The 109,828-nt window shown below is 66.2% G+C and carries 114 protein-coding genes; 61 read left to right on the forward strand and 53 right to left on the reverse strand.

Going from position 1 to position 109,828, the window contains the following annotated elements:
- Positions 1–180: 180 nt before the first annotated feature.
- Positions 181–2,274 (reverse strand): M3 family metallopeptidase, encoded by a 2,094-nt coding sequence (locus QOL79_RS00005; protein ID WP_349306402.1) that lies wholly within the window; start codon positions 2,272–2,274, stop codon positions 181–183.
- A gap of 161 nt (positions 2,275–2,435) precedes the next feature.
- Positions 2,436–3,305, reverse strand: a complete 870-nt coding sequence (locus QOL79_RS00010) for an SMP-30/gluconolactonase/LRE family protein (RefSeq protein WP_283418210.1) — start codon at positions 3,303–3,305, stop codon at positions 2,436–2,438.
- A 299-nt stretch (positions 3,306–3,604) separates the two neighbouring features.
- On the opposite strand from QOL79_RS00010, the gene QOL79_RS00015 reads away from it, so the two are divergent.
- The 4 genes from QOL79_RS00015 to QOL79_RS00030 all read left to right on the forward strand — a co-directional run bounded on the left by QOL79_RS00015 (position 3,605) and on the right by QOL79_RS00030 (position 7,442).
- A complete protein-coding gene (locus QOL79_RS00015; RefSeq protein ID WP_204992349.1) occupies positions 3,605–4,759 on the forward strand; it encodes an acyl-CoA dehydrogenase family protein in 1,155 nt (384 codons plus the stop codon).
- A 156-nt stretch (positions 4,760–4,915) separates the two neighbouring features.
- Positions 4,916–6,085 carry an acetyl-CoA C-acetyltransferase gene (locus QOL79_RS00020; protein ID WP_283418211.1) on the forward strand — a complete coding sequence of 390 codons (1,170 nt, stop codon included), beginning with the start codon at positions 4,916–4,918 and terminating at the stop codon, positions 6,083–6,085.
- A gap of 135 nt (positions 6,086–6,220) precedes the next feature.
- Positions 6,221–7,003 (forward strand): SDR family NAD(P)-dependent oxidoreductase, encoded by a 783-nt coding sequence (locus QOL79_RS00025; RefSeq protein WP_058456248.1) that lies wholly within the window; start codon positions 6,221–6,223, stop codon positions 7,001–7,003.
- Position 7,004: 1 nt separating this feature from the next.
- Entirely contained in the window at positions 7,005–7,442 is a 438-nt protein-coding gene (locus QOL79_RS00030; RefSeq protein WP_282945896.1) for an acyl-CoA thioesterase, read from the forward strand.
- Between the two features lie 115 nt (positions 7,443–7,557).
- Here the strand turns inward: QOL79_RS00030 and gmk are convergent, their stop codons facing one another.
- Positions 7,558–8,220, reverse strand: a complete 663-nt coding sequence (gene gmk, locus QOL79_RS00035; protein ID WP_282945898.1) for a guanylate kinase — start codon at positions 8,218–8,220, stop codon at positions 7,558–7,560.
- A gap of 56 nt (positions 8,221–8,276) precedes the next feature.
- On the opposite strand from gmk, the gene QOL79_RS00040 reads away from it, so the two are divergent.
- Positions 8,277–8,831: a DUF2585 domain-containing protein gene (locus tag QOL79_RS00040; RefSeq protein ID WP_282948236.1), complete on the forward strand. Its 555-nt coding sequence runs from the start codon at positions 8,277–8,279 to the stop codon at positions 8,829–8,831.
- Here QOL79_RS00040 and QOL79_RS00045 read toward each other — a convergent pair.
- From QOL79_RS00045 to QOL79_RS00060, 4 genes are read right to left on the reverse strand one after another with little or no spacing between them, the layout of a single operon-like run.
- Positions 8,828–9,166, reverse strand: a complete 339-nt coding sequence (locus QOL79_RS00045) for a hypothetical protein (RefSeq protein WP_282945900.1) — start codon at positions 9,164–9,166, stop codon at positions 8,828–8,830. The two genes, QOL79_RS00040 and QOL79_RS00045, sit on opposite strands and share 4 nt — an antisense overlap.
- Before the next feature lie 38 nt (positions 9,167–9,204).
- The gene (gene fumC / locus QOL79_RS00050) at positions 9,205–10,602 is read right to left on the reverse strand and encodes a class II fumarate hydratase (protein WP_283418212.1); all 1,398 of its coding nucleotides are present in this window, start codon (positions 10,600–10,602) and stop codon (positions 9,205–9,207) included.
- Entirely contained in the window at positions 10,599–10,913 is a 315-nt protein-coding gene (locus QOL79_RS00055; protein ID WP_282945905.1) for a hypothetical protein, read from the reverse strand. Before QOL79_RS00055 ends, fumC begins: the two co-directional genes overlap by 4 nt.
- Position 10,914: 1 nt before the next feature.
- A complete protein-coding gene (locus QOL79_RS00060; protein ID WP_204992356.1) occupies positions 10,915–11,397 on the reverse strand; it encodes an SspB family protein in 483 nt (160 codons plus the stop codon).
- 95 nt (positions 11,398–11,492) lie between these two features.
- Between QOL79_RS00060 and hisB the strand changes: the two genes are divergently transcribed.
- From hisB to QOL79_RS00085, 5 genes are all read left to right on the forward strand, one after another.
- Positions 11,493–12,080, forward strand: a complete 588-nt coding sequence (gene hisB / locus QOL79_RS00065) for an imidazoleglycerol-phosphate dehydratase HisB (RefSeq protein ID WP_282945908.1) — start codon at positions 11,493–11,495, stop codon at positions 12,078–12,080.
- Positions 12,081–12,089: 9 nt separating this feature from the next.
- Positions 12,090–12,698, forward strand: coding sequence for an imidazole glycerol phosphate synthase subunit HisH (gene hisH, locus QOL79_RS00070; RefSeq protein ID WP_282945910.1), 609 nt, complete (start codon positions 12,090–12,092; stop codon positions 12,696–12,698).
- Positions 12,686–13,432: a 1-(5-phosphoribosyl)-5-[(5-phosphoribosylamino)methylideneamino]imidazole-4-carboxamide isomerase gene (gene hisA, locus QOL79_RS00075; protein WP_502957363.1), complete on the forward strand. Its 747-nt coding sequence runs from the start codon at positions 12,686–12,688 to the stop codon at positions 13,430–13,432. Before hisH ends, hisA begins: the two co-directional genes overlap by 13 nt.
- 115 nt (positions 13,433–13,547) lie before the next feature.
- A complete protein-coding gene (hisF, locus tag QOL79_RS00080; protein WP_282945912.1) occupies positions 13,548–14,312 on the forward strand; it encodes an imidazole glycerol phosphate synthase subunit HisF in 765 nt (254 codons plus the stop codon).
- A gap of 49 nt (positions 14,313–14,361) precedes the next feature.
- Positions 14,362–15,450, forward strand: a complete 1,089-nt coding sequence (locus tag QOL79_RS00085; protein ID WP_282945914.1) for a calcium:cation antiporter — start codon at positions 14,362–14,364, stop codon at positions 15,448–15,450.
- 451 nt (positions 15,451–15,901) lie between these two features.
- Here QOL79_RS00085 and QOL79_RS00090 read toward each other — a convergent pair whose 3' ends face one another.
- On the reverse strand, positions 15,902–17,038 hold the full coding sequence (locus QOL79_RS00090) for a beta-ketoacyl-ACP synthase III (protein ID WP_283418213.1): 1,137 nt from the start codon (positions 17,036–17,038) through the stop codon (positions 15,902–15,904).
- A 192-nt stretch (positions 17,039–17,230) separates the two neighbouring features.
- Here QOL79_RS00090 and QOL79_RS00095 point away from each other — a divergent pair, with 192 nt between their 5' ends.
- Positions 17,231–17,782 carry a hypothetical protein gene (locus QOL79_RS00095; protein WP_058456261.1) on the forward strand — a complete coding sequence of 184 codons (552 nt, stop codon included), beginning with the start codon at positions 17,231–17,233 and terminating at the stop codon, positions 17,780–17,782.
- Between the two features lie 8 nt (positions 17,783–17,790).
- On the opposite strand, the gene rsmA is transcribed toward QOL79_RS00095, so the two are convergent.
- The 5 genes from rsmA to QOL79_RS00120 all read right to left on the reverse strand — a co-directional run bounded on the left by rsmA (position 17,791) and on the right by QOL79_RS00120 (position 22,960).
- Complete coding sequence (gene rsmA, locus QOL79_RS00100; RefSeq protein WP_502957471.1) at positions 17,791–18,603, reverse strand: 16S rRNA (adenine(1518)-N(6)/adenine(1519)-N(6))-dimethyltransferase RsmA; 813 nt, start codon at positions 18,601–18,603, stop codon at positions 17,791–17,793.
- A gap of 20 nt (positions 18,604–18,623) precedes the next feature.
- Positions 18,624–19,643, reverse strand: a complete 1,020-nt coding sequence (gene pdxA / locus QOL79_RS00105) for a 4-hydroxythreonine-4-phosphate dehydrogenase PdxA (protein WP_283418215.1) — start codon at positions 19,641–19,643, stop codon at positions 18,624–18,626.
- Positions 19,643–20,983: a peptidylprolyl isomerase gene (locus QOL79_RS00110; RefSeq protein WP_283418216.1), complete on the reverse strand. Its 1,341-nt coding sequence runs from the start codon at positions 20,981–20,983 to the stop codon at positions 19,643–19,645. The genes pdxA and QOL79_RS00110 overlap by 1 nt, the downstream gene beginning before the upstream one ends.
- Positions 20,984–21,143: 160 nt before the next feature.
- Positions 21,144–21,911 carry a sulfite exporter TauE/SafE family protein gene (locus tag QOL79_RS00115; protein WP_058456264.1) on the reverse strand — a complete coding sequence of 256 codons (768 nt, stop codon included), beginning with the start codon at positions 21,909–21,911 and terminating at the stop codon, positions 21,144–21,146.
- Between the two features lie 113 nt (positions 21,912–22,024).
- Positions 22,025–22,960: a LysR family transcriptional regulator gene (locus QOL79_RS00120; protein WP_283418217.1), complete on the reverse strand. Its 936-nt coding sequence runs from the start codon at positions 22,958–22,960 to the stop codon at positions 22,025–22,027.
- An 83-nt stretch (positions 22,961–23,043) separates the two neighbouring features.
- Here QOL79_RS00120 and QOL79_RS00125 point away from each other — a divergent pair, with 83 nt between their 5' ends.
- Complete coding sequence (locus QOL79_RS00125) at positions 23,044–23,379, forward strand: hypothetical protein (RefSeq protein ID WP_058456266.1); 336 nt, start codon at positions 23,044–23,046, stop codon at positions 23,377–23,379.
- A gap of 107 nt (positions 23,380–23,486) precedes the next feature.
- Here the strand turns inward: QOL79_RS00125 and trmB are convergent, their stop codons facing one another.
- Genes trmB through lnt form a run of 3 tightly spaced genes read right to left on the reverse strand, consistent with a single transcriptional unit; the run spans position 23,487 to position 27,228 of the window.
- Positions 23,487–24,221, reverse strand: a complete 735-nt coding sequence (trmB, locus tag QOL79_RS00130; RefSeq protein WP_204992367.1) for a tRNA (guanine(46)-N(7))-methyltransferase TrmB — start codon at positions 24,219–24,221, stop codon at positions 23,487–23,489.
- A 41-nt stretch (positions 24,222–24,262) separates the two neighbouring features.
- Positions 24,263–25,489, reverse strand: a complete 1,227-nt coding sequence (gene metK, locus QOL79_RS00135; protein WP_058456274.1) for a methionine adenosyltransferase — start codon at positions 25,487–25,489, stop codon at positions 24,263–24,265.
- A 50-nt stretch (positions 25,490–25,539) separates the two neighbouring features.
- On the reverse strand, positions 25,540–27,228 hold the full coding sequence (lnt, locus tag QOL79_RS00140; protein ID WP_283418218.1) for an apolipoprotein N-acyltransferase: 1,689 nt from the start codon (positions 27,226–27,228) through the stop codon (positions 25,540–25,542).
- A 367-nt stretch (positions 27,229–27,595) separates the two neighbouring features.
- Between lnt and QOL79_RS00145 the strand changes: the two genes are divergently transcribed.
- Together QOL79_RS00145 and QOL79_RS00150 are read left to right on the forward strand one after the other, a co-directional pair.
- Entirely contained in the window at positions 27,596–28,081 is a 486-nt protein-coding gene (locus tag QOL79_RS00145; RefSeq protein WP_283418219.1) for a hypothetical protein, read from the forward strand.
- A gap of 23 nt (positions 28,082–28,104) precedes the next feature.
- Positions 28,105–29,388: a DNA-packaging protein gene (locus QOL79_RS00150; RefSeq protein ID WP_282948238.1), complete on the forward strand. Its 1,284-nt coding sequence runs from the start codon at positions 28,105–28,107 to the stop codon at positions 29,386–29,388.
- Between the two features lie 12 nt (positions 29,389–29,400).
- Here the strand turns inward: QOL79_RS00150 and QOL79_RS00155 are convergent, their stop codons facing one another.
- Complete coding sequence (locus QOL79_RS00155; RefSeq protein WP_283418220.1) at positions 29,401–29,727, reverse strand: low molecular weight protein tyrosine phosphatase family protein; 327 nt, start codon at positions 29,725–29,727, stop codon at positions 29,401–29,403.
- A 253-nt stretch (positions 29,728–29,980) separates the two neighbouring features.
- On the opposite strand from QOL79_RS00155, the gene QOL79_RS00160 reads away from it, so the two are divergent.
- The 6 genes from QOL79_RS00160 (at position 29,981) to gp17 (ending at position 34,453) form a co-directional block, all read left to right on the forward strand.
- Positions 29,981–31,087 carry a phage portal protein gene (locus QOL79_RS00160; protein WP_283418221.1) on the forward strand — a complete coding sequence of 369 codons (1,107 nt, stop codon included), beginning with the start codon at positions 29,981–29,983 and terminating at the stop codon, positions 31,085–31,087.
- 164 nt (positions 31,088–31,251) lie between these two features.
- Positions 31,252–31,560: a DUF6127 family protein gene (locus QOL79_RS00165; RefSeq protein WP_283418222.1), complete on the forward strand. Its 309-nt coding sequence runs from the start codon at positions 31,252–31,254 to the stop codon at positions 31,558–31,560.
- Positions 31,557–32,045 (forward strand): HK97 family phage prohead protease, encoded by a 489-nt coding sequence (locus tag QOL79_RS00170; protein WP_283418223.1) that lies wholly within the window; start codon positions 31,557–31,559, stop codon positions 32,043–32,045. The genes QOL79_RS00165 and QOL79_RS00170 overlap by 4 nt, the downstream gene beginning before the upstream one ends.
- A gap of 112 nt (positions 32,046–32,157) precedes the next feature.
- Positions 32,158–33,297 (forward strand): phage major capsid protein, encoded by a 1,140-nt coding sequence (locus QOL79_RS00175; RefSeq protein ID WP_283418224.1) that lies wholly within the window; start codon positions 32,158–32,160, stop codon positions 33,295–33,297.
- 251 nt (positions 33,298–33,548) lie between these two features.
- Positions 33,549–34,064 (forward strand): head-tail connector protein, encoded by a 516-nt coding sequence (locus tag QOL79_RS00180; protein ID WP_283418225.1) that lies wholly within the window; start codon positions 33,549–33,551, stop codon positions 34,062–34,064.
- Entirely contained in the window at positions 34,061–34,453 is a 393-nt protein-coding gene (gene gp17, locus QOL79_RS00185; RefSeq protein WP_283418226.1) for a tail completion protein gp17, read from the forward strand. The genes QOL79_RS00180 and gp17 overlap by 4 nt, the downstream gene beginning before the upstream one ends.
- Before the next feature lie 41 nt (positions 34,454–34,494).
- On the opposite strand, the gene QOL79_RS00190 is transcribed toward gp17, so the two are convergent.
- Together QOL79_RS00190 and QOL79_RS00195 are read right to left on the reverse strand one after the other, a co-directional pair.
- Positions 34,495–35,379 (reverse strand): TonB family protein, encoded by an 885-nt coding sequence (locus QOL79_RS00190; RefSeq protein WP_283418227.1) that lies wholly within the window; start codon positions 35,377–35,379, stop codon positions 34,495–34,497.
- An 81-nt stretch (positions 35,380–35,460) separates the two neighbouring features.
- Positions 35,461–35,796: a hypothetical protein gene (locus QOL79_RS00195; RefSeq protein ID WP_283418228.1), complete on the reverse strand. Its 336-nt coding sequence runs from the start codon at positions 35,794–35,796 to the stop codon at positions 35,461–35,463.
- A 48-nt stretch (positions 35,797–35,844) separates the two neighbouring features.
- On the opposite strand from QOL79_RS00195, the gene QOL79_RS00200 reads away from it, so the two are divergent.
- The 11 genes from QOL79_RS00200 to QOL79_RS00250 all read left to right on the forward strand — a co-directional run bounded on the left by QOL79_RS00200 (position 35,845) and on the right by QOL79_RS00250 (position 45,453).
- A complete protein-coding gene (locus tag QOL79_RS00200; RefSeq protein WP_283418229.1) occupies positions 35,845–36,252 on the forward strand; it encodes a phage tail tube protein in 408 nt (135 codons plus the stop codon).
- Complete coding sequence (locus QOL79_RS00205; protein ID WP_283418230.1) at positions 36,249–36,560, forward strand: gene transfer agent family protein; 312 nt, start codon at positions 36,249–36,251, stop codon at positions 36,558–36,560. The genes QOL79_RS00200 and QOL79_RS00205 overlap by 4 nt, the downstream gene beginning before the upstream one ends.
- 1 nt (position 36,561) lies before the next feature.
- Positions 36,562–36,765: a phage tail assembly chaperone gene (locus QOL79_RS00210; RefSeq protein ID WP_349306403.1), complete on the forward strand. Its 204-nt coding sequence runs from the start codon at positions 36,562–36,564 to the stop codon at positions 36,763–36,765.
- Positions 36,758–37,330, forward strand: a complete 573-nt coding sequence (locus tag QOL79_RS00215) for a tail tape measure protein (RefSeq protein ID WP_283418231.1) — start codon at positions 36,758–36,760, stop codon at positions 37,328–37,330. Before QOL79_RS00210 ends, QOL79_RS00215 begins: the two co-directional genes overlap by 8 nt.
- A complete protein-coding gene (locus tag QOL79_RS00220) occupies positions 37,330–39,666 on the forward strand; it encodes a DUF2460 domain-containing protein (RefSeq protein WP_283418232.1) in 2,337 nt (778 codons plus the stop codon). Before QOL79_RS00215 ends, QOL79_RS00220 begins: the two co-directional genes overlap by 1 nt.
- Positions 39,660–40,496: a phage/gene transfer agent baseplate hub protein gene (locus QOL79_RS00225; RefSeq protein WP_283418233.1), complete on the forward strand. Its 837-nt coding sequence runs from the start codon at positions 39,660–39,662 to the stop codon at positions 40,494–40,496. The genes QOL79_RS00220 and QOL79_RS00225 overlap by 7 nt, the downstream gene beginning before the upstream one ends.
- Positions 40,489–40,893: an NlpC/P60 family protein gene (locus tag QOL79_RS00230; protein WP_283418234.1), complete on the forward strand. Its 405-nt coding sequence runs from the start codon at positions 40,489–40,491 to the stop codon at positions 40,891–40,893. The genes QOL79_RS00225 and QOL79_RS00230 overlap by 8 nt, the downstream gene beginning before the upstream one ends.
- A gap of 9 nt (positions 40,894–40,902) precedes the next feature.
- Entirely contained in the window at positions 40,903–43,074 is a 2,172-nt protein-coding gene (locus tag QOL79_RS00235) for a phage tail protein (protein ID WP_283418235.1), read from the forward strand.
- Between the two features lie 9 nt (positions 43,075–43,083).
- Entirely contained in the window at positions 43,084–43,539 is a 456-nt protein-coding gene (locus QOL79_RS00240) for a DUF2793 domain-containing protein (RefSeq protein WP_349306404.1), read from the forward strand.
- Positions 43,540–43,669: 130 nt separating this feature from the next.
- On the forward strand, positions 43,670–44,785 hold the full coding sequence (locus tag QOL79_RS00245) for an OmpA family protein (protein ID WP_283418236.1): 1,116 nt from the start codon (positions 43,670–43,672) through the stop codon (positions 44,783–44,785).
- A 227-nt stretch (positions 44,786–45,012) separates the two neighbouring features.
- Positions 45,013–45,453 (forward strand): ExbD/TolR family protein, encoded by a 441-nt coding sequence (locus tag QOL79_RS00250; RefSeq protein ID WP_282945955.1) that lies wholly within the window; start codon positions 45,013–45,015, stop codon positions 45,451–45,453.
- A gap of 363 nt (positions 45,454–45,816) precedes the next feature.
- Here the strand turns inward: QOL79_RS00250 and QOL79_RS00255 are convergent, their stop codons facing one another.
- The 3 genes from QOL79_RS00255 to QOL79_RS00265 all read right to left on the reverse strand — a co-directional run bounded on the left by QOL79_RS00255 (position 45,817) and on the right by QOL79_RS00265 (position 48,559).
- On the reverse strand, positions 45,817–46,362 hold the full coding sequence (locus QOL79_RS00255; RefSeq protein ID WP_283418237.1) for a DUF1993 domain-containing protein: 546 nt from the start codon (positions 46,360–46,362) through the stop codon (positions 45,817–45,819).
- 27 nt (positions 46,363–46,389) lie between these two features.
- On the reverse strand, positions 46,390–48,171 hold the full coding sequence (locus QOL79_RS00260) for an ABC transporter transmembrane domain-containing protein (protein WP_283418238.1): 1,782 nt from the start codon (positions 48,169–48,171) through the stop codon (positions 46,390–46,392).
- 130 nt (positions 48,172–48,301) lie between these two features.
- The gene (locus tag QOL79_RS00265; protein WP_283418239.1) at positions 48,302–48,559 is read right to left on the reverse strand and encodes a YjhX family toxin; all 258 of its coding nucleotides are present in this window, start codon (positions 48,557–48,559) and stop codon (positions 48,302–48,304) included.
- Positions 48,560–48,831: 272 nt separating this feature from the next.
- On the opposite strand from QOL79_RS00265, the gene QOL79_RS00270 reads away from it, so the two are divergent.
- Both QOL79_RS00270 and QOL79_RS00275 read left to right on the forward strand, forming a co-directional pair.
- Entirely contained in the window at positions 48,832–50,052 is a 1,221-nt protein-coding gene (locus QOL79_RS00270; RefSeq protein WP_283418240.1) for a polyhydroxyalkanoate depolymerase, read from the forward strand.
- Positions 50,053–50,116: 64 nt separating this feature from the next.
- Positions 50,117–51,106, forward strand: coding sequence for a dipeptide epimerase (locus QOL79_RS00275; RefSeq protein WP_283418241.1), 990 nt, complete (start codon positions 50,117–50,119; stop codon positions 51,104–51,106).
- Here the strand turns inward: QOL79_RS00275 and QOL79_RS00280 are convergent.
- Positions 51,103–51,567: a pyridoxamine 5'-phosphate oxidase family protein gene (locus tag QOL79_RS00280; protein WP_283418242.1), complete on the reverse strand. Its 465-nt coding sequence runs from the start codon at positions 51,565–51,567 to the stop codon at positions 51,103–51,105. The genes QOL79_RS00275 and QOL79_RS00280 overlap by 4 nt on opposite strands.
- A gap of 71 nt (positions 51,568–51,638) precedes the next feature.
- A complete protein-coding gene (locus tag QOL79_RS00285) occupies positions 51,639–52,034 on the reverse strand; it encodes a VOC family protein (RefSeq protein ID WP_283418243.1) in 396 nt (131 codons plus the stop codon).
- Positions 52,035–52,121: 87 nt separating this feature from the next.
- Between QOL79_RS00285 and soxR the strand changes: the two genes are divergently transcribed.
- On the forward strand, positions 52,122–52,592 hold the full coding sequence (soxR, locus tag QOL79_RS00290; RefSeq protein WP_283418244.1) for a redox-sensitive transcriptional activator SoxR: 471 nt from the start codon (positions 52,122–52,124) through the stop codon (positions 52,590–52,592).
- Positions 52,593–52,804: 212 nt separating this feature from the next.
- On the opposite strand, the gene QOL79_RS00295 is transcribed toward soxR, so the two are convergent.
- From QOL79_RS00295 to QOL79_RS00330, 8 genes are all read right to left on the reverse strand, one after another.
- Positions 52,805–53,095 (reverse strand): putative quinol monooxygenase, encoded by a 291-nt coding sequence (locus QOL79_RS00295; RefSeq protein ID WP_283418245.1) that lies wholly within the window; start codon positions 53,093–53,095, stop codon positions 52,805–52,807.
- Between the two features lie 18 nt (positions 53,096–53,113).
- The gene (locus tag QOL79_RS00300; protein WP_283418246.1) at positions 53,114–53,662 is read right to left on the reverse strand and encodes a carboxymuconolactone decarboxylase family protein; all 549 of its coding nucleotides are present in this window, start codon (positions 53,660–53,662) and stop codon (positions 53,114–53,116) included.
- Positions 53,663–53,699: 37 nt separating this feature from the next.
- Entirely contained in the window at positions 53,700–54,881 is a 1,182-nt protein-coding gene (locus QOL79_RS00305; RefSeq protein ID WP_204992390.1) for an acetyl-CoA C-acyltransferase, read from the reverse strand.
- Between the two features lie 63 nt (positions 54,882–54,944).
- Entirely contained in the window at positions 54,945–55,403 is a 459-nt protein-coding gene (locus tag QOL79_RS00310) for a MaoC family dehydratase (protein ID WP_282945968.1), read from the reverse strand.
- 95 nt (positions 55,404–55,498) lie between these two features.
- The gene (locus QOL79_RS00315; protein ID WP_502957472.1) at positions 55,499–56,662 is read right to left on the reverse strand and encodes a mechanosensitive ion channel family protein; all 1,164 of its coding nucleotides are present in this window, start codon (positions 56,660–56,662) and stop codon (positions 55,499–55,501) included.
- A gap of 68 nt (positions 56,663–56,730) precedes the next feature.
- Positions 56,731–57,741, reverse strand: coding sequence for a DNA topoisomerase IB (locus QOL79_RS00320; protein WP_283418248.1), 1,011 nt, complete (start codon positions 57,739–57,741; stop codon positions 56,731–56,733).
- A 37-nt stretch (positions 57,742–57,778) separates the two neighbouring features.
- Positions 57,779–59,161 (reverse strand): putative O-glycosylation ligase, exosortase A system-associated, encoded by a 1,383-nt coding sequence (locus tag QOL79_RS00325; protein ID WP_204992392.1) that lies wholly within the window; start codon positions 59,159–59,161, stop codon positions 57,779–57,781.
- Positions 59,154–59,318: a hypothetical protein gene (locus QOL79_RS00330; protein ID WP_204992393.1), complete on the reverse strand. Its 165-nt coding sequence runs from the start codon at positions 59,316–59,318 to the stop codon at positions 59,154–59,156. The genes QOL79_RS00325 and QOL79_RS00330 overlap by 8 nt, the downstream gene beginning before the upstream one ends.
- A gap of 109 nt (positions 59,319–59,427) precedes the next feature.
- Here QOL79_RS00330 and QOL79_RS00335 point away from each other — a divergent pair, with 109 nt between their 5' ends.
- Both QOL79_RS00335 and QOL79_RS00340 read left to right on the forward strand, forming a co-directional pair.
- Positions 59,428–60,648: a TIGR04063 family PEP-CTERM/XrtA system glycosyltransferase gene (locus tag QOL79_RS00335; RefSeq protein ID WP_283418249.1), complete on the forward strand. Its 1,221-nt coding sequence runs from the start codon at positions 59,428–59,430 to the stop codon at positions 60,646–60,648.
- A gap of 58 nt (positions 60,649–60,706) precedes the next feature.
- A complete protein-coding gene (locus QOL79_RS00340; protein ID WP_283418250.1) occupies positions 60,707–61,543 on the forward strand; it encodes a hypothetical protein in 837 nt (278 codons plus the stop codon).
- Between the two features lie 10 nt (positions 61,544–61,553).
- Here the strand turns inward: QOL79_RS00340 and QOL79_RS00345 are convergent, their stop codons facing one another.
- Together QOL79_RS00345 and QOL79_RS00350 are read right to left on the reverse strand one after the other, a co-directional pair.
- Positions 61,554–61,865 carry a hypothetical protein gene (locus QOL79_RS00345; RefSeq protein ID WP_283418251.1) on the reverse strand — a complete coding sequence of 104 codons (312 nt, stop codon included), beginning with the start codon at positions 61,863–61,865 and terminating at the stop codon, positions 61,554–61,556.
- Positions 61,862–62,107, reverse strand: coding sequence for a hypothetical protein (locus tag QOL79_RS00350; RefSeq protein ID WP_283418252.1), 246 nt, complete (start codon positions 62,105–62,107; stop codon positions 61,862–61,864). The genes QOL79_RS00345 and QOL79_RS00350 overlap by 4 nt, the downstream gene beginning before the upstream one ends.
- A gap of 136 nt (positions 62,108–62,243) precedes the next feature.
- On the opposite strand from QOL79_RS00350, the gene QOL79_RS00355 reads away from it, so the two are divergent.
- On the forward strand, positions 62,244–62,912 hold the full coding sequence (locus QOL79_RS00355; RefSeq protein ID WP_283419020.1) for a LexA family transcriptional regulator: 669 nt from the start codon (positions 62,244–62,246) through the stop codon (positions 62,910–62,912).
- Between the two features lie 24 nt (positions 62,913–62,936).
- On the opposite strand, the gene QOL79_RS00360 is transcribed toward QOL79_RS00355, so the two are convergent.
- Entirely contained in the window at positions 62,937–63,242 is a 306-nt protein-coding gene (locus tag QOL79_RS00360) for a hypothetical protein (protein WP_283418253.1), read from the reverse strand.
- Between the two features lie 183 nt (positions 63,243–63,425).
- Between QOL79_RS00360 and QOL79_RS00365 the strand changes: the two genes are divergently transcribed.
- Together QOL79_RS00365 and aqpZ are read left to right on the forward strand one after the other, a co-directional pair.
- The gene (locus QOL79_RS00365) at positions 63,426–64,727 is read left to right on the forward strand and encodes a methyl-accepting chemotaxis protein (protein WP_283418254.1); all 1,302 of its coding nucleotides are present in this window, start codon (positions 63,426–63,428) and stop codon (positions 64,725–64,727) included.
- Positions 64,728–64,814: 87 nt separating this feature from the next.
- Positions 64,815–65,540 carry an aquaporin Z gene (aqpZ, locus tag QOL79_RS00370; RefSeq protein WP_283418255.1) on the forward strand — a complete coding sequence of 242 codons (726 nt, stop codon included), beginning with the start codon at positions 64,815–64,817 and terminating at the stop codon, positions 65,538–65,540.
- A gap of 34 nt (positions 65,541–65,574) precedes the next feature.
- Here the strand turns inward: aqpZ and galU are convergent, their stop codons facing one another.
- The 6 genes from galU to QOL79_RS00400 all read right to left on the reverse strand — a co-directional run bounded on the left by galU (position 65,575) and on the right by QOL79_RS00400 (position 70,516).
- Complete coding sequence (gene galU / locus QOL79_RS00375; RefSeq protein ID WP_204992400.1) at positions 65,575–66,438, reverse strand: UTP--glucose-1-phosphate uridylyltransferase GalU; 864 nt, start codon at positions 66,436–66,438, stop codon at positions 65,575–65,577.
- A 74-nt stretch (positions 66,439–66,512) separates the two neighbouring features.
- Positions 66,513–67,010 carry an outer membrane lipoprotein YfiB gene (gene yfiB / locus QOL79_RS00380; protein ID WP_283418256.1) on the reverse strand — a complete coding sequence of 166 codons (498 nt, stop codon included), beginning with the start codon at positions 67,008–67,010 and terminating at the stop codon, positions 66,513–66,515.
- 7 nt (positions 67,011–67,017) lie between these two features.
- The gene (gene dgcN / locus QOL79_RS00385) at positions 67,018–68,262 is read right to left on the reverse strand and encodes a diguanylate cyclase DgcN/YfiN (RefSeq protein ID WP_283418257.1); all 1,245 of its coding nucleotides are present in this window, start codon (positions 68,260–68,262) and stop codon (positions 67,018–67,020) included.
- The gene (gene yfiR / locus QOL79_RS00390; protein ID WP_282945997.1) at positions 68,259–68,795 is read right to left on the reverse strand and encodes a regulatory sequestration protein YfiR; all 537 of its coding nucleotides are present in this window, start codon (positions 68,793–68,795) and stop codon (positions 68,259–68,261) included. Before yfiR ends, dgcN begins: the two co-directional genes overlap by 4 nt.
- Positions 68,796–68,933: 138 nt before the next feature.
- Positions 68,934–69,467 (reverse strand): peptide-methionine (S)-S-oxide reductase MsrA, encoded by a 534-nt coding sequence (gene msrA / locus QOL79_RS00395; protein WP_058455561.1) that lies wholly within the window; start codon positions 69,465–69,467, stop codon positions 68,934–68,936.
- A gap of 56 nt (positions 69,468–69,523) precedes the next feature.
- A complete protein-coding gene (locus QOL79_RS00400) occupies positions 69,524–70,516 on the reverse strand; it encodes a M48 family metallopeptidase (RefSeq protein WP_283418258.1) in 993 nt (330 codons plus the stop codon).
- 87 nt (positions 70,517–70,603) lie between these two features.
- Between QOL79_RS00400 and QOL79_RS00405 the strand changes: the two genes are divergently transcribed.
- The 4 genes from QOL79_RS00405 to rpsI all read left to right on the forward strand — a co-directional run bounded on the left by QOL79_RS00405 (position 70,604) and on the right by rpsI (position 73,588).
- The gene (locus tag QOL79_RS00405) at positions 70,604–71,647 is read left to right on the forward strand and encodes a COX15/CtaA family protein (RefSeq protein WP_283418259.1); all 1,044 of its coding nucleotides are present in this window, start codon (positions 70,604–70,606) and stop codon (positions 71,645–71,647) included.
- Positions 71,644–72,429 carry a hypothetical protein gene (locus QOL79_RS00410; protein WP_283418260.1) on the forward strand — a complete coding sequence of 262 codons (786 nt, stop codon included), beginning with the start codon at positions 71,644–71,646 and terminating at the stop codon, positions 72,427–72,429. Before QOL79_RS00405 ends, QOL79_RS00410 begins: the two co-directional genes overlap by 4 nt.
- A 182-nt stretch (positions 72,430–72,611) precedes the next feature.
- The gene (gene rplM / locus QOL79_RS00415) at positions 72,612–73,091 is read left to right on the forward strand and encodes a 50S ribosomal protein L13 (protein WP_058455565.1); all 480 of its coding nucleotides are present in this window, start codon (positions 72,612–72,614) and stop codon (positions 73,089–73,091) included.
- Entirely contained in the window at positions 73,091–73,588 is a 498-nt protein-coding gene (gene rpsI, locus QOL79_RS00420; protein WP_058455566.1) for a 30S ribosomal protein S9, read from the forward strand. Before rplM ends, rpsI begins: the two co-directional genes overlap by 1 nt.
- A 217-nt stretch (positions 73,589–73,805) precedes the next feature.
- Here rpsI and QOL79_RS00425 read toward each other — a convergent pair whose 3' ends face one another.
- From QOL79_RS00425 to ispG, 3 genes are all read right to left on the reverse strand, one after another.
- A complete protein-coding gene (locus QOL79_RS00425; RefSeq protein ID WP_283418261.1) occupies positions 73,806–74,849 on the reverse strand; it encodes a phosphotransferase family protein in 1,044 nt (347 codons plus the stop codon).
- The gene (locus QOL79_RS00430; RefSeq protein WP_283418262.1) at positions 74,846–75,937 is read right to left on the reverse strand and encodes an Rv3169 family protein; all 1,092 of its coding nucleotides are present in this window, start codon (positions 75,935–75,937) and stop codon (positions 74,846–74,848) included. The genes QOL79_RS00425 and QOL79_RS00430 overlap by 4 nt, the downstream gene beginning before the upstream one ends.
- Before the next feature lie 149 nt (positions 75,938–76,086).
- A complete protein-coding gene (gene ispG, locus QOL79_RS00435) occupies positions 76,087–77,238 on the reverse strand; it encodes a flavodoxin-dependent (E)-4-hydroxy-3-methylbut-2-enyl-diphosphate synthase (RefSeq protein WP_058455570.1) in 1,152 nt (383 codons plus the stop codon).
- 258 nt (positions 77,239–77,496) lie between these two features.
- Between ispG and QOL79_RS00440 the strand changes: the two genes are divergently transcribed.
- From QOL79_RS00440 to QOL79_RS00455, 4 genes are all read left to right on the forward strand, one after another.
- The gene (locus QOL79_RS00440) at positions 77,497–78,249 is read left to right on the forward strand and encodes a TorF family putative porin (RefSeq protein ID WP_283418263.1); all 753 of its coding nucleotides are present in this window, start codon (positions 77,497–77,499) and stop codon (positions 78,247–78,249) included.
- Between the two features lie 317 nt (positions 78,250–78,566).
- A complete protein-coding gene (gene rpoB, locus QOL79_RS00445; protein WP_283418264.1) occupies positions 78,567–82,745 on the forward strand; it encodes a DNA-directed RNA polymerase subunit beta in 4,179 nt (1,392 codons plus the stop codon).
- Positions 82,746–82,798: 53 nt separating this feature from the next.
- Positions 82,799–87,079 carry a DNA-directed RNA polymerase subunit beta' gene (gene rpoC, locus QOL79_RS00450; RefSeq protein ID WP_058455573.1) on the forward strand — a complete coding sequence of 1,427 codons (4,281 nt, stop codon included), beginning with the start codon at positions 82,799–82,801 and terminating at the stop codon, positions 87,077–87,079.
- Between the two features lie 157 nt (positions 87,080–87,236).
- Positions 87,237–88,046 (forward strand): hypothetical protein, encoded by an 810-nt coding sequence (locus tag QOL79_RS00455; RefSeq protein ID WP_283418265.1) that lies wholly within the window; start codon positions 87,237–87,239, stop codon positions 88,044–88,046.
- Positions 88,047–88,150: 104 nt separating this feature from the next.
- Here the strand turns inward: QOL79_RS00455 and QOL79_RS00460 are convergent, their stop codons facing one another.
- Positions 88,151–88,330, reverse strand: coding sequence for a PspC domain-containing protein (locus tag QOL79_RS00460; RefSeq protein WP_058455575.1), 180 nt, complete (start codon positions 88,328–88,330; stop codon positions 88,151–88,153).
- A 61-nt stretch (positions 88,331–88,391) separates the two neighbouring features.
- Positions 88,392–88,520: a hypothetical protein gene (locus tag QOL79_RS00465; protein WP_282946023.1), complete on the reverse strand. Its 129-nt coding sequence runs from the start codon at positions 88,518–88,520 to the stop codon at positions 88,392–88,394.
- A 268-nt stretch (positions 88,521–88,788) separates the two neighbouring features.
- On the opposite strand from QOL79_RS00465, the gene recF reads away from it, so the two are divergent.
- Positions 88,789–89,904 (forward strand): DNA replication/repair protein RecF, encoded by a 1,116-nt coding sequence (gene recF, locus QOL79_RS00470; protein ID WP_282946025.1) that lies wholly within the window; start codon positions 88,789–88,791, stop codon positions 89,902–89,904.
- Between the two features lie 86 nt (positions 89,905–89,990).
- On the opposite strand, the gene QOL79_RS00475 is transcribed toward recF, so the two are convergent.
- The gene (locus tag QOL79_RS00475; protein ID WP_204992414.1) at positions 89,991–90,839 is read right to left on the reverse strand and encodes a metallophosphoesterase family protein; all 849 of its coding nucleotides are present in this window, start codon (positions 90,837–90,839) and stop codon (positions 89,991–89,993) included.
- Positions 90,836–91,684 carry a diacylglycerol/lipid kinase family protein gene (locus tag QOL79_RS00480; RefSeq protein WP_282946044.1) on the reverse strand — a complete coding sequence of 283 codons (849 nt, stop codon included), beginning with the start codon at positions 91,682–91,684 and terminating at the stop codon, positions 90,836–90,838. The genes QOL79_RS00475 and QOL79_RS00480 overlap by 4 nt, the downstream gene beginning before the upstream one ends.
- A 135-nt stretch (positions 91,685–91,819) precedes the next feature.
- Between QOL79_RS00480 and QOL79_RS00485 the strand changes: the two genes are divergently transcribed.
- From QOL79_RS00485 to QOL79_RS00495, 3 genes are read left to right on the forward strand one after another with little or no spacing between them, the layout of a single operon-like run.
- Positions 91,820–92,776, forward strand: a complete 957-nt coding sequence (locus QOL79_RS00485; RefSeq protein WP_283418266.1) for an alpha/beta hydrolase — start codon at positions 91,820–91,822, stop codon at positions 92,774–92,776.
- Positions 92,773–93,561: a nucleotidyltransferase family protein gene (locus QOL79_RS00490; RefSeq protein WP_282946048.1), complete on the forward strand. Its 789-nt coding sequence runs from the start codon at positions 92,773–92,775 to the stop codon at positions 93,559–93,561. Before QOL79_RS00485 ends, QOL79_RS00490 begins: the two co-directional genes overlap by 4 nt.
- Positions 93,558–94,322, forward strand: a complete 765-nt coding sequence (locus tag QOL79_RS00495; protein WP_283418267.1) for a phosphocholine cytidylyltransferase family protein — start codon at positions 93,558–93,560, stop codon at positions 94,320–94,322. The genes QOL79_RS00490 and QOL79_RS00495 overlap by 4 nt, the downstream gene beginning before the upstream one ends.
- Here QOL79_RS00495 and QOL79_RS00500 read toward each other — a convergent pair.
- The 5 genes from QOL79_RS00500 to QOL79_RS00520 are packed head-to-tail and all read right to left on the reverse strand — an operon-like array spanning position 94,310 to position 99,308.
- The gene (locus tag QOL79_RS00500) at positions 94,310–94,738 is read right to left on the reverse strand and encodes an HIT family protein (protein ID WP_283418268.1); all 429 of its coding nucleotides are present in this window, start codon (positions 94,736–94,738) and stop codon (positions 94,310–94,312) included. The two genes, QOL79_RS00495 and QOL79_RS00500, sit on opposite strands and share 13 nt — an antisense overlap.
- Positions 94,735–95,841 carry a CDP-alcohol phosphatidyltransferase family protein gene (locus QOL79_RS00505; protein ID WP_283418269.1) on the reverse strand — a complete coding sequence of 369 codons (1,107 nt, stop codon included), beginning with the start codon at positions 95,839–95,841 and terminating at the stop codon, positions 94,735–94,737. The genes QOL79_RS00500 and QOL79_RS00505 overlap by 4 nt, the downstream gene beginning before the upstream one ends.
- Positions 95,842–95,860: 19 nt before the next feature.
- On the reverse strand, positions 95,861–96,979 hold the full coding sequence (locus QOL79_RS00510; RefSeq protein WP_282946056.1) for a CDP-glycerol glycerophosphotransferase family protein: 1,119 nt from the start codon (positions 96,977–96,979) through the stop codon (positions 95,861–95,863).
- Complete coding sequence (locus QOL79_RS00515) at positions 96,970–97,683, reverse strand: HAD family hydrolase (RefSeq protein ID WP_204992422.1); 714 nt, start codon at positions 97,681–97,683, stop codon at positions 96,970–96,972. The genes QOL79_RS00510 and QOL79_RS00515 overlap by 10 nt, the downstream gene beginning before the upstream one ends.
- A complete protein-coding gene (locus QOL79_RS00520) occupies positions 97,680–99,308 on the reverse strand; it encodes a lipopolysaccharide biosynthesis protein (RefSeq protein WP_283418270.1) in 1,629 nt (542 codons plus the stop codon). The genes QOL79_RS00515 and QOL79_RS00520 overlap by 4 nt, the downstream gene beginning before the upstream one ends.
- Positions 99,309–99,374: 66 nt before the next feature.
- Here QOL79_RS00520 and QOL79_RS00525 point away from each other — a divergent pair, with 66 nt between their 5' ends.
- The 10 genes from QOL79_RS00525 to odhB all read left to right on the forward strand — a co-directional run bounded on the left by QOL79_RS00525 (position 99,375) and on the right by odhB (position 109,823).
- Positions 99,375–100,157 carry a succinate dehydrogenase iron-sulfur subunit gene (locus QOL79_RS00525; RefSeq protein WP_058455585.1) on the forward strand — a complete coding sequence of 261 codons (783 nt, stop codon included), beginning with the start codon at positions 99,375–99,377 and terminating at the stop codon, positions 100,155–100,157.
- Positions 100,157–101,137: an MBL fold metallo-hydrolase gene (locus QOL79_RS00530; protein WP_283418271.1), complete on the forward strand. Its 981-nt coding sequence runs from the start codon at positions 100,157–100,159 to the stop codon at positions 101,135–101,137. The genes QOL79_RS00525 and QOL79_RS00530 overlap by 1 nt, the downstream gene beginning before the upstream one ends.
- Positions 101,134–101,625, forward strand: a complete 492-nt coding sequence (locus QOL79_RS00535) for a PaaI family thioesterase (protein WP_082657517.1) — start codon at positions 101,134–101,136, stop codon at positions 101,623–101,625. Before QOL79_RS00530 ends, QOL79_RS00535 begins: the two co-directional genes overlap by 4 nt.
- Complete coding sequence (gene zapE / locus QOL79_RS00540; protein ID WP_283418272.1) at positions 101,622–102,764, forward strand: cell division protein ZapE; 1,143 nt, start codon at positions 101,622–101,624, stop codon at positions 102,762–102,764. Before QOL79_RS00535 ends, zapE begins: the two co-directional genes overlap by 4 nt.
- A gap of 279 nt (positions 102,765–103,043) precedes the next feature.
- Positions 103,044–104,006: a malate dehydrogenase gene (mdh, locus tag QOL79_RS00545; RefSeq protein WP_283418273.1), complete on the forward strand. Its 963-nt coding sequence runs from the start codon at positions 103,044–103,046 to the stop codon at positions 104,004–104,006.
- Positions 104,007–104,012: 6 nt separating this feature from the next.
- Entirely contained in the window at positions 104,013–104,324 is a 312-nt protein-coding gene (locus QOL79_RS00550; protein WP_283418274.1) for a hypothetical protein, read from the forward strand.
- Positions 104,321–105,211 carry a succinate--CoA ligase subunit alpha gene (gene sucD, locus QOL79_RS00555; protein WP_058455589.1) on the forward strand — a complete coding sequence of 297 codons (891 nt, stop codon included), beginning with the start codon at positions 104,321–104,323 and terminating at the stop codon, positions 105,209–105,211. Before QOL79_RS00550 ends, sucD begins: the two co-directional genes overlap by 4 nt.
- 106 nt (positions 105,212–105,317) lie before the next feature.
- A complete protein-coding gene (locus QOL79_RS00560) occupies positions 105,318–105,608 on the forward strand; it encodes a GIY-YIG nuclease family protein (protein ID WP_283418275.1) in 291 nt (96 codons plus the stop codon).
- A gap of 131 nt (positions 105,609–105,739) precedes the next feature.
- Complete coding sequence (locus QOL79_RS00565) at positions 105,740–108,562, forward strand: 2-oxoglutarate dehydrogenase E1 component (protein ID WP_283418276.1); 2,823 nt, start codon at positions 105,740–105,742, stop codon at positions 108,560–108,562.
- A 31-nt stretch (positions 108,563–108,593) separates the two neighbouring features.
- Complete coding sequence (odhB, locus tag QOL79_RS00570; RefSeq protein ID WP_283418277.1) at positions 108,594–109,823, forward strand: 2-oxoglutarate dehydrogenase complex dihydrolipoyllysine-residue succinyltransferase; 1,230 nt, start codon at positions 108,594–108,596, stop codon at positions 109,821–109,823.
- Positions 109,824–109,828: the final 5 nt, after the last annotated feature.

Below are 109,828 nucleotides of genomic sequence, written 5' to 3' on the forward strand. Positions count from 1 at the left end.
TGGTGGAGGGGCCGCAACGGCGGCGGTATTGCCCCTCCGTCAGCGCTTCGCGCTGCCACCTCCCCATGGCTGCGCCACAGGGAGGAGTGAAGGGCACATAACGGTCGATACCGGCCGGCAGCCGCAGGCAAAACAAAGGGGGCGCGGTGGCCCCCTTTGCTCCCCGGTTAAGTCAAAAGATCATTCGGTCGGAAAGCCGCGCTTGCGCAGCAGCGCCTTCACGTCTGGATCGCGGCCGCGGAAGGCGCGGTACGCTTCGGCGCGGTCGGTCTCGTTGCCGGTCATCAGCAGGATGGTGCGGAACTTGTCGGCGACGGTGCGGTCCCACGGGCCGCCGGCTTCGTTGAAGGCCGCCCAGGTGTCGGCGTCCATCGTTTCGGACCACAGATAGCTGTAATAGCCCGCCGAATAGGCGTCGCTCGAGAAGAGGTGCCCGAATTGCGGCAGGCGGTGGCGCATGACGATTTCCTTCGGCATGCCCATGTCCTTCAGCGTTTCGCGCTCGAACTTGTCGACATTGGTCACCGGCACCTTGCGGTCGTGGAGTTTCATGTCGATGATCGCGCTCGACAGATATTCGACGGTTTCGAAGCCCTGGTTAAACTTGTTCGAGGCGAGGATCTTGTCGACGAGCGCCTGCGGCGTCGGCTCGCCCGTCTTGTAGTGCGTCGCGAATTTCGACAGCACCTCGGGCGTCATCAGCCAATTCTCGTTCACCTGGCTCGGATATTCGACGAAATCGCGCGGCACGCCCGCGAGCGCGGGATAATAGACGTGCTGCAGCAGATAATGGATGCCGTGCCCGAATTCGTGGAACAGCGTCTGCGCGTCGTCGAGGCTGACGAGCGTCGGCTCGCCCTTCGCGCCCTCGGTGAAATTATTGTTGTTCGACGCGAGGACGTTGCGCTCGCCGCCGAGGCCCTGCTGGCTGCGATAGGTCGTCATCCACGCGCCCGAGCGTTTCCCGTCGCGCGCGAAATTGTCGAGATAGAGGACGCCGACATTTTCGTTGGTCTTGAGATTATAGACCTCGAAGGTCTTCACCTTGGGGTCGAAGACCGGGATCGTGCCCGTGATCTCGCGGAAGCCGAGGTCGTAGAGCTGCCCCGCCGACCAGAACATCGCGTCGCGCAGCTTGTCGAGCTGCAGGTAGGGCTTCACCTCGCTTTCATCGAGGTCGTATTTCGCCTTGCGGACCTTTTCGGCGTAGTAGCGATAGTCCCACGGTTCGATGGTGATCTTCGGTCCCTTGCCGGCCTTGGCCTCGGCATCGGCGATCGCCTGCATGTCGGCGACCTCCTCGTGAACGCGCGCGACCGCGGCGGGCCAGACCTTCATCATCAGCGCCATCGCGTTTTCGGGCGTCTTCGCCATCGTGTCGGCCATGCGATAATTGGCGTGGGTTGCGAAGCCGAGCAGTTCGGCGCGCTGCTGGCGCAGCTTCAGGATTTCGGCGATCGTCGCATTGGTGTCGTTCGCATCGCCATTGTCGCCGCGCCCCACGAAAGCGCGCCAGACCTTTTCGCGCAAGCTCCGGCTGGCGGCGTTCTGCAGCACAGGTTGCGCCGACGAGCGAGTGTTCTTGATCGCCCACTGGCCGGGCTTGCCCTGCGCCTCGGCGGCGTCGGCAAGCGAGGCGACGAAGCCGGGGGCGAGCCCCGCCAGCTCGGCCTTGTCGGTGACGAAGGTGTAGAGCTTCTCGTCGCCGAGCACCTTCGACGAAAAGGCCGAGAACAGGCCTTCGAGCTTTGCATTGAGGTCGACGAGCTTCGCCTTGTCGGCGGCGGACAGGTTGGCGCCGTCGCGGACCATTTCGTCATAACTGCGCTCGACGATGCGGATCTGCTGCGCGTTGAGCCCGCTGGTCAGCCGCTTGTCGTACACCGCCTTGTAGCGGGCGAAGAGCTTGGGATCGAGGAACAGCTCGGTATAGAATTTGGTGAGCTTGGGGCTCCATTCGGCGTCGATGTCCTCGACGCGGTCGTTCGACTTGTTCGACGTCTGCACGCCCCACAGCGCGAAGACGCGCTCCATCGATTCGCCCGCGAGCTGCATCGGGACGTGGGTGTTCTCGAAGGTCGGCTCGGCGGGGTTGTCGATCACCTTCTGTACCTCGGCCTTCACCTCGGCCATGCCTTTGGCGAAGGCGTCGGGGAAGAGTTCGGGGTCGAGCTTGTCCCACGGCGGCACCCCCTCATAGGGGCCGGTCCAGGGCTGGAGCATCGGGTTCGTGTCCGCGGCGGGCCTGGCGGCGGTATCGGCGGCGAATGTCATCGGACTATAACCCATCAAGAGGACGGTCGATGCAAGCAGCGACAAACGGACAAAGGGCTGCGCACGGCGCGGCATCATCATAGCTCCCCGGAGTTTTGGTTTCGAGCGAAACCATATCGGGCTGCCTTAGCCCGACAGGGCGGCCCGGCGCAAGAGCGCGGTCAGCCGCCGAAAAAGGGCTGCGGACTGCCCGGTACGTCGACGCGGAAGGTGAAGACGCCGCCGGCAAGCGGCTGCGCCTTGCGGTCTTCGTCGGTCAGATTCTTGCCCGCGCTGGTCACGAAAGCGGTGCAAAGCTCGTCTCCCCCGAAGGCGATCATCGTCGGGCGCTGGACGGGCAAGTCGACGGTCTGGAGCAGCTCGCCGGCGGGCGACAGGCGTACGACGCGCCAGCCGTCCCACAGCGCTGACCAGTAGCAGCCCTCGGCATCGACCGCGGCGCCGTCGGGACGGCCTTTCCCATATTCGAACTGGTGGAAGACGCGTCCATTGGCGAGCGTGCCCGCCGCCCGGTCGACGTCATAGGCGCGGATCGCGTGCGTCGGCGTGTCGGCGTGGTAGAAGATGCGCCCGTCGGGGCTGAACGCCGCGCCGTTGCTGGTGGTGAGGCCGCCGAGGATCGTGGCGAGCGACCCGTCGGGGTCGAGGCGGTACAGCGTCGCGACAGGGTTTGCCTTGTCGTTTGTCAGGCTGCCGACCCACAGCCGTCCTGCCGCATCGACGCGGCCGTCGTTGAAGCGTTGCCCGGGCTTGTCCGCGAGGATATCGGGGCCGAAGGGGCGCGGTGTCGATCCCCAATGGTCGATCAGTACGAAGCCGTTTTCGAGCGCGGCGACGAGGCCGCCCCGCACGCGCGGCGCGATGCAGCCGATCTGTTCGCCGAGCATCATCACCTCGTCGGTGCGGGTCGCGGGATCGGTGCGATGAATCGTCCGCGCCTCGATATCGACCCAATAGAGGCGGGCTTCGCCCGGATGCCAGACGGGCGATTCGCCGAGCAGCGCGCCGGCATCGAGAAGCAGTTCGACCATCGGCGGAGCTTAGCGCGTGGCGCCGGTGCTGCCCAGCAACTGCAAACCTATTCGACGCGGGACGAATGGAGAGGCGCGGTCCAAGTCGGTTCGCCACCCCCGGGCAAGTCCGGGATGGCGAAGCGCGAGCGCGAGAAGGGCGCGCCGCGCAACGAGTTTCCTGCCGTAGCGGCATTTCTACTTGACGTGGACGTAAACGTAAGGTCAGGTGCGCGCCGAAACCCGTACGGCATGATGCGGGGACTCGGCACCATGGCCCCACCAGACCCTCAGGCCGCCCACTGGGAAAAGGAAAGACGATGTCGCTCGATAACCTCTCGCGCAGTGTTTATACCGAGGATCACGAAGCGTTCCGTTCGACGGTGCGCCAGTTCCTCGAAAAGGAAGTCGCGCCCAATGCGGCGCAATGGGCCGAGGACGGCATCGTGCCCAAGTCGATCTGGCCGAAAGCCGGCGAGCTCGGCCTGCTGTGCCCGACGGTCCCCGAGGAATATGGCGGGCTGGGCCTCGATTTCGGCTATAATGCGATCGTCGATGAGGAAAGCGCCTATAATGGCCGCGTGACCACCGGCTTCTCGCTCCAGTCGGACATCGTCGCGACCTATATCATCAAATATGGCAGCGAAGAGCAGAAGAAGCACTGGCTGCCCAAGATGGTCGCGGGCGAAGTGATCACTGCGATCGCGATGACCGAGCCGGGCACCGGCAGCGACCTTCAGGGGATGCGCACGACCGCGAAGAAGGACGGCAATCATTATGTCATCAATGGGTCGAAAACCTATATCACCAACGGCCAGAACGCCGACCTGATCCTGGTGTGCGTCAAGACCGACACCGAGGTGCAGCCGGCTTGGAAGGGCGTCTCGATCGTGCTCGTCGAGGCCGACCGCGAAGGCTACAAGCGTGGGCGCAACCTCGACAAGATCGGGCAGGACGAAGCCGACACGTCGGAAATGTTCTTCGAGGACGTCCGCGTGCCGATCACGAACTGCCTTGGCGAGGAAGGCAAGGGCTTCATTTATCTGATGAGCGAGCTCCCCCAAGAGAGGCTGTCGATCGCCGTCAGCGCGCAGGCGGCGGCGCAGCGCGCCTTCGACGACACGGTCGAATTCACCCGCGACCGCAAGGCGTTCGGCAAGCCGATCCTCGACTTCCAGAACACGCGCTTCGTGCTCGCCGATCTCAAGACCAAGCTGCAGGTCGGCTGGGCGCACCTCGACTGGGCGCTGGCGCGGCATCTCAAGAAGGAGCTGACCCCCGAAGAGGGCGCGGCGGCAAAGCTGTGGCACACCGAATTGCAGTGGGAAGTGATGGACAAATGCCTCCAGCTTCACGGCGGCGCGGGCTATATGAACGAATATCCGATCGCGCGGGCGTGGCGCGCCTCGCGCGTGACGCGTATCTTCGGCGGCACGAACGAGATCATGAAGGAACTGATCGGGCGCAAGCTGTAATTTCCCCTCCCGCAAGCGGGAGGGGCAGCGAGACTTGGGAGCTTGCTCCCTAGTCGCAGCGGGGTGGGCTACCTACCTCCAGATGCTGGCTCCGCTCGCGCCCACCCCCAGCCCCTCCCGCTTGCGGGAGGGGAGTGAAGTGAAAGGACTATCCCCATGCCCCATGCCTATATCGTCGACGCCGTCCGCACCGCTGGCGGCAAGCGCGGCGGCAAACTCGCCGGTGTGCACCCCGTCGACCTCGGCGCCGCGGTGTTCGACGCGATCGCCGACCGCAACGACTTCGACACCAAGGCGATCGACGACGTCATCACCGGCTGCGTCAGCCAGGGCGGCCAGCAGACGATGGACGTCGGCCGCAACGCGGTGCTCGCCTCGAAGCTGCCCGACTCGATCCCCGCGGTGACGATCGACCGCCAGTGCGGCTCGTCGCAGCAAGCGATCACCTTCGCCGCGCAGGCGGTGCTGTCGGGCACGCAGGATATCGTCCTCGCCAGCGGCATCGAAAGCATGACGCGCGTGCCGATGGGATCGGTCGCGACCTTGTTCATGAAAGAGGGGCTGGGCAACTACAAGTCGCCGCGGCTGGAGGAGAAATATCCCGGCATCATGTTCAGCCAGTTCATGGGCGCCGAGATGATCGTCAAGAAGCACGGCTTCACCAAGGACGACCTCGACGCCTTCGCGCTCGAAAGCCACCGCCGCGCGAAGGCGGCAACCGAGGCAGGCGTGTTCGAGCGCGAGATCGTGCGGGTCGAGATCGAGACCCCCGAGGGGAAGGAATGGCACAAGGTCGACGAGGGAATCCGTTTCGACGCGACGCTCGACGGCATTGCCGGCGTCAAGCTGCTGCAGGAAGGCGGATCGATCACTGCCGCGACGTCGAGCCAGATCTGCGATGGCGCCTCGGCGGTGCTCGTTGTCTCCGAACAGGCGCTGAAGGATCATGGACTGACGCCGCGCGCGCGCATCCACCATGTGTCCGTGACCGCGGGCGATCCGGTGATCATGCTCGAAGAACCGCTGTTCGCGACCGAAAAGGCGCTGAAGAAGGCCGGGCTCAGGATCGGCGACATCGACGCCTATGAAGTCAACGAGGCGTTCGCCCCGGTGCCGCTGGCGTGGCTCAAATATCTGGGCGGCGACCATGCGCGGCTCAACCAGCATGGCGGCGCGATCGCGCTCGGCCATCCGCTCGGCGCCAGCGGCGCAAAGCTGATGGCGACGCTCCTCGGCGTGCTCGATGCGACCGGCGGCAAATATGGCCTGCAGACGATGTGCGAAGGCGGCGGCCAGGCCAACGTCACGATCGTCGAGCGGCTGTAAGAAATCTCCCCTCCCGCTTGCGGGAGGGGGCGTCACGAGGCACGTGACTCGTGACACGGGAGGGCCTGCGAGCTGCCTCCCCCATGCCCCACCCAAACCCTCCCCTGAAGGGGAGGGCTTTTTCAGGAGAAACCCATGAAACTCGATTCCACCGTATCCGCCGTCGTCACCGGCGGCGCCTCGGGCCTTGGCGCCGCGACGGCGCGCGCGCTCGCCGCCAAGGGCGTCAAGGTCGCGATCTTCGACCTGCAGGAAGAGAAAGGCACCGCGCTCGCGGCCGAACTCGGCGGCGTGTTCTGCGAATGCAACGTCACCGACGACGCGTCGGTCGACGCCGCCTTTGCCAAGTCGCGCGCCGCGATCGGACAGGAGCGCATCCTCGTCAATTGCGCGGGCACCGGCAATGCGATCAAGACCGCGAGCCGCAGCAAGGAAGACGGCAGCATCAAGCATTTCCCGCTCGATGCCTTCAACTGGATCATCCAGATCAACCTCGTCGGCACCTTCCGCTGCATTGCCAAGTCGGCGGCGGGGATGATGACGCTCGACCCGATGGAAGACGGCGAGCGCGGAGCGATCGTCAACACCGCGTCGGTCGCAGCAGAGGACGGCCAGATGGGTCAGGCGGCCTATTCGGCGTCGAAGGGCGGCGTCGTCGGCATGACGCTCCCCGTGGCGCGCGACCTTGCGTCGGAGAATATCCGCGTCAACACGATCCTGCCCGGCATCTTCGACACCCCGCTGCTCGCCGGCGCGCCGCAGAATGTCCGCGACGCGCTCGGCGCCTCGGTGCTCAACCCGAAGCGTCTCGGCAATCCGGCCGAATATGCCAATCTCGCGCTCTGCATGATCGAGAATGGCTATTTCAACGGCGAGGACGTCCGCCTCGACGGCGGCATCCGCATGGCGCCGCGCTGATATGCCGAAACCGGAAAGCTGGCGGCTCGACGCCGCCAGCTACCCCGTCCGCATCGAACTGCAGACGCGGTTCCAGGATATGGACATCAACGGCCACCTCAACAATGTGGCCTTCGCAGCGCTGTTCGAAAGCGGCCGCGTCCTGCTGAACCGCGAAATCCGCCCGTGGGAGGAACGCCCGGCGAACGAGCGCACGATGGTCGCGGCGGTCGAGATCAATTATCTCGCCGAGGGCAATTTCCCCGATCCGGTCCAGATCGCGACCGGCATCGGCCGCCTCGGCACCTCGAGCTGGACGATCGTCCAGGCGATGTTCCAGAACGGCCGCTGCATCGCGACCTGCGACACGGTGGTCGTGTGCCGCACCGACGGTCAGGCAAGGCCTCTGCGGGCGGAGATGGTCGCCGAGCTGGAAGCCAAGCTGGCGAGGGCGGCCTAGCCAAACCTCACCTTCGTCATCCCGGACTTGATCCGGGATCCGTTATTCCAGCGCTGCGTAAGTGGATCCCGGATCAAGTCCGGGATGACGACAAAAAGTCGGGGCGAGCCTGCTTCTAAAGTTTCCTGTCCGCGTCGGGCACCGACCGGATCAGGTCGCGCGCGAAGCCGATCAGGCCGATCTGGCGGCGGCGCTTCAGCCGCTCGGCGCGCAGGATCGCCATCACCTCGCCATAGCATTCCTCGACCGCGTCGTTGATCAGCACATAGTCATAGCCGTCCCAGTGGCTGATCTCGTTCGCGGCGCGCTCCATCCGCGCGGCGATCACTTCGTCGCTGTCGGTCTTGCGCGACCGCAGCCGCCGTTCGAGCTCGTCCATCGTCGGCGGCAGGACGAAGACGCGCACGACGTCGGGGCCGGCCTCCTGATAAAGCTGCTGCGCGCCCTGCCAGTCGATGTCGAACAATACATCCTTGCCCGCGGCGAGCATCGCCTCGACCGGCGCGCGCGGGGTGCCGTAGCGGTGGCCGAAGACATGCGCCCATTCGAGGAACTCGCCGTCGGCCGCCATCTTCTTGAAGGTGTCGGTATCGACGAAATGATAATGGACGCCGTCGACCTCGCCCGGGCGCGGCGGGCGTGTGGTGGCGGAGATCGAGAGCGCGATATCCTTGTCGGCTTCGAGCATCATGCGCGAGATGGTCGTCTTGCCCGCGCCCGAGGGCGAGGAGAGGACAAAGAGCACGCCGCGGCGGTTGAGATGGACGCTTTCGGTCATGCGCGCTATTCGCGCGGGTGAGGGCAGCGGTCAAGGGGGAGAGACGGATGGCGGGGATGTCGCGCAAGGGCTGGCTGGTTACCGCGGCGCTGCTCGCGCTGCTGGCCGCGATCCTCTTCGCGATGGGGCGCCCGCCGATCTGCCCGTGCGGCACGGTCAGCCTGTGGCACGGCATCGTCCAGTCGAACCAGAACAGCCAGCAGATTTCGGACTGGTACAGCTTCAGCCATATCATTCACGGCTTCATCTTTTTTGGCCTGTCGCGCTGGCTGATGCCGTCGCGGCCCTTGTGGGTCGCGCTGGCGCTGGCGATCGGGATCGAGGGCGCGTGGGAGATATTGGAGAACTCGCCGATCATCATCGACCGCTATCGCGAGGTGACGATGGCCTATGGCTATTCGGGCGATTCGATCCTGAACTCGGTCAGCGACACGGCGTTCATGTTGCTGGGCTTCCTCGCCGCGAGCCGGATGCGCTGGTGGGTCACCGTGCTGATCGCGATCGCGTTCGAGCTGTTCACGCTGTGGACGATCCGCGACAATCTGACGCTCAATGTCCTGATGCTGGTCGCTCCGGTCGAGGCGGTGAAGGAGTGGCAGGCGGGCGGTTAGTGGATGGCCGCGTGCCCGTTCGCATCGATCGGGATTTCGGGCGGGAGTGCGTCGCCCAGCATTTCGCCGTCGGTCGGCGGCTCGCCGTTCGCCGCGAGTTTCGTGGTCGCGGCCTGCATTTCCTCGGCCGCCTGCCGCGCCTCGGCACGATCGGCCCATTTCTTGGTGAGATAGGCGGCGGCGGCGGTCGCGGCGAGTACCGCATAGCGCTGCGGAAACAGACGCCGCGCCGCGAACAGCGTTCCCGCGCCGATCACCGCGCCCGCGATGGGGTGATGATTTTTCTGGCGTCCGATCGCGCTTCCAAGCACGCCGCCGATGATCCGTCCCATCATCTTTCTCTCCTTCCCCTCCATAAATGCCTCGCGCGTGCTCAGGGTTCCGGCCCCAACATCGTGCGCGGATCGACGACGCGGTCGAAGGTCGCGCCATCGACATAGCCCAGATCGAGCGCTGCGTCGCGCAATGTCGATCCGGTCTCATGCGCGTGCTTGGCGATCTTCGCGGCCTTGTCATAGCCGATTTCGGGGGCGAGCGCCGTCACCAGCATCAGCGAGCGGTTCATCAACTCGTCGATGCGCGCGCGATTGGGCTCGATCCCGACGACGCAATGTTCGGTGAAGCCCGCCATGCCGATGGCGAGCAGTTCGATCGAGCGCAGCACGTTCGATCCGATCAGCGGCTTGAAGACGTTGAGTTCGAGATGCCCCTGGAGCCCCCCGACGGTGACCGACTGATGGTTGCCGATCACCTGCGCCGCGACCATCGTCAGCATCTCGCACTGCGTCGGGTTGACCTTGCCCGGCATGATCGAACTGCCGGGTTCGTTCGCGGGCAGGTCGAGCTCGCCGAAACCCGCGCGCGGCCCGGAGCCGAGCAGCCGGATGTCGTTGGCGATCTTGGTCAGCGCGACGCCAAGCGCGTTGAGCGCGCCCGAGAAGAAGACGAGCCCGTCGTTCGACGCCAGCGCCTCGAACTTGTTGGGTGCCGGCTGGAAGGCGATGCCGGTCGCTTTCGACAGTTCGGCCGCCATCGCGACATCAAAACCGGTGGGCGCGTTTAGCCCGGTACCGACCGCGGTGCCGCCCTGCGCAAGTTTGCAGACATTCTGCGCCAGCGCGCCCTCGATCCGCGCCCGCGCGGCGACAAGCTGCGCGACATAGCCCGAAAATTCCTGCCCCAGGGTCAGCGGGGTCGCGTCCTGCAAATGGGTGCGGCCGATTTTGACGATATCGTGCCAGTCGGCGGCCTTGGCGGCGAGCGCGTCGGTGAGTTCGGCGAGTGCGGGGAGCAGGCGGACGGTCGTTTCGACCGCGACCGCGACGTGCAGCGCGGTGGGGAAGCTGTCGTTCGACGACTGCCCCATGTTGACATGGTCGTTCGGATGCACCGGCGCCTTGCCGCCGCGGGTGCCCGCGAGCTTTTCGTTGGCGATCCCCGCGATCACCTCGTTCGCGTTCATGTTCGACTGGGTGCCGCTGCCCGTCTGCCAGATGGCGAGCGGGAACTGGTCGTCATATTCGCCCGCGACGACGGCGTCGGCGACGGCGGCGATCGCGTCGGCGAGCGCTGCGTCGAGGCCGTGGTTCCGGTTCACCCGCGCTGCCGCACCCTTGATCCGCGCCAGCGCGTGGACGATCGGCAGCGGCATGCGCTCGTGCGGCGGGAAAGCGAAATTGTGCCGGCTGCGTTCGGTCTGCGCCCCCCAATAGGCGGCGGCCGGCACCTCGATCTCGCCGATGCTGTCGCTCTCGATCCGAGTCTCGTTCATCGCAGCATCATCCTTGTCACCAAAATCGCGCCGACCCAGATCATCGCGACGAGGCCGAGCAATTGCCAATAGCCGGTCTCGCCGACGCGGCGGCGCAGCCATGCGGCTGCGAGCCAGATCAGCACGAACGCGGGGGTCAGGACGAGCAAGCTGAAGCGGAGCAGGCCGTCGGCGATCTGGCTTCGCGCATAGCCCCCCTCAAACAAGGCGTAGCCCTCGACCCCCCACCAGAAGGCGGCGGTCAGAACAACCATGCCCGCGAGGGCCCAATATTGCCAGAAGCGGCTGGGAGGCCAGGCGGGGCCCGGCACCTTATCTCTTCTTGCCGAAGTCCACGGTCACGACGTTCGAGCCATCCTCGCTCGACACCTCGGGGCGGTCGTTGTCGGCCTCGTCATGCGGCTCGGGCGCTTCGATCTCGTCGTCGCTGACCTGGAACTGCAGCCCGAAATCGACCGACGGATCGACGAAGGCGGTGATCGCCGCATAGGGGATGACCAGGGTCGACGGTGTCTGGTTGAACGACAGGCCGACGCTGAAACGATCCTCCTCGACCGTCAGAGCCCAGAAGCGGTTCTGGAGCACAATCGTCATTTCGTCGGGGAATTTCGCCACCAGATGCGCGGGGATGTCGACTCCCGGCGCCTGCGTCTTGAAGGTGATATAGAAATGATGTTCGCCGGGCAGGCTGTCGTGCCCCTCGATCTGGCTCAGCACGCGGCCGACCACGGCGCGCAGCGCATCCTGCACGATTTCGTCATAGGGAATCAGGCTGTCGCGGACGTCGTCACTCATGCGCGGGGGATGAACGCCGCGCCGGCGCCGGTCAAGAGGCCTCAAGGGGGGAGAATCGCCTTGCAACGCGAAACAGACGCTCTAAGGCGTGCGCCATGCGAACCGCCACTGTCCAGCGCACGACCAAGGAAACGGATATCGCGATCACCGTCAACCTCGACGGAACCGGCGATTATTCGGTGTCCACCGGCATCGGTTTCCTCGATCATATGGTCGAGCAATTGTCGCGCCACTCGCTGATCGACATTTCCATGACCGTGAAGGGCGACCTCCACATCGACCAGCACCACACGGTCGAGGACAGCGCACTCGCGCTCGGCGAAGCGGTGGCCAAGGCGCTCGGCGACAAGCGCGGCATCGCCCGCTATGGCGAGGCGCACGCGCCGATGGACGAGACGCTGACGCGATGCGTCATCGACATCTCGGGCCGGCCCTATTGCGTCTACAAGTCGGGCTTCTCGCAACCGCGGCTCGGCGAGATGGATACCGAGCTGTTCCCGCACTGGTTCGCGAGCTTCGCGCAGACCGCGGGGATCACGCTGCACCTCGAGACGCTCTATGGCGAGAACAACCACCATATCGCCGAGAGCAGCTACAAGGCGCTCGCGCGCGCGTTGCGGCAGGCGGTCGAGATCGACCCGCGCAAGGGCGATTCGATTCCGTCGACCAAGGGTGTGCTCTAGGAGCCGTCCATGAGCGCCATTGCCCTGATCGACTATGGCGCGGGCAATCTTCGCTCGGTGCATAACGCGCTCGTCGCGGCGGGCGCGGAGGGCGTCGCCGTCACGGCCGACCCCGATATTGTCGCCAAGGCCGATCGCATCGTGCTGCCCGGTGTCGGCGCATTCGCCGCCTGCATGAACGGGCTGTCGGCGATCGACGGCCTGGTCGCGGCGATGGAGCGGCGCGTGCGCGGCGAAGGCGCGCCCTTCCTCGGCATCTGTGTGGGCATGCAGTTGCTCGCCGATGCGGGCGAGGAGCATGGACGACATGCGGGGCTCGGCTGGATCGGCGGGACGGTGCGCGCGTTCGACCCGCAGCCGGGCCTGCGTATCCCGCACATGGGCTGGAACGATGTCGTTCCCACGTGGGCGCATCCGGTGATCGCGGCGGGCGAAGCCTATTATCTGCACGGCTATCATTTCGCCGATGCCGCCCATGTTGCGGCGACGAGCAGCCATGGCGGGCCGTTCACGGCGGCGGTGGCGAAGGACAATATCGTCGGCGTCCAATATCACCCCGAAAAGAGCCAGGCCTATGGTCTCGCGACGCTTGAAAGGTTCTTGAAGTGGTGTCCGTAGATTCTGGCCTGACCATCTTTCCCGCGATCGACCTCAAGGGCGGGCAGGTGGTGCGGCTCGCCGAGGGCGATATGGCGCGCGCGACCGTCTATGGCGACGATCCGGCGGCGCAGGCGCGGCTGTTCGCCGATGCGGGTGCAAGCCACCTGCATGTCGTCGACCTTGATGGCGCCTTTGCCGGCGCAAGCGTCAATGGCGGCGCGGTCGAGAGCATCATCGCCGCCTTTCCGGGCAAGGTGCAGGTCGGCGGCGGCATCCGCGACCGCGCGGGGGTCGACCGCTGGCTCGCGCTCGGCGTCGAGCGGGTGATCATCGGCACCGCAGCGCTCAAGGATCCCGAGTTTGTCAGATCGGCCGCGCGCGACCTGCCCAGCCGGATCGTCGTCGGGGTCGATGCGCGTGATGGCATGGTCGCGACCGAGGGCTGGGCCGATGTGTCCGACGTCCGCGTCGAGGATCTTGCGCGCCGCTTCGAGGATGCGGGTGTCGCCGCCCTGCTCTTCACCGACGTCGGCCGCGACGGGTTGCTCAAGGGCTGCAATGTCGAGGCGACGGTTGCGCTCGCGCAGGTGGTCGATATCCCGGTGATCGCGAGCGGCGGGGTCGCCGATATCCACGACATCCACGCGCTGCGCCCGCATGTCGCCGACGGAATCGAAGGCGTGATCACCGGCCGCGCGCTCTACGACGGCCGCCTCGACCTCGCCGAGGCGATTGCGGCGGGGGCGGCATGACCCGCCGTCCCAATCGCGTTCGCATCGAGCGCAGTCGAGATGCCCATCGGTATGGCGCGGCCCTGACGGGTGTCTCGACTTCGCTCGACACTAACGGGGTTGAGAGATTAGCGGCATGACCGTCCGCGTCCGCGTCATCCCCTGCCTCGACGTCGCCGACGGGCGCGTGGTGAAGGGCGTGAATTTCGTCGACCTGCGCGATGCAGGCGACCCGGTCGAGGCGGCGCGCGCCTATGACGCCGCGGGCGCCGACGAGCTTTGCTTTCTCGACATTTCGGCCAGCCATCAGGGGCGCGGGACGTTGCTCGACATGGTCAGCCGCACCGCCGAGGTCTGCTTCATGCCGCTGACCGTCGGCGGCGGGGTACGCAGCGCCGAGGATGCGCGCGCTCTGCTGCTCGCGGGCGCCGACAAGGTCGCGGTGAACAGCGCCGCGGTCGCGCGGCCCGAACTGGTCGCCGACATCGCCGACCGCTTCGGCAGCCAGTGCGCGGTCGGCAGTATCGACGCGCGGCGGGTCGACGAAGGGCGATGGGAGATTTTCTCCCACGGCGGGCGCAAGCCTACCGGCGTCGATGCGCTCGACCATGCCGTCCGGCTGGCCGAACTGGGCGCGGGCGAGCTGCTGGTCACCAGCATGGACCGCGACGGGACGAAGGACGGCTATGATCTGGCGCTCACCCGCGCGATCGCCGATGCGGTCAGCGTGCCGGTGATCGCCTCGGGGGGCGTCGGCACCCTCGACCATCTGGTCGCGGGGGTGATCGAGGGCGGCGCGAGCGCGGTGCTCGCCGCCAGCATCTTCCACTTCGGCGAAGCGACGATCGCCGAGGCCCATGCGCGGCTCGCCGCCGCCGGATTGCCGGTCCGCGCGCATTAAATCCCGGGCCGGGGTGGTCACGGCTGGAGGGGGCTGCAATAAAAGTCCCATGATGTCCAAGCTCCGCCTCGCCGACCGCGCCAACGATATCGTTCCGATCCTCGGCTTTGTTGCCGCGCTCGCGAGCTTCGCGATGCCGCTCAATCCCTGGCTCGTCGGCGCGATCCTGGCGGGTGCCGTCGTCGCCGCGGTCCATCATGCCGAGGTCATTGCGCACCGCGTCGGCGAGCCCTTCGGTACGCTGATCCTCGCGCTCGCGGTGACGGTGATCGAGGTCGGGCTGATCCTGACGCTGATGCAGGCCGAACCCGAAAAGGCGCAGACGCTGGCGCGCGATACGGTGTTCGCAGCGGTGATGGTGATCCTGAACCTGCTGATGGGCCTCTGCCTCTTGAGCGGCGCGATCCGCCATCACGAGCAGCGCTTCCAGCGCACCGGCATCGGCGCTGCGCTCGCGACCTTGACGGTGCTCACCGTCGTGACGCTGGTCCTCCCCAATTTCACGTCGAGCGTGCCGGGCCCCTTCTATTCGGCGACGCAGCTCGGCTTCGTCGCGGCGGTTTCGCTGATCCTCTATGCGACCTTCGCGCTGGTGCAGACGGTGCGCCACCGCGACTATTTCCTTCCCGACGGCGATGCCGACGGCGACGGAGAGCCCGACGCGCACGCTGCGCCGCCGAGCGTCCAGCGCACCGCCATTTCGGGCGCGGCGCTCCTCGCCAGCCTGTTCGCGGTGGTGCTTCTCGCCAAGGCCCTGTCGCCGGTGATCGGCGCGCTGCTCGCCGACTGGGGTGCGCCGCCCGCGGTGCTCGGCGTGTTGATCGCGGCGCTGATCCTCGCGCCGGAGGGACTGGCCGCGGTGCGCGCGGCGAAGGCGGATCGCCTGCAAACCAGCCTCAACCTCGCGCTGGGGTCGGCGCTGGCGACGATCGGGCTGACCATCCCGGCGGTCGCGATCCTGTCGATCTTCACCGGCCTGCCGATCAGCCTCGGCCTCGATGCCAAGTCGACCGTGCTGCTGTTCCTGTCGCTGATCGTCGCGTCGCAGACGCTGGCGAACGGACGCACCACCGTGTTGCAGGGTGCGATCCACCTGATGCTGTTCGCGGTTTACCTGTTCACGACCTTCGTGCCGTAGACGTCTACTATTTTTGGGGGATGGTCACGGCAGGCGGCACTTGTAGTTGCTCAAAGCAACCGCCGCTCTGGATCACGGTCGACACCGACGAAAGTGTTGATTGCGTGTAGCCACTTAAGTTGGATCCGGAGCCTGTGAACAAACTTAGACGAGTAAGCCGAGGAATCTCTCGGTGTGAGACGAGCACCGAGTTTCCGTCTCCCTTCCAAAACGAAACAGGCCGGTATCTGCAATCATCAATCTCGCATTCTTGAAGAGTCTGTTCGGTAAGATTGACTATGAAATATGCGTTCTCATCAACGTTTTGCGTCTTGCAGGATTTCCCGTTCAGGCAACTGCTCTGGATTTTTGCGCTACAGACATATGACGCCGCATTTACCGGGATAGGAACAAGTAAGATTGCTATGGCGCATTTAGTAAGTGCAGCTTTCTGTATCATTTGACCCCCCCCTTACGTCTTCCGAACGAACACTGTGCCTGCCGAATAGCCCGCCCCGAACGAGCAGATCAGCCCCGTGTCGCCCGCGGCCATATCCTCATGGTTCAGGTGAAAGGCGATGATCGACCCCGCGCTCGACGTGTTGCCATAGGTGTCGAGCACCGTCGGGCTCTCGTCCTCGCTCGCCTCGTGCCCCAGCACGCGCTGCGCGATCAGGCGGTTCATATTGGTATTTGCCTGGTGCAACCACAGCCGCCGCATGTCGCCGCCCTCCAGCCCGAGCACTTCCATCTGTTCGACGATCATGCTCGCGACCATCGGCACGACTTCCTTGAAGACCTTGCGGCCTTCCTGGACGAACAGCTTGTCGCTCTTTGGTCCCGACTGGTCGATCCCGCCATGGCCCCGGTTCAAAAAGCCGAAATTGTTGCGGATATTGTTGCTGAACTGGGTTTTCAGCTTGGTGCCGAGGATGTCCCAATGGCCCTCGGGAGCCATCGACTTATCCTCGACGAGGATTGCGGTCGCGACGTCGCCGAAGATGAAATGGCTGTCGCGGTCGCGCCAGTTAAGGTGCCCCGAGCAGATTTCGGGGTTCACGACGAGGACGCTCTTTGCATGGCCGGCGCGGATATAGTCGGCGGCGGTCTGGATGCCGAAGGTGGCCGACGAGCAGGCGACATTCATGTCGAAGCCGAAGCCGTCGATGCCGAGCGCATCCTGGATCTCGACCGCCATCGCCGGATACGGCCGCTGCATGTTCGACGCCGCGCAGAGCACGGCGTCAACGTCGCCCGCGTCGCGACCGGCGCGGGCGAGCGCGTCCTTGGCCGCAGCGACGCCGATTTCGGCGAGGATCGATATCTCGTCATTGCTGCGCTCGGCGATGCGTGGCGCCATGTGGTGGGGGTCGAGAATGCCGGCCTTGTCGACGACGTAGCGGGATCCGATGCCGCTCGCCTTTTCGATGAATTCGACGCTCGATTCAGCGAGTTCGATGACATCGCCTGCCGCGATCGCTGCCGCATTTTCCCTATTGTGCAGCGCAACATACTGGTTAAAACTGGCGACAAGTTCTTCGTTGGAGATCGCTTCGGCGGGGGTGAAGAGGCCGGTCGACGAAATGACCGGTTGCGGTGTGTGCGACATGGTGCGTCCTGCGTGTCCTGTTCTTGGCTCGGCACGCTGATTAGGCCCGGTCGCGCGGCCGCGCAACGCCCCTCGCGATGCTGAACGATCGCCGACTTCATGGTTAACCTGCCACTAACCCTTTTCGTGGCAGATTGTCGGATGCAGGCCTCCGGGGGGATGGCTCCCCGGGCGCCGTGCGGGAGCATGACCATGGCGACGCGTTCAGGACCGGCCGCAGGCGACCTGTCCATATCCGAGATCAAGGAATTCGCGGGCTTTCCTGCCGCGACGCAGCGGTACATCCGCCGCTCGCTCGATATCGGGCTCGAACGCGAAGACGCGATCGCCCGTTGGTCGCGCGACATGGTCGAGGAAACCGCGATCCGCGTGCAGGCGAAAGTCTATCAGCGGATCGGCGATATCCGTGCGCATATCCCCGACGACAGCGGGCTCGATGCGCTCGAAGGCTTCATGGCGCCGCTCGTCGCGGTGTCGGCGTTCGACCTGGGGCAGGACCGGTTGCCCGGTTTCGCCTCCTATCGCTTCCTGTACGAGCGGCTGCTCGGCGCGCACGCGCGGCCGTGGCTGCCCGGCGCCTTCTGCGCCGCAGCCTCGTTGCCGCATCTTCACCCCGACAAGCGCAAGACCCTGCTCCAGTCGATCAGCGAAGCCGCCGCGACCGCGCCGGGCTGGTCGGCGCGCGAGCCGAGCTTCTATCCCGAATGGGTCGACAAGATCGACGAGACCAAGCCGGCGAACTGAGCGGAAGGTCAGCGACCCAATAGTCGGGCCAACGCAACCCATTCGGCGACGCTGACCGTTTCTGCGCGCCGCGTCGGATCGATGCCAAGCGCGTCCAGCGCCTCGATCGCGCCCGCGACGCCCTTCAGGCTCTGGCGCAGCATCTTGCGGCGCTGGCCGAACCCCTTTTCGGTGAGCTTCGACAGGATGCGCGGATCGACGCCTTCGGGCTCTCCGGCCGGGGTCACATGGACGATCGCCGACATGACCTTGGGCGGCGGGGTGAAGGCCGAGCGATGGACCTTCATCGCGATCCGGGCGTGCGAGCGCCACTGCGCGAGGACGGCGAGGCGGCCATAGGCATTGGTGCCGACCGGCGCGACGATGCGCTCGGCGACCTCGAGCTGGAACATCAAGGTCAGCGACAGCCATTGCGGCGGCCACGCCGCGGGCTCGAGCCAGCGCGTGAACATCGCGGTCCCGACATTATAGGGCAGGTTCGCGACGATATGATAGGGTCCGCCGGCGAGCGCGTCGGCTTCGATCGCCATCGCATCGCCCGGCACCACCGACAGCTGCCCGTCGAATGCGTCCGACAATTCGCCTAGCAGCGGCAAGCAGCGGTCGTCGCGCTCGACCGCGATCACCTTCGCGCCCGCGCGAAGCAGCGCGCGCGTCAGCCCGCCGGGGCCCGGCCCAACCTCGAACACCGTCGCGCCGCCCAAATCGCCCGGCAGCGCTGCGATCCGGTCGAGCAATTGCTCGTCGAACAGGAAATTCTGGCCGAGCGCCTTGCTGGCCGACAGCCCGTGCGCGCGCACCGTCTCGCGCAAGGGGGGCAGGGGGACGCTTGGCTGGACGCTCACTTCGCGGGCGCGCAGCTGCGCTCGCGCGCGGCCGCCATGCGCGCCGCCATCGCGATCGCCGCGATCGTCGGCCCGGCATCGGCCCTGCCCGTTCCCGCGATATTGAACGCCGTCCCATGGTCCGGCGAGGTGCGGATGATCGGCAGGCCCAAGGTCAGATTGACGCCGTCGTGGAAATGCAGCGCCTTGAACGGCGCGAGCGCCTGGTCGTGATAGCCGCAGAGGATCGCATCATAGCGATCGCGGATGCCGGGCGCGAACAGCGCGTCGGCCGCGAGCGGCCCGTCGACGGCAATCCCCTCCTCGGCAAGCTGCGCGACGGCGGGCGCCATGATCCGCACTTCCTCGTCGCCGAGTTGGCCGCTTTCGCCCGCATGCGGATTGAGGCCCGCAATTGCCAGCTTCGGCGCCGCGATCCCGAAATCGCGCGTCAGTCCGCGCGCGACGATGCGCGCCTTGGCGACGATCAACTCGCTCGTCAGGCGTTCGGGCACCTGCGCCAGCGGGATGTGGACGGTCAGCGGCACGACGCGCAGACCCGGCCCCGCGAGCATCATCACCGCGTTGGTCGCGGTGACGCCGCAGCGTTCGGCGATGAATTCGGTCTGCCCGGGGTGCGTGTAGCCGATGCCATGCAGCGCATGTTTCGACACCGATCCGGTGACGAGCGCGGCCGCCGCCTGGTTGCGGGTCAGTCCGATCCCCGTTTCGAGCGCGTGGAGCGCCAGCGCCGCGCCGGCGGGCGTCGGCGAGCCGGGGGTCAGCGGGCCGCTGTCTTCGAGATGCCAGACCGGCAGCGCCGTCCCGAACGCGGCGGCGACTTCGTCCATATCGCCCACGCGCGCGACCGGACCATCCCAGACCGCTTCGATCGCGGCGGCGTCGCCTATAACGACGAAGGGGGGCAGATCGTGCGTGCGTCGCGCCGCCCAAGCGCCGGCCGCGACTTCGGGGCCGACGCCCGCCGGGTCACCGATGGTGACCGCGATCGGGCGCCGCTGACAGGAATCGCTCATCAGCTATATTCGATCACGGCATCCCGGCGCAGGTCGCGCAGATAGCGCTGCGCGCGCTTGTTGACCTTTTCCTCCAGCAGGCGATTCTCGATCTCCTGCAGGTCGGGCGCGGTCGCGGTCTGCGGCATGTCGCGGCCGCACAGCACCAGCACGCTGATCCCTTCTTTCGCCGCGCCGAAGGGCTGCGTCGTCTGGCCGATCTGCATCGATGCGAGCGTCGCCTGCAGCGGCGGCGGCAGCGCACGCATCTGGATATTGTCGCGCGAAACGACATGCGCGCCGAGCGAGGCCGCGACACTGTCGGCGCCGCCGCAACCGGCGATCGCGCGCGTCGCCTCGGCGAACTTGCCGGCCAGTTCGGTGGCCTGTGCCTCGGTCGTGCCGGCGGGGAAGTCGAGCGATACCTGCTTCAGGCTGAGCACCGCATCGCGCGGATCGGCTGTGAGCACCTGGCGCCGGTCGATCATCACCATGATCGAGATGCCGCCGGGCACCTCGACCGGGCCGACGAGCTGGCCGGGCGCCATCTGCGCGGCGGCTTCGGCCATCGTCGGCGGAAGCTGCGCGGCCTTGACCCAGCCGAGGTCGCCGCCGACGACTGCGGTCGAGGCTTCCGAGAACTGGCGGGCATAGGCCTGGAAACTGCCGCCGGCCTGCAGCGCCTGAATGATCTTCTGCGCATTCTCGGCCACGGCGGCGGCGGTTTCGGGGGTCGCCGACAGATAGATTTCGCCGAGGTGGAACTCGTCGAGCCCCTTCGATTCATTCATCTGCTTGACGATCGCCTCGACCTCTTCGGTCGACACATTGGTCGACGACTGGATGTTGCGCTGGAGCAGGCGGTCCCAGGCATATTCGCCGCGAATCTGCTGCTTCACCGCGCCCGCCGACGAGCCCTTCGAGGTCAGATATTTCGAGAACTGGTCGGGCGACTGCTTGAAGCGCGCCGCAAGCCGCGCGAACTGGTCGTCGACCAGCTTTTCGTCGATCTCGATCTTCGCCGCCTTGGCTTCCTGGATCTGCAATTTCTCGTCGATCAGGTTGCTGAACACCTGCTGGCGCAGCCGCTGTTCTTCCTCGGGCGGAAGGTTGACATTGTTGTTCGCGATACGGATCAGCGCCATCCGCTGCTCGATATCGGTCGCGGTGATGATCTCGCCGTTCACGGTCGCGGAGGGGCGATAGACGTTCGGCTTGGCATCGCCGTAAAGCTGGACATTGCCCGGGATATTGAGGCTGGTCGTGGGGACTTCATTGTCCGGGACGGTCTGTGCCGCCACCGGCGTCGCGATAACGGCGGCCGAGACGATCAGCCCGATCATGGTCGAAATTTTGGTCATCTTCACCCTATAACAGAGGTTCCGGCCCGCTCCGTATCAGCGGATGGGTCCGATGGTCCAGCGCAAACGCGCGCCAGCATGTCATAACTGACCTCTGCGTAAGGAAGGGACGCTGAACGCAGGCTGAGCGGGCCCTTGATGGCGGGAGGTGCGGCCGGCCCTATGTCAGCGCGCGATAGAGCCCGAAGGCGCTGGTCGCGGTCAAAACGACGCCGACCAGCGTCAGCATCAGCTTGACCGAAAAGCGCTTCGCCATGAAGGCGCCGAGCGGGGCAGCGAGCACGCCGCCGATGAGCAGGCCGAGCGTCGCGCCGGCGATCTGAGCGAAGCCCAGATGATAGATGAACGTCGCAGATACGGTGAGCGTCAGGAAGAATTCGACGCTGTTCACCGTGCCGACCACCTTGCGCGGCTCGGCCCCCTGGACGAGCAGGTTCGAGGTTACGACAGGGCCCCAGCCGCCGCCGCCCGCCGCGTCCAGAAAGCCCCCGATGAGGCCAAGGGGCGCGATCACCGTCGGCTTCTGCACCTTTGGCGGATAGAGGATGCCGCGCACCAGCAACCAGATCCCGATCGCGACGAGATAGGCGAGCACGAAGGGCTTTACCGCATCGGAGTGAAGCGAGGTCAGGACATAGGCGCCGAGCACACCGCCGATCACGCCGGGGATCAGCAGCCTCCAGAACAGCGGCCATTCGATGTTGCGATGGATCAGGTGGCTGATCCCCGACACCGCGGTGGTGAACATTTCGACGACATGGATGCGCGCCGACGCCTGTGCGGGCGGCACTCCCATCACCGCCACGAGCAGCGTGTTGCAGATCACGCCGAATGCCATGCCCAGCGCGCCGTCGACGAGCTGCGCCGCGAAGCCGATCAGGATGAAGGGTAACAGCGAAGAGGGGTCCAGCACCGCCAGATCGAACATGACTTCATCCCAACTATATTAATTGACAACCGGCTGCCGCTTTTCGCGCGCATTTGCCAGCCCAATTTTTCTGCTGGCGGTGAAGGGATTTGTTTTCGCGGCCGGTGAAACCGTCAGGCCGACCGTCCCGAAAGGTCGTCGGGCAGATATTCGCGGACATAATCGATGAACGCCCGCAGCTTGGGCATCACCTGCTTGCGGCTCGGGTAGTAGAGGAACAGGCCCGACGTCGCGCCCGAAAATTCGGTGAGCACCAGTTCGACCTCGCCGGTTTCGACCATCGCCTTCGCGACCGGCTCGGCGGTCATGATCATCGCGATGCCGCTGCGCATCGCCACGGTCGCCGCGATCCAGTCGTTGACGATCACCGGGCCGGTCACCGCAACGTCGAATTCGCGATTCCCCTTTTCGAAGGTCCAGGGCATCAACGCGCCGGTCGCGAGCCGGAAGCGGACGCAGCGATGGTTGCGCAGATCCTCGGGCGTTTCGGGGCGGCCATATTTCTCGAAATAGGCGGGTGTCCCGGCGACGACGAAGCGGAACGGGCCGGTCAGGCGAACCGCGATCACATCGGCATCGAGCGATTCGCCCATCCGCACGCCGGCATCGAACCCGCCCGCGCTGAGGTCCGACAGCGCGTCGTCGGCATAGATCTCCAGTTCGATTTCGGGATAGGCTTCGCAAAAGCCGGCGATGATCGGCTCGAACAGCGGCTGCACCGCGCCGCGCATCAGATTGATCCGCAACCGCCCTGCGGGGCGGTTGCCGAGGTTGCGCGCGGCCTCATAGGCGTCGGCGATCCCCGAATAGGCGGGCGCGGCGCGTTCGAGGAACATTTCGCCGGCTTGCGTCAGCCCCACGCTCCGCGTCGTGCGCATGAACAACGGGGCGCCGATGCGCGCCTCCAAGGCTTTCACCGTCTGGCTGATCGCCGAGGGAGAGACGCCGAGGTCGGCGGCGGCGGCGGAAAAGCTTCGTCTTTCCGCAACGCGAAGAAAGGCTTCGATCCCGTCGAGCGCCCCATGGGGGATTGTTAAATCCTGCTTCAAAGCACTTGCAGATTAGAGAGGATTATCTATTTGCGCAACAGCACCTAAAAAGGTTGCACAACGAAACGAAAGGAACCTCTCCCATGACCAATCAGCTCTCCTCTTTCCGCCGCTTCCCCTCGGCCTTCGCGATCGTTGCGGCTTCGGCCCTCGCGTTCACCGGCCTGATCGCCTCGACCTCGCCTGCTTATGCCCAGAGCGGCAGCGACTATCGCTGTGCGGGCCTCGCCGACCAGGCGAACACCGCGGCCGACGGCGCCAGCGCCGCCCAGAAGGCAAGCGCGAAGCGCTTCGTCTCGACCGGCAAGAAGCTTTGCGAAGCCGGCAACGAACGTGCCGCCGCCAAGCAGTTCCGTGCGGCCCTGAAGGTCGCCGGCGTCGCCGAAGTCGAAGCCGACAGCCAGATGGCGGCGCGCTAACCGATAAGCCCAAGACACCAATCTCCGGTCCGTCCTCTCCCTCTCCCGACGGACCCCACTAACTGGGGCGGTACTCATAACGAGGCCGCCCCATTTGTTTGTGCGGCCTACGCCTTGCGGCGATAGCGGAAATACCAGACCTCGTGCCCCTGCGCGCGGGCCTTGGCTTCGTAGCGCGTCTCAGGCCAGCCGCCGGGGCGGACGAGAAAATCTTTCGCGTCTTTCGCCAGCCATTCGAACTGGTGACGGTGGCGGCGCATCACCATCAGCGCGTGCGCGAGATAGACCGGGTGATCGGTGCCGAAGCGGAATTCGCCGCCGGGCTTCAGCTTCGCGGCGATCAGGTCGACCGGGCCGTCGTTCATCATCCGCCGCTTCGCGTGGCGCGCCTTCGGCCAGGGGTCGGGGTGGAGCAGATAGGCAAAGCTCAGCGCCCCGTCGGGAATCCGGCGCAGCACCTCGAGTGCGTCGCCATGATGGATGCGGACATTGCCGAGCGGCGGTCGGGCGCCCCCTTTCCCCGCAAGATGGGGATCGCCCGATATGTGAACGAGCGCCTGCGCGACGCCGTTGACGAAGGGCTCGGCGCCGATGAAGCCATGATCGGGCAACATGTCGGCGCGCCCCGCCATATGCTCGCCGCCGCCGAAGCCGATCTCGAAATGCAGCGGTCGGTCGTGACCGAACAGGATATCCGCGGTCACCGGCCCCTCGGTCGGCACCGCGATCTGCGGGAGCAGATTGTCGACCAGATCCTGCTGGCCCGCGCGCAAGGGGCGGCCCTGCGCACGGCCATAGAGGCGGTTGAGGGTGGTCGGATCGCCGGGTTTGTGCGCAGTCATGCCGCGCGCCCTAGCCTTGGCTTGGGGCGCGGGCAAGGCCGTCAAGCGGTGAGGGCGGCCTTGAGCCTGTCGACCAGGTCGGTGCGTTCCCACGGAAAGGCGTCGCCGGTGGCCTGGCGGCCGAAATGGCCGTAGGCCGCCGTCTGCTTGTAGATCGGCCTGTTGAGGCCGAGGTGGGTGCGAATGCCCTTGGGCGTCAGGCGGACGAGCTGTGGGATCGCGGCTTCGAGCGCCGCCTCGGTCACGCCCTCGGCGGCGGTGCCGTGCAGGTCGACATAGATCGACAGCGGTTCGGCAACGCCGATCGCGTAGCTCAATTGGATGGTGCAGCGGCGGGCGAGGCCCGCGGCGACGATATTCTTGGCGAGGTAGCGCGTGATGTACGCCGCCGAACGGTCGACCTTGGTCGGGTCCTTGCCGCTGAACGCGCCGCCGCCGTGCGGGCTGGCGCCGCCGTAGGTGTCGACGATGATCTTGCGGCCGGTGAGCCCCGCGTCGCCGTCGGGTCCGCCGATTTCGAAGCGGCCCGTGGGATTGATGTGATAGACGGTGTTCGCGGTCAGCAGCTCGGCGGGCATGACGTCGGCGATGACGCCGAGCACATACTTGCGCAGCTCCAGATATTTCGCCTCGTCGCCCTCGCCGCCATGGAAATAATAGCCCGGTGCGTGCTGGGTCGACACGACGATCGCGGTCGCCTCGACCGGACGCTCATTGGCGTAGCGGAGCGTAACCTGGCTCTTCGCATCGGGTTCGAGGAAGGGCGCAATGCCCGCCTTGCGGTCGGCGGCCATGCGCTCGAGGATCTTGTGGCTGTAATCGAGCGTCGCGGGCATCAGGTCGGGGGTCTCGTCGCTGGCATAGCCGAACATGATGCCCTGATCGCCGGCGCCTTCGTCCTTGTCGGCGCCCTCATCGACGCCCTGCGCGATGTGAGCCGACTGGGCGTGCAGATTATTCTCGAAGCGGAACTCGTTCCAGTGGAAGCCCGACTGTTCGTAGCCGATCTCTTTCACGGTCTGGCGCACCGTCGTCTCGATCTCGTCGAGCGCGCCCGGCGCCCATTCGCCATTCTCGAACACACCTTTGCAGCGGATTTCGCCCGCGAGCACGACGAGCTGCGTCGTGGTCAGCGTTTCACATGCGACGCGCGCTTCCGGATCCTTCGACAGGAACAGGTCGACGATCGAATCGCTGATCTGGTCGGCGACCTTGTCGGGATGGCCTTCGGACACGCTTTCGGACGTGAAGAGGAAACTGTTGCGCATGGGAGCCTTCTTGGAACGAATATAAAGGAAGCTTTATGTCGGGGGCGCTGTTAGCGCCCGCGCCGCCGAAAGGCAATGGCAGCCGCGAGCAGCAGCAGCGCGAAGGCGACGGGCAGCGCGTTGCCGTACCGCGCGAACAAGGTCGGGGCGTGCGCAGGCGGCACGACGGTGTCGATCCGCCCGGACTGGTGCATCGGGACCGAATCGAGGATGCGGCCGTCGGCGTCGATCACCGCGCTGATCCCGGTCGGGGTCGCGCGGATGACGGGCAGCCCCTCCTCGATCGCGCGCAGCCGCGCCTGCGCCAGATGCTGCGGCGGACCCCAGCCGCCGAACCAGGCGTCGTTCGACGGGTTGAAGATGAAATCGGGGCGATGCGCGCGGTCGACGACCTGGCCCGAGAAGATGATCTCGTAGCAGATTTGCAACCCCGCCTTGCCGAAGCGGCCGAGGTCGAGCGTATGCGGGCCGGGGCCGGGCCAGAAATCGATGTCGCCGGGCGCAAGTCGCGACAGACCGATCGCCGACAGCACCGGCCGCATCGGCAGATATTCGCCATAGGGAACGAGGTGCGCCTTGTCGTAGCGCGGGCCGAGCGTGCCGTCGGCATGGACGGTCATCACCGCATTGCGCGCTCCGATCGCGTCCCCGGCCCTGTCGAGTTCGAGCTTGAGCGCGCCGAGCAGCATCACGTCGTCGGGGTTCATCAGCGCCGTCAGCCGCGCGCGCGCGGCGGCGGGCGAGCGGTCGTAATAGACGAGCGGATAGCCGGTCTCCAGATAGTCGGGCACCGCCGCCTCGGGCCACAGGATCAGGCGCGGTTCCGCGGATTTCGGCGTGGTCAGCCGCGCCAGCTTTTCGAAATTGAGGTCGGCCTTGCTGCCCTCCCATTTGTCCTGCTGGCCGACATTGGGTTGGACGACGGTGATGGGGATGCCATCGTCCCGCGCGGGCATGGTCGGAATGATCGACGGGAAAAGAAGGACTGTGATAAGCGGCAGCAGAAAGATCACAAAAAAGCCGATGCCGACCCACGATCCGGACTTGGGTCGGCTCCAGTTCGCTGCGTTTGCCAGCCACAGAACTGTCGAGCCTGCCCATGCAGCGAGAACCACGATGATCGCCGAAAAACCATAGGTGCCAATTGCCGGCAGAGCCAGATTCGGGATCATGGTAGACGACAAGACGGCACCAAGCGGATTCCAAGCGAATCCGGTGAACACCCAGCTGCGCAGCCATTCGGTCAGTGTCCACAGTGCAGCGAAGGCGAGAGTGAAGGAGAGCGTCGCCCCCGCGCAGGCGGGGGCCGCCGTCGGCTTTGCACCGCGCCCCGGTTCTTTGCTTCCCGCGGTCCCCGCCTGCGCGGCGACGACGTATCTTTGCACAGCCCACGCCCCCCATGCGGCGAGGGCCGGATAGACGGCGAGATAGAGCGACAGCAGGACCACCGCGATCCAGCCGAGCCAGGCGGGCATCGCCGCCTGATAGGTGAAGGCGGTGGCGATCCAGTTCAGGCCGATCGTGAAGTGCCCGACCCCGAACGCCCAGCCGATCCCCAGCGCGCCCGATCCTTTCGCGCTGCGTGCGACCAGCGCCATCAGGCTCGCCAGCGCGAGCAAGGTCAGCGGCCACAGGTGGAGCGGGGCGAAGCCGGTGGCGGATAGCGCACCGGCGAGGAGGGCCAGCGCCTTGGGTCGGCGGTCGGCGAAAGCGGCGATGCGGGAGGAGAGCGCGGTCACGCGCGCTGCTTTAGCGGCGCGCCGCGTGGCCCACAATGGCGCATGAGGGCGTCGGCGACGGGAAGGGGGGGCACCGGGGTGGTGGAAGGGCACAGGGGACCATAGGCCACGCCAGACTGCACGTACCCCTCCACCATGCTTCGCATGGTCCCCCTCCCCGTGCCGGGGAGGATCGGCAACCTTCGCTCTCCAACCCAAGCCGGCCGTCGGACGATTCGATATCCATATTTTACCATATAGGTTATTTTTTATTGACATCGTCACGCTGTTATGGCACAACTATCACATCATGAAGAATTGCGATTCGGGCCGGCGCCCTTCCGATGCGGGAGGGTGATCCGGCCCGGATGCTTTGGGGAGAATGGCGATGGGGCAGGCGGGTACGACCACGGACGATACCGGCAATCCCCGTCCCGACCGCCGGCAGAAGGAGATTTTCCTCGATGCGCTGGCCGAATCCTCGAATGTCGCGGCCTCGGCGCGGGCGGCGGGGGTTTCGGCGAATGCGATGTACCGCGAGCGGCGGCGCAACACCGGCTTTGCGGCGCGCTGGCACGAGGCGCTGTGCGAGGGGTTCGCCCGGCTCGAGGCCGAATTGCTGTCGGAGGCGCTGATCGCGCCGACGGGGAATGTGAAGGAAGCGACGCTGAAATCGCGGGCACAGAAATATCGCCTCGGGCTCTCGCTGCTCGCGGCGCATCGCGCGGCGGTGCGCGGCGCGAAGCTCCCGCCGGCCGGGGCTGCGCCCAAAGGGAATGCGAAGGCCCGACTGCTCGCGAAACTGACCGCGATGCGGGCGCAGGTCGCGGCGGAGGAAAGAGGCGCCGGCGAAAAAGAGGATGGCGCGTCTTGAAAGGCCTCGACGAGGTGCTGCGGATGTCCGATGCCGATTTCGCGGCGTGGGGACACCGGCTTGGCGGCGACAAGGCGGCAAGCCTGCTCACCGACTGGAGCTGGTGGCGGCGCGCCGACCAATGCCCGCCCGCAGGCGACTGGCACGTCTGGATGCTGCTGGCGGGGCGCGGTTTCGGCAAGACGCGGACGGGGGCCGAGTGGGTGCGGGACTATGCCGAAGCGCATCCGGGGGCACGGATCGCGCTGGTCGCGGCCTCGCTGCACGAGGCGCGGCAGGTGATGGTCGAGGGGGAGAGCGGCGTGCTGGCGATCGCGCCCGACGCGGCGCGCCCAGAGTATGAGAGCAGCCTGAGGCGGCTGAGCTGGGCGAACGGAACGGTCGCGACCCTCTATTCGGCGGCCGAGCCCGACAGCCTTCGCGGACCCGAGCATAGCGCCGCCTGGTGCGACGAAATCGCCAAATGGCCGCAGGGCGAGGCGGCGTGGGACAATCTGATGCTGACGATGCGGATCGGCGGCGACCCGCGCGTTGTCGCGACGACCACCCCGCGCGGCGTGCCGCTGGTGCGGCGATTGATGACCGAGAAGGGGGTTGTGACGACGAGCGGGAACACCCGGACCAATCGCCACAATCTGGCGCCGCAATGGCTGACGACGATGGACAGGATCTATGGCGGGACGCGGCTGGGGCGGCAGGAACTGGAGGGCGAGCTGCTCGACGATGTCGAGGGCGCGCTGTGGACGCGGGCGCTGGTCGAGCGGTGCCGGGTCGAGGCCGATAGCATCGGCAAGCCGGTGCGGGTGATCATCGGCGTCGATCCGCCGGCGACGGCGAAGGGCGATGCGTGCGGGATCGTCGTTGCGGCGTTGCTCCGCGACGGGCGGCTAGCGGTCGTGGAGGATGCGAGCGTCGAGACGCCGCTGCCGGGGGTGTGGGCGCAGGCGGTCGCCGCGGCCGCGGCGCGCTGGGGTGCCGACCGGGTCGTCGCCGAGAGTAATATGGGCGGCGACATGGTCGAGGCGACGCTGCGCCAGGCCGACTGCGCGCTGCCCGTGGTGCCGGTGCATGCGAGCGTCGGCAAGGCGCGAAGGGCGGAGCCGGTCGCGATCGCCTATGAGCGCGGCGATGTGGTGCATGCGGGGGTGTTCGCGAGCCTGGAGGACCAGCTTTGCGGGTTGCAGATCGGCGGCGGCTATGCGGGGCCGGGGCGGTCGCCCGATCGGGCGGATGCGTGCGTATGGGCGCTGGCGGCTTTGCTGGAGGGGCGGCGGAGGGGGCTGGTGCCGGGGGTCCGGGTGGTTTGATCAGAGCTGTCGTCAGACAGGCAAATGGCGAGACACCCTAGTTTTCAACAGGCGGATAAGTTCTTCGTCCATGAATTCATACTCGTCAGGGATATCAAGGCATATCACGCGCGCGTTTTTCAGACTCGCGCGATAGCGTTTTTGCAGCTTGTTTCGATGAGACCGTTCCATCACGAAGATTATATCGGCCCATTGCACGAGTTCCGGCGTTAGCGGATTGTCGGCGTCGACATTGGTTCCAGCCGATGAGACCTCATAAGCCGGATGATTTGCGAAAACCTGCTCGGCGGTCGGGCTTCGGAGCCTGTTCTGGCTGCAGATGAACAAGATATTCTTCATATGTGGCGACTGCCTGACACCGCGAACGTCTGCAATCGGTAGTTACCGGATATCCTCCGTGCGGCTTCGTCGATGGGAGGTCCCGATACTCAATTCATCACCCCGGACTTGATCCCGGGTCCATGAATTTGGCGCTGTTGTGGATCCCGGATCAAGTCCGGGATGACGAAAGAGTGGAACAGGCAGGCCCCTGGTCGAGGCCGGGGTGACGTTGTTGGGTAGCGGCGGGGTGGCCGGCGAATAGGAGAACATCATGAACTGGTTTGGCCGCAAGGCCGCGCAGCTTCCTGCGCGGCCCGCTTTGTCGCGTGTGTATGGAAGCTGGAGTGCGTCCGCGCCGATGAGCTGGGAGGCGCAGGTTCGCGAGGGGTATCTCTCGAACGCGATCGTGCAGCGGTCGGTGCGGCTGGTCGCCGAGGCGGCGGGGAGCGCGCCGGTGGTGGCGAGCGATCCGGCGTTGGCGGCGCTCGTTTCCGCGACGTCGGGCGGGCAGGGGCTGGTCGAGACTTTGGCGTCGCAGTTGCTGCTGCACGGTAATGGCTATGTGCAGATCCTGGCCGATGGCGCGGGCGCGCCGGCCGAGCTGTTTGCGCTGCGGCCCGAGCGGGTGACGGTCGAGGCCGATGCGCGGGGGTGGCCGGTGGCCTATCGCTACAAGGCGGGTGGGTCGGCCGCGGTGCTGCCCGCCGAGGATGGCGCGGGGCGCGTCGCGGTGGTGCATGTGAAGGCGCTGCATCCGCTCGACGATCATTATGGCGCCGGGTGTCTGGGTGCGGCCTCGGGCGCGATCGCGGCGCATAATGCCGCGGCGCGGTGGAACGCGGCGCTGCTCGAGAATGCGGCGCGGCCTTCGGGGGCGCTGGTCCATGATCCGGGCGACAAGGGCATGCCTTTGTCGGCGGAGCAAGTGGATCGGCTGCGCGAGGAGCTGGCCGAAAGTTTTGCGGGCGGGGCGAATGCGGGGCGGCCGTTGCTGCTCGAAGGCGGGCTGAAGTGGCAAGCCTTGTCGCTGTCGCCCGCCGAGATGGATTTTCTGGCGCTGAAGGATTCGAGCGCCCGCGAGATTGCGATGGCGTTCGGGGTGCCGCCGATGCTGCTCGGGCTGCCGGGCGACGCGACCTATGCCAATTATCGCGAGGCCAATCGCGCGCTGTGGCGGCTGACGGTGCTGCCGCTTTGCGCAAAGATTTTGGGGGCGGTGGCGCAGGGGCTGTCGGGGTGGTTCGACGGCGCGGAGCTGCGCGTCGATCTGGATAAGGTGCCGGCGCTGGCCGAGGACCGGATGGCGCTGTGGCGCGAGGTGTCGGCGGCCGACTGGCTGAGCGCGGACGAGAAGAAGGCGCTGTTAGGGCTCGGGTAGCTTTTTTGTCAATTCTCACACGAAGACACAAAGAGGGCAGTTCGCCCGAGCGACCTGGCGTGGTTCCGTGAAGCGGCTTTACCCGATCTTGAAAGGCCGCCTGACGGCGGCGGATCGGGCCTTCCTCTTTGTGTCTTTGTGTGAGCCAATTTTAGGACATCGACATGGACGAAGATGAAGCGCTGGCGCGGTTGATCGCGCTGGCGGGGACGAGTGCGCCCGACGCGGCGCTGTTGCGCGCGGTGGTCGAGGAGGCGAGCGAGCTGGGGGCGCGGCGGGCGCTGGCGCGGCTGGGGCTCGCGGATGCGGCGGCGCGCGACGATGTGAGCGATTTGCGCCAGCTGCTCGGTGCGTGGCGCGATGCGAAGAAGAGTGCGTGGGCGGCGGTGGTCGACTGGGCGGTGCGCGGGGTTCTGGCGCTGCTCGTCGTCGGGCTCGCGGTGAAGCTGGGGTTGCCGGGGCTTTTGAAATGAGGGCGGCGGCGGAACAGGCCCTCCCCCAACCCCTCCCACAAGCGGGAGGGGGGATCAGGCTTGCCGGTTATGCGTCGGTGTTCGACCGGGTCGATCGGGGGGGCGATGTCGTGCGCAGGGGGGCCTTTGCGGCGAGTTTGCGCGAGCGGCGGATGGTGCCGTTGCTTTGGCAGCACCGGCCGGGAGCCAGCATTGGGGTAATCGAGACATTGGCGGAGGATGCGCGGGGGCTGCGCGTCGTGGCGCGGGTGACGCACCCGGCGGCGGCGAAGCTGGTCGCGAGCGGGGCGCTGTCGGGGCTGAGCTTTGGGTATCGGGTGCGGGCTTCGCGCGGGGATAATCCCCGCGAGCTGGTGGAGCTCGATCTGGCGGAGGTGAGCCTGGTGGCGGCGCCGATGCAGCCGCTCGCGCGGGTGATTGCGGTGGAAGGGGGATCGATCCTCGCTGCGCCGCAGGCGTGGAGAGGTGGCAGCCCACAGGGCTGACGGAGGGGCTATGGCGCAGCGTCGCTGCCCCTCCACCACGCCCTACGGGCGCGGTCCCCCTCCCCATGGCTTCGCCACAGGGAGGATGGTGTTTTCAGAAGGAGTGACGAGCATGGACGATATGGAAGTGAAGGCGGATGCGCTCGATGGGGCGTTCGATGCGGTGCTGGCGGCCGAAGCGGTCGACGAGCTGAAGGCTTCGGTCGCGGCCTTGAAGGCGCAGGTCGATGCGCAGGCCGTGGCCGCGTCGCGCCTGCCGCTCGACGGGGCGAAGGCGGCCGATCCGGCGCGCGATGCCTTTGTCGAGCGATACCTGCGGCGTGGGATCGACGCGGGGGTCGAAATGAAGAGCCTGTCCGGGGCGTCGGGCGGCGAGGGTGGTTTTGCGGTGCCGCGCGAGATCGACGGGAGCATCGCGGCGACGCTCAAGACTTTGTCGCCGATCCGTAGCATTGCGACGGTCGTGCAGACGGGGACGAGCGGGTATCGCAAGCTCGTCGCGACGGGGTCGATGGGGACGGGCTGGGTCGGCGAGACCGCGGCGCGGCCCGAAACCGCGACGCGCAGCTTTGCCGAGATCGTGCCGCCGACGGGTGAACTTTATGCCAATCCGGCGGCGAGCCAGGCGATGCTCGACGATGCGATGTTCAACGTCGAGGACTGGCTGGCCGAGCAGTTGGGGCGCGAGTTCGCGATCGCCGAGGGCAGTGCGTTCGTGAACGGCAACGGGACGAACCGGCCGAAGGGGTTCCTCACTTATGCCGCGACGAACGAGACCGACAGCATCCGCGCCTTCGGGTCGCTGCAATATCTCGCGACGGGCAATGCGGGCGCCTTTCCGGCGTCGAACCCGCAGGACAAGCTGGTCGAGCTGGTCCATTCGCTGAAGGCGCCGTACCGGCAGGGGGCCTGCTGGGTGATGAATTCGGATACGCTGAGCCGCATCCGCAAGTTCAAGACCACCGACGGCGCCTTCATCTGGCAACCGGGGATGGTCGAGGGGCAGGCGGCGACCTTGCTCGGCTATCCGGTGGTCGAGGCCGAAGACATGCCCGATGTGGCCGCGAACAGCCTGTCGATCGCCTTCGGCAACTTCCGCGCCGGCTATCTCGTCGCCGACCGCGGCGAGACGCGCATCCTGCGCGATCCGTTCAGCAACAAGCCATTCGTGCATTTCTATGCAACCAAAAGGGTGGGCGGTGCGATCATCGATTCGCAGGCCATCAAACTGATGAAGTTCGCCGCCAGCTAAGCAGCGCTGGTGCGCGAAGGGCGCCCGGCCCTGGCTCCCTTCCCTTTCGGGATCGGGCCGGGCGCCAACTTTCGAGCCGAGACTTGGCCCAGGACGGGCTGCAAATCCCCCTCTTCTGCGCTTCCGCTGCTCACGTGCAGAAGCACGCTGCGCTACGGTTTTCGAAGAGCGGGATTTTCGCCTCGCCCTGCGCCAAATCTCGACCCGAAAGTCCGACTCCAAACCTCTTATAGCGGAAGGACGGCGGTGCCATGCCGGTGACGATGGATGAGGCGCGTGCCTGGCTTCGGCTGGGCGCGGCGAATGAGGATGCGCTGGTCGAGCGGCTGATCGGCGCGGTGACGAATATGTGCGAGGCGTTCACGGGCCAGTGGCTGCTGGCGCGGGACGGCGCGGAGGTGCTTACGGTGCGGCGGCAGACGGCGCGGCTCGCGGCGCGGCCGGTGGTGGCGATCGATGTGGTGGCGCGGATCGATACGGGCGGCGACGACGTCGTGCTCGATCCCGCCGACTATCGGGTCGACATCGCCGACGGGCTGGCAGCGGTGACGGTGGCGGGCGCGACCGATGGAACGCGGTTGCGCGTCGCCTATCGCGCCGGGATGGCGGAGGCGGCCGCGGATGTCCCCGCCGCGATCCGGCATGGCATGCTACGCATGGTGCAGCATCTGTACGAAGCGCGCGACGATGCGAAGGTCGATCCGCCCGCGGCGGTTGCGGCGCTGTGGCAGCCGTGGCGGCGCATCGCGGTGGGCGCCGGCCGATGACGGGCGCCGAACAGGCCGTGCGCGGCCGGGCGCTGATGCTGCTGAAGGCCGACGCCGCGCTCGCCGCGTTGGTGCACGGCGTGTTCGACGGCGTCCCGGCGCGGGCGAGTGCGCCCTATGTCTCGGTCGGCGCGGCCGAGGGCAGCGACTGGGGCACCAAGGACCGGGCGGGGCGCGAGGTGCGGTTGAGCGTGGTGCTGCACGGCCAGGGCGCAGCGCTCGACGATGCCGCGGCGGGGCGGATCGACGCGGTGGCGGGCGGGCTGCGCGGTGCGGCCGAGGATTGGGAGATCGTCGGCGCGCGGGTCGTGCGGACGCGGTTCGCCTTCGCGCGCGAGGGTGGGTGGCGGCACGAATTGGTGGTGCGGTGCCGGTGTCTGGCGGATTAGGGGGCGGCGATCGAAGGCGGCCGTTCCGGGGCGGGCCGGCTTTATCGCGGGGTGCGCCACCTTATCTTGTTGACATAGAAGGCGGGCACGGCGACTCCGGCGGCATTCCTGGCGGGTCGAAAAGCGGCGCGGGCGAACAACAGGTCGCAGGTTCGCTTGTCAAGGCTGGCGAATCCCGAGCTGACGAGAATCCGGCATCCCGTTACGGCGCCATCGGCGTCGATACCGAGCAGGAAGGTTGTCGTGCCCTCATTCTTGCGGGCAAGATCGAGCGGGGGATAATCGTCGTTGGTGGCCCAGCGCGCGGCATTGTTTGCGGGTTCCGGCCGCCCAGACAGCGAACGGACCTGCTGCGGATCGAAGCCCCAGCTTGCCACGAGATCGTCCTCGCACGCTTCGAGAGCCTTGATGGCGTCGGCAGCGTTCGGCAGATCGAACGCCACCTTGAGGTTTTTTGTGCCCGTCACGCTGATGCGGTGGTCTTTCCTGAGCGCCGCGATGATGAGGCCGTCGGGATCGTTCCAGGCAACCGCGTGTCCGCTCTCGTCGGCGACCATATAGGGATTGGTCTTGAAATGGTGGGTTGAAGCCGACGGCTGTAAGGCAATCGTGATCGTCGTGGCAGAGGAATAGGAAGGCATATCCGGGCCGTATAAGGTCCAGTCATATCCGGTGAAGCTCCAGCTACGCTTCACTTCCAGACGATCGTCCCGATCGGCCGTTCCCATGTGGCGGATCAGTCGGCAGCTGCCGACACCATAATCTACCTCCCAACGGGGGCCGGCTTCAGGATCGGCCGCCGCGGCAGGGGCTGGCAGGCGGCCGCCGGAGCACATGACCATCAGCGTCACGGCGATCAGACGTCGGGGGAGCCGACTCGTTGCGGTTTTCATGGATAATATCGTCCAGAGGGAGGCGATGGCCAAAGAAGGGCGCAACCTTGGCGCGAAGCCGGAGTGACGGAATCGCGCGGGGCTGTCACCACGATTATTGGTGGCGGGAGCCGCTCAATCGCCGGGCATCGTGCCCGTCGAGGAGTAATCCTTGAACTTGTCGGTGAAGTTCGCGTGATAATCCTCGACCTGCATGTCGGCATTTTCGGCCGCGTCGGCGGCGGAATCGCCGGCGGCGCGGTTGGCGGCGGTGACCGCCGCGCGGAACGCCGAGCGTTCGCTGTCGCACGCGCCCTTCAGCGACATTTCATATTCGGCTTCGCTCATCTTGGCATCGAGCGATTTCTTCATGTGCTCGCGTAGGCATTTGGTGAAGGCGGCACGCGTCGTGTCGACGCTGCCGGCCCCCGCCGGTGCCGCGGTTGCCAACAACAAGGCCGTGATCAGCATCCTGCTTCTCCCCATTTGCAGAACTTTTTATGTTGAGGAGGTTAGACGATGGCAATCGAAAATGGGAGCGCTTTTCTGTTAAAGATCGGTAATGGTTCGGCGCCGCCGGTCTTTGGCACCGTGGCCGGATTGCGCACGACGCAATTGTCGGTGAACGGCGAGGCGGTGAACGTCACAACGAAGGATTCGGGCGGCTGGCGCGAGTTGCTGTCGGGCGCCGGGGTGCGATCGGTTTCGGTCAGCGCGGCGGGGATTTTTACCGGCTCCGATGCCGAGGTGCGGCTGCGCGGCCATGCGTTGTCGGGGACGATCGACGATTATGAGCTGAGCTTCGAAAGTGGCGAGCGGCTGCGCGGGCGCTTTCTGGTGACGCGGCTCGACTATGCCGGCGATTATAATGGCGAGCGCAATTACACGCTGAACCTGGAAAGCAGCGGCGCGGTGGTGAGCCTGTGAGCGCGGCCAACGCGCTGAGAGGCGAGGCGGCGCTGCGCGTCGGTGCGCGTTCGCTGGTATTGCGGCCGAGCTTTGCCGCGCTGGTCGCGGCGGAGGAGGAACTGGGGCCGCTGTTCGCGCTGGTCGAGCGCGCGGCCGATGGACGGCTTGCGCTCGGCGAACTGGCGGCGCTGTTCTGGCATTGCGTCCGGGGCCGCGACGAGACGCTGACCCGCGAGGCGGTCGGCGAGGCGCTGGTCGAGCAGGGGCTTGCCGCGGTGACGCCGGCGCTGCGGGTGCTGCTGGGGCAGATATTGCAAGGGCGCTGAGGTGGCCGATGAACGGTTCGCGGCTGCGGCGCTGCCGCTGCTGGGATTGATGGCGCGCGCGCTCGGCTGGCGGCCGGACGAATTCTGGAGCGCGACCCCGGCCGATGTCGCGGCGGCGTTGGGAAGTTGGCGCGAGGGCGATGCGGCCGCGGCGGTCGACCGGATGGAGCTGGCAGCGATGATGGAGCAATTTCCCGATGGATGAGATGGACGATCTGTTCGGCGCGATGCGCGGCGACGCGGCGGGGTTCCGGCGCGAGGTTGCGGCGCTGCGCGCCGAAATCGGCGGGCCGCTGGTCAGCGAGGCGGAGCGGGCGGGGCAGGCGATCGAACGGGCGCTGACCCGCGCGATCCTGACCGGCAAGCTGGGGTTCGAGGATCTGAAGCGGCTGGCGCTGTCGGTGATGGCCGACATTGCGCGCGCCGCGATCCAGAGCGGCATCGGGGCGATCCTGGGCGGCGGCTCGGGCGGCGGGGGTGGCGGCCTGCTCGCGCTGGGGCAGGGGATCGCATCGTCGGTATTCGGTGCGCCGGGGCGGGCGACCGGCGGGCCGGTCAGTGCGGGGCGCGCCTATCGCGTCGGCGAGCGCGGCCCCGAATATTTCGTGCCGACGTCGAGCGGGCGGATCGAGACGGGCGGGAACGCCCGCACGATCGCGATCACCGTAAATGTTCGCGGTGATGCAGGCAGTGAACCAAAACGGTTGGAACAGACGGGCCGGCAGATTGCGCGCGCGGTTCGTCGCGCGGTCGCTGCGGGGGAAGATTGATGGGCTGGGCGCTCGTCGCGGCCGCCGAGCCGCATCATCGCAAGGGGTGGCTGAAACGCTTCGATCCGCGCTTCTGGACCGTCGATTTCGCGCGGCCGATGATGGCGAGCGTCGTAACGCCGCACGATCCGGCCGCGGCGCAGGCGCTGCGCGTCGAGGCGGTGTTCTATAACCGGCAAGATCTGGCGGGGCTGATCTGGGAGGCTGAGGATCGCTGGGACCATCCGCTGCTCGCCTATGAAACAAGCCGCGATTTCCGGCGCACGCAGCTCCGCTTTCGCTGGCGGTCGGCCGGGATCAAGCCGCTCGATGCGCTGCATGGACCGACCTTGACGATCGAGGGGCGCGACGCGGCGGGCGAGGCGCGCGCCTGGTATGTGCGGCTGTGGAATTATGCGGTCGGGACGCCCGAAGATGCGGTCGTGACGCTCGATTTCGACGCTCTCGACGGCGGATTCCTGTTGCCCGGCGAGGCCGATCCGGTGTGGGCCGGCGATGTCGACCGGATGTTCATCTCGCTGGTTTCACCGGCCTATGACGGGAGTTCGGCGCTGCTCGCCGCGCCTGTCGAGGGCTGGGCCGAGATGAGCGGGATCATGTGCAGCGGGTCGGGATCGGTGCTGGCGATCGGCGATGCGGTGCTGCCCGAGCAGGGACCGGGAATCGCAAGCGGCTATGACGACAGCTATCATCTGACGCCGGCGCGGCTGGTGCGGCAGATCGTGCAATTGGGCTATCGCGGCGATGTCGTCCATTATGTCGGGATGAGCCATTATATGCGGCTCGAAGCGCTGGACGGCGGATATTATGCGAGCCTGGCCGGGGGCGTGCTCAACGCGCCGTGCGCGGCGTGGCACGTCGGGTTAGCGGAGGAATGCGCGGCGGCAGGGCTGGGGCTGATCTGGTCGCTATCCTACGAATATTTCGACGCTTATTGCTGGAACGACTGGAAGCAGCGTGCAGCCGACGGCTCGCCGGCGCTGACCGGATGGACGCCGCCCTCGACACTGCTGTCGCCCGCGCATGCAGGCGCCATGGACTATCTGCAGCTCGTGGCGCGAAGCTTCGTCGCGATCGGGGTGGCGGCGGGGCTGGACGTGAAGTTTCAGGTCGGTGAACCCTGGTGGTGGATCGCGTCCGGGGGACGAATTTGCGCTTATGATACGGCGACGACGGCGGCGCTGGGGCCGGCGAGCGTCGCGATTGCCGATGTGCGAGCGAGCCTGAGCGTGCCGCAGCAGGCGATGCTCGATGCTCTCGGCGAATTGCTCGCGACCTCTACCGCGGCGCTGGTTGCGGCGGCGCGCGACGAGGCGGGTGCGGCGGGGCTCGTCAGCCACCTGCTCGTCTATCTGCCGACGGTGCTCGACGCGGCAGCGCCCGAGGTGCGGCGGGCGAATGTGCCGGCCGGATGGGCAGCGCCGGCCTTCGACGTGCTGCAGCTCGAGGATTATGACTGGGTGACCGGCGGGCGCGGCGCGGAGACGGCGCGGGCGCGCGAAGCGATGGCGGACCGGCTCGGCTATCCCGCCGAAGAGCAGCATTATTTTTCGGGCTTCGTGCTGCGCGGCGAGGATCGCGCGCAGTGGGCGGCGATTGCCGATGCCGCCGATGCGGCACGGCGTGCGGGGGTGGCGCGGGCGTTCGTCTGGGCCCTGCCGCAGGTGGCGCGCGACGGGTTCGTGAGCTTTGACGGGGAGGATGCGGTGCAGGCTTATGATGCGGTGGATTTCCCGCTCGCGATCGGGCGCGAGGCGATGGTCGTAACCGAATTTTCGACGCAGATCGTGAGCTCGCCCTCGGGGCATGAGCAGCGCGCGAGCGAATGGGCCGAGGCGCGGATGCGCTATGACGCCGGGCCGGGGGTGCGGTCCGAGAGCGACGTGCGCGCGCTCGCCGATTTTTTTCGCGCCCGGCGCGGCGCGGCGCGGGCGTTTCGCTTCCGCGATCCGTTCGACCATGGCTCGGCCGCGGATGGCGGGCTGCCGGGGCCCGGCGACCAGCTGCTCGGCGTCGGCGACGGGAGCCGGCGGCAATTCGCGCTGGTGAAGCGCTATGGCGCGGGCGAGGCGATGCAGGTTCGGAGCATTCGCCTGCCGGTTGCGGGCAGCGTGCGCGTGTCGGTCGACGGGATCGAGACGGCGACATTCGCCGTAACGGACGAGGGCGAGGTGCTGCTCGACGCCCCGCCGGGGCCGGGGATCGCGGTGCGGGCGGGATATTTGTTCGACGTGCCGGTGCGCTTCGCCGAGGACCGGCTGGAGGTCAGCCGCGCGACCTTCCTCGCAGGCGAGCTTGCGAGCGTGCCGCTGGTCGAGGTGCGCGCGCCATGGTGAGCGGGTCCGGCGGGAGCGCGCCGGGTTGGCTGCGCGAGGAGTTGGTGACGCTTGCCTGGTGCTGGCGGCTGTCGCGGCGCGACGGGGTGGTGATCGGGCTGACCTCGCACGATCATGACCTGATCGTCGGCGGCGTCCCCTATCGCGCGGCGCCGGGAATGAAGCCGTCGGCGCTGGAAACGAACGACAGCCTCGATGCGGCGACGATGGACCTTGAAGGGGCGGTGACGAGCGACGCGATTGCGGCCGCCGACCTTGACGCGGGGCGGTGGGACGGCGCCGAGCTCGAGCTGTTCGTGGCCGACTGGACCGCGCCCGAGGTTGCGCCGGTGACGGTAGCGCGCGGGTCGCTGGGCGCGGTCGAGCGGCGGGGTGCAGCCTTTACGGCGGAGCTGCAGGGCGTGACGCGGCGGCTCGATGCGCCGGTTTGCCCGGCGACTTCGCCGTCGTGCCGCGCGCGGCTGGGCGATCGGGCATGCCGGGTCGACCTTGCGCCGCGCACGCATGTGCGGCGCGTCGTCGCGGTCGAGGGGCGCCGTGTCATGCTCGATATGCCGGTCGCGGCAGGCACGATGGCCTTTGGCGAACTGCTCTGGATGGAGGGGCGGGCATGTGGATTGGCGAGCCCGGTGGTCGCCGAAGACGCGGAAGAGCTGATGTTGGCGGAGATGCCGCCGTTCGTGCCCGCGCTTCCCGTGCGCGTTCGACTGGTCGAGGGATGCGACCGGCGGCTCGCGACATGCCGCGACCGTTTCGCCAACGCCGTCAATTTTCGCGGCGAGGCGCATTTGCCGGGGAATGACCTGCTGACGCGCTATCCCGGTGGTTGAGGCCTTGGGCGCGCGCGCCTTTGCGGCAGCGCGGACGATGGTGGGGGTGCCGTTCCGCGCGCAGGGGCGCGACCCGCGGCACGGGCTGGATTGCGTGGGGCTGGTCTGGGCGGCCTATGCGGCGGTGGGGTGCGCATTGCCGGCACCCGACGACTATCCGCTGCGCGGGTGGCGCCGCGGCCGGATTGTTGCCGCGCTGATGACGGCCGGGTTCCGGGCGGTGGCCGATCGGGCTGACGGCGACGTGGCGCTGATCGCGCTTCCGGCCGGGCATCATCATCTGGGGGTCATCGGGCCCGCGAGCATGGTTCACGCGCATGCCGGGCTGCGGAGGGTCGTGGAGTCGCCTTCGGACGATGTCATGCGCGCGGCCGCCCGGTGGCGGCTCGAACAATAGGGGGTAAGGATGGCGACTTTGGTGCTGACGGTGGTTGGCGGGATCGTCGGCGGGCCGGTCGGCGCGGCGCTGGGCGCTGCGATCGGACAGCAGGCCGATGCCGCGATCTTCAAGCCGAAGGGCCGCGAAGGGCCGCGGCTTGCCGACCTGAAGGTCCAGGCGTCGATCTATGGCCAACAGATCCCGAAGCTGTTCGGGACGATGCGCGTAGCGGGCAGCGTGATCTGGGCGACCGACCTGATCGAACGGCGGACGAAACGCGGCGGCGGCAAGGGGCGGCCGTCGACGACCGAATATAGCTATTCGGTGTCGCTGGCGGTCGCGCTGTCGTCGCGTCCGATCCGCGCGATCCGCCGGATATGGGCCGACGGCAATTTGCTGCGCGGTGCCGGCGGGAGTTTCCGGGAGCGCTGTACCTTTCGCTGGCATGACGGGAGCGAGGACCAGCCGGCGGACACGCTTGTCGCCTCGGCGGTCGGGATCGGCTCGGCGAGCGCGTTTCGGGGTCTGGCCTATGCGGTGTTCGAGGAGCTTGAACTCGCCGGCTTCGGCAACCGCATCCCGTCGCTGACCTTCGAAGTCGAGGCCGACGACGCTGCGGTCGATGGCGGGTTTGTCGGCGATGTGCTGTTGGGAGAGGCGGGGCGCTGCGTGGGGAACTGGCCGATTGCGGGCTATGCCGCGTCGGGCGAACGGGCGCGTGAGGCGTTGGCGCCGCTGTTCGCGGTCGACGGTGTCCGGCTCGCCAGTGGTCCGGCGGGGTGGCGGCTGGCGCCCGCCGCGGCGTCCGAACCGTCGATGCTGTCCGATTTTGCCGAAATGCGCCGTGCGGTCCGCGATGCGGATCGGGTCGAGCAGCGCCGTGCACCGCTTTCGTCGCTGCCCGGGCTTGTGAACCTGCGGTATTATGAGCCCGCGCGCGATTATCAGCTGGGTCAGCAGTCGGCCGAAGTCGCGGGAGGCGGCGTGCGCGAGGAGCGTGTCGACCTGCCCGCCGCACTGCCCGCCGAGTCCGCGTATGCGCTGGCGCACGCGCTTGCCCGAGCGGCGGCGGACGACCGTGAAACCTGTATCTGGCGGGCCGACCTCGCGGCGCTGGCGCTACCGATAGGCGGGCCGGTCGTGCTCCCCGACGGAAGTGCCTGGAGGAGCGTGTCGCGAACGGTGCGGGGCGGGGAGGTGATGCTCGAGCTATATCGTCACCAGCCGCTGCCGGTAACCGCGATCGATGCCGATGGTGGGCAGGCCGTAACACCGCCCGACTGGCCCGACGGCGAAACTGTCGTCCATCTGTTCGATTGCCCGAACATCGGGACCAGTCCAGCCTCCGCCCCGCGTCTGCTGGTCGCCGCGGCGGGTAGCAATGCGGGATGGCGCGGCGCCGATATCTGGATCTGTCCCGCCCCCGATGCCGAGCCGATCGCGCTCGGGATGGTGCGCCCCGCCGCCGCGCTTGGCGCGTTGGCGGGCGCGGTGCCCGCCTCGGGCGGCGCGTTGATCGATCTTGCAAACAATCTTGTCGTAACGCTCGTCAATCCGTCCATGATGCTGGAATCGGTTGAAAATTCTGCGCTTCTCGGTGGCGCCAACCGCGCGATGCTGGGAACCGAGATGGTGCAGTTCGGAACGGTGGAACGGATCGGCGCCGCGGAATGGCGGCTTTCGCGATTGCTGCGCGGGCGCGGCGGGTCGGAGATCGCCAGTCATCCCGCCGGTACGCCGTTCGTCCTCCTCGACGATATCGCGTTGTTGCCGGTGCCCGATGCCGTCGCGCAGCTGGTCGAGAGCGGGTCGGCGGTGCTGCAATGGGCCGGGCGGGCAAGCACGGCGGTCGCCGAGGCCCCGCTGCCGGCCGTGGGGCAAGCGCTGGCGCCGCTCCCCCCCTTGCATGGCCGGGTGCGGCCCGATGGCGCGGGGGGCTTTGCTGTCGAATGGACGCGCTGCAGCCGCTTCGACACCGGGTGGCGCGATCATGTCGACCTGCCCCTTGGCGAAAGCCGCGAAGCCTGGGAGATCGCGCCGGTGCCGCCGGTCCCGGGCGCCGGTCCATGGACGGCGACGGCGCAGGCCCTGCACCTTGACGCGGCGGCCGTCGCGGGCCTGCCGGTTGCGGCAGTGCTTGCCATTCGACAGCTCGGCGACCTGGGCCGTTCGCGGCCGCTTTTCCTTACGCTCAACTGATGGGACCGGATGATGACCGATACGCTTGCTACCCCTCGTTTCACCCTGCCATTGCTCGCCGTCGCGCAGGCGCAGAAGGAGGTAACGCACAATGAGGCGCTTGCCCTGCTCGATGCCTTGCTGCATCCGGCGGTCGAAGCCGGACCCGTTGCGACGCCGCCGCCGGCACCGGTCGCCGGTCAGTGCTGGCTCGTCGCAGCCGGAGCGGGCGGCGAATGGTCGGGGCGAGGAGGGACTATCGCGATCCGGACCGACGGCGGCTGGCGTTTCGTCGCGCCGCGCGGCGGGATGCGCATCATCCGGCTGAGCGACGGGGCGCTGCTGCGCTTCGAAGGCGGGCTATGGATCGGTCCCGCGGCGATTCCGGCTCCCGCCGGGGGCGCGACAGTGGAGGTCGAAGCCCGCGCCGCCATCGCGGCGCTGCTGTCGGTCCTCGACGCGCATGGTATTCTGAAATCAGGCTGATTTTGCCAATATTGATCTGTTAAGTGCGACTTTTTGGCAACAGATTGACGATTTGTTAGCTTGCACGGAACCAAAGGGACGAGTAGGACGTCTGTCGAGACGTAAATCTCAATTGAAAGGGGAATCTACTATGAGGAAGCTTGCCGTCGCTGTGGCGTTGGCCTCCACTGCCCTGGCGTCGCCAGCTTTGGCGCGCGACAACTCCTGGTATGTCGGTGTTGGTGGTGGTGTGATGATCATCGAGGACATGGACCTCGACATCGGTGCCATCGATAACGCCGCAAACCTCAATCATCGCAATGGCTATGACGTTGAAGGCACCGTCGGATACGATTTCGGAGGCTTCCGCGCGGAAGTCGAGGTCGGCTACCGCGAAGCCGACATCAAGTCGGGCAGCTTCTCGGCGCCGGGTATCCCGCAGAGCCCGAGCGGTACCGGCGTGCCCTTCATCGGTTCGACCGCGCTGAACGGCGATTCGAATGCGCTGAGCTTCATGGTCAACGGCCTGCTCGACTTCGGCGACGATGATGGCCTGCAGGGCTTCATCGGCGGTGGTGCGGGTGTTGCGCGCGTCTCGGTCGAGCCGGTCTTTGCCGGTCCGTTCCTCGACGATTCGGACACCGGCTTCGCCTGGCAGGCGATCGCGGGTATCCGCGCTCCGCTCACCAAGAACTGGGATGTCGGCCTGAAGTATCGCTTCTTCAACGCCAGCGGGATCGACCTGGTCGACCAGGTTGGCCGCGACGTTTCGACGCGCTTCCGTTCGCACTCGATCCTGGGGACGCTGACGTACAACTTCGGTGGCGCTGAACCGCCGCCCCCGCCGCCCCCGCCGCCGCCGCCTCCCCCGCCGCCCCCGCCGCCCCCGCCGCCGCCTCCGCCGCCGGCTGTGTGCGAGCCTGGGCCGTACATCGTGTACTTCGACTGGGATCAGTCGAACATCACGCCGGAAGCGGCTGCTACGCTCGACAACGCGATCAGCGCTTACAACCGCGGCTGCTCGGGTACGCAGGTTTGGCTCGCCGGTCACGCCGACCGTTCGGGTTCGGCCAAGTACAACGTCGGTTTGTCGCAGCGCCGCAACGATGCGGTTCGCAGCTATCTGACCGCTCGCGGTATCTCGGACGGCTCGATCTCGGCCGAAGCATTCGGCGAATCGCGTCCGGCCGTCGCGACCGCCGACGGCGTCCGCAACGATCAGAACCGCCGCGTGGAAATCAAGTACGGTCCGGGTTCGGGCATGTAAGATTTCCGACCCGGTTGGGTTTGAAGACAAGAGGGGCGGTGCCGAAAGGTGCCGCCCTTTCTTGTTGGGCCGATGCGGCCGGCCCGACGCGTAGCGCTTTTTATTTGCTCTTTGCGTATAATGTTATACCGTAACAATAGGTCGAGGCTTTCCCGGTGGACGCCTCAGCCCAAGGTACGGGGATGGTGCCTGGACTCGGGCCGCCCCGCGAGATGGGGAGACACAAGATGCGCAAGCTTCGCAGCCGCTTCCACCAAAGCATTTTTCGCGCCGATCCCAATGGCGATCCCGACATCAACACAACGCCCCTGATCGACGTGATGCTGGTGATGCTCGTGATGTTCATCATCACGATCCCGCCGCCGACGCACAGCGTCGACATCACGCTTCCGCAGGGGCCGGATGTAACAGGCAAAGTCCTCGACGAAAATCGCGTCACGATCGATACGGCCGACACGATCCGCTGGAATGGCGAGGCGGTCGACCTTGCCCAACTCGGGCAACTCGTGAAGCTCGCATCGGAGCGCACCAAACAGCCGGTGCTGATGTTCGAACCCGACGCACGCGCGCGCTATTTGCGCGTCGACGAGGCGATTGGCGCGATCCGGCGCAATGGCGGCGAGAAGCTCGCCTTCCCGGGCATCCGCAAATATGGCGGGCTGATCTAGCCGCGTTGCGTTCTTTTGGTGGCTATCGGGTGGATTCCCGATAGTCGTCACCCCGGACCCTTCGACAGGCTCAGGACAGGCTTGATCCGGGGTCCACGACTTCGACGCTGGGATGGATCCCGGATCAAGTCCGGGATGACGAAGAGGGAAGCATCCTCCCTGTCGCGTAGCGATGGGGAGGGGGACCGCCGCCGTAGGCGGTGGTGGAGGGGCGTCAACGTCGCGCCATCGCCCCTCCGTCAGCGCTTCGCCAAGGGCGAAGTTTATCCTGAGCGCCTGCAAGGCAGTCGAAGGGCGCTGCCACCTTCCCATCGCTACGCGACAGGGAGGAACGAATGTCCACCTTCGGTCAATGCCGACGCGTCAGGCCGATGGCGCGGTCCCCGGTCGCAGATACTGCATCATGTAACCGACATAATCGACCTTGCCGAGCGGGACGCCCATGTGGCGGAGCACGGCGTAGGCGGCGACGAGATGGAAGTAGAATTGCGGTTGCGCCCAGTCGCGCACATAAGTGACGGCGGTCATGTCGAACGCCATGCCATTTGGCAGATCGAACCCGACCGGACGGTTGGGGTCGCCGTCGAGCGCGGCGCGATCGACGGAAGCGAGCCACACGAGCGTCGTCGAAATCTGCGTCTGCAGTCCGGCGAAGTCGGTGGCGTCGTCGCCAAGCTCGGGCGCGCCGTCAGCGCCGAGACGCGTCGCCGGCTGCATCGCCTGTATGCAGGTGAAGCGAACCTGCGTAGCCAAGGGAAACATGTCGGGCGCGAGCCGTGAGTCGATCAATTGAAGCTCGCCGACCCCGTTCGCCTCGCCCCATTCGAGCGCCTTCGCGAGCTGGCCCGAGAGGGCGCGCAAGCCGTTCGTATAAGCGGGGACAGTCAGGTCATAGAGTGTCGCTGGCATAGGAGGTGCGTCCTTCGAAGGGTGGCGTCAGGCGGCGGCAAGCTTGTCCTGGAATTGCAGCCGCGCGAGGCGGGCGTAGAGGCCGTCGGCGGCGACGAGGTCGTCGTGGCGGCCTTCCTCGACGATCCGCCCCTCGTCCATCACGATGATGCGGTCGGCGGCGCGCACGGTTGCGAGACGGTGCGCGATAACGATCGTCGTGCGGTCGTGCATCAGCGTTTCGAGCGCGTCCTGCACGAGCTTTTCGGATTCGGCGTCGAGCGCCGAGGTCGCTTCGTCGAGCAGCAGCAGCGGCGCGCGGCGGAGCAGCGCGCGGGCGATCGCGACCCGCTGGCGCTGGCCGCCCGACAGACGCGCGCCGCCCTCGCCCATGAAGGTGTCGAGACCGTCGGGCAGTTTGCGGAGGAATTCCTCGGCATTGGCGGCGCGGGCCGCTTCCCAGAGTTCGTCGTCGGTCGCCAGCCAGTTGCCGTAGCGGAGGTTATCGCGCGCAGAGGCGGCAAAGATCACCGTCTCCTGCGGCACCATCGCGATGCGCGCGCGGATGTCGGCAGGGTCGGCCTCGGTCAACGGCACGCCATCGAGGCGGATCTGGCCCGACTGGGGGTCATAAAAACGCTCGGCGAGCTGGAACAGCGTCGACTTGCCGGCACCGGACGGACCGACGATCGCGACGGTTTCGCGCGGGCGGATCGCGAGACTGAAATCATGGAGCGCCGGGGCGTCGGGGCGCGTCGGATAGTTGAACTCGACATGGTCGAATTCCAGCGTGCCGATCGCGGGATCGGGCAACAGGCGGGGACTGGCGGGTGGCGCGATCGTCGGCTCGGCGACGAGCAATTCGTTGAGGCGCTCGGCGGCCCCCGCCGCCCGGAGCAGGTCGCCATAGACCTCGGTGAGCGCGCCGAACGCACCCGCGACGAGGCCGCCGGTGAGGACGAAGGCGGCGATCGTACCGCCGGTGATCGTGCCCGCCGCGACCCCCGCGGCACCATACCAGAGCAGGGTCGTGATCGCGCCGAACAGCAGGCCGATGACGGTCGCGGTAATGATCGCGCGCAGGCGGATGCGGCGCTTGGCGGTCGCGAAATTGGCCTCGACCGCGTCGGCGAAGCGGCCTGCCTCGCGCTGTTCCTGCCCGAAGGCCTGGACGATCTTCATGGCGCCGAGCTGTTCGGCGGTGGTGGCGCCGATGTCTGCGACGCGGTCCTGACTAGAACGCGAGACCTTCTGGAGGCGGCGGCCCAAGAGGACGATCGGCAGGATGATGACCGGGATGCCGACCAATATCCCCGCCGTGAGCTTCGGCGAGAGCGAGAAGAGGTAACCGATGCCGCCGATCCCCATCACCGTGTTGCGGAGCGCGACCGAGACGGTGGTGCCGACGGTCTGCTCGATAATCGCCGTATCGGCGGTCATGCGCGAGGCGATTTCGGAGGGGCGGTTTTCTTCGAAGAAGCCGGGCGCGAGGCGGAGAAGATTCTGCTGCACCGCCTCGCGGATGTCGGCGACGGTACGTTCGCCGAGCCAGCTCACGAAATAGAAGCGGAGCGCGGTGGCGAGCGCGAGGATCACGACGATCACATAGAAGAAGCGGAAATGCGGTGCGACGTCGCCGCCACCGGCGACGAAGCCCGAATCGATCATTTCCTTGAACTGGTAGGGGATCGCAAGCGTCGCGAGCGCGGCGATGCCGAGCGCGATCGCCGCGATCAACAGTTGCAGCGGATATTTGCTGGCGTGATGCCAGACCATGCGCAGGCTCGACAGCTTGCGGGGCGGGACGGGTGGGTCGGATTTGGTCGCCATTGTCATCGCCCTAGCAGCCGCGCCGGTGCCGCTCAACGCCGCAAAGTGGCGTGCAGCTTCATGCGCCATGAAGCTGCGCTGCGCAAAGGGAGCGCGGACGCGAACCCGCGCTCCCCCCCAATATGCGCGATCAGCGGTTGTCGAGCTGTGCGCGTACCGCGCGCAGGCCCGCCTGCGTGATCCGGTACGGCATGCCGCGGTGCGACGCGATGAAGCCGCGGCGGCGGAGGCGCTGGAACAGTTCAAGGCCCCCGTTTTCAAGGATATGGCCGTCGCGCGTTACGCAAAGCGCCTCGACGACGCGGCCGCCATCATCGCGCCGGTGGCGGATCATGCCACCCTGCGCCAGCACGTGCAGCACGCGCTGTTCCGATTTCGAGATGTTCATTGGGATATTGTCCGAGACTATAGGCAACAACAGGCGCGCCGACCCATGGGCCAACGGCGTTTGCACCATCCCCTCCACCGGGATGTTAGCGGTTGCCCGCAATCTCAGACATATTCACTCCGAAGGACGCACCGGCGTCCGCCATCGCATGATATTGCCGATGAAATGTCGGTGCAACGGCTTTGATGCATTGCACAATGACACCGATGGCCTAGACTGGTCCGAAAGCAGGCGCCGCCAGAGCGCCGCCCCGGACGCAAGGACTATCGACAATGCTGTATCATGCCTTTGAAATGCAAAAGAGTTGGCTCGCGGGGGCCAGCGCGCTGGCGACCGCCGGCGCACAGGTGATTCAGCATCCCGCGAATCCCCTCGGCTATTTTGGCGGCAGCCCGATGTTCGCCTCGGCGCTCGAAGTCTTCGCCCATGCTGCCGCGCCGCGCGGCAAGCCGGGGTTCGAACTTTACGAGACCGTGTCCGAAGGCGAGACCGTCCGCGTCACCGAAAAGGTCGAGGCGCGAAAGCCCTTTGGCCAGCTCAAGCATTTCACGCACAAGAAGAGCGCGGGCAAACCCAAGCTGCTGATCGTCGCGCCGATGTCCGGCCATTATGCGACGCTGCTGCGCGGCACGGTCGAGCGGATGATCGGCGAGCATGACGTCTGGATCACCGACTGGCGCGACGCGCGCAACGTGCCGCTCGAAGCCGGCAAGTTCGACCTCGACGACTATATCGATTATGTCATTTCGTGGCTCGAGCACATCGGGCCGGGCGCGCATATGCTCGCGGTGTGCCAGCCCTCGGTGCCGAGCTATGCGGCGGCCGCGATCATGGCGGCGGACAAGCACAAGTGCCGGCCGAAGACGCTGACCATGATGGGCGGGCCGATCGATACGCGCAAGGCGCCGACCGCGGTCAACGAACATGCGATGACACGGCCCTATGCGTGGTTTCAGGAAAATGTGATCGTCACGGTTCCCGCCTGGTATCCAGGCGCGGGGCGGCGCGTCTATCCGGGCTTTTTGCAACTTGCGGGCTTCATGTCGATGAACCTTGGCAATCACATGATGAGCCATTGGTCGATGTTCAAACATCTGGTCGAAGGCGATGGTGAAAGCGCCGACAAGACCAAGGAATTCTATGACGAGTATCGGGCGGTCTGCGACATGACCGCTGAATTCTACCTCCAGACGGTCGATGTCGTGTTCCAGCGCCACGCACTGCCCAAGGGCGAGATGCTCCATCGCGGCAAGCCGGTCGATCTCACCAAGATCTCCGATATCGGGCTGCTCGCGATCGAGGGCGAACGTGACGATATTTCGGGGCTCGGACAGACGAAGGCGGCGCTGACGCTCGCCAAGTCGCTGCCGGCCGACAAGAAGAAATATTTGATGGCGAAGGGGGTCGGCCACTACGGCATTTTCAACGGCCGCAAGTGGCGCGACGATATTGCGCCGGTGGTCGAAAAGTGGATCCGCGCCAACGGCGCCTGATAGCCGAAGGCCCATTGCCGCAAAGCCCGCTTGCGAAACGTCGAAACGGCCATAGGAAGGAGCGATGGCCGTTCATCTGAAAAGCGCGCGCGTCGAACGCTGGCCGGTGGCGGGAAGCTTTATCATCAGCCGCGGCGCGACCGCCCATGTCGATGTGGTCGTCGCCGAGGTCGAAGGCGAGGGCGCGATCGGGCGCGGCGAGGGCACGCCGGTCTATTATCTCGGCGAAGATGCCGTCGGATGCCGCGACCAGCTTTTGCGTGTCGCCCCCTACATGGCCGAAATGGGCGCGGCCGAGGCACGGGCGGCTGTGCAGGAATTGATGCCGCCCGGCGCCGCGCGCAATGCGATCGATTGCGCGTTGTGGGATCTCGAGGCGAGGCAGCGTGGCCTCCGGCTGTGGCAGCTTGCGGGATGCGATGGTCCGCCGACCGCGCGGACGACGGCCTACACCATATCGCTCGGCACGCCCGGCGCGATGGCGGAGGCCGCCGCAACCGCCGAGGCCGACGGCTACCATTTGCTCAAGATCAAGCTGACCGGCGAGGGCGACCGCCTGCGCGTCGCCGGCGTGCGCAAGGGCGCCCCCAATGCGCGACTGATTGCCGACGCCAACGAAAGCTGGGGCCAGATCGATATCTTGAGCGAGGCCGAGGCGCTCGCCGATATGGGCGTCGAGATGATCGAGCAACCGGCGCCGGTCGGCGCCGACGCATTGCTTGACCCAATCTATGCCCCGATTCCGTTCGTCGCCGATGAAAGCTGCCACACCGTCGCAGATGTCGCGCGGATCGGCCCTTTCTACGACGGGGTGAACATCAAGCTCGACAAGGCGGGCGGGCTGACCGAGGCGCTGCGGCTCGCCGACGCAGCCGACGCGGCGGGGCTGTCAATCATGGCCGGCTGTATGCTCTGCACCAGCTTGGCTGTCGCGCCCGCTTTCGTACTCGCGCAGCGCGCACGGTGGGTCGACCTCGATGGGCCTGCCTTACTCGAACGCGACCGCGAGGGCGGCTTCGAGTTCCGCGAAGGGCAGATTGCGCCGTCGGTCTAGAGTGCCACTTCCGCGTGCTTGCCGAGGTCGCCTTCCTTCATCGTCATGCCGGTCGCGAGTTTGAACATGCCCTTCAGGCTCGGCTCAGCGGTCCAGATTTCGGCGTCTTCGAGGTCGAAGCGGAGCAGGACGAGTTTGGGATCATCCTTGCCGCCTTCGTACCAGGCCGCGATGCTGTTGTTCCAGAGCTTGTCGAGGACTGCGCGGCTGTCCTCGCGGCGCAACTCACCCGAAATAGAGGCATAAAGATCATGGCCCTTCGACGCGAACTGCGCCATCGCGGGGCCGCCGCCTGCGATGCGATTGTCGGTCGAGGTGAAGAACCAGAAGGCACTGTTGGCGTCCTTGTCGAGCTGCGCGTTCATTGGGATATGATGCAGCCGCTCGCCGGTCAGGCCGACCATGACATAGGGGCTGGCGTCGAGCGCCTTCCAGAATTGCTTGGTAATGTCGTCACTCATCGGTCGAGACTCCTGCTGTCCCCCCCCCCTGACAAGCGATGAACGCTTGTGAATGCAGGATGTTGCGCCGTTCAGCGCGGGCGCGGCTCCGCATAGCTGACGACTTCATATTCGATGCCGTCGGGGTCAAAGAAATAGAAGCGGCGGCCGGGTTCGTAATCGCCGTGATTGAAGGGGGTCAGGCCCACCGCCTTCACGCGCATTTCGATCGTATCGAGATCATCGACCTGCACCCCGAGATGGTTGAGCGGCTCGCCCTTCGGATAGCGCGCGTCGGCGTGCTGGCCGTCGGGGCCGGTATAGAGCGCGACATAGGCGGCCTCGCTGCCGAGGTGGATCGTGCGGCCGCCGTCGCGCGCCGGGCCGCGCCAGCGTTCGTGCCAGCCGAAGATGGCCGAAAGGATGCCCGCCGTGCGATCGGGGTCGCTGACGGTCAGGTTCACATGTTCGATGAAGGGGTGCGTCATGGTTCTGCTTTCGTGATTCGGGTTGACGCAGCGGGTATGAAAGTTCAAGTGAGGTTTAGGTCAAGCGGAAAGCGAATGAACACGGCCATGCATCGGACCGACCTGATCGCGATCGGCGAATTGGCGGCGCGCACCGGCACCGCCGTGTCGGCGATCCGTTTCTACGAAGCGAAGGGTTTGCTCGAGGCGCTGCGTACCGCCGGGGGGCAGCGGCGCTTTCTGCGCGCCGACATCCGCCGCGTGTCCTTCATCCTGATCGCGCAGCAGATGGGGCTGAGCCTCGATGAGATCGCGGGCGAGCTTGCGCGCCTGCCTGCGGGACGCACGCCGAACGCCGCCGACTGGACGCGGATCAGCACCGGGCTGCGCGAGCGGATCGATGCGCAGCTCGCGGCTTTGACGCGGACGCGTGAGCTGCTTGACCAGTGCATCGGCTGCGGTTGTCTGTCCTTGAAGAAATGCGGGCTTTATAACGCGCAGGACAAGGCGGCGCAGCGCGGCGCGGGGCCGCGCTACCTGCTCGGCGACCGGGCGGGGGAGATTGCGGAGGTGGGTTGAGGCCTTGGGGCGCTGATAGCGGCTTTGGGGTGGGGAGCTGTCGCCACGTTATTCGTCATCCCGGGCTTGACCCGGGACCCGCCTTTCCTTTTCCGGCCTCGGATGAAAAGACAAGGCAGGCCCCGGACCAAATCCGGGGTGACGATGATTGATAGCCAGCAAACGGCCGCTTTTCGTCCTTCACGCCGCGCGGAAAACGGGCAGCCTCGCCCTCAAACCGCCGGCAGGCTTTCGATTTCGGGTGCGCCCGCCAGGCACGGACCGAGCTTGGCGCCGAGGCTGCGGAAATGATCCGACGCGCGGTGCGCGGCGATCGCGGCCTCGTCGTCATAGCATTCGAGCACCTTGTAAACGCCGGTCTCAGCGGTGCGGAAGAGCTTGTAATAGCTGTTGCCGGGCTCGTTGGCGCGCACGGCGGGGGCGAGTTCGGCGAAGACGCCTTCGAACTCGGCTTCCTTGCCGGGTAGAACGCGGATGGTCGCGATAACTCCGATGCCCCTCATATCTCTCTCCCTAAATGCTCAGGCCTTGAGGTCGGGATCGACCTCCCAGCCGTCTTCCACCTGGATACCGAAGCTGTTCAGCATCATCGAAACCTGTGTGTACTGGCCGACGGTCATGACCAGGTCCATGCGGCCCTTGTCGCCGAGCGGGGCAAGCGCGGCCCAGCTGGCGTCGCTGACGAAATGGTTCGAAGTGAGGTCGTCGGTCGCGCGCAGCATCGCGCGGTCGATGTCGCCCCAGCCTGCGGCGTCGGGACCGGCTTTGATCCGTTCGATCTCGTCTTCGCTCAGGCCACTGTCGAGCCCGATGCGCTTGTGCTGCGTCCACTCGTAGCCCGAGCGGCAGTTGTAGCCGGTACGCAGGATGACGAGTTCGCGATCGCGTTCCGACAGCGCGTTGCGGCGCGACAGGATATAGCTGCCCCAGCCGAGGAAGGCGGTCAGCGCTTTCGGGGCATGGGCTAGGGTGCGGAAGATGTTGAGCACCTTTCCGCCGCCGACCTTGCCGCCGCCATTGTCGAGGAAGGGCGACAGCGCAGCGCGCTGGTCGGCATCGAGCCGGTCCAAATCGACCGGCTCGATACGCGGTTTACTTAAGCGCAAATCAGAAGACCTCGAACAGGCCCGCTGCGCCCTGGCCGCCGCCGATGCACATGGTGACGACGGCATATTTGACGCCGCGGCGCTTGCCCTCGATCAGCGCATGGCCGACGCAGCGCGCGCCGGTCATGCCGAAGGGGTGGCCGATCGAGATCGAGCCGCCGTTGACGTTGAGCAGCTCGTTCGGAATGCCTAGCTTGTCGCGGCAATAGAGGACCTGCACGGCAAAGGCTTCGTTGAGTTCCCAGAGGCCGATGTCGTCCATCTTGAGCTCGAAGCGTTCGAGCAGCTTCGGGATCGCGAAGACGGGACCGATGCCCATTTCGTCGGGCTCGGTGCCCGCGACCGCCATGCCGACATAGCGGCCGAGCGGCTGGAGACCGCGCTTCTCGGCGACCTTGGCTTCCATCACGACACAGGCCGACGCGCCGTCGGCGAGCTGGCTGGCGTTGCCCGCAGTGATCGTGTGGCCTTCGCCCATCACCGGCTTCAGACTGGCAAGCCCTTCGAGCGTCGTGTCGGCGCGGTTGCACTCGTCCTTGTCGGCGACGACGTCCTTGAAGGTGACTTCCTTCGTCTCCTTGTTCACGACCGCCATGGTGGCGGGGCAGGCGACGATTTCGTCGTCATATTTGCCCGCGGCCTGCGCGGCGGCAGTGCGCTGCTGCGACTGGAGCGAATATTCGTCCTGATATTCGCGGCTGATGTTGTAGCGCTTCGCGACAACCTCGGCGGTGCCGATCATCGGCATATAGGTGTCCTTGTGCATCGCGATCAGCTCGGCGTCGGTCTCGATGAACACCTTGCCGCTGCCGCTGACCTTCGAGATCGACTCGATCCCGCCGGCGACCGCGATGTCCTGGCGATCGACGATGATCTGCTTCGCGGCGGTGGCGATCGTCATCAGGCCCGACGAGCATTGGCGGTCGATCGACATGCCGGGGACGGTGACGGGCAGGCCCGAACGCAGCGCGATCAGGCGCGCGACGTTCATCGTCTGCGAACCCTGCTGCATCGCGGCGCCGAAGACGACATCGTCGATCTCGCCGCCTTCGACCCCGGCGCGCTCGACCGCGGCGCGGACCGCATGGGCGCCCAGCGTCGGGGCGAGGGTGTTGTTGAAAGAGCCGCGCGCCGCCTTGGTCAGCGGGGTGCGGGCGGTGGAAACGATGACGGCGTCACGCATGATATCTGTCCTTCTGCTTGGATCCGGTTGTCTTTTCGGGGGAGGTCGGCCGGATATTTCGGTTCAGACGAAGAACTGGCTGATCCATTCGGCAATCAGCGCGGGCTTTTCCTCGCCTTCGATCTCGATCGTCACTTCGTTGGTCTGCTGCCACTGGCCGGGGCGCTTCTCTTCGAGTTCGAGCAGTTTCACGTGGCTGCGGATCCGCTTGCCGGCCCGGACGGGGGACAGGAAGCGGACTTTGTTGCCGCCATAGTTGACGCCCATCTTCACGCCGGCAATCTTGGGTCCGTCGGTGCTCGCGCCGAGCATCGGGATCAGCGACAGCGTCAGAAAGCCGTGTGCGATCGTCCCGCCGAAGGGCGTCAGCTTCGCCTTTTCCTCGTCGATATGGATGAACTGGAAGTCGCCGGTGGCTTCGGCGAACTTGTTGATGCGGTCCTGATCGACGAGCACCCATTCGGACGTGCCGATATGCTCACCGACCTTAGCTTGCAGGTCCTGCGGCGTGATGCTGGCCATGACTCATCCCCTCTGATCGTTCGTTCGGGGCGCGTTCTAGGCCTGTCTTGCGGCGTTGCACAAGGCCCAAGGTTCGGCGCTATGGCGCCGTAGCGTCAGTCGGGCTTCGTGGTCTTTGCCGAGCGCGCCTTGGGCTTCGGGGACTCGGCAAAGGGCATGATCATCGTACCGTCGGGCGCGGCGGTGAAGGTCGTTTGCGTCGGATAGGCGAACTCATAGCCCGCTTTCGCCATCGCCTCGAACAACCGGATGCCGACATCGGTCCGCGCCGCGGCGACGACATCGAAGTCGTCGCTGAAGACGTCGAAGAGCAATTCGAAATCGAGACTGGACGATCCGAAGGTCAGGAAACTCGACCGGATGAATTCATGGCCCGCGGCGACTACCTGCGCCTCGAGCAGGGCAGGCAGGTCGCGCAGCATTTCGGGCGTCGTCTGATAGATGACGCCGATCCTGAAGGTGATCCGGCGGCGATGGAGATGCGCGAAATTGGTGATCTCCTTGCTCAGCAAATTGGTGTTCGAGATCACCAGCAATTCACCGTTGAGCGAGCGGAGCCGCGTGCTCTTCAAGCCTATGCGCTCGACTGTCGCGGTGCTCGTGTCATATTTGATCGTCTCGCCGACGCGGAACGGGCGGTCGAAGATGATCGACAGCGACGCGAAGAGGTCCGAGAATATGCCCTGCGCGGCAAGACCGATCGCGATGCCGCCGATCCCGAGCCCGGCGATCAGCCCCGTGACGTTGACGCCCATATTGTCGAGGATGACGATCGCCGCGATCGCGAACAGCGCGACGCTGATCAGCAAGCGGATGATTCCCATCGCATTGCTGAGCGTCTCGTTGTTCCCCTCGGCGGCGCGGCGCTGGATCAGGCCAAGGATGATCTCGCGCACCCAGATCGCAACCTGCAACACCACCGCGATCGTGAAGACGAACTGGACGATCTGCATGATCGCCGCCGGCGGCTGCGCATAGCCTGCGACCATGCGGATGGCGACGATCGCGATGACGGTCGATCGCGTCTTGTGAATCACGCGGCCCGCGATGTGGGTCAGCGTGAGGTCACCCTCGGCCGACTGCGCATGTTTGAGCGCGAAGGTGCGGACCATCGAAAGCAGGAAATAGATGAGCAGCCCCGCGCCGACCGCGATACCGATCTGCAGCCAGTGGCTGTTCACCCAGGCGGCGCTGATATCCCAGTAGTGGCGGAGATCCTCGAGCGGGTTGGTTGCTGCGGCTGGCGCCTTGGTGGCCAAGGCTGTCGTGGTGGTGGCCGAATGGGCGGCGGGAAGGATGGCAATGGTCACGTCGTCCTCTTGGCGGATCAGGCGGAGCGGAGCAAGACTGCGGCATCGGGCACCCGTTCGAGCCACGCGAGAAAGCCGCGTTCGTAGCGCGAGAGATATCGGGTTGCGCGCGGCAAGGCGCCCGCATCCGCAGCAAAACGGCGCCGATCCTGCGCCGCCGCGATCATTGCCGGGTGGACATACGCCTTTCGCGCGACCGCGGGCGTGTTCCCGAGCCGGTCGGCGACATGGGCGACCATCGCCTTCAGTGTCGGCGGCTCGGGCGCGTCATACAGGTAGGCGAAGGCCTCGACGCTCGCCGACCAGGTGCGGAAATGCTTGGCGCTGAAATCGGCCCCCATCGCCTCGCGGATATAGGCGTTCACATCGGCGGAGCCAACCGCGCAGAGCCCGCCCTCATCCTGATATTGGAACAGATGCTGGCCGGGCAGATCCTGCAGCCGGCGGACGAGCGTCGCAAGGTTCCGGTCGCTGATCGTCACCTCGCGCATCAAGCCGCCCTTGGCGCGATAGCTGAGGCGGAGCGTCTGCCCCGAAAGCTTCGCATGACGCCGCCGCAGCGTCGTTGCGCCGAAGCTCTTGTTCGCGGCGGCATATTGCTCGTTGCCGACGCGCAATGCGGCGAGATCGAGCAGCCGGACGACCGCGCCGACGATCCGCTCCCGACACAGCGTCCGGCGGGCCAGATCGTCGGCCAGCCGCGCGCGGAGAAGCGGCAGGGCATGGCCAAAGGCGGCGCAGCGATCATATTTGTCCGCTTCCTGCGCGAGGCGGAATTCGGGATGATAGCGATACTGCTTGCGGCCGCGCGCGTCATAGCCGGTCGCGAGGATATGGCCGTTCGGCGCGGGACAGAACCACGCATCCTCATAAGCGGGGGGCAGGGCGACCGAATTCAGACGGCGAATTTCCGCGGCGTCGCGGATGATCCGACCCTGCGCATCGCGGTAGCGCCAGCCGCCATCGATGCGCTGGCGGCTGATGCCGGGCAGGCTGTCGTCGACATGGATAAGGCGCGCGATGGACATGGGGCAATAGCGCCCCGCCCCCGCCGATGGTTCCGCGCTAGCGTTCGGCAGGAAAGGCGTGGCGCGCGGGAACCTGCGCCGGACGTGCCATCAGCGGGCGCCAGCCCGACTGCTGCTCGCGCCGCCGGCAATAGGTCGAAAGCCCGATTTCGAGCGCCAGCATCATGTAGATGAAGGGCTGGAAGGCGATGCCCACGAACAGCGACCCGACCATATAGACGATATGCCCGTGCTGCAGCGCGGTGGCGAGCGGCGCGATCCATTGTTCCTCGGCGCGGCGGGTCTTGAGATAGCGCCGCCGCAGCTGCTCCATGCGGAAGAGGCCCGCCGCCTGCAGCACCAGCCAGAGGATCAGGCCGGGATAGCCCTGTTCGCCCAGCATCTCGAAATAGCTGGAGTGATAGGCGCGCGCCTTGTCCTCATAGACCGATGGCAAGGCTTCCTGCGGCGCGGCGTTGGCGTTGCTGCTCGCCGCGCGCTCGACGCGGAGGTGGTTTTGCAGATAGGCGTTGAAGCCGCCGCCGAAGGGATGGTCCTTCGCATATTCCCATGTCCACGCCCACACCGCGACGCGCGTCGAAGCCGATTCGTCGGCGCGGTGGTCGCGGATCGTTTCCATCCGTGCGGTATAGCTTTGCGGCAGGAAGGGGATCGCCGCGGCGGCGAGCAGCCCGGCGCCGACCATGTAGAGCAGGCGGTGCCTGACCGCGCGCAGCGACAGGATGGCGAGCACGATCAGGCAGACGAGGCCGGTGCGCGCCTGCGTGCCGACGGGCAGCAACATGCACGCAAAGCACAGCGCGAAACAGAAGAGCGAGACGCGCCAGTCGGGCTGGAAGACCGTGCCATGCTTGCGGTACCACAGGATCAGCGGGATGATCGCGATGCCGACCGTCGACATGATCGACCCCTCGTAGAGCCCGTAATTCTCGCTCAGCAGCAATTGCAGCGAGCCATAGCCGCCCCCGCCCGCCGCAGTCTTGATTCCCCCCGCGATCGCGATTGCTGCCGCCGAAAGCAACATGATCAGCGCGAGCGCCTCGATCCGCAGCTTGGTGCGCAGGGTCAGCGGCAGGAAGATCGCCCAGACGAGCGCTTTCCACACCCAGCTCCATTTGTCCTGCGCCTCGACCGGGAAATCGGCGTTGACCGTCGTCGCCCAGCAATAGAGCAGCAGGATCACGAGCAGGCTCTGCCGGCCGGACCAGCGCGTGTCGCGCTTGTCGTCGAAGACGAGCCAACCGACGATTGCGAGCCCGAAGACGATCAGCGAGATCGGGATCGAATTGATCAGGAAGTAGCTGAGCTTTTGCGGCGCGACGATGTCGATGTAGCAAAAGCACAGCACGAACAGGAACGGCTTGCGAAAGCCGACCCCGATGAAGGCGAAGAGAAAGGCGACAAAGGCAAGGTCACGCATCGCCGTGCGTATCCCCCGCCGGAACTTCGGCATCGCGCCGCTGCTGCCACAGCTTGCGCGGGCTGACCTCGTGATCGAGATCGTCACGATAAAGCAGGCGCCACAGCGCGATCGCGATGAGGATGTGGGTCAGGGCAATCGAGAAATTGTCGACCATCGTGCGGCGTGCCTTCGCTCTTTCTTCGCGACGCGAAACCGGTCGTCGCGGCGAGGATAGTAGAACGGGGTTGACGCCGCGTTAAGGCTGGTGTGCCAAGGGGGCGGCCATGACCCGCATCCTGCACGTCCTAGATCACAGCCTGCCCGCGCACAGCGGCTATACCTTCCGCACCCGCGCGCTGATGAAGGCGCAGGCCGCGAAGGGGTGGGCGGTGGCGGGTGTGACCGGTGTTCGCCACCCGCTGCCCGGACCCGGGGTGGAAACCGTCGACGGGCTCACCTTCTATCGCACGCCGCCGATCAAGCCTGCGCCTTCGCCGCTGCGCGAATGGCGCGAGATCGGGGCGCTGGCGAAGCGGATCGAGGCGCTGGTCGCCGAATGGAAGCCCGACCTGCTCCACGCGCATTCGCCCGTGATGGACGGGCTTGCGGCGCTCCGTGTCGGCAAGCGGCTTGGTATCCCCGTCATCTATGAGATCCGCGCCTTCTGGGAAGATGCGGCGGTCGGCAACGGAACGGGTCGCGAAGGCAGCGCACGCTATTTTCTGACGCGCCGGCTCGAAACCCATGCGGTGCGATCGGCCGACGCGGTCGCGGTGATCTGTGAAGGGCTGCGCGGCGACCTGGTCGCGCGCGGCATCGATCCCGCCAAGATTATCGTGTCGCCGAACGGCGTCGACCTCGACCTGTTCGGTAGCCCGCCGCCGCGCGACGATGCGCTGGCGGTCGAGCTCGGTCTGGGCGCGGATGATCCGGTGATCGGCTTCATCGGCAGTTTTTACGATTACGAGGGGATCGACGACCTGATCGCGGCGATGCCGGCGCTGATCGCCGCCGAGCCGCGCGCGCGCCTGCTGCTGGTCGGCGGCGGGCCGATGGAGGCGGCGCTCAAGGCGCAGGCCGCGGCCTCGCCCGTCGCCGCCCATATCTTCTTCGTCGGCCGCGTGCCGCACGAGCAGGTGGAACGCTATTATTCGCTGATCGATATCCTTGCGTATCCGCGCAAGAAGATGCGACTGACCGATCTCGTCACGCCGCTGAAGCCGCTCGAGGCGATGGCGCAGGGCAAGCTTGTCGCCGCATCCGATGTTGGCGGTCACCGCGAACTGATCGAGGACGGGGTGACGGGCAGCCTGTTCGCGCCCGACGATCCCGCGGCGATCGCGGCCGTGCTGGCCGGTCTGCTCGCGCGGCGCACCTTGTGGGGAGAGCGGCGGCGCGTGGCACGTGCGTTTGTCGAGGCCGAACGGAATTGGTCGTCGAATATTTTGCGTTACGAACCTGTTTACCAAAATTTGCTAGGCAATCCGGGGTCGCGAACTGGTTGAGGACATTCTGGCGGGGCCAGAGTGACCCGGACAGAGGGTGCGAAAGACGTGGGACGATATGGACGACGATAGCGAAGCGCCGAAGACAAGCCGCCTGCGGGCGATGCTGCGCGCCCTGCAAACGACGCTTCCGGCGGTGATCGGCGCTGCCGCGCTCACCTTTCTTTTTGCTGCGGTCATCCCGATGGCATGGGTCGCCGGGATCAGCTGGAATCTTTATCTCGACCGCCTGTCGGACTTGTTCGTGCCACCCGTCGGTAACGGCGCGCGGCTCGCGCTTGCCCTCGCCATGTCGGCGATCGCCGCGCTGATTGCAGCTTTCGTCGCGCTGTTGATCAACGAACCCGAGGCCTCGGGTCTCACGGCGCTGCGCCGCAGAGCCAGCCGGGCGGTCGAGGAAGAGGCGAGCGATTATGTCCCGCCGCGTCGCCGCGCTGACCTGCACCCCGACGATTTGCCGCGCGCGCCGATCCGCGCCGGTCGCGACCTTCCCGCCGAGGGGCTCGGCGTCTGGGCCGCCCCGACCGAGGCCTCGGCCGAACCCGATCCCTTTCTGAGCCCCGCCGTTCCCGAGACGGCAGACTGGAGCGAGGTTGACGAGCTGGTGCTCGCCGACCTCGCCCCGGTCGAAATCGACGAGCCCGGTGCTGAACCATGGCTGCAACCCGTGGCTTCGACCGGCCCCGCGCTTCCCGACCCTGCCGACAATTCGCTCGGCGCGATGGTCGCGCGACTCGAACTCGGTCTGTCGCGCAAGCGCCTGCCGGCGGCCGCGACGCTTCCGATTCCTGTCAACGATCCGGTGGCGGGCGAAGAGAGCGATGCCGAGATCGATTTCGCGCTCGAGGCGGCGCTGAGCACGCTGCAACGGATGAACCGCCAGACGCAGGGCTGAGCGACCGCGTTCAATTCTCGACGGTCAATATTTCGACGGTGATTTCGTAGGGGCTGTGTGCCTCGACGCTCAGGTCGGCGACGATATGGCCGGGCAAGCGCCATTCGATGGCGGCGAGGCGGTCCTGCAGTGCGCGCGCATCCAGGGACGATCCCGAACACCGAAAGAGGTGGCGCGCGCCGACGAAATTGGCGCTCGCCCAAGGCCGCAATGTCGAATTCCCGAGCGCAAAGCCTTCGCCCAACTCGGCGCCGAGCAGGCGGGTCAGGCGCCGGTGCGGGCAGGCGGGGCGGGCGGGCGCGGTGGGCGACCAGCGGATCATGCGCGCTTCTCCTCACGGAATCGTTGGTCGCCCCGCTTCATCACACGGCCCTCGTGAAAGTCGGCACGCCATTTGTTCATGAAATGTTCCACGCGGCAGACCAGGCTGCGACCTGGCGCGCGTCCCCCGCGCAGGTCGCTCACCAGCCGCGGGTCGTGCGCGGCGGCACGACCGAAGACGCTCGGCGGCATCCGCGATTCGGCCAGGAAAGCCTCGATCCGGTGCAGCAGGTTTCGCTCCATAGTTCCTCCTGTTTTCGTCACATCCCCGAGGCGACTCACCCGATAGGATATTTCCTATCTGATGCCAATTTTCCTACTTGTCTAGGAAAATTCCTATCGCTATATGCGAAATAGGAAGGACCAGTTTCCGGTGACCATGACTGATTTCGATCTCGACCCGCGCGCCACGCTCGACCGCCTGCTGACCGAAAAGGGCGTCGATTATTCGCAGCTCTCGCAGCGCATCGGGCGCAACCCCGCCTATATTCAGCAATATATCAAGCGCGGCTCGCCGCGTCGGCTGGCGGAGGAGGATCGCGCACGCATCGCCGCCTATCTTGGCGTGTCCGAAGCGCTGCTCGGCGGCCCTGCGCCGCGTGTCGCGGCGCCGGCGCGATCGCGCGGCGGCGACATGGTGCTGGTGCCGAAGCTCGCGATCGGCGCTTCGGCGGGCGCGGGGGCGAGCGTCGACGGCGAAGCGGTGGAGGGACAGGTCGCGTTCGACCCCAAATGGCTCCGCGACCTCGGTGCCGACCCGCGCGCGCTCAGCATCATCCGCGTCGAGGGCGATTCGATGGCCCCGACGCTCAGCGACGGCGACGATATCATGGTCGACGGCGGCGACGCCGCGGGCCGGCTGCGCGACGGCATCTATGTGCTGCGGATGGACGATGTGCTGATGGTGAAGCGCGTCGCGCGCGCGCCGGGGCAGGGGCGCGTGTCGGTGATCAGCGACAATCCGCACTACAAGAGCTGGGACGATTTACCCCTGAACGCGATCCGGCTGGTCGGCCGTGTGGTGTGGACCGGGCGGCGGGTGCGTTAGCTCGATCGACCGACGTCGGTCCGATCAGATCGGCTGCGCCATCGTCGCTTCGATTTCCTGTTCGAGCACTTCGGCCCGCCGACATTGTTCGTCGTTGCCGTCGCGGCATTTTCCGGCCGCCTTGTCGTGTTGGCGCGACAGCTTACCCAGCCGTTCCTCGCGTTCGCGCATCGCGCGGCCCCGATTGCGGTCCGCTTCGTCCTGGCTCGTCGTCGACCAGTCGGCGACCTGGCCGACCGCCTTGACCGGCGCGGTAACGACCGACTTCACGGCGCCGACGCAGCCGCCGAGCAGAAAGGCGGACAGCAGGGCAAACAGGATGGCGCGCATGATTTCCTCCCTTGGGCGACGGGCGTCCATGGCATAGGTGGCAGCGCCTGAACAGCGGATTGCGGTAAATCGCCGCCTTGTTGCGCCTCCGTGTCACATCACTGAAACAAATGGTTAAATTCGTCTTAACCATGAGTGGCTAGGTCTGGCCCGAGGCAGGGACCGCTAGCCCGAAGAGAGACGATGAACGCCGTATCGCTTATTCCCGTTCCATCCGGTCTGGAGCCCGCATCGGGTCATGCCGTCGCGATCGGCGCCGATGCATCGCTGTCCGACGTGATCGAAGCGTTTCGCCGCAATCCCGAGCTGCGCCTGCTTGCGATCCTCGACGACCGGCGCGCGCCCGTGGGGATCATCCGCGAGCAGCGCGTGCGCGAACTGCTCTTTTGCCCCTACTGGTTTTCGCTGATGCAGAATCCGACGATCGGCGGGTCGATCGACTCGATGGTTGACCCCTGCATCACCGCCGACGTTTCCGAATCGACTGCCAGCCTGCTGCGCCGCGCGTCGGACGCACACGGCCATGACGGGCTGGTCCTCGTCGACGAGGGGTGCTTCGTTGAAACGCTCGACGGCAGCCAGCTCGCCCGGCTCGCGATGCTGCGCGAGATCGAGCTGGCGCGCGAGCGCGCCGACCGCATGGCGTGGGTCGACGAGGCCGGGCGTCGTTTCCAGCAGGACATCGCCGCACTCTCCGCAACGCTGTCCGAAACCGCGCGCGAGGTCGAGGGGGTTGCGCAAATCCTGTCCGAGCGCGCCGAACAGACCGGCCGTGACGCGCTGTCGGTCGCGGGCGCGACCGCGCAGACGCTGACCGGGCTGCAGGATCTCGGCGATCGCGGTCATGCGCTCGCGGCGAGCATGGCGCGGATCGTCGACGACGGCACGCGCGCCCGCGCGGTCCGCCACGACGCGCACCAGAAGGTGCGCCACGCCGGCGGCCGCGCGGCGGCGCTGCAGGATGCCAGCCAGTCGATCGAACAGATGCTGGCGCTGATCATCGACATGGCGAGCCGCACCAACATGCTCGCGCTCAATGCCGGGATCGAGGCGGCGCGTGCCGGTGACGCCGGGCGCGGTTTCGCGGTGGTCGCTGCCGAGGTCAAGTCGCTCGCAAACCAGACACGCGCGGCGGCAAGCGACATCACCCCCTATATCGAACGCATCCGCGAGATCGTCGCGCAGGTCGCCGACGGCTTCCGCGAGGTCGAGCGCGCGATCGACGCGAACAACGACTTCTCGGATACGATCGATCAGGCGATGAGCGGCCAGAGCGCAACCAGCCTGTCGATCGCGACCTATGTCGAGCAGGCGGTGTTCGCGGGGCGCGAGATCGACAGCCGCGTTCAGTATATCAGCCGCGGCGCCGCTTCGGTCGGCGAGGGCGCGGCGGCGCTCGGCGAGTTGTCGTCGGACCTCGGCCGCGCGGCGCAATCGCTCCATGAGCGCGCGCGCCAGTTCGTCGAGAGCGTCGCGGCGGCTTGATTCCAGAGGTTTGCGCTTCCCTGCAGGCATGATAGCTTCGCCCCAGCGCCGGCGGCGCCTGTGGCCGCCGGTGGGGAGGAGGGTCATATGACCAATGTGCAAAAGGGCTTGGCCGAGTTCATCGGCACCTTCTGGCTCGTCTTCGGCGGATGCGGCAGCGCGGTGCTGGCGGCCGCCTTTCCCGACGTCGGGATCGGCCTGCTCGGCGTATCGCTCGCTTTCGGCCTGACCGTCGTCACCATGGCCTATGCGATCGGCCATATTTCGGGTTGCCACCTCAATCCGGCGGTCACCATCGGTCTGTGGGCCGGCGGGCGCTTCGAGGCGCGCGACATTCCGCTCTATGTGGTGGCGCAGGTGTTCGGCGCGATCGTCGCGGCGTTCCTGCTATTTTATATCGCCAGCGGCAATCCGGCCTATGACCTTGCGACCAACGGCCTCGCCGCCAACGGTTTCGGCGGGGGATCGCCGGGTGGCTATGACATCTGGTCGGGGCTGATCATCGAGGTCGTGCTGACCGCGGGCTTCCTGTGGGTGATCATGGGCGCGACCGACGGCCGCGCTCCCGCAGGCTTCGCGCCGATCGCGATCGGCCTTGCGCTGACCCTGATCCATCTTATCTCGATCCCGGTCACCAACACGTCGGTGAACCCCGCACGCAGCACCGGCCCGGCGCTCGTCGTGGGCGGTCTTGCGCTGCAGCAACTCTGGCTCTTCTGGCTCGCGCCGCTGGTCGGCGGGGCGGTGGGCGGGTGGCTCTACCGGACGGTCGGCGTCGACAGCTTCCCGAAGCCCAATATAGAGGGCGACTAGGAAGGCGAACGGCGGGGGCGGAACCCCCGCCTGCCTATTTGAGCAGGTCGATCGCGAAAGCCCGCACCTCGTCGGCCATGTCGGGCCGCGCGAGCGCGACCGCCAGATTGGCCTGGATGTAGCCGGCCTTCGACCCGCAGTCGTAACGCGCGCCGTCGAAGGTGACGGCGTGGAAGGGTTGTGATCCGATCATCGTCGCCATCGCGTCGGTGAGCTGGATTTCGCCGCCCGCGCCCTTTTCTTGGCGTTCGAGCACGCGCATCACCTCGGGCTGGAGGATGTAGCGGCCCGAGATGATCAGGTTCGACGGCGCCTCGTCGGCCCTCGGCTTCTCGACCAGCCCCTTCACCTCGGTCAACGCGCCGTCGGCTTTGCCGGGCGCAATCACGCCATAGGAGGAGACTTGCTCCTTCGGCACCTCCAGCACCGAGATCAAATTGCCGCCGACCTTGTAATAGGCGTCGACCATCTGCTTCATGCAGCCGGGCGACCCGTGCATGAACTCGTCGGGCAGGAAGATCGCGAAAGGTTCGTCGCCGACGATATCGCGCGCGCACCAGATCGCATGGCCAAGCCCCATCGGCTCCTGCTGGCGGACATAGGCGCAATTGCCCGGCCCCAGCCGCGTCGGTGCGAGCACCGACAGATCCTTGCCGCGCTCGGACATCGTCTTTTCGAGCTCGAATGCGATGTCGAAATGATCCTCGATCGCGCTCTTGCCGCGGCCGGTGACGAAGATCATCTGCTCGATCCCCGCTTCGCGCGCCTCGTCGACCGCATATTGGATCAGCGGCCGGTCGACCACCGGCAGCATTTCCTTCGGGATAGCCTTGGTAGCAGGAAGGAAGCGGGTGCCGAGACCGGCAACGGGAAAAACGGCTTTACGGATCGGTTTCATGCGAGGCCTTCGATTGTTCGCGCGTGGCAATGGAGCGTCCCGGCGCAATCGTCTAGGCCGTTATGGTTAATATTTCAGGCCGGCGGGGTCACGATCACGACGACGCGACGATTATCCTGCCGTCCCTCCGCCGTGTCGTTGGGCGACAGCGGGATGGTTTCGCCGCGGCCGATGATCTGGTCGGCGTCGAAGCGCATGCCGCTCGTCTGAAGCGCACGCGCCACCGATTGCGCGCGCGCCTGCGACAGCGTTTGGTTGTAGGCAGTGGTGCCGGTCGAATCAGTGTGACCCTCGACCCGCGCGGTCAGGATGCCCACCGAAACGAGATTCTTCGCCGTCGCTTCCAGCATCGTGACCTGTTCGGGTTTCAGTGCGCTTTCGTTCGTCGCGAAGAGCAGGCGCTCGTTGATCGTCAGCGTCCAGCCGTCGCCGGTTTCGACGAAACCCTCGGCCTTCAATGTCGCGACCTGCGCGGGCGTGAAGCCCTTGGGCGCGGGCATCGTCTGGCAGGCGGCGAGCAGCAGCGGCAGCAGGATCAGCACCAGGCTGCGGACTGAATCGGTCAGGGGCATGCGCACATCAGGTCTCCGCTTGTCTCTTATGCGACCGGTTGGTCAGCTTGTCGGCATACATGGCGGTGTCGGCCGCGGTGAGCAGCCCGGCCGCATCGCCGCCATCGTCGGGATAGACCGCGGCGCCGACGCTGATCGCGAGGCGATAGTAGGTGCCGCCGGGCAAAGCCACGGGTTGCGCGGCGATCTGGCGGATGCGCGCGGCGATCGCTTCGGCGCCCGGTCCCTGGTCGAGCGGGTCGACGATCACGACGAATTCGTCGCCGCCGATGCGCGCGGCGAAATCACCGGTGCGGAGCGTCTCCTTGATCCGCGCCGATAGCGCGACCAGCACCGCGTCGCCCGCCGCGTGACCATGATTGTCGTTCGCCGCCTTGAAATTGTCGGCGTCGATGAACAGCAGCGCAAAGCGCCCGTCGCGCCGCGCCGCATTCTCGATCCGCGCTGCGAGCTGCTCGTCGAACGCGGCGCGGTTCGGCAGGGCGGTGAGCATGTCGTGCGAGGCGCGGTGGGCAAGAACCGCATTCTCGCTCTCCATATGTCCCTGCCAGCCCTGAAGCTCGTCGAGCAGCGCGTTGATGTCGCCGCCCAGCCGGTCGAGCTCGGCGATCCGGAGCGGCTGCACGCGTTTGTCGAACCGGCGGTGCAGCCGGACGTCGTGCGCGACGGTCGCGATCTCGCCGAGCGGCTTGACCAGCTCATATTCGAAACGGCGTGCGAGGATGATCGTCCCCAGCGCGGTGACGAGCAGGCAACCGAGCCCGGCAAGCGCGCCGATGCGGACATAGTCGATCAGGGTCGAGCTATCGCCCCAGATCTCGATGCGCCCGATCACCGACCCGTTGCGCCTGATCGGCGTGGAAAAGGGCTGCGGAAAGAACAGGCTGGTCAGCACGGGCGACGGATCGCCCTTCGGCGACTGCCATTCGTAGAGCGGACGGCCCCGATGATCGAGCACGCGCAGCCGTGCGATCCCCGGGATCCTGCGAAGAGGGTCGAGCCCCTCGCGCGCCGCCTCGGGGTCGTTGAACACGAGCGCGGGTTCGGCGCCATAGGCGCCGACGCGCGTCGCAAGCTCCATGTTCCGGTCGGCGTAGCTGCGCAGCGTCGTGATGCCCGCGAGCAGGATCGCGACGCCCGAGAGCGCGACGGCGAACAGGGTGATGCCGAAATGGAACCGCGACAGCAGCTTTTGCAGCGTCGTGTGCGCCGCGGGGCGGGCGGGGCTGCGGGGTGCGAGCGGGCGGGTCATGAGGCGTCCCCGTCGCTGCCGATCTGGAGCACGCGCGGGTCGATGCGCAGCGGACCACGGCCGATGGCGTCGAGATTGACCGAAAAGCTGACGCCTGGGGCGCGGGCGCGGAGGCAGAACATCGCGCCGAAGCTGCAGCCCGGATCGTCGTCGGTGATCGTCAGCACCGGGCGGCCGCGCACCCACGCGATCAGGCGCTGCCGGTCGGCGACCGGCATTCTGCCGAGGAACAGGATGTCGCAGCCGCTGCCGTTGGCGGGCGCGGAAAGGCGTCGCACCGCGATGCTTTGTCCGCCCGGCACGGCGGGTGCGATGTGATCGGTCAGTTGCGGCGTGCCCGCGACGCACATCGTGCGCGGTGCGCGCGGCAGGTCGGCCGGCCAGCGGGCATAGCTGATGATCCCGCCGACGATCCGGTTGACCCCGGTCGCGACACCGGCGGGGCTGCCGTCGACGATCGTCTGGCTCGCCGCCTCCATCGCCAGCTGCGGCGCCGCCAGCGACGATCCGACCAGAAGAAGCGAAACAAACACCGACAGCGACCCCTCACCGCGCCATGGGGCTACCCTGCCCCCGCTGGGCGGGGTCCGCTAGTCTAAACTGCCGCAAAGTCAAGGAAATGTGACGTCATGCGACCATATTGCAACAGTCTGCCGCCATTTTGGTTCTTTTCAGGCGCGCAGCCGCTCTGCGAACCCTTTGCGCAGCTTGGCGAGCTTGGGCGGAATGACGGCCATGCAATAGGGATTGCGCTGGCCTTCGCCGTCCCAATAGGCCTGATGATAATCCTCGGCCGGATACCAGGTCGACGCGGGCTCGATCGTCGTGACGATCGGCGCGGGCCAGTCGGTTGCGGCGCGCTCGATGCCCGCACGCGCCGCATCCTCCTGTCCCGCGTCGAGCGGGAAGATCGCACTGCGATACTGGGTGCCGATATCGTTGCCCTGCCGGTTGAGCTGCGTCGGGTCGTGCGTCGCGAAAAAGACGTCGAGCAGATCGGCATAGGAAATGACCGCGGGGTCGAAGCTGATGCGGATCGCCTCGGCATGGCCGGTGTCGCCGCCGCACACCTGCTTGTAGGTGGGATTCGCCGTCGTGCCGCCGATATAGCCGCTTTCGACCTTTTCCACGCCGGCCAGCGACTGGAAGACCGCCTCGGTGCACCAGAAGCATCCTCCGGCAAAGATCGCGGTTTCACGGGTCATGGCATGGTTCCTTTGGTGGGGGGAGGGGATGCGCGGTAAATAAGGTGCGCCCCATACTATTCCAAGGGCGGGGGCGCGTCGATCAGAGGTGGTTTCAAGGGTTGACCCGCCGTTCGCGCACTGTCGATCGCGCGAATTTCCTCCTCGAAGGAGGCGACCCGGTCGCGCCAGCCTGGATGCGTCGCCGCCTGGAACGGCGGCGCGCCCTTGCGCTGACCGAAACGGGACCAGAAACGGACGGTCGCCGCCGGGTCATAGCCCGCCCCGGCGAGCAGCCACACCGACAGCCGATCGGCTTCGACTTCGGTCTGCTTGAACAGCCGCGCGCTGCGGCCGAATTGCTTGCCGAGCCCGCGGTCGACCCCCGCCGCGTCGAGCCGCGCGCGATGGCGGAGGATATTGTGCGCAAGCTCGTGCGCGATCGCGGCGGCAAGCTCGTCATCGCTCGCTGCAAAATCGACGAGCCCCGCGCTGACTACGACAAGGCGACCGTCGGCGCCGCCAGCCGCAGCCGCGCGCGCATTGACGCGGAAGTCGCTGGCGCAGCCGGGGACAGGGTCGATCGCGGCGGCCTGACCGTCGATCCCGGCGATCATCACACGGGCGCGCGGCGGCAGCGCGGCGAAGAGTTTTTCGAGGGCGGTCATGCGCGCGAAGGCGTCATTCCCCTCTGCCACATCCACCGGCTGGCCGTTGACGGCACCGATCGCGGCCCCGGTGCGCAGCCCGGCGGTCGCGGCGGGCGATCCCGGCGCCACCGCCGCGACAAAGGCCGTATCGGCGTCGGTCGCATGATAGGCCGCCAGCGCTTCGGCGCGGTCGTACGCGTCATAAAGCCGGGGGTCGCCCAATATCCAGCCGAACTGCGGCTGGATCGCGGGGCACCAGGCGGCGTTGGCGGTGGTCAGGCGAAAGCCGATCGTCGCGACGCGCGCCTCCTGCCGGGCGAGCAGGGCATAGCCGGTGGCGGGCGCGTCCGCCGATGCCCAAGCGGGTGCGGCGCACACGAGACCGATCAGGATCGAAAACGAACGGAGGCGGGGATGCATCGCTGCCGCTTATCAACCCGCGCCTGTCGAGACCATGAATTTTCGCCCTCTTGCCTATCGGCGGACAAGCGGCGATAGGGCGAGGCGATGACGCAAGCCTCCGTGACCGTCCGGCCCTCTATCCCCCGTCCCGCCGCCCTCGCCCGCTGGCTCTGGGCTGTCGCCCTGCTCGTGATCATGGTCGTCGCGGTCGGTGGTATCACTCGCCTTACCGAATCGGGGCTGTCGATCACCGAGTGGAAGCCGGTGTCGGGCGTCCTCCCGCCGCTGACCGAGGTAGGCTGGCAGGCCGAGTTCGAGAAATACAAGCAGATTCCCGAGTATAAGGAGATCAATGCCGGAATGTCGCTCGCGGCGTTCAAGGGGATTTTCTTCTGGGAATGGCTGCACCGCATCCTCGGTCGGCTCGTGGGCATGGCGCTGCTCGTGCCGCTTGCCTTCTTTGCCTGGCGGCGCGCGATCCCTGCGGGTTTTGGCGCGCGCTTGCTCGGCCTAGCGGCACTGGTGGGGCTGCAGGGCGCGATCGGCTGGTGGATGGTCGCCTCGGGCCTCGTCGACCGGACCGATGTCAGTCACTTCCGGCTGGCGCTCCATTTGCTGACCGCGCTCTTTCTGCTCGCGGCGCTGGTCTGGACCGCGCGCGATTTCGCCCTGATGGCGCGTGATCGCGTGGCCGTCAGGCCGCGGCTGATCGGAGTTGCGTGGGCCGTGATCGCGATCCTCTTCGTTCAGTTGCTGCTCGGCGCATGGGTCGCCGGACTGAACGCGGGTTATGTCGCCAGCACATGGCCGTCGATGAACGACCATTTCGTGCCCGAGGGGATCGACTGGTCCCGCGGCGCCTGGTTCGCCTTCACCAACGATCCCTTCCTCCTCCATTTCCTCCATCGCTGGTGGTCGTGGGCGGCTGCGATCGCGCTGCTGCTGCTCGCGCGCACCCTCGGCCGGCGCGGTGCGCGGACCGAGGCGATGCTGCTGATCCTCGTCGTCGCGGCGCAGATGACCCTCGGCATCCTGACCGTCGTCACCGGCGTGTCGATGTGGATCGCGGTGCTGCATCAGGTCACGGGAGCGATCCTCGTCGCGACGACCGCCGCGTCGCTGCACCGGCTGGGACGCCCCGCCGCATGATCGCCGCGGTCCTGCTGCTGTTGGCTGGGCAGGCCGGCCCTGCTGCCCTTCCTGCGCCCCCTCCGGCGGTCGCCGGGCCGCGGGTCTTCGCGCCGCCGCTCGGGTCACCGATGCGCTATCGTGTCACCACGCGGCGACTGTCGCGCGACGGAACGATCGCGAGCTATACGCTTGACTATCTCCTGCAATGGGAGCGCGCCGGTCGCGGCATCCGGCTGGTCGCCACGCTGCAGCGCACCGGCTCCGACGCGCGGCCCGAGCTTGCCGGGGCGTTTACCAGCCTGATGCAGCCACTCGTCGGTGAGCCTGTCACCTATCTTGTCGCGGCCGACGGCAGCAGCATCGACCTTGTCGACCCCGACGGCCTGTGGGCGCGCGTGATGGCGCAGACAGAGGCGATGGCGGCCGCCGCCGACCGGCCCGAGGCGAAGAGCGCCGCGCGACTGCTCGCTGCCCTGTCGCCCGGCGACCGCGAAAAACTCGCGACCGCCGACATTCGCGCGCTGGTCGCCACGGCCAACGCCGATATCCCGGCGTCCTCCGGCGCGGGGGTGGCGATGCGCCAGGACGGCAACTTGCGCACGATCGCGCGCACCGAGCGAGGCGAACTTTCCGCGCGGGCAGGGGCGCCGCAGCCCCTCGTGGTGGAGCGGAACTGGACCGTCGACACCGCGACCGGGCTTCTGATCGCCGAGCGGCGGCAAAGCTGGCTGACCGGCCCGGCAGGCGACGAACGACAGCTCGCGGAGGAGCAGATTCGCGAACTCGATGCCGACAGATAATTGCGCGGTATCATAATACCCGTCAGCAAAGCCGCCGAATCATTGACTTTCGCTGCATTTGCCGTCATTGGCCCGCTCCGAAGCGCCGCTGCGTCCATTTGCGACAGGCGGCGCGGTTTGTTTCGGGGCGCCCGGTACGGTTATCGGGAGGGCTCCGGTCCATATCTGTCAAGGAGCGTGCCATGAAGGCGCTGACCAAGACGACCGCTTCGGCCAATGCCGGCACGGTCGAAAAGAAATGGGTGCTGATCGACGCCGACGGTCTCGTCGTGGGCCGCGTCGCCTCGATCATCGCCAACATCCTGCGCGGCAAGCACAAGCCGTCGTTCACCCCGCACGTCGATTGCGGTGACAATGTCATCGTCATCAACGCCGAGAAGGTGGCGTTCACCGGCAAGAAGCTGCAGGACAAGCGCTATTACAAGCACACCGGCTACGCCGGCGGCATCAAGGAAACCAGCCCCCAGAAGGTTCTGGAAGGCCGTTTCCCCGAGCGCGTGCTTGAAAAGGCCGTCGAACGCATGATCCCGCGCGGCCCGCTCGGCCGCCAGCAGATGCGCAACCTGCGCATCTTCGCGGGCACCGAACATCCGCATGAAGGGCAGAGCCCCGAAGTGATCGACGTCGCGTCGATGAACCGCAAGAACAAGGTGGGTGCATAATGGCCGACGAACAGACCATGACCGATCTCAAGGATCTCGCCGGCGCCGTCGAAGGCACCGTCGCTCCGGCTGCTCCGACCGCTCCGCTTCGCGAGAAGCAGGTCGACAAGCAGGGCCGCGCCTATGCAACCGGTCGCCGCAAGGACGCCGTTGCCCGCGTGTGGGTCAAGCCCGGCACGGGCAAGATCACCGTCAACGGCCGCGACCAGGAAGTCTATTTCGCGCGTCCGACGCTGCGCCTCGTCATCAACCAGCCCTTCGGCCTGACCGAACGCACGGGCCAGTATGACGTGATCGCGACCGTCAAGGGTGGCGGCCTGTCGGGCCAGGCCGGTGCGGTTCTGCACGGCATCGCGCAGGCGCTGACCCGCTTCGAACCGGCGCTGCGCAGCCCGGTCAAGGCCGCCGGTTTCCTGACCCGCGACAGCCGCGCGGTCGAGCGTAAGAAATACGGCAAGGCAAAGGCCCGCCGGAGCTTCCAGTTCTCGAAGCGCTAAAAGTTTCTTCCGCCGACGGGTGGAGAAGGAAAGGGCGGTCCGGCAACGGGCCGCCCTTTTTCGTGTCGGCTTTGGGGTGGGGAGCTGATGTATCAACGGCGTCGCCCCCGCGCAAGCGGGGGCCGCTAGCCGCCTATTCCTGCGCGGCCGCGTAAACCGACAGCGGCCCCCGCCTGCGCGGGGGCGACGGCCAGTTCCGGTCGAAACCCGCCATTTTCTATAGCAGCTCCAAACTTCCCAGCGCCAGCGCCTGTCGCGCCGGGCGTTCGGCCATGACCGCGAACATCTCGTCGCCGCGCGCCGTGCGCTCGACATTCATCGACGCAAACACCGCCATGAAATAGCCGCTGAGCGCGCCGACGCGATAGTCGGTCCAGAGCGCGGCCGCGTCGGGGGCGATCCCGCGCGTGCGGAGTGCCGCGATCCAGTGATCGAAGGCCGGTCGGTCGGCCGCCGCGCGCTCGAACGGATCGGCGATGCTGGTGCCGACCAGATAGGCGAGATCGGTCGCGCCGCTGCCGCGTCCCAGCGTCTGCCAGTCGACGAGCCAGCAGCGCTCGCCGTCGGGCGCGAAGAGGATATTGTCGATGCGCAGGTCGCCGTGAACGATCGTGCGCGCCGATGTCTGCCGTGAGAGATAGGCGTCGAGCCGGTCCACGATCCCCGCGCCGAGGTCGAGCACCTCGGGGGCGAGTCGCGTCGCATAGCGTTCGCGAAAGCCCGCGTAGAGCTGCGGGAAAAGCGAGCGGATCACATCGCCGTTGTCGCGTGCGAGCCAGGGCAAGGTGTCGAGCCGCTGATCGTTCCAGAGCAGCGCGTGCAGCCCCGCCGCCGCCTCTATGCACGGCGCCAATCCCGCCAGCCCGAGCCCCGCGAGTTGGTCACCCTGCCGCGCCGGGGCGAGGTCCGAGAGGATCAGGATGAAGTCGACGTCATCGTCCGCGATCTCGGCATGATGGCACCCCGGCGCTGCGACCCCGCTGCCCGCCGCGAGTTCGCGATACCAGCTCACTTCCTTGACATAGGTGCCGGTGATCTTTGCGATATGGCGGCTCGCAGGGTCATGGCTCGGGCATTTGGCGATGACCGAGGCGGGCGCGTCGACCCCGTCCGCCCAGTCGAGCGTCAGGCGAAAGCTGTCGCACATCTGCCCGGTGCCGACCTTGGCGACGGTGAAGCCGTGGAGCGCGGTTGCTTCCTGGCCGAGCTTGCCCGCGAGCCACGCGGGCGACATCGCCTCGGGCGAGGTCGGGAAGCTCAAGCGACGGGGTCCAGCAAGCCGGAAAGGCCGGTCGGTGCGTGCGGGCCGACGAACAATTGTTCGAGGACACCGACGCCGCGATGCGTCCCGCCGCCGTCGGTCAGTTCGGCGGTAACGAGCGCCTGGATGTGCATAGCGAGCGGATTGCCCCAGCCGCGCTCGGCCTCGGTCATGCGGTCGTGGGCGATCGCCGGTTCGGGGCCGTGGTCGAGACCGTGTCCCCAGAGCGGATGCGTGTAGCCGAGCCCGCTCATGGCGAAGACGGCGCCCGCAGGCGCCAGCGCGAGCGACCTGCCGCCACCGAGCTCGGCCGTCATCCGCGCGACCCGCCGCGTGCCCGGTTGCCAGCCGATGGCAAAGGTCGCGGCGTCGAAATGCTGTTCGGCGCCGCCGTCGCCGACGATCACCGCGCGCCGATTCCACGGATTGCCTTCGCGATCGTCGTTGCTGTGGAAGAAGAGCGAGCGACCCTCGAAATTGCATGGCGTCCACAGCCAGAAGAATTGGGTGAAATTGCCCTCTGGCGGCGGCTGTGGCTCGCTTGCGCCGACGGGACGCACGCCCCAGCTGCGGTCGCGCGTTCCGCTCCAGCTATCGTCGACCGCGATCCGCTCGCCGTCCACCGACAGCCAGCCCGACCAACGGCCGTTCTGCGTCATCCGCGTATAGTCCATGAACAGCCGCGTGCCGTTGCGGCGGATGAAGCGCGGTTCCTCGATCGGGAAATGGCGGCCGGTAAAGACCAGTTCGGCGGCGAGGGGGCCGTCGTTGGCCGCGATGCGCAGGGTCAGGCTTTCGAGCGGCGTGTCGATGCCGATGGCGATCGGGCCGACCGACAGGTCGAGCCGTTCGCCGCCCGAACGGCGACTGGCGCGCAGATTATACTGCACCCCGTCGACGATGACGCAGAAACTCGCATCGACGATGCCGAGCTGCGGATAGAAGCCCATCGCGGCGGCGAAGAAAACCGACCCGTCGGGGCTGTAGCCGTTGAAGAAATAGCGGTCGTAGAAGTTGCGGTCGGTCCCCGCGAACGCAACCGGTTCGCTGGTCTGGTGGAGCGGAAAGTCGTCGCCCTTGGTCAGCATATGTCCTCGTCCCGTTTTTTGTTGCAACGTATCGCGGGACTTGACGGAAGGGAAGGGATGTCGGGTTGGGGGCGATCGCTGTCATTGCTGACGTGATCCTGATCCCCGGCGAAAGCCGGGGCCGACCGAAGCCCGCCTTATCGTTGCTGTCAGGCCGCCTTGCCGTGCAGCGTGTCCATGCTCACCGCGCTGCCCGCGTCGATCTCCGCCGCCTTTGCCTCAACCAGCTTGACGATGTGCGCGATCATGTCGTCGTCCTCGACATGGTGGTCGGTGACGCCCGAGAGATAGACCATGTGGCGGCCGTTGCCGCCGCCGGTGATGCCGATGTCGGTTTCGCGGGCCTCGCCGGGGCCGTTGACGACGCAGCCGAGGACCGAGAGCGACATCGGGGTCTTGATGTGGCCGAGCGCATCCTCGAGCGCCTGGACGGTGCGGATGACGTCGAAGCCCTGTCGCGCGCAGCTGGGGCAGGAGACGACGCGGACGCCCCGGGTGCGCAGGCCCAAGGATTTCAGGATTTCATATCCGACGCGCACTTCCTCTTCGGGTTCGGCCGACAGGCTGACGCGGATCGTGTCGCCGACGCCCGCCCAGAGGAGATTGCCGATGCCGAGCGCGCTCTTCACCGTGCCGCCAATCAGCCCGCCCGCCTCGGTGATGCCGAGGTGCAGCGGGCAGTCGACCGCGTCGGCGAGCTGCATGTACGCGGCGACCGCGAGGAAGACGTCGCTGGCCTTCACCGCGACCTTATAGTCGTGGAAATCATGATCCTGGAGCAGCTTGATATGGTCGAGCGCGCTTTCGACGAGCGCCTCGGGGCAGGGCTCGCCATATTTCTCGAGCAGGTCTTTTTCGAGACTGCCGGCGTTGACGCCGATGCGGATCGCGCAGCCGTTCGCCTTCGCGGCGCGGACGACTTCGCCGACGCGCTCGCTGCTGCCGATATTGCCGGGGTTGATGCGCAGGCAGGCGGCGCCGGCGTCGGCGGCCTCTAAGGCCCGCTTGTAGTGGAAATGGATGTCGGCGATGATCGGGATGCGCGCGGCCCGGACGATCTTGCCGAGCGCGGCCGTCGAATCGGTGTCGGGGCACGAGACGCGGATCAGGTCGGCGCCGGCCTCTTCGCAGCGGCGAATCTGGTCGATCGTCGCCACGGCGTCGCTGGTCAGCGTGTTCGTCATCGTCTGCACCGTGATCGGCGCGCCGCCGCCGACCGGGACGTTGCCGACCATGATCTGGCGACTCGTCCGTCGCGCGATGTCGCGCCAGGGGCGCAGGCCGGGATTGTGATCGCTCATGACATAGCCTGAAAAGAGGGGAGATATGCGTCGCTCTTTAGCGGCCGCGCGCGCGCTTGGCAAAGCGCAAGCGCGGCCCCGCCGCTGTTGCTCGAAAGACACAGTTCACCAGCTAATGCGCATGGAGGCGCAATTTTTGTTTGTGCAATGCAGCAAAATCGGCAATTTCATCTCGTTCGTCGCTACATGCCCGTGCAGAGGCGTGAGCGCGCACGGCAGGTTGGGACGATCCGGTTTGTTTTTTAGGGGGATCAACCCATGAAGTTTCTCACCAAAGCCTGCTTCGGCATGCTCCTCGCTGCGTCGGCGCTGTCGACACCTGCTTTCGCTGAGGAAGAAGAAGGGGCCAGCGGTCCGCTCACGCTCAACGGCGGGATTGCCGTGACCAGCGACTATCGTTTCCGCGGTGTCTCGCTTTCGAACGAAAAGGTCGCGGTGCAGCCGTGGCTGACGCTGAGCCACGAAAGCGGCTTCTACGTCGGTGCATGGGGTTCGACCTTCCCCGACAGTCCTGCCTATGGCAAGTTCGAGCTCGACCTCTATGGTGGCTATGCGACCGAAATCGCGCCGGGCACCAAGGTCGACCTTGGGGTCACCTATTACACCTATCCCGGCAGTGACGACGGCGGCGCGCCGACCGACTATTTCGAGGTCATCGGCAAGCTGACGCAGAGCCTCGGTCCCGTTTCGGCGACCGGCACCGTCGCCTATGCCTGGGATCAGAAGTCGCTGGGCAGCGACGACAATATCTATCTGAACCTCGGCCTCGGCTATGGCATCCCCGATTCGCCGGTCACACTGACCGCGGGTGTCGGTTACACCGACGGTTCGCTCGGCCTTGTCTCGGCCGACGGCAACTATCTCGACTGGTCGGTGGGCGCGTCCTTCGCTGCCGGTCCGGCGACGCTATCGGTCCAGTATATCGACACCGACGTCAAGAAGTCGGGCGTCAAGGCGATCGACACGCTCTACGATCCGACCGTGGTCTTTACGCTGGGCGTCGCATTCTGATCGCCTAGCGGGTCAGCGACCACGCGCTCGAGGGGGCGGTCTCTGGGGGGAGGCCGTCCCCTTTTGCTATGCGCGGGCCAATGCGTTCCGGTCTTGCGCCACCGCTCCCGTTGACAGCGCGGTGCCCAAATCCTATATCGCTTTCACACCCGATCGTCCGGGAAGCGGCCTGACTTTGCGCAACGGGTCACAGGAATAGGGCGGTAGGGATTTCGAGATGCGTTGGAAAGCTGCGGTAAACCGGCAACGGTTGCTTGCGGCTTTTTTGCGTCTCTCCTGCGCTCGCGAGCTATTTTCTTAAGGCGAGACAATCACTTATGGCGACCAAGGCGAAGTCGGTGGGCAAGGCCCTCGAAGCAACCGCGACCAAGCGAATCCGCAAGCTGTTCGGCAATATCCACGAAGCGGTGGAGATGCCCAACCTCATCGAGGTGCAGCGCGAATCCTATGAGCAGTTCCTGCGCTCGGATCCCTCGATCGGTTATGTCTCGGGCCTCGAAAAGACGCTGCGCAGCGTTTTCCCGATCCGCGATTTCGCCGGCACCGCCGAGCTCGACTTCGTCCATTACGAACTCGAAGAGCCGAAATATGACGTCGAGGAATGCCGTCAGCGCGGCATCACCTATGCGGCGCCGATGAAGGTCACGCTGCGCCTGATCGTCTTCGAAGTCGACAGCGAAACCGACACCCGTTCGGTCCTCGATATCAAGGAGCAGGACGTTTACATGGGCGACATGCCGCTCATGACCGAGAACGGCACCTTTTTCGTCAACGGCACCGAGCGCGTCATCGTGTCGCAGATGCACCGTTCGCCGGGTGTGCTGTTCGACCATGACCGCGGCAAGACCCACTCGTCGGGCAAGTATCTCTTTGCCGCGCGCGTCATTCCGTACCGCGGTTCGTGGCTCGATTTCGAGTTCGACGCCAAGGACATCGTCAACGTCCGTATCGACCGCAAGCGCAAGCTGCCGGTCACCAGCCTGCTCTATGCGCTGGGCATGTCGGGCGAGGAAATCCTCAACTATTTCTACGACCGTCTGGTGTTCGAGCGTGCCTCGAACGGCTGGAAGGTGCCGTTCGTCGTCGAAAACTGGCGCGGTTCGAAGCCCGCGTTCAACGTCGTCGACGCGAAGACCGGCGAAGTCGTCTTCGCTGCCGGCCACAAGATCAGCCCGCGCCTTGCCAACAAGGCGGCGAAGGACGGTCTCGACACGCTGCTGATCCCGACCGAGGAAATCTTCGGCCGCTATTCGGCCTATGACCTGATCAACGAGGCGACCGGCGAGATCTATATCGAAGCCGGCGACGAAGTGACCGCCGACAATCTCGAAAAGCTCGACGCTGCCGGGATCGACAAGCTCGTCCTGCTCGACATCGACCACAACAACACCGGTCCCTGGATCCGCAACACGCTGAAGGCCGACAAGGCCGAGGACCGCGACCAGGCGCTCAGCGACATCTACCGCGTCATGCGCCCCGGCGAACCGCCGACGCGCGAAACCGCGGAAGCCTTGTTCGGCGGCCTGTTCTTCGACCCCGAGCGCTATGACCTGTCGGCCGTCGGCCGCGTCAAGCTCAACATGCGCCTCGGCCTTGATGCCGAGGATACGGTCACCACGCTGCGCAGCGAGGACATCCTCGCCGTCGTCAAGGAGTTGGTGAACCTGAAGGACGGCAAGGGCGAGATCGACGACATCGACAATCTCGGCAACCGCCGCGTCCGTTCGGTCGGCGAGCTGCTCGAGAACCAGTATCGCGTCGGCCTGCTCCGCATGGAGCGCGCGGTGAAGGAGCGCATGTCGTCGGTCGACGTTTCGACGGTGATGCCGAACGACCTGATCAACGCGAAGCCGGCGGTCGCCGCGGTGCGCGAGTTCTTCGGCTCGTCGCAGCTGTCGCAGTTCATGGACCAGACCAACCCGCTCTCCGAAGTGACGCACAAGCGCCGCGTTTCGGCGCTCGGGCCGGGCGGTCTGACCCGCGAACGCGCAGGCTTCGAGGTCCGCGACGTTCACCCGACCCACTATGGCCGCATCTGCCCGATCGAAACGCCCGAAGGCCCGAACATCGGTCTGATCAACAGCCTCGCGACCTTTGCGCGCGTCAACAAATACGGCTTCATCGAGACGCCGTACCGCAAGATCATCGACGGCAAGGTGACCAACGAGGTCGTCTATCTGTCGGCGATGGAGGAATCGAAGCACACGGTCGCGCAGGCGAACGCCGACCTCAACCCCGACGGCAGCTTCATCGACGAGCTGATCTCGGCGCGCGAGGCGGGCGAATTCCTGATGGCGCCGCGCGACCAGATTACCCTGATGGACGTGTCGCCGAAGCAGCTTGTTTCGGTCGCGGCGTCGCTGATCCCGTTCCTCGAGAACGACGACGCCAACCGCGCGCTCATGGGTTCGAACATGCAGCGTCAGGCCGTTCCGCTGCTCCGCGCCGAGGCGCCGGTCGTCGGTACGGGCATGGAAGGCACCGTGGCGCGCGATTCGGGCGCGGCGATCGCGGCGCGCCGCGGCGGCGTGATCGACCAGGTCGACGCGACGCGTATCGTCATCCGTGCGACCGACATGGTCGAACCCGGCAAGTCGGGCGTCGACATCTATCGCCTGCAGAAGTTCCAGCGTTCGAACCAGTCGACCTGCATCAACCAGCGTCCGCTGGTGAAGGTAGGCGACGTCGTCCGCTCGGGCGACATCATTGCCGACGGTCCCTCGACCGAGCTCGGTGAACTGGCGCTCGGCAAGAATGTGCTCGTCGCGTTCATGCCGTGGAACGGCTACAATTATGAGGACTCGATCCTCATCAGCGAGCGCATCGTGAAGGACGACGTCTTCACCTCGATCCACATCGAGGAATTCGAAGTCACCGCACGCGACACGCGCCTCGGGCCCGAGGACATCACCCGCGACATTCCGAACGTCGGCGAGGAAGCGCTGCGCAACCTCGACGAGGCGGGCATCGTCTATATCGGTGCCGAGGTCGGTCCGGGCGACATTCTGGCCGGCAAGATCACCCCCAAGGGTGAATCGCCGATGACGCCGGAAGAAAAGCTGCTGCGCGCCATCTTCGGTGAAAAGGCCAGCGACGTGCGCGACACCTCGCTCCGCCTGCCGCCGGGCGTGTCGGGTACGGTCGTCGAAGTCCGCGTCTTCAACCGCCACGGTATCGACAAGGACGAACGCGCGATCGCGATCGAACGCGAGGAAATCGAGCGCCTGAAGCAGGACGCCGACGACGAGCGCGCGATCCTGAACCGCGCGACCTTCTCGAGCCTCAAGGAACTGCTGGTCGGCCAGACCACCAGCGCGGTTCCGAAGGGCCTGAAGAAGGGCGACGAGGTGACCGAGGACATGCTGGTCGACCTCGACCGCGCCGACTGGTGGAAGCTGGCGGTTGTCGACGACACCGCCCAGACCGCCCTCGAGGCGATCAAGGCGCAGTATGACGAGGCGATCAAGCGCATCAACGCCAAGTATGAGGACCGTGTCGAAAAGCTGCAGCGCGGCGACGAGCTCGCCCCCGGCGTGCTCAAGATGGTCAAGGTCTTCGTGGCCATCAAGCGCAAGCTGCAGCCGGGCGACAAGATGGCCGGCCGTCACGGCAACAAGGGCGTCATCAGCCGCATCCTGCCGAACGAGGACATGCCATTCCTCGAAGACGGGACGCCGGTCGACATCGTGCTGAACCCGCTGGGCGTGCCGTCGCGCATGAACGTCGGGCAGATCCTCGAAACGCACCTTGGCTGGGCTTCGCGCGGCCTCGGGCGGCAGGTGACGCAGGCGCTGGAGGATTGGCGTGACGCCAATCCCGACGCGACCGGCGGCCAGATGCCCGAAGCGGTGCGCGACACGCTGGAGCGTGTCTATGGCGCCGAATATGTCGACGACATCAAGGCGCGCAACGCCGACAGCGTGGTCGAACTCGCCGAGAATCTGAAGGTCGGCGTGCCGTTCGCGACGCCGGTGTTCGATGGCGCGAAGGAAGCCGATGTGACCAACATGCTGACCCTCGCGGGCCTGCATGAATCGGGTCAGTCGGATCTGTACGACGGCCGCACCGGCGACAAGTTCGACCGCAAGGTGACCGTGGGCTACATCTATATGCTGAAGCTCCACCACCTCGTCGACGACAAGATCCACGCGCGTTCGATCGGGCCGTACAGCCTCGTCACCCAGCAGCCGCTGGGCGGTAAGGCGCAGTTCGGTGGCCAGCGCTTCGGTGAAATGGAGGTCTGGGCGCTCCAGGCCTATGGCGCGGCGTACACGCTGCAGGAAATGCTGACGGTGAAGTCCGACGACGTGATCGGCCGCACCAAGGTTTACGAGGCGATCGTCAAAGGCGACGACACCTTCGAGGCCGGCATTCCCGAAAGCTTCAACGTGCTCGTCAAGGAAATGCGCTCGCTGGGCCTCAACGTCGAGCTTTCGTCCTATGCGGACGAAGACGAGGGCGAAGGTCCGGACGCTCTTCCCGAAGCCGCCGAATAAGATTTTTCCTCACCCCTCTCGCCCCGCGCGAGAGGGGAAGATGGAGCAGACAAATGAACCAGCTTACCAACTTCATGAACCCGGTCGCGAAGCCCGAAACCTTCGACATGATCAAGATCGGCATCGCGAGCCCGGAGCGTATCCGCTCGTGGTCGTTCGGCGAGATCAAGAAGCCCGAAACGATCAACTATCGCACGTTCAAGCCCGAACGTGACGGCCTGTTCTGCGCGCGCATCTTCGGTCCGATCAAGGATTATGAATGCCTGTGCGGCAAGTACAAGCGTATGAAATACAAGGGCATCGTCTGCGAAAAATGCGGCGTCGAAGTCACGGTCACGAAAGTGCGCCGCGAGCGCATGGGCCATATCGAGCTCGCCGCGCCGGTCGCGCACATCTGGTTCCTGAAGTCGCTGCCGTCGCGCATCGGCCTGCTGCTCGACATGCAGCTGAAGCAGCTCGAGCGCGTCCTTTACTTCGAGGCCTATATCGTTCTTGAGCCCGGCCTGACGCCGCTCGAGAAGTTCCAGCTGCTCACCGAAGACGAACTCCTCGACGCGCAGGACGAATATGGCGAAGACGCTTTTTCGGCCGGCATTGGCGCCGAGGCGATCCGCGTGCTCCTCGAAAATCTCGACCTCGAGCAGGAACGCGTCGACCTGATGGAAGAGCTTGCGACGACCAAGTCGGAGCTCAAGCCCAAGAAGATCATCAAGCGCCTGAAGGTCGTCGAGAGCTTCATCGAATCGGGCAACCGTCCCGAGTGGATGATCCTCGAAGTCGTGCCGGTCATCCCGCCCGAACTGCGCCCGCTGGTGCCGCTCGATGGCGGCCGCTTTGCGACGTCGGATCTCAACGACCTCTATCGCCGCGTGATCAACCGCAACAACCGTTTGAAAAGGTTGATGGAGCTGCGCGCGCCGGACATCATCGTCCGCAACGAAAAGCGCATGCTGCAGGAAGCGGTCGATGCGCTGTTCGACAACGGCCGCCGCGGCCGCACGATCACGGGCGCCAACAAGCGTCCGCTGAAGTCGCTGTCGGACATGCTCAAGGGCAAGCAGGGCCGCTTCCGCCAGAATCTGCTCGGCAAGCGCGTCGACTATTCGGGCCGTTCGGTCATCGTGACCGGCCCCGAACTCAAGCTGCACCAGTGCGGCCTGCCGAAGAAGATGGCGCTCGAACTGTTCAAGCCCTTCATCTACGCGCGCCTCGACGCCAAGGGTCTGTCGATGACCCTGAAGCAGGCGAAGAAGTGGGTCGAAAAGGAACGCAAGGAAGTCTGGGACATCCTCGACGAAGTCATTCGCGAGCACCCGGTCCTGCTGAACCGCGCCCCGACGCTTCACCGCCTCGGCATCCAGGCGTTCGAGCCGGTGCTGATCGAGGGCAAGGCGATCCAGCTTCACCCGCTGGTCTGCGCCGCGTTCAACGCCGACTTCGACGGCGACCAGATGGCCGTCCACGTCCCGCTGAGCCTCGAAGCCCAGCTGGAAGCACGCGTGCTGATGATGTCGACCAACAACATCCTCAGCCCCGCGAACGGCAAGCCGATCATCGTTCCGTCGCAGGACATGGTGCTCGGTCTCTATTATCTCTCGCTGGAGCGCGAAGGCGAACCGGGCGAGGGGATGCTGCTCGCCGACATGGCCGAGGTGCATCAGGCGTTGTTCACCGGCGCGGTGACGCTGCACACGAAGGTCATCAGCCGCGTTCCGCAGACCGACGAGGAAGGCAACACCTACCTCAAGCGCTACGAAACGACCCCCGGCCGCATGCTGATCGGCGAATGCCTGCCGAAGTCGCACACCGTGCCCTTCGACGTCGTCAACCGCCTTCTGACCAAGAAGGAAATCGGCGACGTGATCGACCAGGTCTATCGCCATACCGGTCAGAAAGAGACCGTGCTGTTCGCCGACGCCATCATGGCGCTGGGCTTCCGCAACGCGTTCAAGGCGGGCATCTCGTTCGGCAAGGATGACATGATCATTCCGGCGTCGAAGGAAGGGATGGTCGACGAAACCCGCGCGCTCGTGAAGGATTTCGAGCAGCAGTATCAGGACGGCCTGATCACGCAGCAGGAAAAGTACAACAAGGCGATCGACGCCTGGTCGCAGTGCGGCGACAAGGTCGCGAACGCGATGATGGACGAGATCCGCGCGACGCCGAAGCTGCCCGATGGCCGTATGGCCCCGATCAACTCCATCTACATGATGGCGCATTCGGGTGCCCGTGGTTCGCAGGCGCAGATGAAGCAGCTCGCGGGGATGCGCGGCCTGATGGCGAAGCCGTCGGGCGAGATCATCGAAACGCCGATCATCTCGAACTTCAAGGAAGGCCTGACCGTCCTTGAATATTTCAACTCGACCCACGGCGCCCGCAAGGGCCTCGCGGACACGGCGCTCAAGACGGCGAACTCGGGGTACCTGACCCGCCGCCTCGTCGACGTGTCGCAGGACTGCGTCGTGATCGAGGATGATTGCGGCACCGAACGCGGGATGGAAATGCGCGCGATCATCCAGGGCGGTTCGACGATCGCCTCGCTGGGCGAACGCATTCTCGGCCGCACGACGCTCGAAGATGTCACCGACAAGGACGGCAATATCATCGCAGCGGTGGGTACCCTGCTCGACGAAGCGATGGTCGCGAAGATCGAGGAAGCCGAAGTGCAGGCGGTCAAGATCCGCTCGCCGCTGGTTTGCGAAGCGACCCTCGGTGTTTGCGCCAAATGCTACGGTCGCGATCTCGCGCGCGGTACGCCGGTCAACATCGGTGAAGCGGTGGGCGTCATCGCCGCGCAGTCGATCGGTGAGCCCGGCACGCAGCTGACCATGCGGACCTTCCACATCGGGGGCGCGGCGCAGGTCAACGAGCAGTCGAACCTCGAAGCGATCTCCGACGGCACGATCGAATATCGCGACATGGCGACGATCGTCGACCAGCGCGGTCGCCGTCTGGCGCTGTCGCGCTCGGGTGAAATCGCGGTCATCGATAGCGAAGGCCGGGAACGTGCGACGCACAAGCTGCCCTATGGTGCGCAGATCATGCACAAGGACGGCGAGAAGGTGAAGAAGGGCGACCGGATTGCCGAATGGGATCCGTTCACCATGCCGCTGATCACCGAAAAGCCGGGTGTCGTGAAGTATCAGGATCTGATCGATACCAAGACCCTGATCGAACAGGTCGACGAAGCGACCGGCATCGCGCAGCGCGTCGTGATCGAGTATCGCGCCGCCGGCCGCGGCAAGAAGGAAGACCTTCAGCCGCGCCTGACCTTGCTCGACGACGCCTCGGGCGAAGCCGCGCGCTATCTGCTCGCGGTCGGCACGATGCTGTCGGTCGAGGACGGCCAGGAAGTGCAGGCGGGCGACGTTCTGGCCCGTGTGACCCGCGAAGCGTCGAAGACGCGCGACATCACCGGCGGTCTGCCGCGTGTTGCCGAGCTGTTCGAAGCGCGCATCCCGAAGGACAATGCGGTGATCGCCAAGATCAGCGGCCGCATCGAATTCGTGAAGGATTACAAGGCGAAGCGCAAGATCGCGATCGTTCCGGAAGAGGGCGATCCGATCGAGTATCTGATCCCGAAGTCGAAGGTTCTCGAAGTGCAGGAAGGCGACCAGGTCAAGCGCGGCGATGCGCTGATCAGCGGTTCGCCGAACCCGCACGACATCCTCGACGTGATGGGCGTGGAAGCGCTGGCCGAGTATCTGGTCGCGGAAATCCAGGAAGTCTATCGACTGCAGGGCGTGAAGATCAACGACAAGCACATCGAGGTGATCGTTCGCCAGATGCTGCAGAAGGTCGAGATCACCAACGGCGGCGACACCACGCTGTTGCCGGGCGAGCAGCTCGATTATCTGGAGATGATGGAGTATAACGCCAAGCTGCCGAAGAATGGCGTGCCTGCGGAGGGCCGTCCGGTCCTGCTCGGGATCACCAAGGCCAGCTTGCAGACCCGCAGCTTCGTTTCGGCCGCGTCCTTCCAGGAAACGACCCGCGTCCTCACCGAGGCGTCGGTGCAGGGCAAGGTCGATTCGCTGATGGGCCTCAAGGAAAATGTCATCGTCGGCCGCCTCATTCCGGCGGGTACCGGTGCTGCCATGAACCGCGTCCGCGTCACCGCATCGTCGAAGGATGCCGCGCTCCGTGCCGCTATGCGCAACGCCACCGAGGCGCATCTGATCGCGCCGCAGTCGGCGGCCGAGGAACATGCCGCCGAACTGGCGCAGGGCCCCGAAGCCGCGATCGGCGACGATCCGCTTGGCGCGGTCGAGGGTGAAACCCACGGCACCGACGCAGATGCCGGCGATTATCTGATCCAGAGCGACGGGGAATAAACCCCTCGGAGCCTGACAGAAACGAGCCCCGCCGGAGTGATCCGGTGGGGCTTTTTTGGGTGCGAACCTGACGTCGCCGCGTGTCGAAGATTGGTCCGAATACGGCTTTTCCGACATGGGATTTCATGCCTATGTTGCTATTCGGGGGGAGATCAGAATGACGATCATATTGGGATTGCTCGTTGCGGCGTCGGGCGGGGCTTCCGCCACGGAAGAAATGAACATCCCCGTCGACTATCGGGTGGCTGCACCCGCTGATGTCCGCATACCGATCAGCGCGTCTGTCCGCGCCGTAACCTGGGATGAACTGACGGCCCAGCCGGACAAGCCGGCTCATATTCGCCTTGCCTGCATCGTGTTTGTGCCGTCGGGCGCCCCGGGCAATTGCGTTCCGGCGTCGCTGGTTCCGCCCGGCCAGAAAATCGTCGCCTGGGACAAGATCATGGATGCCGGGCAAGCGGCCAGCCATGCCGCAAACGCTGCCGATATCGCATTGTTCGATGTCGCGGCGCGACGCGTGAAAGCCATTCGCCTGCTTCCCGGCGACGGGGAAGCGTTATTTTCCGTTCGGTTCTTTGATGAAATCATCGCGCCGGCCGATGCGCGTCCGCCCTTTTCGGTTTCATCGGAACAGGATCTGACGACACGCGACGTGGTCTTTGCGACGCCGCTCGACGGGAACCTGCTCGCTGCGCTCTATCCGTCGATCGCGATGCGCTATTCGGTGAATGCGCAAGTCCGTGTGACGTGCAAGATCGAGGCCGATCTTCAGCTATTGTGCCGGGATCCCGGTGCCATCGCAGCCAGCCCGAATACTATCCCGGGCTATACCGCCCAACTGATGGAAGCCCTGCGCTTTTCGACCTATCAGCTTGCCTCGACGATCAGGCTTGCACCGAAAAGCGCGGATGGTCGTGATGTCGCGGGACGGAATTTGAGGTTCGTCGTGCGCTGGTCCATGCCGTGAAACAGAAAAGGGCCCACCGATCGAGGCCGGTGAGCCCTTGGTCTTTTTGGGAAATTTGCGGGCCGGTGCGACTGCGCCTGAAAGGCGGGCCGGCCCGGGCTGCGTTACGGCGCGAGGATCGCGACGGTCAGGTACAGCAGCAGCGGAAGGCCGAAGCCGAGCAGCGTCAGGGCGACAAAGGCGACGCGCGTCCACAAGACGTCGAAGCCGAACTGGTCCGCAATCCCGGCACACACGCCGAAGATCACCCCATCGCGACGATTCTTGCGAAAACCCTGTTTCATTTCTTTCCTTTCCATCCCGGCCCATCGGGACCGGCGTTGTTGGCGGGGTACGGAGGGCTGGTTAAGCAACCAGCCCGCCGAAGTGCACTGCGTTCGGACCGACAGCGGCGAGGAACATGAGCGAACAATAAGCCGAAGCAACCGCGGCGATCGCGTAGCTCTTGAGCGATTCAACATTGAAGTGGGCCATTTACCTATCCTTTTTCCATCCTCCATCCGGACCATCCGGTGGATGCCGAAGGTAATGCAGGAGCCGTGCCAATTTCATTCAGCGCTGGTTAACCGCCGTTTTTGAGCTGGAGATAGAATATTTCAGCGCGCTCTTTGCGGGTTTTTGGTAAAAATTCCCAATTTTGGGAAAAATTTGATATCGCTATTCGAGATGTGCTCGGGGATGACGGGTGAAGAGGCGTGCGGTGGGCTGGCGTCGCCCCTTATGGTGCGGTAGCGCCGTCGCCATGACGCTCGCCCGCCTCTCGCTGACCGACTTTCGCAATCATGCCGGCGCGGACATGGCGGCGGGGCCGGGGCTTGTGGCGCTGCACGGCGACAATGGCGCGGGCAAGACCAACATATTGGAGGCGATCTCGCTGCTCGCGCCGGGCCGCGGGCTCCGCCGCGCCGCGCTGTCCGACATGGTGCGCGACGGGGCGACCGGCGGCTTCGCGATCTTTGCCGAGCTGCTTGCCGCGGCCGATGCCGACTTGCCGCCGGTCGCGCTGGGCACGGGGATCGAGCCCGCGCATCCCGGGCGGCGGATCGTGCGGATCAACGGCGCATCGGCGGCGGCGGCCTCGCTCGGCGAATGGCTCGCCGTGCTGTGGCTTACCCCCGCGATGGACCGGCTGTTCGTCGAGACGGCGGGCAACCGCCGCCGCTTCCTCGACCGGCTCGTCCTCGCGCTCGACCCGCGCCACGCGCAGCACAGCAACCGCTATGACGCCGCCTTGCGCGCGCGCGTCAAGCTGCTCGCCGATATGGCGACCGCCGACCAGCAATGGCTCGCCAGCCTCGAGGCGCAGCTTGCCGAACATGGTGCGGCGATGGACGCTGCGCGGCAGCGGACGCTCGCGGCGCTGTCGGCCGAGCTCGCGGGTCAGCCCGACGCGCCCTTTGCGCGCCCGCTGCTGACGCTTGTCGATGCCGACGGGGCGCCGCGTCAGGCGCCGCACACGGTCGAGGCGCTGAAGACGCTCTTCGCATCGCGCCGCCGGATCGACGCTGCCGCCGGACGCGCGACCGCCGGGCCGCACCGCGACGACCTCTCGGCCGTCCACGCCGCGACCGGCCGCGCCGCGGCGCGCTGTTCGACCGGCGAGCAGAAGGCGATGCTGCTCTCGCTCGTCCTCGCGCACAGCGATTGCGTCGCGCGCGCGCGCGGCCAGCGCCCGGTGCTGCTGCTTGACGAGGTGGCGGCGCATCTCGACCCGCTGCGCCGCGCCGCGCTTTACGACCGGCTGGCGGCGCAGGGCGGACAAGCCTGGCTCACCGGGACCGAGGCGGCGCTGTTCGCCGACATGCCGGGGCCGGTAACGCGCTTTCACATTGCGGGCGGCCGGATCGGACCAGGCTAAGTTCGGCTGGCGATCGCCTGGCGGTCGAAGCTGTTGCCGTCCTCATCGCACCTGAAAGGCCGCTCTCCGACTTGACGCCTTCCCCTTCAGCGAACCGGCGGGTCGATCGGTGGCACCGCGCCGACGGGCGCGACGGGCTCGCCGGGGGTGCGAGGCGGCAGCGCGTCGGGCGGGACGGCGCCGATCTGCATGTCGGGGGTGGCGACGTGCTCGAGGTTGCGGACGCGGGCGTCGATCCGGCCGCTTGCGATGGTGAGTTCGTTGAAACCCGGCGGGGTCGAACGCAGCCGTTTCGACAGCGTCCCCGCGCCGATCATGCGGATCGGGCCGGCGTTTGTTTCCTTCAAGAGGTCGAAGGCGTCATGGACGTGGCCGGTGAGCACCGCCGCGACCCCGCGTGCCGCGAGTTCGGTCAGCGCGCGCTCGCCGCCGCGCGTGAGGGCGCGGCCCTCCGTCCCTGCCTCGACGAGCGGATGATGCGCTGTCACCAGCACAGCGGTGCCGGCGGGCAGCGCGTCGATCGCCGCCAGCGTCCGGTCGAGCGCCCGCCGCGTGACCCATCCTTTGGACCAGTCGAGCCGCCACTGCGCGCGCGCCGTGGTCTTGAGCGGCACGACTGCGACGCCATCTAGGTCGAGTTCGCGTTCGACCAACCCCTCGATCCGGCGGATGCGCGCATAGGGACGGAAAAAGCGCGCCACGGGGTTGAAATAGGGCAGGTCGTGATTGCCGACCTCGACCGTCACCGGCACGTCGAGGGCTGCGATCCAGTCGCAGGCCGCGGCGAATTCGTGGCTGCGCGCACGCATCGTCAGATCGCCGGTGATCAGCACCGCAGCCGGACGTTCGACGCGCACGCAGCGGGCGAACCAGTCGAGGGCATTACGATCCTCAAGCCCGAAATGCAGATCGCTGATATGGAACAGCCGCTTCATAGGGTGGCGACGAAATCGACTGCGCTCGCCGCAAGTCCGAAGCGCGCGGGCGATCCGGTCTCGGTCAGTTCGCCATCATATTCGAGGCTGATCGGCGCATCGCTTTCGAGCACGATCGTCTCGCTTTGCACGATCTCCTCGCTTGGCCCGTCGCGGAAATCGCCGCCCAGCCAGGCGAGTCCGTGGCGCAGCACGTCGATTGTCCCTTCGGTCAATATGCCGTCGACGCGTACCCCGGCCTCGGTCGGGGTGAGGATGACGGCCGGATAGGCCTTGCCGTGCCCCACGACGCGCACGCCGGGCGCGTTTATCATCGCCTCGAGCGCGTCGGGCGCCGCGCGCCCCGCTTCGAGCAGCCCCTCCTGGCGCATCGTCTCGCGCACCCCGGCCCAGTGCGTTGCCGGCCCTGCGACGATGGTGATGAACGCCTCGCCGACTGCCGAGCGGATCGTCGGGACCGGCCGGCGGCGTCCTTTGCCCATGAGCGCATCGGTCAGTATCTCGGGCGCCGGGCGGTCGCCGTGAAGCGCCTTGGACAAGAGGTTGAGCGTGCCGCCGGGCAGCGGGAGGATCGCGCCATTCCAGCCGACCGCCGATCGGGCCGCGGCGTTGATCGTCCCGTCGCCGGTCCACACGAGCAGCAGGTCGATGCCCCGCTCGCGAAGAGTCGTCGCGTCGGGAACCGCGCCATCGGGCAGTTCGAAAGTGGCGATGAGCGGCGTGCCCGCATCGCGGCACGCCGCCTCGATCGCAGCGCGGATCGCGGGATCGTGGCTGCCGCTCTGGATGTTGCAGACGAGGGCGGGGCGGGTGAAGGGGGCGGGGCGGGTAAAGGGGCTGGTCATGGCCTGTCCTACGCACGAGCGGGGAAAAGGTCGCCTCCTCCCGTCCTCGTCGGCCGGACTTGATCCGGGTCCATGCGTCCCGCCCCGCTGCGCCATCTTGTTCGGCGCCGCGCCGCCCTGTAGGGCGCGATAGCTATGACCGCGCGCGCAGCCAAAGGACGGCGTTTGATCAAGTTCATCATCGTTCTGGTGTTGCTCCTGCTGCTGTTCGGCAGCGGTGCGAAGATGGTCGTGGCGGGCGGCGCGAAGTCGCTCGATCTGGCCGACAAGTTGCTCGGGTCGGATGGCGGCGCGCGGCTGCTGATCGGCGATCAGCCCTATGGCAACGGGCCGCGGCAGTCGCTCGACATATGGGTGCCGGAGAATGCGAAGCAGGGCGACAAGCTGCCCGTGATCGTCTTTTTCTATGGCGGCGGCTGGGACAGCGGCGCGCGTGAAAGCTATGGCTTCGCGGGCCGCGCGCTGGCACAGAAGGGCTTCGTCGTCGTCATCCCCGATTACCGGCTGGTTCCCAAGGCGCATTGGCCCGATTTCCTGGAGGACAGCGCCAAGGCGGTCGCATGGACGCATCGACACATTGGCGACCTCGCGGGCGATCCCGATCGCATCGCGCTGATGGGCCATTCGGCGGGCGCCTATAATGCGGTGATGCTGGCGCTCGATCCGCAATGGCTGCGCGGCGCGAAGAGCGACCCGTCGATCATCCGCGGCGTCGCGGGGCTTGCGGGCCCCTATGATTTCCTGCCGATGGAAAAGGGCGGCAGCGCCGAAAAGGCGATGGGCAAGGTCCGGCCCGCGGAGAAGACGCAGCCGATTGCCTACGCGCGCGGCGATGCGCCGCCGCTGTGGCTCGCGACGGGCGACGAGGATGAAACGGTGCGCCCGCGCAACAGCCAGAACCTCGCGGCGGCGATCGAAAAGGCCGGCGGATCGGCGGCGCTGCGCATCTATCCGGGCGTGGGGCACACCGGCATCGTCATGGCGCTGTCGGCGCCCTTCCGGTCGCGGGGGCCGGTGCTCGACGACGCGACCGACTTCCTGCGCGGCGTCACCGGCCGCCGTGTCGCGCCCGCGACGGACGCAGCCGAATGACGATCCCTGCGATCGTCCTCGCCGGCAGCCGCCCCGGCCCCGATCCGCTCCTGAGCGGCAGCGGCGTTTCGACAAAGGCGCTGCTGCCGATCGCGGGGAAGCCGATGCTCGTCCATGTCGTGACCGCGCTGCGCGCCTCGCCGCACATCGGGCCGATCACCATCCTTGCGCAGAACAGCGCCGAGCTGGCCGCCGAGCCGATGCTTGCCGGTGTCGCGGGGCTGCATTTTTCAGACTCGGGGCAAGGGATCAGCAGCTCGCTCGCCGCGGCGCTGCCCGACAGCGACGCGCCCATTTTGGTAACGACCGCCGACAATGTGCTGCTGACGCCATCGATGATCGCCGAATTCGTTACGGGCGCTCGCGACAGCGACGTCGCGGTGGCGATGGTCGAGAAAGCTGTTTTGCTCGCGCGCTATCCCGAATCGCAACGCACCTGGCTCAAGTTCCGCGGCGGCTGGTGGTCGGGCGCGAACCTGTTCCGCCTCGGCGGACGGCGCGTGCTGCCCCTGCTCGACTTCTGGGGGCGGATCGAGCGTGACCGCAAGAAGGGCTTGAAGATCATCGCGGCGTTCGGCCCGTGGTTGCTGCTCGGCGCGCTCCTGCGGCTCTTCACGATCGAGCAGGGGATCGCGCGTGCAGGCCGGCGGTTCGGGCTGCAGGCGAAGGTGGTGCCGATGTCCGAGCCCGAGGCGTGCATCGACGCCGACAAGCCCGCGGACATCGAGCTGATCGAACGGATATTTGCCGCGCGGCGCCAAGGCGCTATAGGGGCGCCCCTATGAGCATCGACAAAGCCATCATCCTGTCGGCCGGGCAGGGCTCGCGCCTGCTGCCGCTGACCCGTGATATCCCCAAATGCCTGATCGAGTTCAATGGCCGCAGTCTGATCAGCTGGCAGGTCGCGGCGCTCGTCGCCAACGGCATCAAGGATATCGTCGTCGTCACCGGCTTTCGCACCGAGCGGGTCGAGGATCATGCGCTGCAGCTCTATCGCGACACCGGCGCGCGCATTCGCACGCTGTTCAATCCCTTCTTCCAGGTCGCCGACAATCTCGGCACCTGCTGGATCGCGCGCGAGGAGATGGACCGCGATTTCATCATCCTCAACGGTGACACCATCGTCTCGGACGAGATCGTCGCGAAGCTGATCGAAGGCGCGAGGGAGCCGATCAACGTCACCGTCGACGTCAAGGGCGAGTATGACGACGACGATATGAAGGTGAACCGCGACGCCGAAGGGCGGCTTCACGCGATCGGCAAGCGCCTGCTACCGCCCGATACCAATGCCGAATCGATCGGGATGCTCGCCTTCGTCGGCGATGGCCCGTCGATCTTCCGCAACCAGGTCGACCAGATGATGCGCACCCCCGACGGGGTCGAACGCTGGTACCTCCGCGCGATCGACATCATCGCGAAGGGCAACCGCGTCGGCACCGTGTCGATCGAAGGGCTGGAGTGGCAGGAGGTCGACTTCCCGCAAGACGTCGAAGCTGCCGATGCGCTCACCGCGAAATGGGCGGCCGAAGGCCGCTACGCAAAATAGGGTTTGAGCCAGCCGGTGAGCGCGGCGATTTGCGCGTCGTCGAGCTTCACCGCCTTCCCCAGGTCGGGCTGTCCCGGCCAGCCGGCATCGGCGACCGTCAGTCCCGCGCCGCTGCGTTCGCCTTCGTAACGCGGCAGGACGTGGAAGTGGACGTGCGGGTCGACCATCATCAGCATCAGATAGTTGATCTTCGCATAGCCCACAGCCTTGCCGAGCGCGGCTTCGATTGCCGAGGTCGCGACCTTCAGCTCGGCATGCGCCTCTGCAGCGACGCTGCCGAACGCCGTCGCATCGGATTTCGCCGCGAGCACCAGCGCGCCCAGCGTCGGCTGCGCGGGGCGGAGCAGGACGACCCAATGCTCGAACTCGGCAACCAGCGTGGCGGGGAAGCCGAATTTCTCGATCGTGGCGTTCATGGCTGCGCTTCCTCCATCCAGCTGACGATCGGACGGCCCGCCCGGTGCTGCGCATAGGCCTGCACCAGCCGCACCGCGTGGACGACCAGCGAGATGACGGTCCACCACGCAAGCGCGATGAGGCCGAGGTCGGGGCGTCCGGCGAGCGTCGCGACGAACAGGATCACCATGTTCGGATTGCGCCGCGCGGTGACGAGGCGGAAATCGCTGTCGAATTTCTGCCAGACGTGGATGTCCATGCCGAAATCCTTGATGAACAGCCCCTCGATCACGCGCTGGAGGATATAACCCGCGATCACCGCGACCATGATCCAGACGAACGTCGAGGTCGGCAGCGCCAGCCCCCAGCTCGCAAGGCCGACCCCCCAGAAATACCACCAGAAGGGCGGATGGATCAGATCGACGCCATGGTCGGCGACATTGCCCCATTTGGACGAGGTGATCGTACAGCGCGCGAGCTTGCCGTCGACGGTGTCGAGCACCATGAAGATGAAGCCCGCGAGCATCCCCCACCAATAATCGCCGATAGCAAAGAGATAGGTCGCATAGACGCAGAGCGTCGCGCCGATCGCGGTGACCATGTTCGGCGTCATGCCGATGCTGGCCGCGATGCGGGTCAGCCAGAGGGCGAGTTCGGGCCAGAGATATTTGGTCAGCGCGTCGGTGACGCCCTTGTAGGCACCGAAATAGCTTTTCCGCTCGATCTGGCGCCGCGTCTCTGGGGTCAGCCGCTGGATGAACGGGCAGTCGAGTTTGCGGAGCTGGCGGTTGTAGATTTGCGGATTGTCGCGATATTCGATGATCCGCACACGGCTGTCCTGTGCCGCCACCTCGGGCGTGCGGCCGCCGTTCAGATAAGCGAGCACGGGTTCGCCGCCATCGACGACCATCGTGTCGGGAAGCGTCAATATGTGCCGCAACCAGAGCGGGTCGAAGACATAGGCGAGGTTGGCATAGAGATGCGCGCCCGTTGCATCGGTGTCTTCGGGCAGACCCTCGGCGCGCGCGAGGCGGCGCAGCCGTTCGGCGTTGGTCATGCCCCACAGCAGGGTCGAATTGTCGCCGAAAGCGATCAGGGCGGGCGGCGCGGAGGCAGTGGTCATCACCTGCGCTCTTACCCGCTCAGCCGTCCTTTGCAAGAAAGCGCAGGATCGCCTCGGCGCCGCGCCGCGCCGCACCGGCGGGATCGCCGCCGATCGATTCCGCGAGCCGTTCGCATTGCGCCGGGCTATAGAGCTTGTGACGCGCCTGCGCCGCGTCGAGCGCAGCCCCCAGTCCTGCAGGATCGTCGAGGACGTCGCCGAGCGTCCAGAACAGATAGTCGGGGTCGCCGCGCCAGTCGACGTCATGCGCATTCAGGAACAGGCACGGCCGGGGCGTCGCGAGAAATTCGTAAACCTGACTGCTGACATCGCCAAGATAGATGTCGGCGCCGCCGGTATAGCTCATGTCGAACAGGCGATCGGAGCCGAGGTCGATCAGAATCTTGTCCGGCACCGCGCGCTCCATCACCGCCTCGCGCTCGGAATCGCTCGCCTCGGCGAACAGACGGACGTGCGGGGCGACCACGAGGTTGTAGCGATCCTGCCCCGCGAACCAGTCGATCACCGCGGCCCCGAACTTGTCCCACGACGACAGCGCGCGCTGGAAATGTGGGGCGTAGAGCACGGTCGGCCGGCCATTGTCGAACAACGGCGGGCGCGATTTTTGCAGCCGCGCCATCAGGTCGAGCTTCACATAGCCGTTCACCGCATAATGGCCCGGCCGGATCGTTCCGGCATCGAGCAGACGCTTCTCGCTCTTTTTGCCGGCGACGAGCACGAAGTCGAAATGGCGGTCGCGCGGGTCGAGCATGATCGCGCGGTCGCCCGCGCCATGCGGCGTAAAAACCAGGCGGGTGCGTCGCGGCAGGAAATGGCGAATGGCGGTCGTCGTTCGTTCGGGCACCACGATCGCGTCGAAGCCGCGGAGGAACGGCAAGGCCCCCAACAGGATCGGCAGCCGCGGGTTGCGCATGATCCCCGCATCGCGCAGCCAGCGCGCCGGACCTGTCTGGCCGAGCAGGGTGATGCGCGGGTCGAACCCCGGATAGACGAGATCGATCTGTTTGAGGATGCGCAGATGGTCGGGGCCGGCGACTGCCACCTCGACGTCGGCACCCATCGCCGCCATCTCTGCCGCAATCGGCAGGGCGTGGAAGATGTGGTGCGGCTCGCCGATAAAGGGGAAGATTATGCGCATGGCTGCGCCTCGGGACTCTCTTCAAAATCGAGCGCCTGCCAGCCATGCTCGGCCGCGATGGCCGTCAGCTTCGCCTTGCGGCCGATCAACCAGGCCTCGGTCGCGAGCGCGAACATCGGGGCGTCGCTGAGATGGTCGGAATAGGCGCGGACGTGGCTGGTTCCGCCCGGGGCGTTCGCGTCCAGCCACTCACCGATCCGGCGCGCCTTTTCGGCGCCATAGCAATTATGGCCATCGATTTCGGGAAGCCAGTTGCCGTTGGCGTCACGGCGGTGGCGCGTCGCCAGCACCGCATCGAAGCCGAGCGCGTCGGCGATCGCGCCGGCGTAGAATTCGGGGGCGGCGGTCGCCATCAGCAGGCGAAAACCCTGATCCCGGTCACGGGCGATGGCGGCGCCTGCCCCCGGCGGGACGTCGGCGGGGACGCGCCACCCGGCGAAGCGCGCCGCAAGGCCGTCCGCCTCGCCCGGGGTCAGATGCGTGCCGAGAAACAGGCGAAAGGCGGCGGGCTTGAAACGGTCGCGGCCATAAAGGCGCAGCGCATAGCCGATGGCGAGCGCGGCATAGAGCGGCAGCAGCAGCAGGCGCGCGGGCGCGCGCGTCCATGCCGCCCACAGCAGGAACAGGGTGAAGGTCGGCGTTCTAAGCACCGTCCGGTCGAGATCGTAGATCGCGATGCGGAGCGCGTCGGCGGGCGTCGTCATGCCGGGTCTCCCGCCTCCGCGACCCGGACATCGGGACCGATCAGCCGCAACCGGCGTCCCGTCTTGCCGAGCGAGGCGCGGTCGGCATAGGGCAGGCCGAACCGCACCGACAGCCAGATCGCGCCGACCGCGATGGCGATGATCAGCGGCAGCGCGACCGGATCGGGAAGGCGGCTCACGAGAAGGGCCAGCGCGCCCGCGACGATCGTGATCGCAAGGCCGCGCAGCGCCACCATCGGGAACTGGTGGTCAAAGGGATGCAGCCCTTCGCCGATCGCGAGCTGCAGCATCGGAATGCCCGCCATCACGACGAGGCCGATCGACATCGCGAGCGTGACGCCGGTCAGCGCGTCGACATGGTCGACGAACAGCCAGCCCGCGCCGACCGCGACAAGCACGCCGAGCAGGCTGGCGGTCAGCTGGTGGCGGAACGCCGCGACCACCTGCAGCACCGGCAGCGAAATGCCCAGCACCGCCTCGGCCGCGCGCGCGAGGAGCAGGATGATCACCGCGCCCTGCGCGACATGCGCCTGCGCGCCGAACAGGCTGAGCAGCGACGAACTGCCCGCCGCGAGCACCGCCGCCATCGGCAGCGCGATCGCCGAAATCAGCCGCGTCGCATAGGCATAGATATCGGCGACCTGCTCGCGCCCGCCGCGCTCGGCACTCGCGGCCAGCGGCGCCACGACATAGGCGAAGGCAATGCGGACGAGCTGGACGACGCTCGACAGCTTGCGCGCGATGGTGAAAAGACCGGCTGCGGCGGCTCCCGACGCCCCCGGGAGCATCAGGTTCAGGATCAGCGCGGGTGCGTCGCCGAACAGCCGCGTGATGATGTTCGACGGCAACACCGACAGCCCGGCCCAGAAGGTATTGCGTTCGACCTCGCTGCCGCGTCCGCCGCGGAGCAGGTCGCCGAAGCTGTAATAGCGACGGAGCAGCCGCACGCTGAGGATCGCGGTGACCGCGAGCGAACAGAGGTGGGCGATGAACAGCCCTTCAAGCCCGAAGCCGAGCGCGAAGAACAGCACCGCGAACACCACCCGCATCACCTGTTCCCAAACGATGCGCAGCCGGATCTCGGCGCCGAACACCATCCGCGCGCGCAGCGCCGAGGTCGCAATCTCGACAAAGGCCCAGAGCGGCAGCGCCCAGACGAAAATCTGGATCGCAGGGGTGACGAGCGCGCGGTCCTTTTCTGCGACATTGAGCCAGGGCGCGAGGTCGGCGGCAAAGATCGCGATCAGCGCCGCGACGACCAGGCAGGGACCGACCCCGAACAGCAACGCGGTGCGCAGCGCCGCCGCGGCCTCGGCATCGGTGGCGGATTGCGGCACGGTACGCTGCATCGCGCTCGTCATGCCGAGGTCGAAGATATTCTCGATCAGGTTGATCGCCGCCCAGAGCACGGCGTAGAGGCCGAAGCCCGCGAGGCCGAACATCAGGACATAGAGCGGCTGGGTCACGATCTCGACCACCGCGCCGAGCCGCGCCAGCACGGTCGTGCCGAGCCCGCGTGCGACGTGGCGGTTGGTAACGGCGGGTTGGACGGCCTCTTCGCTCATCGGCTGCGGCCCTAGCGGCTTGCGCGGACGGGTGCCAGCGGCTTTCGCTTTTGCGAACATGAACCCCTTGTCGACTCCGTCTTTCGGGTCTAGTCCGACCGCGACTACATCAGGGGAGCCAGAGACATGGCCGAATTTCGTCTGCCCAGGAACAGCCGCCCGAAAAAGGGCGGGACGGTCCACAAGGCCGAGGGCGCGACCAAAGTCCGGAAGTTCAAGGTCTATCGCTACGACCCCGACAAGCGCGAGAACCCGCATTTCGACACGTTCGAGATCGATCTCGAAAAATGCGGCCCGATGGTGCTCGATGCGCTGATCAAGATGAAGAGCGAGCAGGACTCGACCCTGACCTTCCGCCGCTCGTGCCGCGAAGGCATCTGCGGTAGCTGTTCGATGAACATGAACGGCAAGAACGGCCTCGCCTGCACCACCGCGATCGAGGATCTGAAGGGCGATATCCAGATCACCCCGCTGCCGCATATGGAGGTCATCAAGGACCTCGTCCCCGACTTCACCCATTTCTATGCGCAATATGCGTCGATCGAGCCCTGGCTGAAGACCAAGACGACGACCCCGAGCGGCAAGGAGCGCCTCCAGTCTCCCGCCGAGCGCGAGAAGCTCGATGGCCTCTATGAGTGCATCCTCTGCGCCTGCTGTTCGACGAGCTGCCCGAGCTATTGGTGGAACAGCGACAAGTTCCTCGGCCCCGCGATCCTGCTCCAGGCCTATCGTTGGCTTGCCGACAGCCGCGACGAATATACCGGCGAACGGCTCGACGAGCTGGAAGATCCCTTCCGCCTCTATCGCTGCCACACGATCATGAACTGCTCGAACGCTTGCCCCAAGGGGCTGAGCCCCGCGCGCGCGATCGCCGAGATCAAGAAGCTGGAAGCCGAGCGGCAGGTCTGATGCGCCGCTGGCTGCCAGCGCTGATCGCGCTGGGGCTGGCCGGCTGCGCGGCAGAATCCGCCGTCGAAACCGTGCCGCCGCCGCGTGCCTATGCGCACGGCATCGGCGGCGCGACCTTCCTGATCGGCGGGACGTTTCCTCCCGGCCGCTCGCCCGACGGAAACAGCCTGATTCTCTATGGACCCGAGGGTGCCTTCCTGATCGACAGCGGGCGCCACGCCGAGCATCTCACCCTGATCCGTCAGGGGTTCAGCGGGATCGGCATGACGCCCGTCGCGATCATCAACACGCACTGGCATCTCGACCATGTCAGCGGCAATCCGGCGCTGAAGGCGGCTTTCCCCGATATCAAGGTCTATGGAACGTCGGCGATCGACGGCGCGCTGTCGGGGTTCCTCGCGAAGAGCGCCGAAGCATCGCGCAAGGCGCTGGCCGAAGGCGCCATTCCGGCCAACGCGATCCCCGATGTCGAGGGCGATCTCGCGACGATCGCGCGCGGCGCCGAACTCAAACCCGATATTGTCGTCGACGAGTCCCGCGACATGCTGATCGCGGGCCGGCCGCTATCGCTGCGTGTAGCCAATCATGCCGTTACCGAACGCGATCTGTGGATCTACGACGCGGCGGAGAAACGCGCGATCGTCGGCGATCTTGTGACCGTGCCGGTGCCGTTTCTCGATACAGCCTGCCCCGAGGGTTGGCTGCAGGCGCTCGACGAGGTGGCGAGTTCGGGGGCCGAACAGGTCGTGCCTGGGCACGGCCCGATCATGCCGATCGCCGATTTTGCCATCTGGCATCGCGCTTTCGTCGACTTTATCGCTTGCACGCGCGGCACGGGCGCGCTTGAGGGCTGTTCGGCCGGCTGGGTGGCGGGCGCCGCGAAGTGGATCGCGGACGACGCGCCGCGCGCGAAGGCGATGGCCGGTTATTATGGCGAGCTGATACGCTCGGGGAAACTGGACGGATATTGCAAGGCATGAATGACGGGATCGAGGAACCGAAACGCCGCGAAAATTTCAGCGCCGAGGAACTGGATGGGGGTTGGATCAGCTGGAACCTCAAGGACAAGGACCGTTTTAACAGCTTCATTGAGCCGCTGTCGGTGCGCTCCGAGCGCCCGACCGAGGATGGCCGTCCGCGCGCACGGGTGCGGATGTTGCCCGAGCGTCGGCACAGCAACCTGGGCGACAATGTTCACGGCGCGGTGACGCTGGCGCTGGTCGATGTCGCGCTGTTTGCGGCGTCGCACCAGTTCGGCTCGCTCGACGCCGGCCATTCGGTGACGCTCGACCTGTCGACGCAATTCGTCGGCGCGGGTCGGGTGGGCGAGCCGCTCGACGCGATCGTCGAACTGGTGCGCGAAACGGGCCGCCTGATCTTCCTGCGCGGGCTCGTCGTGCAGGGCGAAGGCGACGGCCATATCGTCCTGACCTTCGCCGGGACGATCCGCAAGGCGAGCAGGAAGTGACCGGCGTCCTCGCCGCCTATGACCGGCTGGTCGCGTCGGGCGAACTCAAGCCCGATCCCGAGCAGCGCGGCGCGGCGGTGCGGCTCAACCGCTTGCAGGAGGAGCTCGAGGCGGCGCCGCCGCGCGGCAGCCTGCTGTGGCGGATCGCGGGCCGCAAGCCCGACAGCCCGCGCGGTGTTTATCTGTGGGGCGCGGTCGGGCGCGGCAAGTCGATGCTGATGGATCTCTTCTACGACCAGCTCCACATCCAGCGGAAGCGGCGCGTCCATTTCCACGCCTTCATGCTCGACGTCCATGCACAGATGCGCGAGGTCAGGAAGACCGAGAGCGGCGACCCGATCCCGCAGGTCGCAGCGGCGCTGACGCAGGATGTCCGCTGCCTCGCCTTCGACGAGATGGTGGTGAACAACAGCGCCGACGCGATGATCCTGTCGCGCCTGTTCACCGCGCTGATCGACAAGGGCGTCACGGTCGTCGCGACCTCGAACCGGCCGCCCAGGGATCTCTACAAGGACGGGCTCAACCGCGAGCATTTCCTGCCCTTCATCGCGCTGATTGAGGCGAAGCTCGACGTGATGGGTTTGAACGGCCCGACCGACTATCGCCGCGACCGGCTGGGCGACGGCGCGCGCTGGTTCGTGCCCGCCGACGATGCAGCAAGCGCGGCGCTGTCGGCGGCCTTCTTCCGCCTCACCGACTATCCGCCCGAGGATCGCGCCAATGTGCCGACGCTCGACCTCGATGTCGGGGGCGGGCGGACGCTGCACGTGCCGAAGGCGCTGAAGGGCGTGGCGGTCTTTTCGTTCAAACGCCTCTGCGGCGAGGCGCGCGGCGCATCCGATTACCTCGCGGTCGCACGCCATTTTCATGCGGTGATCATCGTCGGCATCCCGCGCATGGGGCCCGAGAACCGCAACGAGGCGGCGCGCTTCGTGACCTTGGTCGACGCGCTCTACGAGTATAAAGTCAAGCTGCTCGCCAGCGCGGCGGCGATGCCCGACGAACTCTATGTCGCCGGCGACGGCGCGTTCGAGTTCGAGCGCACGGCGAGCCGTTTGTCGGAGATGCAGTCGGACGACTATCTGGCGCTGGGCCATGGCCAGGATGACGTCGCGGGTACCCCTTCCCCGGCGGGATGACGTGACCGTCATCGCGGCGAGATCGCGGACGTGACGTCGCTCGTGCGCAAGGAAGCCGTAAAGGAGCCTGCCTCCACGAGCGCCCGGCCACATGATTAAATGATATTGCGAACTATTTGCATAAAAAGCCTGATTTTGGTCCTTTTCGCGGTTGTTTCGTTAAGGGAATCGGCGTAGTGGCGGCCCGAGTCTTGGGATCGGAATGGCGGCTTTAGCCCGTGGCCGCACCGGTCCGATATTGCATTGCCGGGCTTGCCACAGAAGGGAGTGCCGCGCGCCATGGGACGCAAGAAGATCGCATTGATCGGAGCCGGGAATATCGGCGGAACGCTGGCGCTGCTCGCCGCGCAGAAGGAACTGGGCGATGTCGTCCTTTTCGACGTCGTCGAAGGCGTGCCGCAGGGCAAGGCGCTCGACCTGTCGCAGGTCGGCCCGATCGCCGGTTTCGACGCGAAGATCACCGGTTCGAACGATTACAAGGACATCGCGGGCGCCGACGTCATCATCGTCACCGCCGGTGTCGCGCGCAAGCCGGGCATGAGCCGCGACGACCTGCTCGGCATCAACCTCAAGGTCATGAAGGCCGTCGGCGAGGGCATCAAGGCCAATGCGCCCGACGCGTTCGTCATCTGCATCACCAATCCGCTCGACGCCATGGTCTGGGCGCTGCGCGAATTCTCGGGCCTACCCCACAACAAGGTCGTCGGCATGGCCGGCGTGCTCGACTCGGCGCGCTTCAGCCACTTCATCGCCGGCGAATTCGACGTGTCGGTCAAGGATGTGAACACCTTCGTGCTCGGCGGCCATGGCGACACGATGGTTCCCGTCGTGCGCTATTCGACCGTCAACGGCATCCCCGTTCCCGACCTCGTCAAGATGGGCCTGTCGTCGCAGGACAAGATCGACGCGATCGTCAAGCGCACCCGCGGCGGCGGCGGCGAAATCGTCGCGCTGCTCGGCACCGGTTCGGCCTTCTACGCGCCCGCAGCCTCGGGCATCGCGATGGCCGAAGCTTATCTCGGCGACCAGAAGCGCATCCTGCCCTGCGCCGCCTATGTCGACGGCCAATATGGCGTCGACGGCCTCTATGTCGGCGTGCCGGTGATGATCGGCGCGGGCGGTGTCGAGAAGATCGTCGAAATCGAACTCGACGATGCCGACAAGGCCGGCCTGCAAGTCTCGGTCGACGCGGTCAAGGAACTGCTCGACGCGTGCAAGTCGCTGGATCCGTCGCTGGTATAGACTTCAGTGGTCGCCATCCTCTTCCTGACGCTTCCCTTGCTCTTCGCCGTGCTGGGGTATTTCGGACAGTGGAAGATGACGGCGTCCATCATTGGGTTGCTGGTTTTATGGCTCGGCTACGTCCTGTATCTCCATTGGACCGGCGACCCCAATGACCCATCATTGAGTGAACATGGCGCTCAGGTGTTTCCCTATTTTCTGGGCACGTTGATCGTAGGAATTTGTTTGGCGCACAGCTTCGGCTGGGGCGCTCGCTATTTGAAGACCCAACTCGCGAACCGTCGAGCTAGGTCAAAACTCGGAGAGACTTTCGAATGAGCATCCTCATCGACAAGAATACCAAGGTCATCACGCAAGGGATGACCGGTGCGACCGGCACCTTCCACACCGAACAGGCGCTTGCCTATGGCACGCAGATGGTCGGCGGCGTGACGCCGGGCAAGGGCGGAACGACGCACATCGGGCTGCCGATGTTCAACACGGTCGAGGAAGCGAAGCACGCGACCGGCGCGACCGCGTCGGTCATCTATGTGCCGCCGCCCTTCGCCGCCGACTCGATCCTCGAGGCGATCGATGCCGAGATCGAGCTGATCGTCGCGATCACCGAGGGCATTCCGGTGCTCGACATGGTCAAGGTGAAGCGCGCCCTCTCGGGCTCGAAATCGCGCCTGATCGGCCCGAACTGCCCCGGCGTGCTGACGCCCGAAGAATGCAAGATCGGCATCATGCCCGGCAACATCTTCAAGAAGGGCAGCGTCGGCGTCGTCTCGCGCTCGGGCACGCTGACCTATGAAGCGGTGTTCCAGACCTCGAACGTCGGGCTCGGCCAGACCACCGCGGTCGGCATCGGCGGCGACCCGGTCAACGGCACCAACTTCATCGACGTGCTCGAACTCTTCCTTGCGGACGAAGCGACCAAGTCGATCATCATGATCGGCGAAATCGGCGGCGACGCCGAGGAACAGGCCGCCCAGTTCCTGATCGACGAAGCCAAGCGCGGCCGCAAGAAGCCGATGGCCGGCTTCATCGCGGGCCGCACCGCACCTCCGGGCCGCCGCATGGGCCATGCCGGCGCGATCGTGTCGGGCGGCAAGGGCGACGCCGAAAGCAAGATCGCGGCGATGGAAGCCGCCGGCATCAAGGTGTCGGCGAGCCCGTCGGAACTCGGCACCACGCTCGCCGAAGTGCTGAAGGAACGTGTCTGATTTTTGGGCCAGCCTCTCTTTCGTGTTCCCCCGCGAAGGCGGGGGTCCATGAGAGGTCGCAATGGGTCCCCGCCTTCGCGGGGACACTCGGATGGGAGGTTTGGGAATGGTTCGACCCGGCTTTGTCTACATCATGGCAAGCCGGAAAAATGGCACTATCTATATCGGCGTGACGAGCGATTTGCCGCAGCGGGTTTGGCAACACCGCGAGGGCGTAATCGACGGTTTTACGAAGGAATATGGTTGCAAGCTGCTGATCTGGTTCGAGGCATTCGAGAGCATCCACGACGTCCGGCAGTTTGAAGCACGAATGAAGAAATGGAATCGGGCGTGGAAGATTGCGCGCATTGAAGAGCGGAATCCCGAGTGGGCCGATTCGTTTGAGACATTGGTTTAGTCGTGTTTCCCCGCGAAGGCGGGGATCCATAGCGAGGTTGCTTGGACCCCCGCCTTCGCGGGGGAGCACGAGCGTTGAGTATTGTATGGACATCATCCCTGCCTTCGCAGGGGCACAGCGAGTGTAAGATTATGAACCTCGAACGACAAAGCTTCGACGTCGATGAAGTCCAGGCCGGCCCCAGCTGGGCGCCGAAGAACTGGCCCGTCATCGACAGCGACGACCTGACCGCCGCGCTCGACCCGCAGCAGATGCAGGTCGCGGTGAAGGCCGCCGCCGCCAAGGCCGGTGCGCCCTTGTCGAACGCCGAGGTCGAGCGTGCGGCGAACGATTCGATCCGCGCGATGATGCTGATCCGCACCTATCGCGTCCGCGGCCATCTGGCGGCGAACCTCGACCCGCTCGGGCTCAGCACGCGCGAGCTCCCAGCCGACCTGACCCCCGAATATCATGGCTTCGTCGGCGCCGATCAGGACCGCCCGATCTGGATTGGCGGCACGCTCGGCCTCGAAAAGGCGACGATTCGCGAGATCGTGGCGATCCTGCGCGCGAACTACTGCGGCAATGTCGGCCTTGAATATATGCACATCGCCGACATCGAGGAGCGCCAGTTCCTGCAGGAACGGATGGAGGGCGCCGACAAGATCATCGAATTTTCGGTCGAGGGCAAACGCGCCATCCTGAACAAGGTGATCCAGGCCGAGGAGTGGGAGAAATTCCTCGCGCGCAAATATGTCGGGACGAAGCGCTTCGGGCTCGACGGCGGCGAATCGATGATCCCGGCGATGGAATCGATCATCAAATATGGCGGCCAATATGGCGTGAAGGAAATCGTCTATGGCATGGCGCACCGCGGGCGCCTCAACATGCTCGCGAACGTCATGGCCAAGCCGTACAAGGTGATCTTCCACGAATTTGCCGGCGGCAGCGCGAACCCCGACGACATCGGCGGTTCGGGCGACGTCAAATATCACCTCGGCACCTCGACCGACCGCGAGTTCGACGGCATTTCGGTGCATATGTCGCTCGTCCCCAACCCCTCGCACCTCGAGGCGGTCGATCCGGTCGTGCTCGGCAAGGTGCGCGCGCAGCAGGTGGTGCGCGACGACCTCGACAAGCATGAGCAGGTGCTGCCGGTGCTGATCCACGGCGACGCGGCCTTCGCGGGGCAGGGGATCGTCTGGGAATGCCTCGGCTTCTCGGGCATTCGCGGCTACAACACCGGCGGCTGCATCCACTTCATCGTCAACAACCAGATCGGTTTTACGACCAGCCCGCAGTTCGCGCGCTCGTCGCCCTATCCGTCGGACGTCGCCAAGGGCGTCCAGGCGCCGATCCTGCACGTCAACGGCGACGACCCGGAGGCGGTCACTTTTGCGTGCAAGCTCGCGATCGACTTCCGTCAGCGTTTCAAGCGCGATGTCGTGATCGACATGTGGTGCTATCGCCGCTTCGGCCATAACGAGGGCGACGAGCCTTCGTTCACGCAGCCGCTGATGTACGAACGCATCCGCAAGCACCCGCCGGTGTCGCAGCTGTGCGCCGCGAAGCTGGAAGGCGAAGGCGTGATCGACGCCGGCTGGGCCGACGCCCGCCGCGCCGAATTCGTCGCACAGCTCGAAGGGGATTTCGAGGCGGCGAAAAGCTACAAGCCGAACAAGGCCGACTGGTTCGCGGGCCGCTGGTCGGGTCTCTATGCCCCGACCGATCCCGAGGGCGCGCGCCGCAACATCGCGACGGGCGTCTCGGACAAATTGTTCGACGCGATCGGCCGCACGCTGACGACGATCCCCGCCGACCTCGAGGTGCACAAGACGCTGCGCCGCGTGATCGACGGCCGCGCCGCGATGTTCGCCGACAAGAGCGATACCGAGATCTTCGACTGGGCGACGTCCGAGGCGCTCGCCTTCGGCACGCTGCTCAGCGAGGGCTATCAGGTGCGCCTGTCGGGCCAGGATTCGGGCCGCGGCACCTTCAGCCAGCGCCACGCCGTCTGGGTCGACCAGAAGGACGAGCATAAATATGTTCCGTTGACCACTGTGCCCCACGGCCGGTTCGAGGTGCTCGACAGCCCGCTCTCCGAATATGGCGTGCTGGGCTTCGAATATGGCTATGCGATGGCTGACCCCAAGAGCCTCGTGCTCTGGGAAGCGCAGTTCGGCGACTTCGCCAACGGCGCGCAGATCATGATCGACCAGTTCATCGCGGCGGGCGAGGCCAAGTGGCTGCGCGCCAACGGCCTCGTGATGCTGCTGCCGCACGGCTACGAAGGGCAGGGCCCCGAGCATAGCTCGGCGCGCCTCGAACGTTTCCTTCAGCTGTGCGCGGGCGACAATATCCAGGTGTGCAATATTTCGACCCCGTCGAACTATTTCCACGTCCTGCGCCGCCAGATGCTGCGTCCGTTCCGCAAGCCATTGGTCATCATGACGCCGAAGTCGCTACTCCGCCACAAGCTGGCGGTGTCGCAGCGCTCCGACTTCATCGGCGACGCGCATTTCCGCCGCATCATGTCCGACCGCACCCCGCCCGCCGACGCCGATATCAAGCGCGTCGTGCTCTGTTCGGGCAAGCTCGGCTACGACCTGATGGAAGCGCGCGATGCGGCGGGCCAGACCGACACGACGGTGATCCGCATCGAGCAGATCTATCCCTTCCCCGGCGAACCGCTTGCCGTCCGCCTGAAGCGGATGCCGAAGCTGGAAGAAGTCGTCTGGGCGCAGGAAGAGCCGCGCAACAACGGCAGCTGGTTCTTCGTCGAACCTTTTATCGAGGAAGCGCTAAAGGAAGCCGGTTTCAAGGGCATGCGTCCGCGCTACGCCGGCCGCGCTGCCGCCGCCTCGCCCGCGACCGGCCTGATGAGCCGTCACCAGACCGAACAGTCGGCGCTCGTCGCCGATGCGCTCGGACTTTCGGTTCGGGCCGAAATCCGCCGCGCCAAGAACAAAGCCTGAGCCAGAGCTTAAGCCCTAAGGAACGCACAAGATGAGCACCGAAGTCAAAGTCCCCACGCTGGGTGAAAGCGTCACCGAAGCGACGATCGGCGAATGGCTGAAGAAGCCAGGCGAAGCGGTTGCGCTCGACGAGCCGATCGCCAGCCTCGAAACCGACAAGGTCGCGGTCGAGGTGCCTTCGCCCGTCGCGGGCGTGATGGGCCAGCAGCTCGCCGGCGTCGGCGACACGGTCAATGTCGGCGCGGTGATCGCGACGGTCGAGGCTGGCGGCGCGGCCGCTGCCGCTCCTGCGCCTGCCGCCGCGGCTCCCGCGCCGGCGCAGGCGGCCCCGGCCGCGCCCGCTCCGGCGACCGCGAGCGAAGACGGCGTCACGACGCTGTCGCCCGCCGTCCGCCGTCTCGTGCTCGAACATGGCGTCGACCCGACGAAGATCCAGGGGACCGGCAAGGACGGCCGCCTGACCAAGGAAGATGTGCTCGCCGCCGCCAGCGCCGCGCCGGCCGCCGAAGCCGCTCAGGCACCGGCGCCTGCTGCGGCCCCCGTTGCGAGCGGTGCGCCGGGCCGTCAGGAAGAGCGCGTCAAGATGACCCGCCTCCGCCAGACGATCGCGAAGCGGCTGAAGTCGGCGCAGGAAACCGCGGCGATGCTGACGACGTTCAACGACGTCGACATGTCGGCGGTGATCGCGACGCGCGATCGCTACCGCGAAAGCTTCGAGAAGAAGCATGGCGTGCGCCTCGGCTTCATGAGCTTCTTCACCAAGGCCGTCGCGCTCGCCGCGCATGACATTCCGGCGGTCAACGCCCGCATCGAGGGCGACGAAATCGTCTATCACAATTACCTCGACGTCTCGGTCGCGGTCAGCGCGCCGAACGGCCTCGTCGTGCCCGTCGTCCGCAACGCCGACAGCATGAGCTTCGCCGAGATCGAAAAGGCAATCGCCGACCTCGGCAAGCGCGCCAAGGAAGGCACGCTGACGATCGACGACATGACCGGCGGCACCTTCACCATCTCGAACGGCGGCGTGTTCGGCGGCCTGATGTCGACCCCGATCATCAACCCGCCGCAGTCGGCGGTGCTCGGCCTCCACCGGATCGAGGATCGCCCGGTCGTCCGGAACGGCGAGATCGTGATCCGCCCGATGATGTATCTGGCGATGAGCTATGACCACCGGCTGATCGACGGACGCGAGGCCGTGACCTTCCTCAAGACGATCAAGGAAGCGATCGAGGATCCGACGCGGCTGCTCATCGATCTTTGATACGC

The sequence above is a fragment of the Sphingopyxis sp. Geo48 genome (genome assembly GCF_949769155.1).
GTDB lineage: Bacteria > Pseudomonadota > Alphaproteobacteria > Sphingomonadales > Sphingomonadaceae > Sphingopyxis.

What these genes read in the sequence shown, in the direction of transcription:
- QOL79_RS00005 (WP_349306402.1), bottom strand. Translation starts at nt 2,274, where the DNA reads ATGACATTCGCCGCCGATACCGCCGCCAGGCCCGCCGCGGACACGAAC.
- QOL79_RS00010 (WP_283418210.1), bottom strand. Translation starts at nt 3,305, where the DNA reads ATGGTCGAACTGCTTCTCGATGCCGGCGCGCTGCTCGGCGAATCGCCC.
- QOL79_RS00015 (WP_204992349.1), top strand. Translation starts at nt 3,605, where the DNA reads ATGTCGCTCGATAACCTCTCGCGCAGTGTTTATACCGAGGATCACGAA.
- QOL79_RS00020 (WP_283418211.1), top strand. Translation starts at nt 4,916, where the DNA reads ATGCCCCATGCCTATATCGTCGACGCCGTCCGCACCGCTGGCGGCAAG.
- QOL79_RS00025 (WP_058456248.1), top strand. Translation starts at nt 6,221, where the DNA reads ATGAAACTCGATTCCACCGTATCCGCCGTCGTCACCGGCGGCGCCTCG.
- QOL79_RS00030 (WP_282945896.1), top strand. Translation starts at nt 7,005, where the DNA reads ATGCCGAAACCGGAAAGCTGGCGGCTCGACGCCGCCAGCTACCCCGTC.
- gmk (WP_282945898.1), bottom strand. Translation starts at nt 8,220, where the DNA reads ATGACCGAAAGCGTCCATCTCAACCGCCGCGGCGTGCTCTTTGTCCTC.
- QOL79_RS00040 (WP_282948236.1), top strand. Translation starts at nt 8,277, where the DNA reads ATGTCGCGCAAGGGCTGGCTGGTTACCGCGGCGCTGCTCGCGCTGCTG.
- QOL79_RS00045 (WP_282945900.1), bottom strand. Translation starts at nt 9,166, where the DNA reads ATGATGGGACGGATCATCGGCGGCGTGCTTGGAAGCGCGATCGGACGC.
- fumC (WP_283418212.1), bottom strand. Translation starts at nt 10,602, where the DNA reads ATGAACGAGACTCGGATCGAGAGCGACAGCATCGGCGAGATCGAGGTG.
- QOL79_RS00060 (WP_204992356.1), bottom strand. Translation starts at nt 11,397, where the DNA reads ATGAGTGACGACGTCCGCGACAGCCTGATTCCCTATGACGAAATCGTG.
- hisB (WP_282945908.1), top strand. Translation starts at nt 11,493, where the DNA reads ATGCGAACCGCCACTGTCCAGCGCACGACCAAGGAAACGGATATCGCG.
- hisH (WP_282945910.1), top strand. Translation starts at nt 12,090, where the DNA reads ATGAGCGCCATTGCCCTGATCGACTATGGCGCGGGCAATCTTCGCTCG.
- hisF (WP_282945912.1), top strand. Translation starts at nt 13,548, where the DNA reads ATGACCGTCCGCGTCCGCGTCATCCCCTGCCTCGACGTCGCCGACGGG.
- QOL79_RS00085 (WP_282945914.1), top strand. Translation starts at nt 14,362, where the DNA reads ATGATGTCCAAGCTCCGCCTCGCCGACCGCGCCAACGATATCGTTCCG.
- QOL79_RS00090 (WP_283418213.1), bottom strand. Translation starts at nt 17,038, where the DNA reads ATGTCGCACACACCGCAACCGGTCATTTCGTCGACCGGCCTCTTCACC.
- QOL79_RS00095 (WP_058456261.1), top strand. Translation starts at nt 17,231, where the DNA reads ATGGCGACGCGTTCAGGACCGGCCGCAGGCGACCTGTCCATATCCGAG.
- pdxA (WP_283418215.1), bottom strand. Translation starts at nt 19,643, where the DNA reads ATGAGCGATTCCTGTCAGCGGCGCCCGATCGCGGTCACCATCGGTGAC.
- QOL79_RS00110 (WP_283418216.1), bottom strand. Translation starts at nt 20,983, where the DNA reads ATGACCAAAATTTCGACCATGATCGGGCTGATCGTCTCGGCCGCCGTT.
- QOL79_RS00115 (WP_058456264.1), bottom strand. Translation starts at nt 21,911, where the DNA reads ATGTTCGATCTGGCGGTGCTGGACCCCTCTTCGCTGTTACCCTTCATC.
- QOL79_RS00125 (WP_058456266.1), top strand. Translation starts at nt 23,044, where the DNA reads ATGACCAATCAGCTCTCCTCTTTCCGCCGCTTCCCCTCGGCCTTCGCG.
- trmB (WP_204992367.1), bottom strand. Translation starts at nt 24,221, where the DNA reads ATGACTGCGCACAAACCCGGCGATCCGACCACCCTCAACCGCCTCTAT.
- metK (WP_058456274.1), bottom strand. Translation starts at nt 25,489, where the DNA reads ATGCGCAACAGTTTCCTCTTCACGTCCGAAAGCGTGTCCGAAGGCCAT.
- QOL79_RS00145 (WP_283418219.1), top strand. Translation starts at nt 27,596, where the DNA reads ATGGGGCAGGCGGGTACGACCACGGACGATACCGGCAATCCCCGTCCC.
- QOL79_RS00150 (WP_282948238.1), top strand. Translation starts at nt 28,105, where the DNA reads ATGTCCGATGCCGATTTCGCGGCGTGGGGACACCGGCTTGGCGGCGAC.
- QOL79_RS00155 (WP_283418220.1), bottom strand. Translation starts at nt 29,727, where the DNA reads ATGAAGAATATCTTGTTCATCTGCAGCCAGAACAGGCTCCGAAGCCCG.
- QOL79_RS00160 (WP_283418221.1), top strand. Translation starts at nt 29,981, where the DNA reads ATGAACTGGTTTGGCCGCAAGGCCGCGCAGCTTCCTGCGCGGCCCGCT.
- QOL79_RS00165 (WP_283418222.1), top strand. Translation starts at nt 31,252, where the DNA reads ATGGACGAAGATGAAGCGCTGGCGCGGTTGATCGCGCTGGCGGGGACG.
- QOL79_RS00170 (WP_283418223.1), top strand. Translation starts at nt 31,557, where the DNA reads ATGAGGGCGGCGGCGGAACAGGCCCTCCCCCAACCCCTCCCACAAGCG.
- QOL79_RS00175 (WP_283418224.1), top strand. Translation starts at nt 32,158, where the DNA reads ATGGACGATATGGAAGTGAAGGCGGATGCGCTCGATGGGGCGTTCGAT.
- QOL79_RS00180 (WP_283418225.1), top strand. Translation starts at nt 33,549, where the DNA reads ATGCCGGTGACGATGGATGAGGCGCGTGCCTGGCTTCGGCTGGGCGCG.
- gp17 (WP_283418226.1), top strand. Translation starts at nt 34,061, where the DNA reads ATGACGGGCGCCGAACAGGCCGTGCGCGGCCGGGCGCTGATGCTGCTG.
- QOL79_RS00195 (WP_283418228.1), bottom strand. Translation starts at nt 35,796, where the DNA reads ATGCTGATCACGGCCTTGTTGTTGGCAACCGCGGCACCGGCGGGGGCC.
- QOL79_RS00200 (WP_283418229.1), top strand. Translation starts at nt 35,845, where the DNA reads ATGGCAATCGAAAATGGGAGCGCTTTTCTGTTAAAGATCGGTAATGGT.
- QOL79_RS00215 (WP_283418231.1), top strand. Translation starts at nt 36,758, where the DNA reads ATGGATGAGATGGACGATCTGTTCGGCGCGATGCGCGGCGACGCGGCG.
- QOL79_RS00220 (WP_283418232.1), top strand. Translation starts at nt 37,330, where the DNA reads ATGGGCTGGGCGCTCGTCGCGGCCGCCGAGCCGCATCATCGCAAGGGG.
- QOL79_RS00225 (WP_283418233.1), top strand. Translation starts at nt 39,660, where the DNA reads ATGGTGAGCGGGTCCGGCGGGAGCGCGCCGGGTTGGCTGCGCGAGGAG.
- QOL79_RS00235 (WP_283418235.1), top strand. Translation starts at nt 40,903, where the DNA reads ATGGCGACTTTGGTGCTGACGGTGGTTGGCGGGATCGTCGGCGGGCCG.
- QOL79_RS00240 (WP_349306404.1), top strand. Translation starts at nt 43,084, where the DNA reads ATGATGACCGATACGCTTGCTACCCCTCGTTTCACCCTGCCATTGCTC.
- QOL79_RS00245 (WP_283418236.1), top strand. Translation starts at nt 43,670, where the DNA reads ATGAGGAAGCTTGCCGTCGCTGTGGCGTTGGCCTCCACTGCCCTGGCG.
- QOL79_RS00250 (WP_282945955.1), top strand. Translation starts at nt 45,013, where the DNA reads ATGCGCAAGCTTCGCAGCCGCTTCCACCAAAGCATTTTTCGCGCCGAT.
- QOL79_RS00255 (WP_283418237.1), bottom strand. Translation starts at nt 46,362, where the DNA reads ATGCCAGCGACACTCTATGACCTGACTGTCCCCGCTTATACGAACGGC.
- QOL79_RS00260 (WP_283418238.1), bottom strand. Translation starts at nt 48,171, where the DNA reads ATGGCGACCAAATCCGACCCACCCGTCCCGCCCCGCAAGCTGTCGAGC.
- QOL79_RS00265 (WP_283418239.1), bottom strand. Translation starts at nt 48,559, where the DNA reads ATGAACATCTCGAAATCGGAACAGCGCGTGCTGCACGTGCTGGCGCAG.
- QOL79_RS00270 (WP_283418240.1), top strand. Translation starts at nt 48,832, where the DNA reads ATGCTGTATCATGCCTTTGAAATGCAAAAGAGTTGGCTCGCGGGGGCC.
- QOL79_RS00275 (WP_283418241.1), top strand. Translation starts at nt 50,117, where the DNA reads ATGGCCGTTCATCTGAAAAGCGCGCGCGTCGAACGCTGGCCGGTGGCG.
- QOL79_RS00280 (WP_283418242.1), bottom strand. Translation starts at nt 51,567, where the DNA reads ATGAGTGACGACATTACCAAGCAATTCTGGAAGGCGCTCGACGCCAGC.
- QOL79_RS00285 (WP_283418243.1), bottom strand. Translation starts at nt 52,034, where the DNA reads ATGACGCACCCCTTCATCGAACATGTGAACCTGACCGTCAGCGACCCC.
- soxR (WP_283418244.1), top strand. Translation starts at nt 52,122, where the DNA reads ATGCATCGGACCGACCTGATCGCGATCGGCGAATTGGCGGCGCGCACC.
- QOL79_RS00295 (WP_283418245.1), bottom strand. Translation starts at nt 53,095, where the DNA reads ATGAGGGGCATCGGAGTTATCGCGACCATCCGCGTTCTACCCGGCAAG.
- QOL79_RS00305 (WP_204992390.1), bottom strand. Translation starts at nt 54,881, where the DNA reads ATGCGTGACGCCGTCATCGTTTCCACCGCCCGCACCCCGCTGACCAAG.
- QOL79_RS00310 (WP_282945968.1), bottom strand. Translation starts at nt 55,403, where the DNA reads ATGGCCAGCATCACGCCGCAGGACCTGCAAGCTAAGGTCGGTGAGCAT.
- QOL79_RS00320 (WP_283418248.1), bottom strand. Translation starts at nt 57,741, where the DNA reads ATGTCCATCGCGCGCCTTATCCATGTCGACGACAGCCTGCCCGGCATC.
- QOL79_RS00325 (WP_204992392.1), bottom strand. Translation starts at nt 59,161, where the DNA reads ATGCGTGACCTTGCCTTTGTCGCCTTTCTCTTCGCCTTCATCGGGGTC.
- QOL79_RS00330 (WP_204992393.1), bottom strand. Translation starts at nt 59,318, where the DNA reads ATGGTCGACAATTTCTCGATTGCCCTGACCCACATCCTCATCGCGATC.
- QOL79_RS00335 (WP_283418249.1), top strand. Translation starts at nt 59,428, where the DNA reads ATGACCCGCATCCTGCACGTCCTAGATCACAGCCTGCCCGCGCACAGC.
- QOL79_RS00340 (WP_283418250.1), top strand. Translation starts at nt 60,707, where the DNA reads ATGGACGACGATAGCGAAGCGCCGAAGACAAGCCGCCTGCGGGCGATG.
- QOL79_RS00345 (WP_283418251.1), bottom strand. Translation starts at nt 61,865, where the DNA reads ATGATCCGCTGGTCGCCCACCGCGCCCGCCCGCCCCGCCTGCCCGCAC.
- QOL79_RS00350 (WP_283418252.1), bottom strand. Translation starts at nt 62,107, where the DNA reads ATGGAGCGAAACCTGCTGCACCGGATCGAGGCTTTCCTGGCCGAATCG.
- QOL79_RS00355 (WP_283419020.1), top strand. Translation starts at nt 62,244, where the DNA reads ATGACTGATTTCGATCTCGACCCGCGCGCCACGCTCGACCGCCTGCTG.
- QOL79_RS00360 (WP_283418253.1), bottom strand. Translation starts at nt 63,242, where the DNA reads ATGCGCGCCATCCTGTTTGCCCTGCTGTCCGCCTTTCTGCTCGGCGGC.
- QOL79_RS00365 (WP_283418254.1), top strand. Translation starts at nt 63,426, where the DNA reads ATGAACGCCGTATCGCTTATTCCCGTTCCATCCGGTCTGGAGCCCGCA.
- aqpZ (WP_283418255.1), top strand. Translation starts at nt 64,815, where the DNA reads ATGACCAATGTGCAAAAGGGCTTGGCCGAGTTCATCGGCACCTTCTGG.
- galU (WP_204992400.1), bottom strand. Translation starts at nt 66,438, where the DNA reads ATGAAACCGATCCGTAAAGCCGTTTTTCCCGTTGCCGGTCTCGGCACC.
- yfiB (WP_283418256.1), bottom strand. Translation starts at nt 67,010, where the DNA reads ATGCCCCTGACCGATTCAGTCCGCAGCCTGGTGCTGATCCTGCTGCCG.
- dgcN (WP_283418257.1), bottom strand. Translation starts at nt 68,262, where the DNA reads ATGACCCGCCCGCTCGCACCCCGCAGCCCCGCCCGCCCCGCGGCGCAC.
- msrA (WP_058455561.1), bottom strand. Translation starts at nt 69,467, where the DNA reads ATGACCCGTGAAACCGCGATCTTTGCCGGAGGATGCTTCTGGTGCACC.
- QOL79_RS00400 (WP_283418258.1), bottom strand. Translation starts at nt 70,516, where the DNA reads ATGCATCCCCGCCTCCGTTCGTTTTCGATCCTGATCGGTCTCGTGTGC.
- QOL79_RS00405 (WP_283418259.1), top strand. Translation starts at nt 70,604, where the DNA reads ATGACGCAAGCCTCCGTGACCGTCCGGCCCTCTATCCCCCGTCCCGCC.
- QOL79_RS00410 (WP_283418260.1), top strand. Translation starts at nt 71,644, where the DNA reads ATGATCGCCGCGGTCCTGCTGCTGTTGGCTGGGCAGGCCGGCCCTGCT.
- rplM (WP_058455565.1), top strand. Translation starts at nt 72,612, where the DNA reads ATGAAGGCGCTGACCAAGACGACCGCTTCGGCCAATGCCGGCACGGTC.
- rpsI (WP_058455566.1), top strand. Translation starts at nt 73,091, where the DNA reads ATGGCCGACGAACAGACCATGACCGATCTCAAGGATCTCGCCGGCGCC.
- QOL79_RS00430 (WP_283418262.1), bottom strand. Translation starts at nt 75,937, where the DNA reads ATGCTGACCAAGGGCGACGACTTTCCGCTCCACCAGACCAGCGAACCG.
- ispG (WP_058455570.1), bottom strand. Translation starts at nt 77,238, where the DNA reads ATGAGCGATCACAATCCCGGCCTGCGCCCCTGGCGCGACATCGCGCGA.
- QOL79_RS00440 (WP_283418263.1), top strand. Translation starts at nt 77,497, where the DNA reads ATGAAGTTTCTCACCAAAGCCTGCTTCGGCATGCTCCTCGCTGCGTCG.
- rpoB (WP_283418264.1), top strand. Translation starts at nt 78,567, where the DNA reads ATGGCGACCAAGGCGAAGTCGGTGGGCAAGGCCCTCGAAGCAACCGCG.
- rpoC (WP_058455573.1), top strand. Translation starts at nt 82,799, where the DNA reads ATGAACCAGCTTACCAACTTCATGAACCCGGTCGCGAAGCCCGAAACC.
- QOL79_RS00455 (WP_283418265.1), top strand. Translation starts at nt 87,237, where the DNA reads ATGACGATCATATTGGGATTGCTCGTTGCGGCGTCGGGCGGGGCTTCC.
- QOL79_RS00460 (WP_058455575.1), bottom strand. Translation starts at nt 88,330, where the DNA reads ATGAAACAGGGTTTTCGCAAGAATCGTCGCGATGGGGTGATCTTCGGC.
- QOL79_RS00465 (WP_282946023.1), bottom strand. Translation starts at nt 88,520, where the DNA reads ATGGCCCACTTCAATGTTGAATCGCTCAAGAGCTACGCGATCGCCGCG.
- recF (WP_282946025.1), top strand. Translation starts at nt 88,789, where the DNA reads ATGACGCTCGCCCGCCTCTCGCTGACCGACTTTCGCAATCATGCCGGC.
- QOL79_RS00475 (WP_204992414.1), bottom strand. Translation starts at nt 90,839, where the DNA reads ATGAAGCGGCTGTTCCATATCAGCGATCTGCATTTCGGGCTTGAGGAT.
- QOL79_RS00480 (WP_282946044.1), bottom strand. Translation starts at nt 91,684, where the DNA reads ATGACCAGCCCCTTTACCCGCCCCGCCCCCTTCACCCGCCCCGCCCTC.
- QOL79_RS00485 (WP_283418266.1), top strand. Translation starts at nt 91,820, where the DNA reads ATGACCGCGCGCGCAGCCAAAGGACGGCGTTTGATCAAGTTCATCATC.
- QOL79_RS00490 (WP_282946048.1), top strand. Translation starts at nt 92,773, where the DNA reads ATGACGATCCCTGCGATCGTCCTCGCCGGCAGCCGCCCCGGCCCCGAT.
- QOL79_RS00495 (WP_283418267.1), top strand. Translation starts at nt 93,558, where the DNA reads ATGAGCATCGACAAAGCCATCATCCTGTCGGCCGGGCAGGGCTCGCGC.
- QOL79_RS00500 (WP_283418268.1), bottom strand. Translation starts at nt 94,738, where the DNA reads ATGAACGCCACGATCGAGAAATTCGGCTTCCCCGCCACGCTGGTTGCC.
- QOL79_RS00505 (WP_283418269.1), bottom strand. Translation starts at nt 95,841, where the DNA reads ATGACCACTGCCTCCGCGCCGCCCGCCCTGATCGCTTTCGGCGACAAT.
- QOL79_RS00510 (WP_282946056.1), bottom strand. Translation starts at nt 96,979, where the DNA reads ATGCGCATAATCTTCCCCTTTATCGGCGAGCCGCACCACATCTTCCAC.
- QOL79_RS00515 (WP_204992422.1), bottom strand. Translation starts at nt 97,683, where the DNA reads ATGACGACGCCCGCCGACGCGCTCCGCATCGCGATCTACGATCTCGAC.
- QOL79_RS00520 (WP_283418270.1), bottom strand. Translation starts at nt 99,308, where the DNA reads ATGTTCGCAAAAGCGAAAGCCGCTGGCACCCGTCCGCGCAAGCCGCTA.
- QOL79_RS00525 (WP_058455585.1), top strand. Translation starts at nt 99,375, where the DNA reads ATGGCCGAATTTCGTCTGCCCAGGAACAGCCGCCCGAAAAAGGGCGGG.
- QOL79_RS00530 (WP_283418271.1), top strand. Translation starts at nt 100,157, where the DNA reads ATGCGCCGCTGGCTGCCAGCGCTGATCGCGCTGGGGCTGGCCGGCTGC.
- QOL79_RS00535 (WP_082657517.1), top strand. Translation starts at nt 101,134, where the DNA reads ATGAATGACGGGATCGAGGAACCGAAACGCCGCGAAAATTTCAGCGCC.
- mdh (WP_283418273.1), top strand. Translation starts at nt 103,044, where the DNA reads ATGGGACGCAAGAAGATCGCATTGATCGGAGCCGGGAATATCGGCGGA.
- sucD (WP_058455589.1), top strand. Translation starts at nt 104,321, where the DNA reads ATGAGCATCCTCATCGACAAGAATACCAAGGTCATCACGCAAGGGATG.
- QOL79_RS00560 (WP_283418275.1), top strand. Translation starts at nt 105,318, where the DNA reads ATGGTTCGACCCGGCTTTGTCTACATCATGGCAAGCCGGAAAAATGGC.
- QOL79_RS00565 (WP_283418276.1), top strand. Translation starts at nt 105,740, where the DNA reads ATGAACCTCGAACGACAAAGCTTCGACGTCGATGAAGTCCAGGCCGGC.
- odhB (WP_283418277.1), top strand. Translation starts at nt 108,594, where the DNA reads ATGAGCACCGAAGTCAAAGTCCCCACGCTGGGTGAAAGCGTCACCGAA.